Annotated in this window: 102 protein-coding genes (1 of these 102 running past the window's edge); 76 read left to right on the top strand and 26 right to left on the bottom strand. The window is 71.4% G+C overall.

What is annotated here, in order from left to right:
* A protein-coding gene (locus ABD240_RS13725; RefSeq protein WP_344337832.1) for a TspO/MBR family protein crosses the window boundary here: on the bottom strand, positions 1-481 show its 5' portion. 71 nt of this gene lie to the left of the window's left edge; 481 of the gene's 552 nt are visible here — the first part of the coding sequence; its start codon is at positions 479-481; its stop codon lies beyond the left edge, outside the window.
* 137 nt (positions 482-618) lie between these two features.
* Between ABD240_RS13725 and ABD240_RS13720 the strand changes: the two genes are divergently transcribed.
* Positions 619-1,782 (top strand): tyrosine recombinase XerC, encoded by a 1,164-nt coding sequence (locus ABD240_RS13720; RefSeq protein ID WP_344337830.1) that lies wholly within the window; start codon positions 619-621, stop codon positions 1,780-1,782.
* Positions 1,783-1,883: 101 nt separating this feature from the next.
* On the opposite strand, the gene ABD240_RS13715 is transcribed toward ABD240_RS13720, so the two are convergent.
* Positions 1,884-3,008, bottom strand: coding sequence for a D-alanyl-D-alanine carboxypeptidase family protein (locus ABD240_RS13715; protein WP_291792379.1), 1,125 nt, complete (start codon positions 3,006-3,008; stop codon positions 1,884-1,886).
* Between the two features lie 501 nt (positions 3,009-3,509).
* On the opposite strand from ABD240_RS13715, the gene rpsB reads away from it, so the two are divergent.
* The 8 genes from rpsB (at position 3,510) to ABD240_RS13675 (ending at position 11,006) form a co-directional block, all read left to right on the top strand.
* Positions 3,510-4,349, top strand: coding sequence for a 30S ribosomal protein S2 (rpsB, locus tag ABD240_RS13710; RefSeq protein ID WP_291792382.1), 840 nt, complete (start codon positions 3,510-3,512; stop codon positions 4,347-4,349).
* Between the two features lie 71 nt (positions 4,350-4,420).
* A complete protein-coding gene (gene tsf, locus ABD240_RS13705) occupies positions 4,421-5,248 on the top strand; it encodes a translation elongation factor Ts (RefSeq protein WP_291792385.1) in 828 nt (275 codons plus the stop codon).
* A gap of 345 nt (positions 5,249-5,593) precedes the next feature.
* A complete protein-coding gene (gene pyrH, locus ABD240_RS13700; RefSeq protein WP_291792388.1) occupies positions 5,594-6,349 on the top strand; it encodes a UMP kinase in 756 nt (251 codons plus the stop codon).
* A 138-nt stretch (positions 6,350-6,487) separates the two neighbouring features.
* Entirely contained in the window at positions 6,488-7,045 is a 558-nt protein-coding gene (gene frr, locus ABD240_RS13695) for a ribosome recycling factor (protein WP_291792392.1), read from the top strand.
* Between the two features lie 7 nt (positions 7,046-7,052).
* Positions 7,053-8,333, top strand: coding sequence for a phosphatidate cytidylyltransferase (locus tag ABD240_RS13690; RefSeq protein ID WP_344337824.1), 1,281 nt, complete (start codon positions 7,053-7,055; stop codon positions 8,331-8,333).
* A gap of 40 nt (positions 8,334-8,373) precedes the next feature.
* Positions 8,374-9,723, top strand: coding sequence for a 23S rRNA (adenine(2503)-C(2))-methyltransferase RlmN (gene rlmN, locus ABD240_RS13685; protein ID WP_291792397.1), 1,350 nt, complete (start codon positions 8,374-8,376; stop codon positions 9,721-9,723).
* An 8-nt stretch (positions 9,724-9,731) separates the two neighbouring features.
* On the top strand, positions 9,732-10,289 hold the full coding sequence (locus ABD240_RS13680; RefSeq protein ID WP_291792400.1) for a DivIVA domain-containing protein: 558 nt from the start codon (positions 9,732-9,734) through the stop codon (positions 10,287-10,289).
* A 3-nt stretch (positions 10,290-10,292) separates the two neighbouring features.
* A complete protein-coding gene (locus tag ABD240_RS13675) occupies positions 10,293-11,006 on the top strand; it encodes a hypothetical protein (RefSeq protein WP_344337821.1) in 714 nt (237 codons plus the stop codon).
* A gap of 53 nt (positions 11,007-11,059) precedes the next feature.
* Here ABD240_RS13675 and ABD240_RS13670 read toward each other — a convergent pair whose 3' ends face one another.
* The 5 genes from ABD240_RS13670 to ABD240_RS13650 form a co-directional block, all read right to left on the bottom strand.
* Positions 11,060-12,337, bottom strand: a complete 1,278-nt coding sequence (locus ABD240_RS13670; protein WP_344337819.1) for an acyl-CoA dehydrogenase family protein — start codon at positions 12,335-12,337, stop codon at positions 11,060-11,062.
* A gap of 112 nt (positions 12,338-12,449) precedes the next feature.
* Entirely contained in the window at positions 12,450-13,736 is a 1,287-nt protein-coding gene (locus ABD240_RS13665) for an acyl-CoA dehydrogenase family protein (protein ID WP_291795951.1), read from the bottom strand.
* 180 nt (positions 13,737-13,916) lie between these two features.
* Positions 13,917-15,257 (bottom strand): alpha/beta fold hydrolase, encoded by a 1,341-nt coding sequence (locus tag ABD240_RS13660; RefSeq protein ID WP_425547041.1) that lies wholly within the window; start codon positions 15,255-15,257, stop codon positions 13,917-13,919.
* A 50-nt stretch (positions 15,258-15,307) separates the two neighbouring features.
* Complete coding sequence (locus ABD240_RS13655; protein WP_344337814.1) at positions 15,308-16,954, bottom strand: long-chain-fatty-acid--CoA ligase; 1,647 nt, start codon at positions 16,952-16,954, stop codon at positions 15,308-15,310.
* A gap of 258 nt (positions 16,955-17,212) precedes the next feature.
* A complete protein-coding gene (locus tag ABD240_RS13650; protein ID WP_344337812.1) occupies positions 17,213-18,430 on the bottom strand; it encodes an acyl-CoA dehydrogenase family protein in 1,218 nt (405 codons plus the stop codon).
* Positions 18,431-18,581: 151 nt separating this feature from the next.
* On the opposite strand from ABD240_RS13650, the gene ABD240_RS13645 reads away from it, so the two are divergent.
* From ABD240_RS13645 to ABD240_RS13630, 4 genes are all read left to right on the top strand, one after another.
* Positions 18,582-19,922 (top strand): 1-deoxy-D-xylulose-5-phosphate reductoisomerase, encoded by a 1,341-nt coding sequence (locus ABD240_RS13645; protein WP_344337810.1) that lies wholly within the window; start codon positions 18,582-18,584, stop codon positions 19,920-19,922.
* Positions 19,919-21,295 (top strand): M50 family metallopeptidase, encoded by a 1,377-nt coding sequence (locus ABD240_RS13640; protein WP_344337808.1) that lies wholly within the window; start codon positions 19,919-19,921, stop codon positions 21,293-21,295. Before ABD240_RS13645 ends, ABD240_RS13640 begins: the two co-directional genes overlap by 4 nt.
* Before the next feature lie 180 nt (positions 21,296-21,475).
* On the top strand, positions 21,476-22,624 hold the full coding sequence (gene ispG / locus ABD240_RS13635; protein WP_291794397.1) for a flavodoxin-dependent (E)-4-hydroxy-3-methylbut-2-enyl-diphosphate synthase: 1,149 nt from the start codon (positions 21,476-21,478) through the stop codon (positions 22,622-22,624).
* 6 nt (positions 22,625-22,630) lie between these two features.
* A complete protein-coding gene (locus ABD240_RS13630) occupies positions 22,631-23,506 on the top strand; it encodes a GNAT family N-acetyltransferase (RefSeq protein WP_291794395.1) in 876 nt (291 codons plus the stop codon).
* Between the two features lie 54 nt (positions 23,507-23,560).
* Here the strand turns inward: ABD240_RS13630 and ABD240_RS13625 are convergent, their stop codons facing one another.
* Positions 23,561-24,319 carry a siderophore-interacting protein gene (locus ABD240_RS13625; RefSeq protein ID WP_344338139.1) on the bottom strand — a complete coding sequence of 253 codons (759 nt, stop codon included), beginning with the start codon at positions 24,317-24,319 and terminating at the stop codon, positions 23,561-23,563.
* A gap of 236 nt (positions 24,320-24,555) precedes the next feature.
* On the opposite strand from ABD240_RS13625, the gene ABD240_RS13620 reads away from it, so the two are divergent.
* Positions 24,556-25,635 carry a GNAT family N-acetyltransferase gene (locus ABD240_RS13620; protein ID WP_344337805.1) on the top strand — a complete coding sequence of 360 codons (1,080 nt, stop codon included), beginning with the start codon at positions 24,556-24,558 and terminating at the stop codon, positions 25,633-25,635.
* Between the two features lie 70 nt (positions 25,636-25,705).
* On the opposite strand, the gene ABD240_RS13615 is transcribed toward ABD240_RS13620, so the two are convergent.
* Entirely contained in the window at positions 25,706-26,098 is a 393-nt protein-coding gene (locus ABD240_RS13615; protein ID WP_291794391.1) for an RNA-binding S4 domain-containing protein, read from the bottom strand.
* 227 nt (positions 26,099-26,325) lie between these two features.
* Here ABD240_RS13615 and ABD240_RS13610 point away from each other — a divergent pair, with 227 nt between their 5' ends.
* On the top strand, positions 26,326-27,282 hold the full coding sequence (locus tag ABD240_RS13610; protein WP_291794389.1) for a cytochrome b/b6 domain-containing protein: 957 nt from the start codon (positions 26,326-26,328) through the stop codon (positions 27,280-27,282).
* A gap of 76 nt (positions 27,283-27,358) precedes the next feature.
* Here the strand turns inward: ABD240_RS13610 and ABD240_RS13605 are convergent, their stop codons facing one another.
* From ABD240_RS13605 to ABD240_RS13595, 3 genes are all read right to left on the bottom strand, one after another.
* Positions 27,359-28,288, bottom strand: coding sequence for a carbon-nitrogen hydrolase family protein (locus ABD240_RS13605; protein ID WP_344337802.1), 930 nt, complete (start codon positions 28,286-28,288; stop codon positions 27,359-27,361).
* A 93-nt stretch (positions 28,289-28,381) separates the two neighbouring features.
* Positions 28,382-29,332, bottom strand: coding sequence for a beta/alpha barrel domain-containing protein (locus ABD240_RS13600; RefSeq protein ID WP_291795727.1), 951 nt, complete (start codon positions 29,330-29,332; stop codon positions 28,382-28,384).
* Positions 29,329-30,666, bottom strand: a complete 1,338-nt coding sequence (locus ABD240_RS13595; RefSeq protein WP_344337800.1) for a CaiB/BaiF CoA transferase family protein — start codon at positions 30,664-30,666, stop codon at positions 29,329-29,331. Before ABD240_RS13595 ends, ABD240_RS13600 begins: the two co-directional genes overlap by 4 nt.
* A gap of 253 nt (positions 30,667-30,919) precedes the next feature.
* On the opposite strand from ABD240_RS13595, the gene ABD240_RS13590 reads away from it, so the two are divergent.
* Together ABD240_RS13590 and ABD240_RS13585 are read left to right on the top strand one after the other, a co-directional pair.
* A complete protein-coding gene (locus ABD240_RS13590) occupies positions 30,920-32,755 on the top strand; it encodes a proline--tRNA ligase (RefSeq protein WP_344337798.1) in 1,836 nt (611 codons plus the stop codon).
* Positions 32,755-33,558, top strand: a complete 804-nt coding sequence (locus ABD240_RS13585; protein ID WP_425547040.1) for a sulfite exporter TauE/SafE family protein — start codon at positions 32,755-32,757, stop codon at positions 33,556-33,558. The genes ABD240_RS13590 and ABD240_RS13585 overlap by 1 nt, the downstream gene beginning before the upstream one ends.
* A 25-nt stretch (positions 33,559-33,583) precedes the next feature.
* On the opposite strand, the gene ABD240_RS13580 is transcribed toward ABD240_RS13585, so the two are convergent.
* Together ABD240_RS13580 and ABD240_RS13575 are read right to left on the bottom strand one after the other, a co-directional pair.
* On the bottom strand, positions 33,584-34,603 hold the full coding sequence (locus ABD240_RS13580; RefSeq protein ID WP_291792413.1) for an aminoglycoside phosphotransferase family protein: 1,020 nt from the start codon (positions 34,601-34,603) through the stop codon (positions 33,584-33,586).
* Positions 34,600-35,724 (bottom strand): hypothetical protein, encoded by a 1,125-nt coding sequence (locus ABD240_RS13575; RefSeq protein WP_344337793.1) that lies wholly within the window; start codon positions 35,722-35,724, stop codon positions 34,600-34,602. Before ABD240_RS13575 ends, ABD240_RS13580 begins: the two co-directional genes overlap by 4 nt.
* A gap of 110 nt (positions 35,725-35,834) precedes the next feature.
* Here ABD240_RS13575 and ABD240_RS13570 point away from each other — a divergent pair, with 110 nt between their 5' ends.
* The 15 genes from ABD240_RS13570 (at position 35,835) to ABD240_RS13500 (ending at position 51,425) form a co-directional block, all read left to right on the top strand.
* Positions 35,835-36,299, top strand: a complete 465-nt coding sequence (locus tag ABD240_RS13570; protein ID WP_344337791.1) for a ribosome maturation factor RimP — start codon at positions 35,835-35,837, stop codon at positions 36,297-36,299.
* 165 nt (positions 36,300-36,464) lie between these two features.
* Positions 36,465-37,424 carry a transcription termination factor NusA gene (gene nusA, locus ABD240_RS13565; protein WP_291792422.1) on the top strand — a complete coding sequence of 320 codons (960 nt, stop codon included), beginning with the start codon at positions 36,465-36,467 and terminating at the stop codon, positions 37,422-37,424.
* 151 nt (positions 37,425-37,575) lie between these two features.
* A complete protein-coding gene (locus ABD240_RS13560; RefSeq protein WP_291792425.1) occupies positions 37,576-37,884 on the top strand; it encodes a YlxR family protein in 309 nt (102 codons plus the stop codon).
* A gap of 108 nt (positions 37,885-37,992) precedes the next feature.
* Positions 37,993-40,812: a translation initiation factor IF-2 gene (gene infB / locus ABD240_RS13555; protein ID WP_344337789.1), complete on the top strand. Its 2,820-nt coding sequence runs from the start codon at positions 37,993-37,995 to the stop codon at positions 40,810-40,812.
* A 160-nt stretch (positions 40,813-40,972) separates the two neighbouring features.
* Positions 40,973-41,437, top strand: coding sequence for a 30S ribosome-binding factor RbfA (rbfA, locus tag ABD240_RS13550; RefSeq protein ID WP_291792432.1), 465 nt, complete (start codon positions 40,973-40,975; stop codon positions 41,435-41,437).
* 92 nt (positions 41,438-41,529) lie between these two features.
* Positions 41,530-42,423: a VldE C-terminal domain-containing protein gene (locus ABD240_RS13545; protein ID WP_291792435.1), complete on the top strand. Its 894-nt coding sequence runs from the start codon at positions 41,530-41,532 to the stop codon at positions 42,421-42,423.
* The gene (truB, locus tag ABD240_RS13540) at positions 42,420-43,379 is read left to right on the top strand and encodes a tRNA pseudouridine(55) synthase TruB (protein ID WP_344337786.1); all 960 of its coding nucleotides are present in this window, start codon (positions 42,420-42,422) and stop codon (positions 43,377-43,379) included. Before ABD240_RS13545 ends, truB begins: the two co-directional genes overlap by 4 nt.
* A gap of 105 nt (positions 43,380-43,484) precedes the next feature.
* A complete protein-coding gene (locus ABD240_RS13535; protein ID WP_291792441.1) occupies positions 43,485-44,438 on the top strand; it encodes a bifunctional riboflavin kinase/FAD synthetase in 954 nt (317 codons plus the stop codon).
* Positions 44,439-44,508: 70 nt separating this feature from the next.
* Entirely contained in the window at positions 44,509-44,778 is a 270-nt protein-coding gene (gene rpsO, locus ABD240_RS13530; RefSeq protein ID WP_291792444.1) for a 30S ribosomal protein S15, read from the top strand.
* A 365-nt stretch (positions 44,779-45,143) separates the two neighbouring features.
* Positions 45,144-47,363: a polyribonucleotide nucleotidyltransferase gene (locus tag ABD240_RS13525; RefSeq protein WP_291792447.1), complete on the top strand. Its 2,220-nt coding sequence runs from the start codon at positions 45,144-45,146 to the stop codon at positions 47,361-47,363.
* Positions 47,364-47,373: 10 nt separating this feature from the next.
* Positions 47,374-48,699 carry a M16 family metallopeptidase gene (locus tag ABD240_RS13520; protein ID WP_291792449.1) on the top strand — a complete coding sequence of 442 codons (1,326 nt, stop codon included), beginning with the start codon at positions 47,374-47,376 and terminating at the stop codon, positions 48,697-48,699.
* Between the two features lie 146 nt (positions 48,700-48,845).
* Positions 48,846-49,469: a superoxide dismutase gene (locus ABD240_RS13515; protein WP_291792452.1), complete on the top strand. Its 624-nt coding sequence runs from the start codon at positions 48,846-48,848 to the stop codon at positions 49,467-49,469.
* A 182-nt stretch (positions 49,470-49,651) separates the two neighbouring features.
* The gene (locus tag ABD240_RS13510; protein ID WP_291792454.1) at positions 49,652-50,062 is read left to right on the top strand and encodes a hypothetical protein; all 411 of its coding nucleotides are present in this window, start codon (positions 49,652-49,654) and stop codon (positions 50,060-50,062) included.
* Positions 50,063-50,211: 149 nt separating this feature from the next.
* On the top strand, positions 50,212-50,964 hold the full coding sequence (dapB, locus tag ABD240_RS13505; protein WP_344337781.1) for a 4-hydroxy-tetrahydrodipicolinate reductase: 753 nt from the start codon (positions 50,212-50,214) through the stop codon (positions 50,962-50,964).
* Entirely contained in the window at positions 50,961-51,425 is a 465-nt protein-coding gene (locus ABD240_RS13500; RefSeq protein WP_344337779.1) for a tetratricopeptide repeat protein, read from the top strand. The genes dapB and ABD240_RS13500 overlap by 4 nt, the downstream gene beginning before the upstream one ends.
* Positions 51,426-51,434: 9 nt before the next feature.
* Here ABD240_RS13500 and ABD240_RS13495 read toward each other — a convergent pair whose 3' ends face one another.
* Positions 51,435-52,628, bottom strand: coding sequence for a heparan-alpha-glucosaminide N-acetyltransferase domain-containing protein (locus tag ABD240_RS13495; protein WP_291792463.1), 1,194 nt, complete (start codon positions 52,626-52,628; stop codon positions 51,435-51,437).
* A 46-nt stretch (positions 52,629-52,674) separates the two neighbouring features.
* Here ABD240_RS13495 and dapA point away from each other — a divergent pair, with 46 nt between their 5' ends.
* Both dapA and ABD240_RS13485 read left to right on the top strand, forming a co-directional pair.
* Positions 52,675-53,595 (top strand): 4-hydroxy-tetrahydrodipicolinate synthase, encoded by a 921-nt coding sequence (gene dapA / locus ABD240_RS13490; RefSeq protein ID WP_344337778.1) that lies wholly within the window; start codon positions 52,675-52,677, stop codon positions 53,593-53,595.
* Positions 53,592-55,277, top strand: coding sequence for a ribonuclease J (locus ABD240_RS13485; protein ID WP_291792469.1), 1,686 nt, complete (start codon positions 53,592-53,594; stop codon positions 55,275-55,277). Before dapA ends, ABD240_RS13485 begins: the two co-directional genes overlap by 4 nt.
* Before the next feature lie 86 nt (positions 55,278-55,363).
* Here the strand turns inward: ABD240_RS13485 and ABD240_RS13480 are convergent, their stop codons facing one another.
* Together ABD240_RS13480 and ABD240_RS13475 are read right to left on the bottom strand one after the other, a co-directional pair.
* Positions 55,364-56,131 carry an IclR family transcriptional regulator gene (locus ABD240_RS13480; protein WP_291792471.1) on the bottom strand — a complete coding sequence of 256 codons (768 nt, stop codon included), beginning with the start codon at positions 56,129-56,131 and terminating at the stop codon, positions 55,364-55,366.
* A gap of 74 nt (positions 56,132-56,205) precedes the next feature.
* Positions 56,206-58,008, bottom strand: a complete 1,803-nt coding sequence (locus ABD240_RS13475) for an L-lactate permease (RefSeq protein ID WP_344337775.1) — start codon at positions 58,006-58,008, stop codon at positions 56,206-56,208.
* A gap of 262 nt (positions 58,009-58,270) precedes the next feature.
* Between ABD240_RS13475 and ABD240_RS13470 the strand changes: the two genes are divergently transcribed.
* Positions 58,271-59,731 (top strand): FAD-binding oxidoreductase, encoded by a 1,461-nt coding sequence (locus tag ABD240_RS13470; protein WP_344337773.1) that lies wholly within the window; start codon positions 58,271-58,273, stop codon positions 59,729-59,731.
* A 110-nt stretch (positions 59,732-59,841) separates the two neighbouring features.
* A complete protein-coding gene (gene aceB, locus ABD240_RS13465; protein ID WP_344337771.1) occupies positions 59,842-61,443 on the top strand; it encodes a malate synthase A in 1,602 nt (533 codons plus the stop codon).
* Between the two features lie 149 nt (positions 61,444-61,592).
* Here aceB and ABD240_RS13460 read toward each other — a convergent pair whose 3' ends face one another.
* Complete coding sequence (locus ABD240_RS13460; RefSeq protein WP_291792480.1) at positions 61,593-63,116, bottom strand: DUF1846 domain-containing protein; 1,524 nt, start codon at positions 63,114-63,116, stop codon at positions 61,593-61,595.
* A gap of 381 nt (positions 63,117-63,497) precedes the next feature.
* Here ABD240_RS13460 and ABD240_RS13455 point away from each other — a divergent pair, with 381 nt between their 5' ends.
* The 12 genes from ABD240_RS13455 (at position 63,498) to dapF (ending at position 75,461) form a co-directional block, all read left to right on the top strand.
* The gene (locus tag ABD240_RS13455) at positions 63,498-66,290 is read left to right on the top strand and encodes a DNA translocase FtsK 4TM domain-containing protein (protein WP_425547039.1); all 2,793 of its coding nucleotides are present in this window, start codon (positions 63,498-63,500) and stop codon (positions 66,288-66,290) included.
* 70 nt (positions 66,291-66,360) lie between these two features.
* Positions 66,361-67,008, top strand: a complete 648-nt coding sequence (gene pgsA, locus ABD240_RS13450; RefSeq protein WP_344337767.1) for a CDP-diacylglycerol--glycerol-3-phosphate 3-phosphatidyltransferase — start codon at positions 66,361-66,363, stop codon at positions 67,006-67,008.
* A complete protein-coding gene (locus ABD240_RS13445; RefSeq protein ID WP_344337765.1) occupies positions 66,998-67,513 on the top strand; it encodes a CinA family protein in 516 nt (171 codons plus the stop codon). Before pgsA ends, ABD240_RS13445 begins: the two co-directional genes overlap by 11 nt.
* A gap of 175 nt (positions 67,514-67,688) precedes the next feature.
* A complete protein-coding gene (locus ABD240_RS13440; RefSeq protein ID WP_291792487.1) occupies positions 67,689-68,021 on the top strand; it encodes a helix-turn-helix domain-containing protein in 333 nt (110 codons plus the stop codon).
* 4 nt (positions 68,022-68,025) lie between these two features.
* The gene (locus tag ABD240_RS13435; RefSeq protein WP_291792489.1) at positions 68,026-68,253 is read left to right on the top strand and encodes a DUF3046 domain-containing protein; all 228 of its coding nucleotides are present in this window, start codon (positions 68,026-68,028) and stop codon (positions 68,251-68,253) included.
* Positions 68,254-68,579: 326 nt separating this feature from the next.
* On the top strand, positions 68,580-69,728 hold the full coding sequence (recA, locus tag ABD240_RS13430) for a recombinase RecA (protein ID WP_291792492.1): 1,149 nt from the start codon (positions 68,580-68,582) through the stop codon (positions 69,726-69,728).
* A gap of 12 nt (positions 69,729-69,740) precedes the next feature.
* Positions 69,741-70,379 carry a regulatory protein RecX gene (locus ABD240_RS13425; RefSeq protein ID WP_291792494.1) on the top strand — a complete coding sequence of 213 codons (639 nt, stop codon included), beginning with the start codon at positions 69,741-69,743 and terminating at the stop codon, positions 70,377-70,379.
* A 123-nt stretch (positions 70,380-70,502) separates the two neighbouring features.
* Positions 70,503-71,084: a hypothetical protein gene (locus ABD240_RS13420; protein ID WP_291792497.1), complete on the top strand. Its 582-nt coding sequence runs from the start codon at positions 70,503-70,505 to the stop codon at positions 71,082-71,084.
* 74 nt (positions 71,085-71,158) lie between these two features.
* Complete coding sequence (gene miaB, locus ABD240_RS13415; RefSeq protein WP_291792499.1) at positions 71,159-72,658, top strand: tRNA (N6-isopentenyl adenosine(37)-C2)-methylthiotransferase MiaB; 1,500 nt, start codon at positions 71,159-71,161, stop codon at positions 72,656-72,658.
* A gap of 7 nt (positions 72,659-72,665) precedes the next feature.
* Positions 72,666-73,562, top strand: coding sequence for a hypothetical protein (locus tag ABD240_RS13410; RefSeq protein ID WP_344337760.1), 897 nt, complete (start codon positions 72,666-72,668; stop codon positions 73,560-73,562).
* Positions 73,563-73,567: 5 nt separating this feature from the next.
* A complete protein-coding gene (gene miaA, locus ABD240_RS13405) occupies positions 73,568-74,500 on the top strand; it encodes a tRNA (adenosine(37)-N6)-dimethylallyltransferase MiaA (protein ID WP_344337758.1) in 933 nt (310 codons plus the stop codon).
* Between the two features lie 10 nt (positions 74,501-74,510).
* Positions 74,511-75,461, top strand: a complete 951-nt coding sequence (dapF, locus tag ABD240_RS13400; RefSeq protein ID WP_291793066.1) for a diaminopimelate epimerase — start codon at positions 74,511-74,513, stop codon at positions 75,459-75,461.
* A gap of 38 nt (positions 75,462-75,499) precedes the next feature.
* On the opposite strand, the gene ABD240_RS13395 is transcribed toward dapF, so the two are convergent.
* On the bottom strand, positions 75,500-76,129 hold the full coding sequence (locus tag ABD240_RS13395) for a class I SAM-dependent methyltransferase (RefSeq protein WP_291793068.1): 630 nt from the start codon (positions 76,127-76,129) through the stop codon (positions 75,500-75,502).
* Between the two features lie 84 nt (positions 76,130-76,213).
* On the opposite strand from ABD240_RS13395, the gene hflX reads away from it, so the two are divergent.
* Both hflX and ABD240_RS13385 read left to right on the top strand, forming a co-directional pair.
* Positions 76,214-77,746, top strand: coding sequence for a GTPase HflX (gene hflX, locus ABD240_RS13390; RefSeq protein WP_291793070.1), 1,533 nt, complete (start codon positions 76,214-76,216; stop codon positions 77,744-77,746).
* Positions 77,730-79,706, top strand: a complete 1,977-nt coding sequence (locus ABD240_RS13385; protein WP_291793072.1) for an ATP-dependent DNA helicase — start codon at positions 77,730-77,732, stop codon at positions 79,704-79,706. Before hflX ends, ABD240_RS13385 begins: the two co-directional genes overlap by 17 nt.
* A gap of 70 nt (positions 79,707-79,776) precedes the next feature.
* Here ABD240_RS13385 and lexA read toward each other — a convergent pair whose 3' ends face one another.
* Complete coding sequence (gene lexA / locus ABD240_RS13380) at positions 79,777-80,538, bottom strand: transcriptional repressor LexA (RefSeq protein ID WP_291793074.1); 762 nt, start codon at positions 80,536-80,538, stop codon at positions 79,777-79,779.
* Between the two features lie 222 nt (positions 80,539-80,760).
* On the opposite strand from lexA, the gene ABD240_RS13375 reads away from it, so the two are divergent.
* The 7 genes from ABD240_RS13375 to ABD240_RS13345 are packed head-to-tail and all read left to right on the top strand — an operon-like array spanning position 80,761 to position 85,757.
* On the top strand, positions 80,761-81,126 hold the full coding sequence (locus tag ABD240_RS13375) for a LysM peptidoglycan-binding domain-containing protein (RefSeq protein ID WP_291793077.1): 366 nt from the start codon (positions 80,761-80,763) through the stop codon (positions 81,124-81,126).
* A 10-nt stretch (positions 81,127-81,136) separates the two neighbouring features.
* On the top strand, positions 81,137-82,303 hold the full coding sequence (locus tag ABD240_RS13370) for a histidinol-phosphate transaminase (RefSeq protein ID WP_344337753.1): 1,167 nt from the start codon (positions 81,137-81,139) through the stop codon (positions 82,301-82,303).
* Complete coding sequence (gene hisB, locus ABD240_RS13365) at positions 82,300-82,902, top strand: imidazoleglycerol-phosphate dehydratase HisB (RefSeq protein WP_344337751.1); 603 nt, start codon at positions 82,300-82,302, stop codon at positions 82,900-82,902. The genes ABD240_RS13370 and hisB overlap by 4 nt, the downstream gene beginning before the upstream one ends.
* Entirely contained in the window at positions 82,899-83,498 is a 600-nt protein-coding gene (locus ABD240_RS13360; RefSeq protein WP_291793087.1) for a hypothetical protein, read from the top strand. The genes hisB and ABD240_RS13360 overlap by 4 nt, the downstream gene beginning before the upstream one ends.
* Positions 83,495-84,190 carry an imidazole glycerol phosphate synthase subunit HisH gene (hisH, locus tag ABD240_RS13355; protein ID WP_344337749.1) on the top strand — a complete coding sequence of 232 codons (696 nt, stop codon included), beginning with the start codon at positions 83,495-83,497 and terminating at the stop codon, positions 84,188-84,190. The genes ABD240_RS13360 and hisH overlap by 4 nt, the downstream gene beginning before the upstream one ends.
* Entirely contained in the window at positions 84,187-84,930 is a 744-nt protein-coding gene (gene priA / locus ABD240_RS13350; RefSeq protein WP_291793093.1) for a bifunctional 1-(5-phosphoribosyl)-5-((5-phosphoribosylamino)methylideneamino)imidazole-4-carboxamide isomerase/phosphoribosylanthranilate isomerase PriA, read from the top strand. The genes hisH and priA overlap by 4 nt, the downstream gene beginning before the upstream one ends.
* Positions 84,930-85,757, top strand: a complete 828-nt coding sequence (locus ABD240_RS13345) for an SseB family protein (protein WP_291793094.1) — start codon at positions 84,930-84,932, stop codon at positions 85,755-85,757. Before priA ends, ABD240_RS13345 begins: the two co-directional genes overlap by 1 nt.
* An 84-nt stretch (positions 85,758-85,841) precedes the next feature.
* Here the strand turns inward: ABD240_RS13345 and ABD240_RS13340 are convergent, their stop codons facing one another.
* Positions 85,842-87,335: a catalase gene (locus tag ABD240_RS13340; RefSeq protein ID WP_344337746.1), complete on the bottom strand. Its 1,494-nt coding sequence runs from the start codon at positions 87,333-87,335 to the stop codon at positions 85,842-85,844.
* Between the two features lie 194 nt (positions 87,336-87,529).
* A complete protein-coding gene (locus ABD240_RS13335; protein ID WP_291793100.1) occupies positions 87,530-87,955 on the bottom strand; it encodes a DUF1844 domain-containing protein in 426 nt (141 codons plus the stop codon).
* 226 nt (positions 87,956-88,181) lie between these two features.
* On the opposite strand from ABD240_RS13335, the gene infC reads away from it, so the two are divergent.
* The 9 genes from infC to ABD240_RS13290 all read left to right on the top strand — a co-directional run bounded on the left by infC (position 88,182) and on the right by ABD240_RS13290 (position 99,520).
* Positions 88,182-88,865, top strand: a complete 684-nt coding sequence (infC, locus tag ABD240_RS13330) for a translation initiation factor IF-3 (protein ID WP_291793103.1) — start codon at positions 88,182-88,184, stop codon at positions 88,863-88,865.
* Positions 88,866-88,907: 42 nt separating this feature from the next.
* Positions 88,908-89,105 (top strand): 50S ribosomal protein L35, encoded by a 198-nt coding sequence (gene rpmI / locus ABD240_RS13325; RefSeq protein ID WP_291793106.1) that lies wholly within the window; start codon positions 88,908-88,910, stop codon positions 89,103-89,105.
* Between the two features lie 40 nt (positions 89,106-89,145).
* A complete protein-coding gene (rplT, locus tag ABD240_RS13320; protein WP_291793109.1) occupies positions 89,146-89,532 on the top strand; it encodes a 50S ribosomal protein L20 in 387 nt (128 codons plus the stop codon).
* A 167-nt stretch (positions 89,533-89,699) separates the two neighbouring features.
* Positions 89,700-91,808, top strand: a complete 2,109-nt coding sequence (locus ABD240_RS13315; protein ID WP_344337743.1) for an outer membrane protein assembly factor BamB family protein — start codon at positions 89,700-89,702, stop codon at positions 91,806-91,808.
* A 28-nt stretch (positions 91,809-91,836) separates the two neighbouring features.
* A complete protein-coding gene (locus ABD240_RS13310; RefSeq protein ID WP_344337742.1) occupies positions 91,837-92,760 on the top strand; it encodes a TrmH family RNA methyltransferase in 924 nt (307 codons plus the stop codon).
* Positions 92,761-92,837: 77 nt separating this feature from the next.
* Positions 92,838-93,902 (top strand): phenylalanine--tRNA ligase subunit alpha, encoded by a 1,065-nt coding sequence (pheS, locus tag ABD240_RS13305; RefSeq protein ID WP_291796549.1) that lies wholly within the window; start codon positions 92,838-92,840, stop codon positions 93,900-93,902.
* Positions 93,902-96,451 (top strand): phenylalanine--tRNA ligase subunit beta, encoded by a 2,550-nt coding sequence (pheT, locus tag ABD240_RS13300; protein WP_344337741.1) that lies wholly within the window; start codon positions 93,902-93,904, stop codon positions 96,449-96,451. The genes pheS and pheT overlap by 1 nt, the downstream gene beginning before the upstream one ends.
* Positions 96,448-97,347, top strand: a complete 900-nt coding sequence (locus ABD240_RS13295) for an SDR family NAD(P)-dependent oxidoreductase (RefSeq protein ID WP_344337740.1) — start codon at positions 96,448-96,450, stop codon at positions 97,345-97,347. Before pheT ends, ABD240_RS13295 begins: the two co-directional genes overlap by 4 nt.
* A gap of 82 nt (positions 97,348-97,429) precedes the next feature.
* Positions 97,430-99,520, top strand: coding sequence for an ABC1 kinase family protein (locus ABD240_RS13290; RefSeq protein ID WP_344337739.1), 2,091 nt, complete (start codon positions 97,430-97,432; stop codon positions 99,518-99,520).
* A 105-nt stretch (positions 99,521-99,625) separates the two neighbouring features.
* On the opposite strand, the gene ABD240_RS13285 is transcribed toward ABD240_RS13290, so the two are convergent.
* The 4 genes from ABD240_RS13285 to ABD240_RS13270 all read right to left on the bottom strand — a co-directional run bounded on the left by ABD240_RS13285 (position 99,626) and on the right by ABD240_RS13270 (position 103,420).
* Positions 99,626-100,465, bottom strand: coding sequence for a MetQ/NlpA family ABC transporter substrate-binding protein (locus ABD240_RS13285; RefSeq protein WP_344337738.1), 840 nt, complete (start codon positions 100,463-100,465; stop codon positions 99,626-99,628).
* A gap of 103 nt (positions 100,466-100,568) precedes the next feature.
* Positions 100,569-101,291 carry a methionine ABC transporter permease gene (locus ABD240_RS13280; protein WP_291796534.1) on the bottom strand — a complete coding sequence of 241 codons (723 nt, stop codon included), beginning with the start codon at positions 101,289-101,291 and terminating at the stop codon, positions 100,569-100,571.
* Complete coding sequence (locus tag ABD240_RS13275) at positions 101,291-102,256, bottom strand: methionine ABC transporter ATP-binding protein (protein ID WP_291796531.1); 966 nt, start codon at positions 102,254-102,256, stop codon at positions 101,291-101,293. Before ABD240_RS13275 ends, ABD240_RS13280 begins: the two co-directional genes overlap by 1 nt.
* 192 nt (positions 102,257-102,448) lie before the next feature.
* On the bottom strand, positions 102,449-103,420 hold the full coding sequence (locus ABD240_RS13270) for a quinone oxidoreductase family protein (protein WP_344338137.1): 972 nt from the start codon (positions 103,418-103,420) through the stop codon (positions 102,449-102,451).
* A gap of 206 nt (positions 103,421-103,626) precedes the next feature.
* On the opposite strand from ABD240_RS13270, the gene argC reads away from it, so the two are divergent.
* From argC to ABD240_RS13220, 10 genes are all read left to right on the top strand, one after another.
* On the top strand, positions 103,627-104,721 hold the full coding sequence (gene argC, locus ABD240_RS13265) for an N-acetyl-gamma-glutamyl-phosphate reductase (RefSeq protein WP_344337737.1): 1,095 nt from the start codon (positions 103,627-103,629) through the stop codon (positions 104,719-104,721).
* Between the two features lie 37 nt (positions 104,722-104,758).
* The gene (argJ, locus tag ABD240_RS13260) at positions 104,759-105,919 is read left to right on the top strand and encodes a bifunctional glutamate N-acetyltransferase/amino-acid acetyltransferase ArgJ (RefSeq protein ID WP_344337736.1); all 1,161 of its coding nucleotides are present in this window, start codon (positions 104,759-104,761) and stop codon (positions 105,917-105,919) included.
* Between the two features lie 110 nt (positions 105,920-106,029).
* Entirely contained in the window at positions 106,030-107,001 is a 972-nt protein-coding gene (gene argB / locus ABD240_RS13255; protein ID WP_291796521.1) for an acetylglutamate kinase, read from the top strand.
* The gene (locus tag ABD240_RS13250) at positions 106,998-108,239 is read left to right on the top strand and encodes an acetylornithine transaminase (protein WP_344337735.1); all 1,242 of its coding nucleotides are present in this window, start codon (positions 106,998-107,000) and stop codon (positions 108,237-108,239) included. Before argB ends, ABD240_RS13250 begins: the two co-directional genes overlap by 4 nt.
* Positions 108,236-109,174, top strand: coding sequence for an ornithine carbamoyltransferase (argF, locus tag ABD240_RS13245; protein WP_291796515.1), 939 nt, complete (start codon positions 108,236-108,238; stop codon positions 109,172-109,174). The genes ABD240_RS13250 and argF overlap by 4 nt, the downstream gene beginning before the upstream one ends.
* A 7-nt stretch (positions 109,175-109,181) precedes the next feature.
* The gene (argR, locus tag ABD240_RS13240) at positions 109,182-109,721 is read left to right on the top strand and encodes an arginine repressor (RefSeq protein WP_291796512.1); all 540 of its coding nucleotides are present in this window, start codon (positions 109,182-109,184) and stop codon (positions 109,719-109,721) included.
* A 61-nt stretch (positions 109,722-109,782) separates the two neighbouring features.
* Positions 109,783-110,994 (top strand): argininosuccinate synthase, encoded by a 1,212-nt coding sequence (locus tag ABD240_RS13235; protein WP_291796509.1) that lies wholly within the window; start codon positions 109,783-109,785, stop codon positions 110,992-110,994.
* Entirely contained in the window at positions 110,991-112,445 is a 1,455-nt protein-coding gene (gene argH, locus ABD240_RS13230) for an argininosuccinate lyase (protein ID WP_291796505.1), read from the top strand. The genes ABD240_RS13235 and argH overlap by 4 nt, the downstream gene beginning before the upstream one ends.
* A gap of 199 nt (positions 112,446-112,644) precedes the next feature.
* Positions 112,645-113,934 (top strand): tyrosine--tRNA ligase, encoded by a 1,290-nt coding sequence (tyrS, locus tag ABD240_RS13225; RefSeq protein ID WP_344337734.1) that lies wholly within the window; start codon positions 112,645-112,647, stop codon positions 113,932-113,934.
* Between the two features lie 100 nt (positions 113,935-114,034).
* Positions 114,035-115,063, top strand: a complete 1,029-nt coding sequence (locus tag ABD240_RS13220) for a CPBP family intramembrane glutamic endopeptidase (RefSeq protein WP_344337733.1) — start codon at positions 114,035-114,037, stop codon at positions 115,061-115,063.
* Positions 115,064-115,343: the final 280 nt, after the last annotated feature.

Here is a 115,343-nt window from a genome sequence, read left to right as displayed (position 1 = left end):
GGGCGGCGCTCGTCCTCGACCGCCGCGCGGCGAGGGGAATCAGCACTGCCACGCTGATGATGAGCGCGAGGAGCACGCCCATCGCGATCCACCACGCCGTGGCGCCGATCAGCGGGTAGCCGGCGAAGAACACCGGTGTCCAGAGCACGTTGAGCGCGAGCTGTGCGACGTAGGCGGTGCGCAGTCCGTGATCCGGCGGCAGCGCACGCGTGCGGCCTGCGCGCCAGAGGAGGAAGCCGGCCAGGGCGATCATCAGGTACAGAAGCGACCACGCCGGGCCGAAGACCCACCCGGGCGGATTCCAGGCGACCTTCTCCGCCTCAGCATACCAGCCGCGGACGTTCGGCACCGTCGCGAGTGAGCCGAGGACGGCGATCGCCGTGACGACGACGAGCAGCCCCACCGCGACGAAGGCCTGGCGGGAGGCCGGAACGCGGGAGGAGTGCGGCTCACGCAGGGTGGAGGGAGGAGGAGTGCTCATGACGGGTTCCGTTCTGCGCGAGGCGTGCCCCGGTCCGTCTGCGGCGCCGGCGGTGCCTCCACCCTGTCACGGGCACTGCGCCCGTGGAAGGGCCCACGATGCCGGCTCACGGGTGCGCAGACGCCTATCCTGGTGCCATGGCCGTCCAGCTGCGCACCGCCGAGTACCTCGACGCGCTCGAGGCGTTCGACACGCACCTGCGGGTGGAGAAGGGGGCGTCCCCGCACACCCGGCGCGCGTATCGAGGGGACGTGGTCTCCCTGCTCGCTGGGCTGGAGGCCGCTGCCGGCGGCGAGGAGGACGGTCTGCCGCTGGGGGAGGTGGAGTCCGGCAACCTGCGCGAATGGGTCCTCGGACTCACACGCGGCGGCGCATCGCCGGCGACAGTGGCTCGTCGCACGGCGGCCGTCCGCCGGTTCTTCGCGTTCTGTCACCGCACGGGCCGCATCCCGGCCGACCCCGCGCTCCGTCTGCGCTCGCCCAAGAAGCCGCGTCGCCTTCCCCGGGTGCTCCAGCAGGACCAGGCGGACGCAGTGCTCAGCACAGCGGCCGAGGCCGCAGGCAGCACGGGCCGCACACGGCCGGACCACACGGCGCCGGACCGCACGGCGCCGGACCGCCTCGCGGCTCCCACGGCACCTGCCGAGGACCGGACCGCGCTGGCAGGGGAGCCCGCCGTTCCTGCAGGGGAACAGACGGCACTGACCGGGGACCGGACGGCTCGAGCGTGCGCACAGCACGGACCGGCGTGCCGGGAACCCGGGGCAGGGGAGCCCGCCGCCCTCCGCGCGCGTGCGGAGGCCCTCAGGGACGCGGCGATCGTGGAGCTGCTCTACGCGACCGGCGTCCGTGTCTCCGAACTCGTCGGCATCGACCGTGCGGATGTCGACGGCACGGCACGTCTGATCACGGTGCGGGGGAAGGGCGGCAAGGTGCGCCGCGTGCCGTTCGGTCTGCCGGCGGAGAAGGCGCTCGCCGCGTGGACGGAGCACGGACGCCCCGTCTTCGTCACGGCCTCCTCTGCTGATGCGCTGTTCCTCGGTGTGCGCGGCGGCCGGATGGATGTCCGGCAGGTGCGGCGGGTGGTGCACCGGGCGACCGCGGCCGTCCCGGGATCTCCGGAGCTCTCCCCGCACGGCATGCGTCACTCCGCCGCCACCCACATGGTGGAGAACGGTGCGGACATCCGGCAGGTGCAGGAGTATCTGGGGCACGCGGCGCTGAGCTCCACGCAGATCTACACGCACGTCTCCATGGGCAGACTGGCAGAGGTGTACGGCCGCGCTCATCCCCGGGCATGAGCGGGGCCCGGTTCGAACGATCGGCGGAGGACGTGCGAAGGGCTCTTCCGCGGGTGTGAGGCTCTTCACTCCGGCAGAGCCCGGGGAGTCAGAGCGTCGCATCAGAGCGCCGCGCCCGAGTACTCCCAGTGCCAGGCTTCCGGCAGCGAACCGTCCTGCCGTGCCCAGGCGGGGTGGATCCAGCCAAAGCGCGGAGCGTTCTGCCGCATCCAGGTGTGCTGCTCTGTGCCGAAGCGGTTGATCCCGCTGCCCAGATCCACAGCGAGTCCCCAGCCGTGGTTCGACGTCCCCGGCGTGGCCGCCATCCGCCCCTTGCGTCGTTTGAGGACCACCTGCGTCTCGTAGGTGCGGTAGGCATCCGTCACGGACACGGGCGCGCCGAAGCGGGCGGCGAACGCGGAGCTGAGCGCATCGAACGCGCGAGCGGCGTCGCAGCGCAGCACCTGCCCGGGTGCCGCGCTCAGCGGACACATCGCGACCTGGGGGATCCGCCCGTTCCGGTGGCCGCCCCACGGGCCGGCGCCGCTGCGCTGTGCGTCCGGCGGCAGCGCAGGGAGCTCCTCCGGTGCGTCCGCGGACGGCAGGAGGACGGCATCGTCACCGCCGAAGAACGCGAGCGGGTCCAGGTAGCGGTCGTTCTCCCCGGACCTCCGGACGCCCACGTGCACGCAGCCGTCCGGGCAGTGAGGGGGATCGGCGACCGTCCCCACGGGCTGTCCCGGGTGCACCGCGTCGCCCGCGTCGACAGAGGCGTCGACGTTCTCCATGCTCATCACCCAGCCGGAGGCCTCGATGCTCAGCACGGGCTTGCCCGCCACCGTGCCTGCGAACCGCACGGTGCCGGCGGCCGGGGCACGCACCTCCTCTCCGACGAGGGCCGCGACGTCCACTCCGCGATGGCCGCTCAGCCAGTTCTGAGCAGGCGGGTCGAAGCCCCGCACCACACGGAGTCCGGGGACCGGGGACAGCCACGTGGTGGGATGTGCGGGGGATTCCGCGCCGGTGCCCGTGCTGGTCCGCAGAGTGCCTGCACGTACCTGCGCGGCACTCACCTGCACAGCGCCTGCCTGCACAGCACTCGTGAGCGCCGCATCCGCCTGCTCAGCGGTCGACGCCGCGACCGCGGCTGTGGCAGGCGGGGAGCCCAGCGGGGTGCTGAGGAGGAGGACGAGCGTGCAGGAGGAGAGGAGGGCGAGCGCGCTGCGGAGACTGGTGAGTATGCTCATGCCGTCACCTCACCGCGGACAGGGCATCGGGGCCAGCCCCGCTGCGGATCTGTGGACGGGGAGCGCATCGTCCACACCGTGGGGCACGCACGGGCGGCCCCGAACTCCACAGCTGCGGTGCGCGTCGTGGTCGGGCCTTCCGGGCGCGTTTGTGGCGGCCGGTGAAGCGCACTAGACTGCTCCCAGCGGCACTGTGTCCATGCCAGGACCTCTCACCTCGTGAGGCGGACCGAGGGCGGATCGGTGCTGACTTCGCGCATCCGCTCCACCAGGACCAGGCCGACGGTGCGAACCCGAGTGTTCGCCGGTGAGGTCCGCGGGTGCCAGGCATGAACCGCAACCGCTGACGGCCCGCCGGGCCCGTGCGTGTGCGCAGGCCCGGATGGGTGACGGCATCTCGCCCGAATCCTTCCACAGGGGCACGCGCGCACTGCGACCATCCAGGTGTCAGCCTGACAGCTGCGCCCGCTGCCCGCGGAGCGCACGGAAGGAGGCGTCGGCATGGCCGTCGTCACAATGCGCCAGCTGCTCGACAGCGGCGTCCACTTCGGACACCAGACCCGTCGTTGGAACCCCAAGATGAAGCGCTTCATCTTCACCGAGCGCAACGGCATCTACATCATCGATCTCCAGCAGACGCTGGGCTACATCGACTCCGCCTACGAGTTCGTCAAGGAGACCGTCGCACACGGCGGTTCGATCCTCTTCGTGGGCACCAAGAAGCAGGCCCAGGAGTCCATCGCCGAGCAGGCCAAGCGCGTGGGTCAGCCCTACGTCAATCAGCGCTGGCTGGGCGGCATGCTCACGAACTTCCAGACCATCTCCGGTCGTCTCTCGCGCCTCAAGGAGCTCGAGCAGATCGACTTCGACGATGTCGCGGGTTCGATGTACACGAAGAAGGAGCTCCTGCTCCTCCGCCGTGAGCTCGAGAAGCTCGACCGCACCCTCGGCGGCATCCGCGACATGCAGCGGACGCCCTCCGCCGTGTGGATCGTGGACACCAAGAAGGAGCACCTGGCGGTCGACGAGGCGCGCAAGCTGGGCATTCCGGTCATCGCGATTCTCGACACCAACTGCGATCCGGACGAGGTCACCTACCCGGTCCCGGGCAACGACGACTCGATCCGCTCGGTCAACCTCCTGACCCGCGTGGTCGCCGACGCGGTGGCCGAGGGCCTCATCGTCCGCCACGGCGTCGACGAGGGCGGGGAGAAGAACGTCTCCGCCGTCGAGCCCCTGCCGGAGTGGGAGCGCGAGCTCCTCGAGGGCAAGAGCGAGGGTGCCGAGGCCCCCGCCGCGGAGTCCGCCGAGGCGCCTGCCGAGGCCGCCACCGAAGCCTGATCCGTCCCCTTCCGGCCGTCCCCCGATCGGGGGACGGCCGGGCCCCACACCTCCCTACTGAAGGAGAGCGCATGGCCAACTACACCGCAGCTGACATCAAGGAGCTCCGCGAGAAGACCGGCGCCGGCATGCTCGACGTCAAGAAGGCCCTCGACGAGGCCGACGGCGACCAGGCGAAGGCGACCGAGATCCTCCGTGTGAAGGGCCTCAAGGGCGCCACCAAGCGCGAGGGCCGCTCCACCTCCGACGGACTCGTGGCCACCCACGTGGACGGCGGGGTCGGCACGATCATCGAGTTCAACTCGGAGACGGACTTCGTGGCGAAGTCGGACAAGTTCATCGAGCTCGCGAACCAGGTCCTCGACCTGGCCGTCCAGAACGGTGCGGCCGACGCCGAGTCCCTGCTGAGCGCGGAGGTCGACGGCAAGCCGGTCTCGCAGATCATCACCGAGGGCGGTGCCGCACTGGGCGAGAAGGTCGAGCTCAAGCGCGTCGGCCGCATCGAGGGCCAGAAGGTCGAGTCCTACCTGCACCGCACCAACAAGGATCTGCCCCCGCAGGTGGGTGTGCTGCTCGCGTTCGAGGGCGACAACGAGACGGTCGCCCACGACGTGGCCGTGCACATCGCCGCGATGGCGCCCCAGTACTTCTCCCGCGACGAGGTCCCCGCGGAGCTCGTGGAGAAGGAGCGCCAGATCGCCGAGGAGACCGCCCGCAACGAGAACAAGCCGGAGCAGGCGCTGCCCAAGATCATCGAGGGCCGCGTCAACGGCTTCTTCAAGGACAACTGCCTCCTGGAGCAGGGCTTCGCCAAGGAGCCCAAGAAGTCCGTGGCCTCCGTCCTGGAAGAGGGCGGAGTCAAGGCGACCGGCTTCCTGCGCTTCCGCGTGGGCGCCTGATCCGCCCGTCGGATCCGCTGCGCTCGTCTGAACGCAGGAGTCGCGTGCCGCGGCCCTCTGCGCACAGTCCGAGCTGATCGCACCCGAGGCGGTCTCCCTCACCCGGGGAGGCCGCCTCGGGCGCGTCTGCGCGCCGGAGGCGGTGTGCGGGTGGAGGGATCACCGGGGAGGCCGCCAGGGGTGCGGCCGCACGGTGCCGTGGTGCCCGGCCCGCGGGCGGCCTCCCGGGCGTGCGCTTCGCCACGTGTGTCGTGCGACCGGCCTCTCCGCTCGGAAGGCCTGCCGCGAATGGGTAGAATCAGCGGCGGTCCGCTTCCGCTTCACGCACGCCAGGAGATCGCAGACATGTCCGAGAACACCGCACACGCCCCCCGCATGCCCGGCGCACCGCTGCGCACCGAGCGCCGTCGCGTGCTCCTCAAGCTCTCCGGTGAGGTGTTCGGCGGAGGTTCCGTGGGGGTCAACCCGGACGTCGTCTCCGGGGTGGCCAAACAGATCGCCAGCGTCGTGAGCCGGGTCGAGGTGAGCATCGTGGTGGGCGGCGGGAACTTCTTCCGCGGTGCGGAGCTCTCCTCCCGCGGGATGGACCGCACCCGTGCCGACTACATGGGCATGCTCGGCACCGTGATGAACTGTCTCGCCCTCCAGGACTTCCTCGAGCAGGCGGGTGTGGACACGCGCGTCCAGACCGCGATCCCCATGTCTCAGGTGGCGGAGACGTACATCCCGCGCCGCGCCATCCGCCACATGGAGAAGGACCGTGTCGTGATCTTCGGCGCCGGAGCGGGCATGCCCTACTTCTCCACGGACACCGTCGCCGCGCAGCGCGCCCTGGAGATCCATGCGGATGAGGTGCTCATCGCGAAGAACGGCGTGGACGGCGTCTACTCCGACGATCCGCGGACGAACCCGGACGCGGTCAAGCTCGACTCGATCACCTATCAGGAGGCGCTGGTGCGCGGGCTCAAGGTCGTCGACGCGACCGCCTTCTCGCTCTGCATGGACAACGGGCAGCGCATGCGCGTGTTCGGCATGGAGGGGGAGGACAACCTCGCGCGCGCCATCGCGGGCGAGCAGATCGGCACGATCGTCACCGCCTGACCGCGACCGCCGCCTGCCGGACCCGTCGAGCTCACCGGCGCTCGGCGGGTGCCGCCGGTCGCACCCGTTCCCTGCGCGGTGTGCCGCACGCAATAGAATGGCCGGGATAGACGCCACGACCACAGAGACGAGGACACAGTGATTCAGGAGACGCTCGCAGAGGCGCGCCAGAAGATGGACCGGGCCATCGAGGTCGCGCAGGAGGAGTTCGGCAACATCCGCACCGGCCGTGCCAACCCGGCCCTGTTCTCCAGCATCGAGGTCGAGTACTACGGCGCGCCGACGCCGCTGCAGCAGCTCGCGTCCTTCCAGGTGCCGGAGGCCCGCACCATCCTCATCACACCCTACGACCGTGCCGCCCTCGGCGACATCGAGCGCGCACTGCGCGATTCCGACGTGGGCGCCAACCCGGCGAACGACGGCAACATCATCCGCGTGGTGCTCCCGCAGCTCACGGAGGAGCGCCGCAAGGAGTACGTGAAGATCGTCAAGACCAAGGCCGAGGACGGCAAGGTCTCCATCCGCAACATCCGCCGCAAGGCGAAGGACACGCTGGAGAAGCTCGCGAAGGACGGCGAGACCGGCGAGGACGAGGTGGACCGCGGGATCAAGGAGCTCGACGAGATCACCAAGTCCAAGGTCGAGGCCGTCGACAAGCTCCTCGTGGCCAAGGAAGCGGAGCTGCTCGAGGTCTGAGGCGCACGTGACTGACACCGCATCGCCCTCGCCGGCGACCTCCGCACCCCTCCCCACCCGTCGCCTGCTGCGGCAGGTGGAGGAGGAGGCGAAGGCCGCCGGCGAGGGACCGCTCACCCCGGAGGAGGTCCTGCGCCGCGCGCAGGCCGCACTCGCGGGGGAGGCGGACGCATCCACGGCAGGGCCGCCCGAGGCGCACCCTTCTGCGGCGCAGCCGGACACGTCCCCGGCGGACGCGGCAGCTCCGGACGGGGAGCGCGTGCCGCCCCTGCCTCCGCAGGCTCCGCCGGTGCCGGGGGCGCCCGCCTCCGTTCCTCAGCAGGAGTCCGCACCCTCGCAGGAGGATGCCTCCTCGGACGCGGACACTGCCTCGGGGGACGCCGCAGCCGAGGACAGGGAGGCGCCACTGGCGGATGCCGCCCCCGGAGCGGACTCCGCCCCGGCGGAGAAGGACTACGGCCGGGCCGGGCGCAATCTGCCCGTGGCGGTCGCAGTGGGCGCACTGCTGGGCGGCGGCGTGCTCGCCTCCCTCGTGTTCCTCCCGGTCTCCTTCGTCGCGATCGCGCTGCTGGGCGTGTGCCTGGCGATGTGGGAGCTCTCGAACGCGCTCAAGCAGTCCGGCGCCCGGGTCTCCACCGTCTCCACCATCGTCGCCGCGGGCTGCATGGTGGTCGCCACCGCCCTGGGCGGACAGGAGGCGCTGTGGGTGGCGTTCGCCGCCGGGGCCGGAGCGGTCCTCCTCTTCACCCTGCTCGAGGACCTGCACCGGCGCGGGAACGCCGTCAGGGACGTGTGTCTGAGCCTCTTCGCCCTCACCTACGTGGGGCTGATGGTGAGCTTCGTGGTGCACCTGCTCAGCTTCGACAAGGGCAATCTCCTCGTCATCTGCTTCCTCGCTCTCGTCGTCGCCAGCGACATCGGCGGGTACTTCGCGGGGACGGCGCTGGGCAAGCACCCGATCGCCCCCTCGATCTCGCCCAAGAAGTCCTGGGAGGGCTTCGCCGGTTCGGTCCTGATGGCGACCGCGGTCGGCATGGGAATGGCCCACTGGGCGTTCGAGGCACCGCTCTGGACGGGCGTGGTGCTGGGCGTGGTGATCCCCGCGTTCGCGACGCTGGGGGACTTCTCCGAATCCATGATCAAGCGCGATCTGGGGCTCAAGGACATGGGGACCCTGCTGCCCGGCCACGGCGGCGTCATGGACCGCCTGGACTCGATCCTGCCCACCGCGCCGGTGGCGCTCATTCTCTTCATCTTCCTCCCGGGCTTCCTCCCGGCGGCGGGCTGAGAGCCCTTTCAGGCCGGCGCGTGCGATAATCGGGTGCAGTATGGCAGAGAAGAGCGCAACCACGGCACCCCAGCGGACCTCCTCACGGAAGCAGGTCCGCCCCGTCGTCGAGCACGAAGACGGGTCCACCTCACGCACTCCCACCCGCGGGGGCCGGCCGCTGCTGGACTTCCGCGGCCCCCGGGTGAGCCAGCCGCCGCAGCATCTGGCGGACATGTCCATGGACGAGCGCGTCGCCGCGGTCAAGGAGATGGGGCTGCCGGGCTTCAGGGCCAAGCAGCTCTCCACCCACTACTTCGTGCACTGCACCACGGACCCGGAGCGGATGACGGATCTGCCCAAGGACCGTCGCGGAGAGCTGGTGGAGCGCTTCTTCCCGCCGCTGCTCACGGAGGTGCACCGCCTGCGCACCGGCAACGGCGACACCATCAAGTTCCTGTGGCGCCTGTTCGACGGTTCCCTCGTGGAGTCCGTCCTCATGCGGTACCGCAACCGCATCACGCTGTGCGTGTCCTCGCAGTGCGGCTGCGGCATGAACTGCCCGTTCTGCGCCACCGGCCAGCAGGGCCTCACGCGCAACATGTCCGCCGCGGAGATCGTCGAGCAGGTCGTGCGCGCCAACCAGGTGATCGCCGCCGGTGAGCTCGCACCCACGGCGGGCACGGACGAGAACATGCTGGGCGAGGTCGCGGCGGAGGTGGGCGACGAGTCCGGAGAGGCCGATGCGTCGCCGGCAGACGCCTCGGCGGTCGCGGGTCCGGCGCCGGCACCCGTGGGAGCCGAACGGGTCACCAACATCGTCTTCATGGGCATGGGCGAGCCGCTGGCCAACTACAAGCGCGTGATGAACGCCGTCCGCCGCTTCACGGAGCCGCAGCCGGCGGGCCTGGGCATGTCTGCGCGGCGCATCACGATCTCCACGGTGGGGCTGGTCCCCGGCATCAACAAGCTCGCGATGGAGGACATCCCCGTCACCTTCGCGCTCTCGCTGCACGCCCCGGACGACGGTCTCCGCAACGAGATGATCCCGGTGAACACGCGCTGGAACGCGGACGAGGCGATCGATGCCGCGTACGCCTACTTCGAGCGGACCGGGCGCCGGGTGAGCATCGAGTACGCCCTCATCAAGGACATGAATGACCACGCCTGGCGTGCGGCGCTGCTGGCCAAGAAGCTCAACGCGCGCGGCAGGGGCTGGGTGCACGTGAATCCCATCCCGCTCAATCCCACTCCCGGCTCCGTGTGGACGGCGTCGGAGCCGGAAGTGGCGGGAGAATTCGTGCGGGTGCTCCGGGACGCCGGGGTGCCCACCACCATCCGCGACACCCGCGGCAAGGACATCGACGGAGCCTGCGGACAGCTGGCGACGTCCGTCGCAGAGACGGAGTGAGGAGAGGAATGGACACGAATTTCCCCCGGATGACGGGTTGGAAGTCCGGCTATGACCCCGCCCAGGTCGACAGCTTCTTCAAGCGGGCGCGTGAGTCGTACAGCAGGGAGACGCCCCAGCCCGGCGACCTGGACGCCCGTGCGGTCCGGACCGTGGGCTTCGACCTCGTGCGGAAGGGCTATCACGTGGGCGTGGTCGACGCGGCGCTGGATCGTCTGGAGGACGCCTTCGCTAAGCAGGCGCGCGATCGCATGGTCGCCCAGTCCGGCGAGCAGGCGTGGGTGAACGAGCTCACCCGTGCGGCCGGTTCGCTGCGCGGGCGCCTCGTGCGGGAGCCGGGGGAACGGTTCAACCGGGCGGAGAAGGGCACCGTCGGCTACGACGTGACCGAGGTCGATGCGCTGTGCGACCGGATCAACGCCTATTTCACCCAGGGACAGCCCATGAGCGTCGACGAGGTCCGCCGCGTCCTCTTCCGCACGCGCAAGGGCGAGCAGGCGTACGACGAGGACCAGGTGGACGCGTTCATCGACCGCGTGGTCGAAGTCATGGCGAGCGTGGACTGAGCCGTGACGGAGACGATCGACCCCACCTTCGACCTCCTCGACCGGCGGATCGCGCTGGGAGGTGCCGATGACGTCGTGCTCACGGCGCCTCCGGCCCGGACACCCACCCTGCACGGCCGGCCGGTGACGGATCCGCGACTGGTGGAGGCGCTCTCGGTCCCGGAGGACATCACCCGGGCGGAGGCGCTGGACCGGACGGCCAAGCTCGGCGGAGTCCTCCGCGTGCTGGGGGCGGACGGTGCCACGGCGCTCGTCGTCGAGCATGCGGTTCCGGACCCGGCGCGGACGTTCGCGGTCCTCGCGGGGCTGCGGATCGGGCTCGAAGTGGTGCTCCAGGATGCCAAGGCGGCAGTGCCGCTCGGGGCCTACGGCACCGAGACGCTCACGATCCTCGCCGCACCGGAGGGTGCCGCTCCGGCCGAGACCGGGCCGGGGGCGGACGCCGGGGCCGCGAGCCGGGACGCCGGAGCGCGCACGGGCCCCACCACGGCCTCGGGCCTCACCGTCACCGTGCGCCGCGTCCGCTCCCACTTCGAGGAGATCGCGGTGCGCGGCGGCGGCATCACCCGCGACCTCGATGCGATGATGCGCGACGCGCGGATCGAACCCGTGGCCGCCAAGTTCGCCGACCCGGAGGCCACGGCCCTCACACTGGCCGGCCGGACCTTCACCCGGGCCGAGGCCGCGGAGTTCGCGGCCGGGCTGCTGCACGACTGAGCCCCGGCTCGGCACCCGGCGCAGGCCACTGCGCTCGGCGCACTCCACCCCGCTCAGCGGGAAGCCACCCCAACGCTCCAGGTGGTGTCCGTGCGCACATGTCCGTGGACGGCGTGCTCGCCGGCGATCCGCGCCTTGTAGACCCACGGGTTGTGGCTGGCGACGGTGCGGGCATTGCGCCAGTGGCGGTCGAGCGCCGCTCCTTCGCGCACCGCTGAGGCGCCCAGTGCGTCGAAGAGCCGGGTGGCCGCGGCCGGGACCAGCTGGGAGACCACCACCTGCGCACGCGCAGAGGCGAGTTCCGCGGCCTCGCCGAGCCGGTCCCGCACCGTGGGATCGCCGTTCTCCGCCTCGTGGATCCGCTGCAGGGCCTGCGCCGCGTCGGCCGTGAGCACCTCGGCCGTCTGTGCTGCGGCGGCGAGGTGTCCCACCACCTCGAGCAGCTGCGGATCCTCCGCCGCGCGCTCGGCATTGCCGTGGGAGTACGAGCGGGTGCGGTCGCGGACCAGTGCCGAGGCGTCCCGGAGGGCGGCGCGGGCGATCCCGGCCTGTGCGGCCAGCAGCACCACCTGATAGAGCGCGGTCTGGTAGGTGAAGCGCTCCGCGAAGGGGTAGACGTCCTCGGCGGGCACCTCCGCGTCCGCGAAGACCGCGGTCCCCGTGCCCGTGGTGCGCTGGCCGAACCCGTCCCAGTCGTCCGTGAGCGTCACCCCGCCCTGCCGGAGGGGGACGAGTGCGATGCTCTGGGTGCCGTCCGGGGCGGTGACGGTGGTGTCGGCGTAGTCGGCGAAGATGGAGCCGGTGGTGTAGAACTTGGTGCCGTTGACCCGGGCGCCGCCGCTCTCCGCGGCGCTCACGGTGGTCGAGGCGATGCCGCGTGCGCCTTCTCCCGGTTCCGTCCAGGCGTTGCCCACCACTGCACCGCTCGCCAGGCGCGGCAGCCAGCGGGCGCGGAACTCCGGCGAGCGCGCGGTCAGCACGTCCTCGACGAACGCGAGGTGTCCGCGCCAGATCTGTGCGAGGTTGGAGTCCGCCGCGGCCAGTTCCGTGAGCACTGCGAAGGTCTGCGGGAGGTCCGCGCCCAGCCCGCCGTGCTCCACGGGCAGCCGCAGTCTGCCGAATCCGGCCTCGGCCAGGGCCGTGATCTCCGCCCGTGGGAGGGTGCGCGTCCTGTCCCGTTCCGCGGCCCCGGCCCGGATCCGCGCGAAGAGCTCGGAGAAACGGTCGAGGAGATCTGCGGTGGTGGGGGAGGAAGCGGCGCGGGAGGCGGTCCCGGCGGAGGCCGTGCCCGGTGCGGTGCCGGGTGCTGCGGGAGGGGCTGTGGTGGTCATGGATTCTCCGTGTGCGAGTGTGGCTGGACGGTGGCGCTGGCCGGGACGCCGCGCAGGTGCTGCAGGTGCTGACCGGAGGCAGCGGGTGCTGCCTGGGGGCGGCCGGAGCGGCTCAGGTGTAGAGCGAGACCGGCGGGAGCGTGCCGTTGAGGAACCGGTCGCCCACCTCGTGCTTCTTGTAGTCGACCGGGTCGTGGAGGGAGTGGGTGCGGATGTTGCGCCAGAAGAGATCCAGGCCCACGCCTGCGCGCGTGGAGCTCGAGCCGGTCGCCTCGTACACCTGATGCGCAGCGGCCAGTCCTGCGGCGTCGGAGACCACCTTCGCCTGTGCGATGCGCACGGCGAGCTCGCCGCGCGCCTCCCGGGTCACGGCATTGCCCTGGCCGATCACCTCCTCGAACTCCTGGGCGACCTGGTCCGCCAGAGCGGCTGCGGCCGCGGTCTGGGAGGTGAGTTCGCCGTAGAGACGCAGGACGAACGGATCGTGCCGGTAGAGGTCTGCCTCGGAGCGGAACCAGGCGTTCTTCCGGGCGTTCGTGATCTCGCGGCCGCGGGCCAGGGCGCCTTCTGCGATGCCCACGTAGAGGTTGACGAACGAGAGCTGGATCGCCGGGGTGACCAGGGTGGAGAACGGATCGTCCACCCCACCCAGCTCGTCCTCCGGTGAGACGGTCACGTCATGGAAGGTCACGGAGCCGGAGGAGGACTGTCGCTGACCGAGGAGGTCCCAGTCGTCGTGGTGCTCCACTCCTGCGCGGTCGTGCTCCAGGACCACGTGGTGCAGGCGGCCGTCGCGGGGGCCGCCGGAGATCCGGGCGAGGACGAGCAGGGCGTCACCCACGCCGGAGCCGGTGCAGAAGCGCTTGGTTCCGCTGAGCACCAGGCCTGCGCCCGTGTCCGTGAGGGTGAGGTCCGGGTCCACCGGGTTGACCGCGTCGCCCCAGACCCAGGCACCGGCGGTGGAGCGGCGGTACCACGTCTCCCGCACCTCCGGATCACCGGAGAAGACGATGCTCTCCTCGTTGTTGTAGTGGTAGGCGAGCACCTGGGCGAGCGAGGCGTCCGTGCGGGCGAGGATCCGCACCACGCGGAAAGCCGTGGACCAGTGCCCGCCGTGGCCGCCGTACTCGGCGGGTGCGAGGAGGCGGGTGAGGCCGGAGTCCTTGAGCAGGCGCACAGAGTCGAAGGGATCGCCGCCGGCGGCATCGCGGGTGAGGACGTCCTCCGCCAGCTGGGCCGCGACCGTCTCTGCGACCTCGGTCCAGCGGCGGGTCTCCTCCGCCTCCGGGTGTCCGGACCAGGGGGAGCGGGATGCAGTGGGAGCGGTGGCGGATGCGGCGGGCGCGGACCCCTGCGGGGTGCCCGGCGTCTGGGCGGAAGTGAGCGTGCTCTGTGTCATGCCACACAAGCTACGGACCGTGGGGCCGTGGTGAGGGGCATGGAGAACACATTCCGACGCGCACCGTCACGATCTGTAAGACGACAGGTGTCCTCGGCCGCTGCCCTGCAGTGCGTGCCGGCTTGCGCGTCCGCCCCTCTGCCGGCGCCCTTCCGCCGGACGCCGGCGTGGTGTGCGGCCTCAGGCCGAACGGCGGCCCTGCACCAGCTCGATGAGGTGGGAGATCACCTCGGTGCCGGAGGCGCGGATCCCGTTGTGCTCCCAGGAGCTCGTCACCCACGGCGTCATCCGCGGGAGCAGCGCCGCGGTCCGCAGCGAGTCCTCCGTCGGCACGTAGGCGTCACGGAAGTAGACGGCCGCGGCCGCGGGGACCTCGGCGCGGCGCAGGGCCTCGGGGTCGTAGAGCGACGGCCACTCGTGCTCTGCGATGCGCTCCGCGATGTCCTTCCACTCGCGCAGCTCCGCGTCCTCGTCGAAGAGCCCGCGATGGATGTGCTCGCCGCCCAGCAGGGTGGGATCGTCGCGGAAGTCGCGGGGCATCGAGCGGTCGGCCGCCCAGCGGGTGGCGTACCCGTTCGACATCGAGGACTCGTGGACGACGGCGTAGAGCGGGTTGCGGCCGGCGAAGGGCAGGGCGGAGGCGAGGTCGTGGCGGAACGCCGCGCTCTGCGGGTCGAGGCCCAGCAGCCAGTGGAGCTGCTCCGCACCTCCCGTCGCTCCCAGCAGGTGGCCGACCGTGCGCAGACGGGCCGGGGAGACGACGTCGCCGTGGGGGAGGACGATGCGGCCGTCGGCGGCGAGTTCGCAGAGCGCCTCCACCCGGTCACGGTCCCCGGGGAAGCGCCGGTAGTAGGCGAGCGTCTTCGCCCGCATGATGTCCCAGGTGGTCGCGTAGATCTCCTCCGGGCTGCGGTCGACGGGAGGCAGCCCGCCGGTGAAGATCGCACCTGCGAGCGATCCGGGGTGCGTGCTGAGGTAGTGCAGGGTCGTGAAGCCGCCGAACGACTGGCCGATGGGCGTGAGCGTCTCCGCCCCCAGGTGCTCCCTGATCGCCTCCGCGTCACGGACGATGCCGTCCGCGCGGAAGTGCGTGAGGTATTCGGCGGCCGCCTCTGCGCCGGCCTCGCGCAGGGTGGCGGGAGGGCCGGCAGTCGCCGCGGGCGCCTCGGGTCCGGCGGAGGCGGACGCCGGGTGCCGCGTGAAGGACGCGGGCAGCCGGGTGTCCATGCCGATGGGCGTGGAGCGGCCGGTGCCGCGCTGATCGAGGAGGATGAGCTGGTAGTCCTCGAGCACGCGGGGCAGCCAGACGGGGCTGTCCGGGGAGAGCGAGGGTCGCGGGGCCTCGACACCGGGCCCGCCCTGGAGGTAGACCGCGTAGGGCCGGTCCTCGCCGCCGAAGGCCGTGGCGACGCGCGCGAAGACCTCGATCGTGCCGCGCTCCGGAGCGGCTGCGTCCAGGTTGACGTCGACGGTGATCTCGCGGATGTGCAGGCCGGGCATGTCATAGGAGGTGTCGCTCATCATGGCACCAGGCTACGCGCTGGCACGGACCCGGACGGCCCTCCCCGCACTCACCCCTGGATGCGGGCGGCGTGCCCGGACCACTCCTTCTCCCGCAGGCCGTGCTTCTGGATCTTGCCGGTCGAGGTCTTGGGCAGCACCGGGACGAACTCCACGTCGCGCGGGTTCTTGTAGCGGGCGAGCCGCTCGCGGAGGAACTCGAGGATGTCCTCGGAGGTGATCTCCGCCCCGTCGGCCACGACCACGAACGCCTTGGGACGTTCGCCCCAGTGCGCGTCCGGGACGCCCACCACCGCGACGTCGAGGACGTCCGGATGCGCGGAGATCGCCTGCTCCACCTCGATGGTCGAGATGTTCTCGCCGCCGGAGACCACCACGTCCTTGGCCCGGTCCCGGAGCTCGATGTACCCGTCCGGGTGCATGACCGCGAGGTCGCCGGAGTGGAACCAGCCGCCGGCGAAGGCCTTGGCGGTGGCCTCGGGATCCCGGTGGTAGCCTTTCATCACGTTGTTCCCGCGCATCACCACCTCGCCCATCGTGCTCGCGTCCGCCGGCACGTCGATGAGCTCCTCGCCGTCCGTGTCGGTGCGCACCACGCGCACGCGCTCGGCAGTGACCATGCCCACCCCCTGCCGCGCCTGCTTCGCCGCGCGGGCGTCGTCGTCCAGCTGCGCCCACTCCTCCTGCCACTGGCCCACGGTGTACGGACCGTAGGTCTCCGTGAGGCCGTAGACGTGGACGATCCGGAAGCCCATCGCGTTCATGCGTTTGAGCATGGCCGGGCTGGGCGGCGCAGCCGCCGTCGTGACGACCAGGCTGTGGTCGAGGGTGTGGGCCTCCTGAGCGTTCATGATCGTCGTGACGACGGTGGGCGCGCCGTTGAGGTGGGTGATGCCGTGGCGGTCGATGAGGTCCCAGATGACCGGGCCCCGCACCTCGCGCAGGCAGACCTGCACCCCGCCCGCCGCGGCGACCGCCCAGCCGGTGCACCAGCCGCTGCAGTGGAACATGGGCAGGGTCCACAGGTAGGCGGTGTCCGTGCCGAAGCCCGAGTGGACGATCTCCGAGAAGGAGTTGAGGTAGGCGCCCCGGTGCGAGTATTCGACGCCCTTGGGCCGGCCGGTGGTTCCGGAGGTGTAGTTGATCGACAGAGTCGCATCCTCGTCGTCGACCGCCCAGACGAGTGCGGAATCGTCCGCCGAGGCCCCTTCGAGCAGCTCCTCGAGCGTCACCACATGGGTGCCTGCGGGGTGGGCGCGTCCCACCGGCTGGTCCGCGTGGAGGGGGTCCTCCGCGAGGACGATGGTCCGCACGGTCTCCAGCTCCGGTGCCACGGCGGTGAGCGCCGGCCAGTGCACGGTGTCCACGACCAGGAGGGAGACCTGGGCGTGGTCGCAGATGTAGCGGACCTCCTCCGGGGCCAGGCGCGTGTTCACCGGCACCAGCACCGCACCGGCGAGCGGCACCGCGTACATGCTGATGAGCATCTCCGGAACATTGGGCAGCATGTAGGCCACCCGGTCGCCGGGCCGGATCCCTGCGGCACGCAGCGCATGGGCGCGCTCCTCCGCGGCGGCGAGGAGCTGTGCGTACGTCCAGCTCCGGTCGCCGTAGACCAGGGCCTCCTTCTCCGGGAAGACCTCCGCGGAGCGGGAGAGGAACGAGAGGGGGGTGAGCTCGGTCTTCCAGGGGGTCATGTGCGTCCGTGGTCCTCTTCGGGGTGGGCTGTGGCGCGGCGTTCCGTACGGAGGGAGACTAGGGCACCGCGGGGAGCGGGAGGCGGGGGAATGACACAGGACGACACAGTGTCCGCCGGAGGTCCGCAACCGCAGCGGCGGGGCCCGGAGCGCGCGGACTCACGGACGGCGCGCCGGAAGCCTCCGGCCCGCGCTCACCCCGGCTCCCGGGCCTGCGCCCGGCAGCCGGAGTGAGCGCCTACCCCTGCCGGCCTCGGCTCAGTTCGCGAAGGCGTTGATGCCGGTCATGGCACGACCCAGCGTGAGCTGGTGGACCTCGTGGGTGCCCTCGTAGGTGAGGACGGTCTCGAGGTTGACCGCGTGGCGCAGCGGCGAGTACTCGCTCGTGATGCCGGAACCGCCGAACAGGGCGCGCAGATCGCGGCACACGTTCATGGCGGTGTCCACGTTCACCATCTTGCCGAGGGAGATCTGCTCCGGACGGACGCCTGCGGAGGAGTCCTTGAGCCGGCCGATGTGGGCGGCGGTGAGGGTGATGGAGGAGTACTGGCCGAATGCCTTCGCGAGCTTCTGCTGCGAGATCTGGAAGGAGGACAGCGGACGGTCGAACTGGATGCGCGTGTCCGTGTATCGCAGCGCCTCCTCCAGCGCGTCGCGCGCCGCACCGGTCACGCCGAACACGATCCCGAACCGGGCCTCGGAGAGCGCGGAGAGCGGGCCCTTGAGACCGGAGGCCTTGGGCAGCATCGCGGATTCCGGCAGGCGCACGTTGTCGAGCACGATCTCACCGGTGATGGAGGCGCGCAGGGAGATCTTGCGCTTGACCTCGGGCACCTCGACCCCGGGGGTGTCGGTGGGGACGACGAAGCCGCGCACGAGACCCTTCTCGCCGGTCTTCTCATTCACCTCGTCCGTCTTGGCCCAGACGACCATGACGTCGGAGACCGGGGAGTTGGTGATCCACATCTTGGCGCCGTTGAGGATCCAGTCGGAGCCGTCGCGGGTCGCCCGGGTCTTCATGCCGGCGGGGTCGGAGCCCACGTCCGGCTCGGTGAGGCCGAAGCAGCCGATCGCCCTGCCCGCGGCCATGCGCGGCAGCCACTCCTCCTTCTGCTCCTCGGAGCCCCAGTGGTGGATCGAGAACATCGCGAGCGAGCCCTGCACGCTCACCAGTGAGCGCAGGCCGGAGTCGACGGCCTCGAGCTCGCGGCAGGCCAGTCCGTACTGGGTGGCGGTGGAGCCCGCGCAGCCGTAGCCGTCGAGGTGCATGCCGAGCACGCCCAGCTCGCCCAGACCCTCTGCGAGCTCGCGCGCGGGGATCGTCCCCTCGAGGTACCAGTCGCCGATCTGCTCGCGGACGTTCTCGTCCAGCCAGCCGCGGACCACGCCGGCCCAGTCGAGATCGTCCTGGTCGAAGATCTGGTCGACTGCGAGGATCTCGTCCGGTGCGAGTGTCCGGCCCTTGCTCTGCGTCACTGCGCTCTCCCTCCGCGGCGCGCCGGCGCCGCTGCTTCATCTGCGTGCGAGGCTGCGGCGGGCACGCCCCGCGCAGCCGGTGTCACGGCACCGCCTCCCATCACGGTTTCCCAAGGATGGGATGACATGATCGTGCACTGTGACTGTACGAGTGATCAGTGTAATCGGAGCCACAGGGTCGGTGGGCACCCAGGCCCGCGATGTGGTGCGGCTCCACAGAGGACGCTTCCGGATCGAGGGTCTCGCCGGGGGCGCGAATCTCCGGGAGCTCGCGGCCCAGGCCGTGGAGCTGGGGGCGCGCGCCGTGGGGCTCGCGGTCCCGCCGCAGGCGGACACCACCGCCGAGGCGATGGCCGCCGTCCGCTCCGCGCTCGCCGAGGAGGCGCGCAGGCAAGGGCTGCCGGACCTCGTCGAGGACATCGAGCTCGGCGAGGACGCCGCGGCCCGGATCGCCGCCCGGCCCGCGGACGCGGTGCTCAACGCGGTCACGGGAGCGGCCGGACTCGACGCCACGCTGGCGGCGCTGACCGTCGGCACGGACGTGGCGCTCGCGAACAAGGAGTCACTCATCGTCGGCGGGCAGGTGGTGCTGGATGCCGCTGCCGCCACCGGTGCCCGGCTCCTCCCCGTGGACAGCGAGCACTCCGCGATCTGGCAGGCGCTACGGGCGGGCCGGCGGGCCGAGGTCGCCAAGCTCGTGATCACGGCCTCGGGCGGGCCCTTCCGGGGCTTCAGCCGCGCCCAGCTGGAGGCCGTCACCCCGGAGCAGGCGCTCGCCCACCCCACCTGGGACATGGGCCGCGTCATCACCACCAACTCCGCGAGCCTCGTGAACAAGGGCCTCGAGGTGATCGAGGCCCATCTGCTGTTCGGGGTGCCGATGGAGGACATCGAGGTCGTCGTCCACCCGCAGAGCCAGGTGCACTCGATGGTGCAGTTCACCGACGGCTCCACCCTGGCCCAGGTCTCGCCGCCGGACATGCGCCTGCCCATCGCCTACGCCCTGGGAGCCGTGCATCCGGACCGCGCCGCCGGCGGGGAGCACGCGGATCGTCGGGACAGCGCTGCCGGCCGGGATGACACCGCCGGCCCGGAGCGGATCGCCTCCGGCGCGGCGGCCAATGACTGGACGCGGGCCGCACAGTGGACCTTCGAGCCGGTCGATCACGAGGCGTTCCCCGCGCTGGGCCTCGCGATCGAGGCCGGACGTGAGGGCGGGACGCACCCGGCGGTCTTCAACGCCGCCAACGAGGTCCTCGTGGATGCCTTCCACGACCGCAGGATCGCCTTCACCGGGATCGCGGACGGGATCGCCGCCGCGCTGGAGGCGCACCGTCCGGAGCAGGCTCGCCTCACCCGTGACGCCGTCCTCGCCGCTGACGCCTGGGCGCGGGACTTCGCCGCCGCCTGGGTGGATGCACAGGTCTCCGCGACAGAGCAGACCTCCGCGACCGGGCAGCCCGCCGCACCGGCCGGGAGCGCTCCCGCATGACCGCCCTGCTCTACGTCCTCGGCATCGTCCTCTTCCTGGCCGGCATCTCCGTCTCCATCGCACTGCACGAGCTGGGCCACCTCGTCCCGGCCAAGCGGTTCGGCGTGAAGGTGACGAAGTACATGGTGGGGTTCGGCCCCACTCTCTTCTCCCGGGTGCGGGGCGAGACCGAGTACGGGATCAAGGCGCTGCCGCTGGGCGGGTTCATCTCCATGCCCGGCATGTATCCGCCGGCCGAGGCGCTGGACCGGCCTCCGCGCAGGCCCCGGCTGTTCGCGCACACCCTCGAGGACGCGCGCGAGTTCGCCAATGAGGAGCTGGCGCCCGGGGAGGAGGGCCGCAGCTTCTATGCGCTGAGCGTGCCCAAGCGCCTCGTGGTGATGTTCGGCGGCCCGTGCGTGAACCTGGTCCTCGGCATCCTCCTCTTCGCGATCAGCCTCATGGGGATCGGCGCACCCGTGCCCAGCACCACGGTGCAGACGGTGGTCGAGTGCGCCGTGCCGGCCTCGGTCGCGCAGGAGCGTCCGGAGGCGGAGCGGAACACGTGCGCGCCCGAGGACCCGCTCACCCCCGCCTGGGAGCTCGGCATCCAGCCGGGCGACCGGGTGGTCTCCGTCGACGGGGTGCCGGCGGACGACTGGGACACGCTCTCGGACACCATCCGGCAGCGTGCCGGGTCCACGGTCCCGGTGGTGCTGGACCGGGGCGGTGAGACCCTGAGCCTGGACGTGCCCATCATGCTCACGGAGCGCCCGGTGCAGGACGAGGACGGCGAGCCCGTCCTGGCCGCGGACGGGAACCCGCGCACAGAGCCGGCCGGCTTCCTGGGGATCGGCCCCACCCAGGAGTACCAGCGGCAGAACCCGGCGCAGTTCGCCCAGCGGACCTGGGACGCCGTCGGCATGACCTTCCATGCGCTGCTCACGCTGCCGGCCAAGCTCACGGAGCTGGCCGAGGTGGCCTTCACGGACAAGGCGCGCGCGGACGACAGCCCGGTGGGCCTCGTGGGCGTGGGCCGGATCGCCGGCGAGATCGTCTCCACGGAGTCGGTCGAGACCGCCTCGGGCACCGTCATCGACGTGGAGGTGGTCGACAAGGTGCAGTCGGGGCTGGGCCTCCTGGCCTCGCTCAACCTGTTCCTCTTCGCCTTCAACATGGTGCCGCTGCTGCCCCTGGACGGCGGACACATCGCGGTCGCGCTCTACGAGGGCGCACGGCGGCGGATCAACCGCAGGCGCGGACGCGGGCCCACCGGGCCCTTCGACACCGCGAAGCTCCTGCCGCTCACCTATGTGGTGGTCGGGGCGTTCCTGTGCATGACGGTGCTGCTGCTCTACGTGGACATCGTCAAGCCGATCCGGCTCTTCGGCTGACGGCGCAGCCGCCCGCGGCGTCCGCGGTTCCACGGGCCGGCGGGCCGGCGGGCGCGGGCTGAGCGCGGCCTGCAGGCTCCTCGGGAGTGCTCACAGGCCCGCCGGAGTAGCATGGACCACGGTGCCGGTCCCTGTGCCGGTGCCTCACCGCTCATCCAGGCGTCGAAGGGAAACCGATCAGTGACAGCCGTGAACCTGGGCATGCCCGCCGCGCCGCCGCCGGTCCTCGCCCCCAGGCGCAGGACCCGGCAGATCCGTGTGGGCCGCGTGGGCGTGGGATCGGACCATCCCGTGTCCGTCCAGTCCATGACGACGACGAAGACGACGGACATCAACGGCACGCTCCAGCAGATCGCCGAACTCACGGCGGCGGGCTGCGACATCGTGCGCGTCGCGTGTCCCTCCGCGGACGACGCCGCGGCGCTGCCGGCGATCGCGCAGAAGGCGCAGATCCCCGTCATCGCGGACATCCACTTCCAGCCCAAGTACGTCTACGCCGCGATCGAGGCCGGCTGTGCCGCCGTGCGCGTGAACCCGGGCAACATCCGGAAGTTCGACGACCAGGTGGGGCAGATCGCCAAGGAGGCGGAGGCCGCCGGCGTCTCTCTCCGGATCGGCGTGAACGCCGGTTCCCTCGACAAGCGCCTGCTGGAGAAGTACGGCAAGGCCACCCCGGAGGCGCTCGCGGAATCCGCGATGTGGGAGGCGTCCCTCTTCGAGGAGCACGGCTTCTACGACTTCAAGATCTCCGTCAAGCACCACGATCCGGTCGTCATGGTCCGTGCCTACGAGCTCCTCGCGGAGAAGGGGGACTGGCCGCTGCACCTGGGTGTGACGGAGGCCGGTCCCGCCTTCCAGGGCACCATCAAGTCCGCCACCGCCTTCGGCGCGCTGCTGAGCGAGGGGATCGGCGACACCATCCGCGTCTCGCTCTCCGCGCCTCCCGTGGAGGAGGTGAAGGTGGGCAGCCAGATCCTCGAGTCACTCAACCTCCGCCCGCGCAAGCTGGAGATCGTCTCCTGCCCGTCCTGCGGGCGTGCGCAGGTGGACGTGTACACGCTCGCGGAGAAGGTGACCTCGGGCCTCGAAGGGCTCGAGGTGCCGCTCCGGGTGGCCGTCATGGGCTGCGTGGTCAACGGGCCGGGCGAGGCGCGCGAGGCCGACCTGGGCGTGGCCAGCGGCAACGGCAAGGGGCAGATCTTCGTCAAGGGCGAGGTCATCAAGACGGTGCCGGAGGCGCGCATCGTGGAGACGCTCATCGAGGAGGCCATGCGGATCGCGGACGAGGACGGCCTCCCCTCCGGCGAGGCCGAGGTCGTCGTCAGCTGAGGTGATGTGAGACTCGCGCCCCTGCGCCGGGGCCACACCGAGTGGCTGTCACAGTCGCTGCTGCGTGCGCCCGCCCACCACGCCTTCCTCATCACGCTGCTGCGCAACCACGGCAGCGCCGACATCCAGACGCACGCCGGCACCCTCTACGGCGTGTTCGACGGCCGCAGGCCGGTGGCCGCGTACTGGGTGGGCGGGACGATCGTGGCGATGGGCGCAACGCCTGCGACCAACGCCGTCGTGGCGGAGATGCTGAATGCCCGGGGCCGCTGGAACTCCTCCCTCATCGGGGAGGCCGGGTGGGTCATGGACCTGGCCGCGCGTCTGCGCTGGGGGACGCCGCGGGGCGTGCGCCCGGAGCAGCCGCTGCTGGTGTGCGAGGGCCGGCCGCAGGTGCCCCCGCACCCGGAGGTGCGGACGGCACACCTCGCAGACCTCGAAGCCGTCTTCGCGGCGGCGGTGGAGATGTTCACGGAGGAGGTGGGCTTCTCACCGGTGGAGCAGGGCTCCAGCGGGTACCTGGCACGGGTGCGCGGGCTCATCGACAACCGCTCCACCCTCATCCTCACCTCCGGCACGGGCCCGGACGGCGGGCAGCTGCGGGACTGGCCCGCGGCCGGACTGCGCGAACAGGTGGTGTTCAAAGCGGATCTGGGCGTGAGCTCGCCGTACGCGGTGCAGATCCAGGGGGTCTGGACGCACCCGGACTTCCGGGGGAGGGGCATTGCCAGCTCCGCGATGGTGGCGGTCTCCTCGCATGTCCTCACCCATGTGGCGCCCGTGGTGAGCCTGTACGCCAACGCGTTCAACGCTCCGGCCCTGCGCGTCTACGAGAAGGCCGGTTACGTGCAGCGCGGCACCTTCGCCACCGTCATGTACTGAGCTGCGGCGCCCCGGCTTCCTCCCGCGAGCGGGCTGCGTCGGAGGCCCCGGTCCTCAGCCGGGCGCGGATCTGCCCAGGCGCCAGTAGCCGCAGAAGGTCACGTTCGCGCGGGGGACCTCGCGCTCACCCACGAGATGGCGGCGGGTGCCTGTGGCGAGAGCGGACTCGCCCACTGCGAACGCGCAGATGCTCGGCGACAGCGGCAGTTCCCGCAGCACGGGGAGCGCGCGGGTGCCGGGAGCGTCACCGGGGCCGCGGATCAGCCAGTGGACGGTCATGCCCGGGGGCGCCTCGACCTCCTGTGCGTCTGCAGGGTCGAAGAGCTCGATGAGCGCATGCCCGTGCGCATCGCGGGGCATGTCGCGGAGGACGCCCAGGACGGCGGGCATCCCGCTCTCGTCCGCCACGAGGAGATGCTGCTCAGCGGGCACCTGCCTCCAGCCGCAGCCCTGGTCGATGAGCGCGACCTGTGCGCCGGGCTCGACCGAGGCGGCCCACGGACCTGCGATCCCCTCGGTGCCGTGGATGAGGAAGTCCACGTCCAGCTCGCCGGTCTCGCCGTCGTATCCGCGGACGGTGTAGTTGCGGATCACGGGGCGGGTCCCCCGGGGCAGCGCGGCATACCGCAGCAGTCCGCCGAACCCGAACCGCTGCGGGAGCGCGTCGAGCCGATCCTCCGCGCGGACGGGGATCGCGAGACGGAACCAATGGTCGAAGCCCTGGTACCCGAACCGGTGCAGATCGCCGCCGGCGAAGGTCACTCGGGTCATGTGCGGCGTCACCCTCCGGGTGCGTGCGACACGCGTGTGCATGAGGCCTGAATCCGCATGGCTGACAGTGATGCCGGGCATGACATGTGCTCCGTTCGGTGCGGGAGGGTCTCGTCCGTCCGCCGCCGGCGGTGGCGCTCGTGGTGAGTTGCGGGCGGCGGGCCAGTGAGTGAGGTATGCCTTACCAAAGGTAGAGAGGGTGGGCGCGGAAGTCAACGGGCTGAGGATTCGTCTGCCGTGGTGCACCCCCGTGTCCCCGTCGCTGTTAGCGTGGGAGCATGCTGGATGCCGGTTCGCTGCCCATGGAGGATCCGCGTGTGCGCATCCGTCCGCTCCGTGTCGAGGATGCCGCGGCCTTCGCGGAAGGTGCTGCGGACGGAGCGGTGCGGGAGTTCGCGCACCTGCCGGAGCCCGAGTACACCGAGGCCTCCGCTCGGGAGATGATCGTCGGAGCCGCCGCGGACGGCCTCGCCCGGGGAGACCTCGCGGTGCTGGCCATCGCGGATCCGGCCACGGACGCCTTCGCCGGCAGCATCGTCGTCTTCGACGTGCAGGGGCAGAGCGCCGAGGTGGGCTTCTGGCTGCACCCCGCCCACAGGGGCAGGGGACTCACGGGGGCCGCGCTCGCCCTCGCCGCCCGGTTCGCCGCGCAGAGCGGTCTGCACGAGCTCCGTGCGCGGACGGCACCGGCGAATGCGGCCTCGCGCCGCGCCCTCGCGTCCGCGGGTTTCGAGGAGACGGGCACGGAGACGGGCGTCACCCCGGCCGGGGAGACCGCGGAGCTCGTCGGCCTCGTGCTCCCCGTCTACTCCCTGCCGGAGCTGCCTCTGCGCACGGAGCGGCTCTCCCTGCGCCTCCACGTGCCCGGTGACGAGGACTGGCTGCACCGGGTCTACTCCGGTGCGGAGACCGCGCGCTTCCTCCTCGAGGATCCCTGGACGCGGGAGGAGGCCGGGGTGCGGGTGCGGGACCGGCTCACGCGGACCGGACTGCACACCGCGAGCGGCGGGTTCGCACTGGTCATCGAGCATGCCGGTGAGCCGGTGGGCGATCTCGCGCTGTGGCTCACGGACAGGCGGCGCCGGATCGCGGAGATCGGGTGGGTGCTCGACCCGGCCCACAGCGGTCACGGATACGCCGCCGAGGCCGTCTCGGCGGTCCTGCGGCTCGCCTTCGGGGAACTGGACCTGCACCGTGTGGCCGCGCAGATGGACGCACGGAACACCGCCTCGGCGCGGCTCGCCGAGCGCGTGGGGATGCGGCGGGAGGCCCACCTGCGGCAGGACTGGTGGAGCAAGGGCGAATGGACCGACACGGTGGTGTACGGCATGCTCCCGGGAGACCTGCCTCCTGCCTGAGGCGACGGCAGCCCTGCCGGGCGGGCCGCCTCGGGCCCGGTGCTTCCTCGGATCCGCATGCGCGAGGAGGTCAGTGCGAGTCGCGGCCGCGGAGGCGGTCCATCTCGCGGCGGTCCTTCTTGGTGGGACGGCCTGCGCCCTTGTCCCGGCGCGGCACCGGTGCGCGCAGTGCGGGATCGGGCGGAGGGGTCAGGTCCTCGTAGCACTGCTGTGCGATGGGCGCGGCGGCGCGCGTGGGCAGCATGGCCCGCACCCGCAGGATCCTCTCGCCTCCGGGCGTGCGGACGCGGATGGTCTGGCCGATCGTGATCTTCTGCGCCGGCTTGACCCGCTGCCCCTCGATGTGGGCGTGACCGCCCTTGCACGCGGCCGTCGCGGCCGAGCGCGTGCGGAACATGCGTACGGCCCACAGCCATACATCCGTGCGCATCGTGGAATCGGGGGAGAAGTCTGGCTCCGGCATGCGCCGATGCTATCGGAGTGCCGGAGCGCGGGCTGGGTGAAGCCACGGCTGGAGCACTCAGGCGCAATATAATATACAATTCTTGGATGGGTGTGGCAGGGTGTGCCGGGCGGAGAGCATGACTTAACGCTCGTTCGAGGCCAGGCGCTACACTCTGAGGAAACGCACATCAGTCATGTCCAGGTGCCGGAGTGCGCTCCGGTCGCCCAATGAGAGGGAAGGCGCGCGTGAACACGTCCTCCAAGAACAAGAAGAAGTCGGGTGGCTTCGATTTCCAGCCCTTCGTCAAGCCCGCGCTGATCGCCGGCGGGGCGATCGTCGTGCTCGCGATCCTTGTGGGGGTCGCGATCTGGCTGCGGACGCTCGAGCCGGTCGAGGCCTTCATCCGGAAGTATCCCGGCCAGTCGGAGGCGAACGCCGTCGAGACCGGCCTCCCGGCATGGCTGGGCTGGCAGCACTTCCTCAACGCCTTCTTCATGCTTCTCATCATCCGCACCGGCATCCTGGTGCGGACCACGCAGCGTCCCCAGGGCCACTGGACCCGCAACAACAAGGGCCTCATCAAGACCAAGGGCGCGCCCAAGAAGATCTCGATGAACCTGTGGATCCACTTCGTCTTCGACGCGCTCTGGGTCCTCAACGGCATCGTCTTCTACATCCTGCTCTTCTCCACCGGGCAGTGGCGCCGGATCGTCCCGGCGGACTGGGACATCTTCCCCCATGCGGTGTCCTCCGCCCTGCAGTACGCCTCGATGAACTGGCCCGCGGAGATGGGGTGGACCAACTACAACGGCCTCCAGGTCCTCTCGTACTTCCTCGTCGTGTTCGTCGCCGCGCCCCTGTCCCTCCTCACCGGTCTGCGCATGTCCAACATCTGGCCGGAGGACGCGAAGATCAACAAGTTCTACCCCGCCCCGGTGGCGCGCGCCATCCACTTCCCGACCATGGTCTTCTTCCTCGCCTTCATCGCGGTGCACGTCACCCTGGTGTTCGTGGGCTCCGTGGTGGCCGGGCACGGCCTGGGCGGCAACCTCCAGCACATGTATGCGGCCTCGGACGACAACCAGCTGCTGGGCTTCATCATGTTCGCGGTCTCCATCGTGGTGATGGTCGCGGGCTGGTTCCTGGCGCGTCCCGTGTTCCTCACACCGCTCGCCAACATGTTCGGCAAGGTCAGCCGCTGATCCCACTCGCCTCACCCAGCCGGCAGAGGGGAGAGGGGGCCGGACGCGCAGTGCGCGTCCGGCCCCCTCTCCGCTCTCAGCTCTCGAAGCGCACGCTCGGCTTGGGACGTTCGTCCACCGTGAGGCTGAAGACGTCGGGCCGGGAGTAGTGGCCGGTGGGATCGAAGTCGTAGGTGTAGCGGGCGCGCTCGGACACATCGATCTCCGCGACGAGGATCGCCTCGCGGTCGTAGACCGGTCCTGCGAGCACCTCGCCGCCGGGAGAGACGATGACGCTGCCGCCGCGGATGAGATACCCGGCCTCGTCCGGCTCCAGGGCGGAGGCGTAGTCCTCCCCGAAGGCGTCTGCCCGCACGGCCTGGCAGGAGCCGAGGACGAAGCAGCGGCCCTCGAGGGCGATGTGCTGCATCGTCGACTGCCAGCTGTCCCTGTCGTCCACGGTCGGCGCGCACCAGATCTCCACGCCCTTGGCATACATCGCCTGGCGCAGGAGCGGCATGTAGTTCTCCCAGCAGATGACCGAGCCCAGCCGGCCGAACCCGGTCTCGTGCACCGGCAGCGTGCTCCCGTCCCCGAAGCCCCAGACCAGTCGCTCCGCACCGGTGGGCATGAGCTTGCGGTGGTGGCCCACCACACCGTCCTCGGGGCTGATGTGGGCGGAGGTGCAGTACAGCGTCGCCCCCACCCGCTCGATGATGCCGATGACCACGAAGACCCCGTGCGCGGCGGCGGCCTCCGCGACGACGGCGATCTCCTCGCCCGCGAGGGTGACGGAGGCCCGGTGGTACTGCGCGTACTCGTCCCGGCCGGCCTCCGTGCGGCGGCCCAGCGGTGCGCCGAAGGCGAGGCCCTTGGGGTAGGTGCCGAGTGTGGCCTCCGGGAACACCGCGAGCTCCGCGCCGCGCTCCGCGGCGGCGGCGATGAGCCCTGCGACCTTCCGGGCCGTGGCGTGGGAATCGAAGGGGACGGGGCCGGTCTGGACGACGGCGACGGTGGCTGCGGGCACAGGGGCCTCCTCGCTCCTGATGCGGGGTCGCTCCGCTGCGGCCCCGGCACATGACCTGGTCCCGGTCAGACTATCCGGTCCGTGCTACCTGCCTCAGCGGATCACCCAGCCGAATGCCTCGGCCCTGGAGCGCGCTCCCTGGGCGGCCTTGGAGGTGCTCCGCTCTCCCAGCTCCTCCGTGATCCGTTCGCCCAGCCGCACGATCCGCGCGAACCTCTCCGGTGTGAGCCACTCGGGCTTGAGCGCGAAGAGGATGTCCTCGCTGGAGGTGTTGCCGGAGGCTCCGGGCGCGAACGGGCAGCCGCCCAGTCCGCCCAGCGCGCCGTCGACGGCGACGGCACCGGCCCGGGCGGCGGCCAGTGCGTTCGCGGCTCCCATCCCCCACGTGTCGTGTCCGTGGAAGACGATGCCGTGCCCGGGTGCCGCGGCATCGGCGGCGGCCACGAGGGAGCCGACCTGCGCGGGATCCGCCTGGCCGAGGGTGTCAGCCACGACGACCTCGGTGCACCGCTGCGCACGCGGGTCCTTAACGAGGCCGAGCGTGCGCTCTGGGTCCACGGGACCGTCGAAGGGGCAGGTGAAGGCCGTGGCGAGGCAGAGCTGGAGCTCGGCCCCGGCCTCGGCGGCGATGTCGAGGGCGCGGGGGAGCGCTGCCATCGACTCCTCCGCGGACCGGCCCACGTTCGCCCGGTTGTGCGCATCCGAGACGGACAGGCAGTACTGCATGCGCGTCACGCCCGCCGCCACGGCGCGCTCCACGTTGCGCGGGGTGGCGACCCAGACCCAGGAGCGGTCCAGCTCCTCCGGTGTGAGCTCCGCGACGACCTCGAGCGTGTTCGCCAGCGGCGGGACGAGGTCCGGGCGGGCCATCGAGCCGATCTCCAGCTGGGGGACGCCGGCGGCGAGCAGCTCGCGGATCACCTCCAGCTTGGTCTCCGTGGCCAGCAGCCCGCCGGTGAGCTGCAGGCCGTCGCGCAGGGTGACGTCCCGGAGCGCCGGGACGGGGCGGGCGGATGCGACAGGGGCTGCGGATGCGGTGGTCATCGGGTCTCCTCCTCGATGCGTCGGACGGTCTCCTCGTCGAGGCCTGCGCGAGCGAGCACGTCCGCGGTGTCCGCGCCCAGGTCCGGGCCGAGTGTGCGGATGGGCAGGCTCGTGCCGCCGAGCACCGGAGTGATGCCGGGGAAGGCGATGTCGCGCAGCACGGCGTCCCCGTCCTCACCTGCGTGGTCGACGACCGCCACGTCCCGGGTCTGGATCATGTCGCGGGCGAGCAGCTGCGGGTCCCGCACGAGGTCCGCGGCCGTGTGGATCGGACCGGCGGGCACATCCGCGGCCTCCAGTGCCTCCAGCACCTCCTCGACGCTGCGCGGGGTCGTCCAGGCCCCGATGGCCTCGTCGAGCTCGTCCCGCGCCGCCCACCTGCCGGCATTGGTCTGCAGGTCCTCCCGCTCCGCCAGGTCCGGGCGGCCGATCACCCGCATGTAGCGGGAGAAGATCCCGTCGCCGTTGCCGGCGATGACGACGGAGCGCCCGCCGGCGCAGAGGTAGGCGTTGGTGGGGGCGATGCCCTCCATCCGGCCGCCCGTGCGCCGCCGCAGCGTGCCCGTGGCGGAGTAGTCCGGGACCAGCGACTCCAGCACGGAGAACATCGCCTCGTGCAGGGCGACGTCCACCGTGCGCTGTGCGAGGGTGGGGGAGGAGCCTGCGCCCGAGGCCGTGCTTTCCGTCCGTGCGCCGGATCCCGGGGTTCCTGCGGCCCCTGCAGACCGCCTGCGCTCCCGTTCGAACAGCATCATGCACGCGCCGAACGCGGCCTGCATCCCCGCGATCGAATCGCCGATGCTCACGCCCACCCGCACCGGCGGCCGGTCCGGATCACCCACGAGGTCGCGGAAGCCGGAGTGGGCCTCGGCGACGGCGGCGAATCCCGGGCGCTCCGCGAGCGGGCCGGTCTGACCGAAGGCGGAGACCCGCACGAGGACGAGCTCCGGGTTCGCCTCCTCGAGCACCTCGGGACCCAGGCCCCACCTCTCCAGGGTGCCCGGACGGAAGTTCTCGAGGAGGACGTCCGAATCGCGGACCAGGGCGAGCACGGCCTCGCGCCCCGCCTCGGAGCGCAGGTCCAGGACCACGGAGCGCTTGTTGCGGTTGATCGTGCGGAAGAGCAGCGAGGTGGTGCCGGTGTGCAGCTTCCAGTTCCGCAGCTCGTCGCCGGTGCGCGGCCGCTCGACCTTGATCACCTCTGCGCCGAAGTCCGCGAGCATGCGTCCGGCGGTGGGCGCGGCGATGTAGTTGCCCAGCTCGAGGACCCGGACGCCGTCGAGGGGAAGGAAGCCCGCCTGCGGGGCGTCGTCCTGCTGAGGGTCGAGGGACACGTGCACTCCTCCGGTCGGTGTTCGCAGTTCTCCTCATGCTGACGACCGGGCTCGCACCGTGCTCTGCCGGTCCACATCGCAGACAGGGTGGAGCATGCTGACGACCGGGCTCACACCCTGCACTCCGGGTCCACATCGCAGACAGGGTGGGGACGCGGCGGTGATAGGGTTTCAGCGGATTCGCGCGCGCCCGCACCCCGTGCCGGCGCGTGGAGCCCGCATCCCATCAGACTGTGTCGAAGAGGAGTCCTCCGTGCCCCTGCGCATGTCCACGCTGTTCGTGCGAACGCTCAAGGAAGACCCGGTCGACGCGGAGGTCGCGAGCCACAGGCTGCTGCACCGCGCCGGCTACATCCGCCGTTCCGCACCGGGCATCTTCACGTGGCTGCCGCTGGGTCTCAAGGTCCTGGGCCGCATCGAGACGGTGGTGCGGCAGGAGATGGAGCGCGCCGGCAGCCAGGAGGTGCACTTCCCCAGCCTGCTCCCCGCGGAGCCGTACCAGAAGTCGGGGCGCTGGGAGGCCTACGGCGAGGGGATCTTCCGTCTGCAGGACCGCAAGGACGCGGACTACCTGCTGGCGCCCACGCACGAGGAGGTCTTCACCCTGCTGGTGAAGGACCTCTACTCCTCCTACAAGGAGCTGCCGCTCTCCATCTACCAGATCCAGACCAAGTACCGGGACGAGGCCCGCCCCCGGGCCGGTCTGCTGCGCGGGCGCGAGTTCATCATGAAGGACGCCTACTCCTTCGATCTCACGGACGAGGGCCTGGACGAGTCCTACCGGAAGATGCGCGACGCCTACGTCCGCATCTACGACCGCCTCCGTCTGCCCTACGTCATCGTCGAGGCGACGCCGGGCGCCATGGGAGGCTCCGGCACGGAGGAGTTCCTGTACCCCTCGGAGGTCGGCGAGGACACCTACGTCCGCACCGCCGGCGGCTATGCGGCCAACGTCGAGGCAGTCACCACGGTGGTGCCGGATCCGGTGGACGCCTCGGACGTGCCCGCCGCGCACGTCGAGGACACCCCGGACACCCCCACCATCGAGACGCTCGTCGCCGCCTCCAATGCGCTGCACCCGCGCGCGGACCGCGAGTGGACGGCGGCGGACACCCTAAAGAACGTCGTCGTCGCGGTCACCCATGCCACCGGTGAGCGCGAGATCGTGGTCATCGGCCTGCCCGGTGACCGCGAGGTGGACCTGGGCCGTGCGGAGGGCACGGGAGTCCTCGGCGAGGGCGAGATCGAGGTGGAGCCCGCGACCGAGGCGGATCTCGCCGGCCTGCCGCAGCTCGTCAAGGGCTACATCGGGCCCGGCCTCTCCCTCTCCGAACCGCTGCTGGGCCTGGAGTCCTCCACCGGCCTGCGCTACCTCGTGGACCCGCGCGTCGTCGAGGGAACGCGCTGGGTGACGGGGGCGAACGAGCACGGCCGTCATGTGTACGACCTCGTCTACGGCCGCGACTTCACCGCCGACGGCACCATCGAGGCGGCCGAGGTGCGTCCCGGCGATCCGGCCCCGGACGGCTCGGGCGAGCTCGAGCTGGCGCGCGGCGTGGAGATCGGCCAGGTCTTCAAGCTCGGCACCCGCTACGCGGAGGCCCTCGGGCTCACCGTGCTGGACGAGAACGGCAAGGCGCGGACCGTGACGATGGGGTCCTACGGTGTGGGCGTGACCCGGGTGATGGCCTGCATCGCGGAGGAGCACCACGACGACAGGGGCCTCATCTGGCCGCAGCCGCTGGCCCCGGCGGACGTGCACATCGTCGCGACGGGCAAGGACGCGACCGTCTTCGAGAAGGCGGAGACGCTGACCGCGGAGCTCGAGGCGGCGGGCATCCGCGTGCTCGTCGATGACCGGAGGAAGACGAGCCCGGGCGTGAAGTTCGGCGACGCGGAGCTGCTCGGCATCCCCACGGTGCTGGTCGTGGGCCGCGGACTGGCAGACGGCACGGTGGAGCTGCGTGATCGCCGAGCAGGCACCAGCACGGATCTGCCGGTCGATGACGCCGTCGCCGCCGTCATCGAGCGCGTGGACGCCGGCTACGCGGCGGCGGGAAGCACCCGCGCGGACTTCCGCAGCCTGTGATCCTCGCCGCCGCCGGGCCGGTTGAGGTCACCGCGGGCCTCCTCCTGCTCCTGCTGGCGGCGGGCATGCTCGCCGGCTGGCTGGATGCAGTGGTGGGCGGCGGCGGAATCATCCAGCTGCCGGTCCTCATGCTGGTCCCGGGCATCACCCCGGTGCAGGCGCTGGCGACCAACAAGGTGGGATCGATCGCCGGCACCACGGTCTCCGCGGTCACGTATCTGCGCAAAGTGAAGCCGGACAAGTCCGCGGCGCTGCCGGCGGCGGCGCTCGCCCTCGTGGGCGCGGTGCTCGGGGCGATGCTCGCCACTGTGGTGCCGGAGGCCCTGTTCCGTCCGCTCATCCTCGTGGTGATCGTGGGCGTGGCGCTGTTCACCCTGCTGAAGCCGTCGCTGGGCGCAGAGGCGATGCTCCGCTTCCCGCCGGACTCCGTCCGCCACCACGCCACGGCCTGGGGCCTGGGCTTCGTCGTGGGGGTCTACGACGGCGTGCTGGGGCCGGGGACCGGTTCGTTCCTCGTGATCGGGCTCGTGGCACTGCTCGGCTTCAGCTTCCTCCAGGCCTCGGCCTCGGGCAAGATCGTCAACTGGGCCACCAACCTGGGCGCGCTCCTGTTCTTCGTCCCCGCCGGGCACGTCATCTGGCCCCTCGGGCTGGCCGTGGCGGTCGGCAACATCACGGGGGGCTGGCTGGGCGCGCGCACCGCCATCCGGCTGGGCAGCGGATTCGTCCGCATCGTCTTCATCGTGGTCGCGGGTCTGCTCGTGCTCACGATGGGATGGGACATGCTCTCCGCGGTGCTCTGAACCGGCCCGGGGCCCGGGCAGGCCCTCAGCCCAGCGGCTTGAGCTGATGGGCGCCCACTCCCCGCACGCTTACCTGCGAGAGCGCACGCGCGACCCACAGCGAGCGCAGGGCGTCGCCGTAGGCCTTCTGGCTGCCGGAGCGCGCCGTGCGGAGGTACCAGAAGAGGTTCTCGACCTCGCGGGCGACGGCCGCCCCCACGCCGAGGGCCACGTCCACGCCCGCCTGCCGGCACACCTCGGCGGCGAAGGAGTGCAGCCAGGCCGCCTGCGCCTGCGGGTGCCCCTCCGGGATCTCCGAGAGCCGGTTCCACAGCAGCGGGGCGACCATGTACTCCGCGGGGCCGTTGAGGGGCTGCGGGTCGATCGCCTTCCACGTCGCGGGGCCGCCGGACTCCGGGAAGCCCGCGAGGATGTTGTAGTAGTGCAGATCCGCGTGCAGGAGCCACGAGTCCTCGTGCGAGGCCAGCCGCTCGATCCACATCCGGGCACCGTTGACCACGGCCCAGTCCGCGGGGGTGAAGTCCGGGAAGTCGCGCAGCAGCTCGGTGTCCGCCGGGAAGCGGTCCAGCCAGCTCGCGGCGATGTCCTGGACGCGGACGAGGCCGTCGATCCCGGGCACCCGCAGGGCCCGTGCGAGCTGGCCCCACACCGGGGGCACCTCCTCCAGCGGCAGTGAGGACAGATTCATGTCCGTGCGGAGGCGCTCCTGCAGGGTGGCCCGGAAGCTGGAGTCCTCGGCCATCACCTTGACCGCACCGTGGCCGTTCCACCGCCGCAGGGCCTCGAGGATCTGGGCATGGACGCCGGGATTGTCGGTGTTGGGCGCCGCGAAGCGGATGATCGCGGGCTGCCTGTCCGCGGTGCGCACGGGCAGGACGAGCGATTCGCACCCCGCCCAGGGGCTGCCGGGCTGGGGGTCCGGCGTCAGCGACCACCGCTCCTGGAGCTCGATGAGCATGAAGTCGAGGGCGCGGGTCCACGCGTGCGCATGATGGGTGCCGATGATCTCGCTGGCGGTCTCGTAGAGGACGCTGGGAACCTTCATCCGCGCGCCTCCCCGGCCGTGGCCGATGCGGCCGTGCCGTCCCAGCGCAGATCCTGCCCGCCGCCCGCGGCCGCCCGCGCGAGGGTGCTGTCCGTGAGCCAGTCGAGCAGCACGGGCGGCGGGGTCTGGGCGCGGGCGGCATGGAGTGCGGCGGCCAGGCCGTCCTCGGCCTCCAGCAGCACGGTGAGCGCCGAGGCGTGGTCCCGCGGCGGCGTGCGCAGCTCCCATGCGGGGCTGTCCGCCGGCGGTGCGGCAGGTGCCATGAGGGCGGACGCCTGGGCGGCGACGGCGGCGAGAGCGGTGATGCGCTCCCGCGCCCCCGCAGCCGCCGGGGAGTCCTCGCGCAGGTGCACGGCTGCGCGTTCGTAGGCGTACTCCGCCTGGTATGCCGCGGTGACGAGTGAGGCCAGCCCCGCGGCCGCGAGGTCCGTCTCTGCCTGCTCGGAGCCTGAGGCCTCGGCCCCCACGCCGTCCGCCGGGCGCGGGAGGGAGGCGAGCGCGGCCTCGGCGGAGTCGCGGATGCGGTCCGCGGCCGCACGGGCGGCGTCCGCGTCCGCGCGGTACAGGCGCAGCAGGGCGCCGGCGGACACGTCCGCGAGCACGGCGAAGGTGTCCGCGTGCTCTGCGGAGGGCTCCTCCTCCGGGTCCGCCCCCTCCGCGGCGAGGGAGACGAAGGGCAGCTCCGGTGCGTCGCTAGCGATGCGGGTGATGAGCGCCTCGAGCGCCGCGGCGGGCTTCAGCGGAGCGGGGTCGGGATTGGGGGCCGGCACCGGACTGCGCAGGCCCTCCGGGGGGTTCCAGGGAGGCCCCACCGCGGCGGCGAAGACGCGCAGGGCGGCCGCGGGCGACGACGCGTCCCCGGCCGGATCCGTGCCGTCCCCGGCACCTGCCGCGGCGAGGATCCGTGCGACGGCGTCGCGGAGGACGTCCGCGGGACCGAGTGCGGGCATCTCCGGATCCCGGTCCAGGCGCAGGCCGCACCCGGAGGTCGCGGCGACGAGCAGTCCGGTGCCTGCGAGAGCCGCGGCGAGGACCGTCCTCCGCGGAGGACCCGCAGGCGCGGCACCTCCGCGGGGCTCCGTCCGTGACAGCGGTGCGGAGCGAGGGGCAGGTGCGTGCATGCAGACAATCGTAGCCGGACCTCGATAGGATGCGGCGCGAACCGCCGACAGGCCCACCACCAGCGCGGGGACCCTCCCAGCGCGGGCCCGGCAGAGCAGCGAGGACACCCATGGCACACGAGGCAGACGTCATCCGCGAGAAGATCACCAGACCGCTGGAGGGCATCGGCCTCCTCGTCGAGGACGTCCGCGCGCACGCGGCGGGCCGGCACCGGAAGGTGACGGTGACGGTGGACCTGGACGCGGAATCCAGCGAACCGGTGGGCTTCGACCTCGTGGAGCAGGCCACCCGGCTGGTGAGCGAACTCCTCGACGAGGTGGTGATCTGGAAGGACAGCCCCTACGACCTGGAGGTCACCTCGCCCGGTGCGGAGCGGGAGCTGCGGGAGGTCCGCCACTACCGGCGCTCGCTCGGCCGGCGGGTGCAGGTGGCCCACGGTGCGGGCACGGCCGAGGGCACTTTGGAGTCCGTGGACGCGGAAGCGGGGGAGATCGCCGTCGCAGAGACGGCGGGTACGGTGAGGATCGCCCTCGCGGACGTGACGCACGCGAAGGTGGTGGTCGCCCTGCGCTGAGGCGCGTGCCCGGGAATCCGTCGCACATCACGTGCCCGCAGGCCCCGCGGCGGCAGAACCCGCCGGTCAGCTCGCATATAGTGGGGAATCCCTATGGGCGTGCGCGCCTGGAGACCATGACGACGCCGCGGCCCGATGCGGGCCACGCTACGAGGACGGGATGAGATGGACATCGACCTAAGCGCTCTCCGCATGATCGAGGCGGACAAGGAGATCCCCTTCGAGACTCTGGTCGAGCTCATCGAGCAGGCCCTGCTGCTGGCCTACCAGCGCACCCCCGGTGCGTGGCAGGACGCCCGTGCGGAGATCGACACCAAGTCCGGCACCGCCACGATCTGGGCCGTCGAGTTCGACAACGATGACAACCCCATCGGCGAGTTCGACGACACGCCGGAGGACTTCGGCAGGATCGCGGCGATGACGGCGCGCAACGTCATCCATCAGCGTCTGCGCGACGTGTCCGACGAGGGCGTCCTCGGCTCCTTCCGGGAGCGCGAGGGCGAGATCGTCTCGGGCATCATCCAGCAGGGGCGGGACCCGGAGATGGTCCACGTGCTCCTGGGCGACATCGAGGCGCTGCTGCCTCCGCACGAGCAGGTGCCCGGGGAGTCCTACGAGCACGGCACTCGCCTGCGCGTGCTCGTCACGGACGTCCGCAAGGGCCCCAAGGGCCCCTCGATCACCGTCTCCCGCACCCACCCCGCGCTCGTCCGCCGCCTCTTCGCGCACGAATCGCCGGAGATCGCCGACGGCACGGTGGAGATCGTGGCGCTTGCGCGCGAGGCCGGGCACCGCACCAAGATGGCCGTCCGCGCCATGCGCCCCGGCGTGAATGCCAAGGGCGCCTGCATCGGCGAGCTCGGCTCGCGCGTGCGCTCCGTCATGGCCGAGCTGGGGCCGGAGAAGATCGACATCGTCGACTACTCCGACGACCCGCGCGCCTTCATCACGCAGGCGCTGTCGCCGGCGAAGGTGCTCCGCGTCGAGGTCCTCGACGAGGGTGCCCGCTCCGCGCGGGCGACCGTCCCCGCGGACCAGCTCTCCCTCGCGATCGGCAAGGAGGGGCAGAACGCCCGCCTCGCCGCCCGCCTCACCAACTGGAAGATCGACATCACCGCGGACTGATCCGCGCAGACCCGCTCCGGGTCCGCTCCCTGGTCGCGTACGCCACACCGCCTGGATGTCCCTCCGACCGGGGAGCCCGGAAGTCTCCCGGGTCACGTACGCCACACTGCCCCTGGGCCCCGGCTCGGGGGCGGTGCTGTAGACTGGACCGGTGTCGTCGGCCGTGCAGAAACCCCCGGAGCCCATCCGGATGTGCATCGCCTGCCGTGAACGCGCACCCCAGTCGCAGCTGCTGCGGCTCGCCGTGCTCGTCGCGGACGAACCCCGAATCGTCGTCGACGCCCAGCGCAGGCTCCCCGGAAGGGGGGCCTGGATCCATGATTCGGCCGCGTGCTGGAAGAGGGCGCGTGCGAAGAAGGCCTTCTCCGTCGCTCTGCGCAGGCCCGGCCTGGCCGGACCGCAGACGACGGTGGGGGAACCGGACCAGAGGAAGCAGGTATCCCGAATGGACGCCGAATAGTGAGTGTCACACGATGACCCACTCGAGGAACGGTCGTGAGCAGTGAGATGAGAACTGCGCGACCCTGATGTGGTCCTTCCTGTCCGGAAGGACCCGGACAGGAGAAAAGTGGCTAAGCCCCGTGTCCATGAGCTCGCCAAGGAGCTCGGCACAACGAGCAAGGAAGTGCTCAGCAGACTTCAGGAGATGGGCGAATACGTCCGCTCCGCCTCCTCCACCGTCGAAGCGCCGATCGTGCGCCGACTGAAGGAGTCCTACGGATCCGGCGCCAAGGGCGCCGCCTCGAACGGAGCCGGCGCACCCAAGCCCGGCGCCGCGAAGCCCGGTGCGCCCAAGCCCGGTGCCAAGCCGGCGCCCAAGCCCGGCACCGCGGGAGGCTCGGCGCCCAAGCCGGGTGCGAAGCCCGCGGCGAAGCCTGCGCCCAAGCAGTCTCCCGCGGCACCCAAGCCCGGTGCCAGGCCGGCGCCCAAGCCCGCCGCGGCTCAGGAGCCGGCACCGCGTGCGGAGGCGCCCGCGCCCAAGCCCGGTGGCGCGCGCCCCGGCAACAACCCCTTCGCGGCTGCGCAGGGGATGCCCAAGTCCGGCGCGAAGCCGGGTCCCAAGCCCGGTCCCCGTGCCCCGCGCGGCGGCGCCCGTCCCGGCAACAACCCCTTCGCGGCTGCGCAGGGGATGCCCAAACCAGGCGGCAAGCCCGGTCCCAAGCCCGGCGGCGCGGGACCGCGTCCCGGTGGCCCCAAGCCGGGTGCCGGTGCGGCGGGTCCCCGTCCGGGCGCTCCCAAGCCCGGTGCGGCAGGCCCTCGTCCGGGTGCGGCGGGTCCGCGTCCCGGAGCTCCGCGTCCCAATCCCGGCATGCTCAAGAACTCGGCGCTCGCGAAGCCAGGTCCCGGCGGTCGCGGCCGTCCGGGCGGCGGGCAGGGCGGTCCCGGTGCTCCCGGCGGCGCACCCGCCGGTCGCGGTCGTCCCGGCGGCGGCGGTCGCGGCTCCGGCAGGGGTCGTGGCAACACGCAGGGCGCATTCGGCCGCGGCGGCGGCCGTCCGGCCCGTGGGCGCAAGTCCAAGCGGGCGAAGCGCGCCGAGTACGAGCAGATGCAGACGCCCTCGGTGGGCGGCGTCTCCGTTCCCCGCGGCGACGGCTCCACCGTCCTGCGGCTGCGTCGCGGCTCGTCGCTGGCGGACTTCGCGGAGAAGATCAACACGGACCCGACCAACCTCGTGACGATCCTCTTCCACCTCGGTGAGATGGCGACGATCACGCAGTCCCTCGACGAGGACACCTTCCGGGTGCTCGGCGAGGAGCTCGGCTACCGGATCGAGATCGTCTCCCCGGAGGACGAGGACCGCGAGCTGCTCGAGACGTTCGACATCGATCTGGACGAGGAGGAGGACGAGGAGAACATGTCTCCGCGTCCGCCCGTCGTCACCGTCATGGGCCACGTGGACCACGGCAAGACGAAGCTGCTCGATGCGATCCGCTCGTCCAACGTGGCGGCCCGCGAGTCCGGCGGCATCACCCAGCACATCGGCGCCTACCAGACCAAGGTGGAGCACGAGGGCGAGGAGCGTGCGATCACCTTCCTCGACACCCCGGGCCACGAGGCGTTCACGGCCATGCGTGCCCGCGGTGCCAAGTCGACGGATGTCGCGATCCTCGTGGTCGCCGCCGACGACGGCGTCATGCCGCAGACCATCGAGGCGCTCAACCACGCCCAGGCTGCGGACGTGCCGATCGTCGTCGCCGTCAACAAGGTCGACAAGGAGGGTGCGAACCCGCAGAAGGTCATGCAGCAGCTGACCGAGTACAACCTCGTGGCGGAGGAGTACGGCGGCGAGACGATGTTCGTCCCGATCTCCGCACTCAAGCGCGAGGGCATCGACCAGCTGCTCGAGGCCGTCCTCCTCACCGCCGACGCCGCTCTGGTGCTGCAGGCCAACCCCGACAAGGACGCCCGCGGCATCGCGATCGAGGCGAAGCTGGACAAGGGCCGCGGCGCCGTCGCGACCGTCCTGGTCGAGTCCGGCACGCTGCGACAGGGCGACGCGATCGTCTGCGGGACTGCTCACGGCCGTGTCCGCGCGATGTTCGACGAGAACGGGGAGCAGCTCTCCGAGGCGGGCCCGTCCCGTCCGGTGCAGGTGCTCGGACTGTCCTCGGTGCCCCGTGCCGGCGACAGCTTCCTCGTGACCAGCGATGACCGGACCGCGCGGCAGATCGCCGAGAAGCGCGATGCGGTCGAACGCGCCGCACAGCAGGCCCGCGGCCGCAAGCGCATCAGCCTCGAGGACTTCACGAAGGCGCTCGAGGAGGGCAAGGTCGACATGCTCAACCTCATCCTCAAGGGCGACGTGTCCGGCGCCGTCGAGGCGCTGGAGGACTCGCTGCTCAAGATCGACGTGGGCGACGAGGTCGATCTCCGGATCATCCACCGTGGTGTGGGTGCCATCACGGAGAACGACATCAACCTCGCCACCGTGGACAGCGCGATCGTCATCGGCTTCAACGTGCGTCCCGAGGCGAAGGCCCGCGACCTCGCCGCGGACGAAGGCGTGGACGTCCGGTACTACTCGGTCATCTACGACGCGATCGAGGACATCGAGAGCTCGCTCAAGGGCATGCTCAAGCCCGAGTTCGAAGAGGTCCACGTGGGCAGCGCGGAGATCCGCCAGGTCTTCCGCTCGTCCAAGTGGGGCAACATCGCCGGCTCGCTGGTCAAGGACGGCCTCATCAAGAGGAACGCCTCGGCACGGGTCACCCGCGACGGCGTGGTGATCGGCGACAAGCTCACGGTCGAGTCGCTGCGCCGCGAGAAGGACGACGTCACCGAGGTCCGCGAGGGCTTCGAGTGCGGCATCGGCCTGGGCAGCTACAACGACATCCGCGAAGGTGACCTCATCGAGACCTTCGAGATGCGTGAGAAGCCGCGCGACTGACATATCGGTCGCTCACGGGCGGGTCTGCGCTCCGCAGGCCCGCCCAGTTTCTCTCTCCGCCGGACGGGGAGAATGATCGCGGGTCTGCGCTCCGCAGGCCCGCCCGGTTTCTCTCTCCGCAGGACGGGGAGAGTCCACCACCACCATCGAGGAGAACGCCATGGCTGACGCCACCCGCGCCCGCAAGATCGCCGACCGCATCAAGGTCATCGTGGCGCAGACGCTGGAGAAGCGCGTGAAGGACCCCCGCCTCGGGTTCGTCACCGTGACCGAGGTCCGCGTGACCGGAGACCTGCAGAACGCCACGGTGTTCTACACGGTGTTCGGCGACGACGCGGACCTCGAGGGCACCCGCGCCGCGCTCGAGTCCTCGAAGGGCCTCATCCGCTCCGAGGTGGGCAAGGGGCTGCGCATCCGGCTGACCCCGAGCCTCGAGTTCGTGGCCGATTCCGTGCCGGCGGCCGCTGCGGAGCTCGATGCGCTGCTGCGACGTGCCAAAGAACACGATGCGCAGGTGGCGGAACTCGCACGCGATGCCGTTCCTGCAGGTGAGGCGGATCCCTACCGCAGCGCGGACACGGTCGACGAGGACCCTGAGGGGCAGGACGAGGTCCCACGGCCCTGAGCGCCGCCGTTGCGGGGTTGTGATCGTCCGGGACCTCTGTACACTGGGTCGAGGTAACGGAACGATCACAACTGTGTGAAGGAACGGTCGATTTGGGCAAGCACTCGGATTCCAAGCAGTCATGGGCGGGCACCGCGCGTGATTTCGCCGCCGCGGTCGTGACGTTCAACCGCAAGCCGCAGGGACGGTACTCCTCGGCGCGGTCGGACGAACAGCTCACCGCCACCGGAGTCCTCAGCACCGTGCGTCGCCGGCCCATGGTCGCGGCCATCGCGCTGCCCGCGGCCGCGACCGCCGGCATCGTGGCCTCGACCCTGGCGATGTCGCCGGAGTCCGGCGGCACCGTCTCCGCGGAATCCGCCCAGACCTCGACCCCCACCCCGGAGGCCTCCGCGAGTTCCGCCTCGGCCGAGGAGATCGAGGCCCAGCAGCAGAAGGACTACGAGAAGTACGTGTCCTCGCTCAAGGACGACGAGCGCTACGAGGACAGCGGCTCCTCCAGCATGGAGAAGGTCCCGGAGCCCACCCCGTCCCCGACCGCCGGGGCGGCTGCGGCCTCCAGCGGCTCCGCAGAGGGCGGCGATGGGGGAGACGGCGAGGAGAAGGCCGGGTCCGGAGGGGGCGGCGTCTCCGATGCACCCTGCTCCGTGTCGTCCTCGATCGAGTCCGGCCTCACGGCCAACGGCGTCGCGGCCTATCGTGCCGTGTGCGCGAACTTCCCGGAGGTCAAGACCTACGGCGGCAAGCGTGCCGATCCGGGTTCGGACCACAACAGCGGCCGGGCCGTGGACATCATGATCACCGGTGCCACCGGCGACCGCATCCGCGACTTCCTCATCGCCCACAAGGACGAACTGAACGTGGACTACGTGATCTTCGAGCAGAAGATCTACGCGTCCTACACCGGCTGGCAGGGCCGCGGCATGGAGGACCGCGGTTCCGTGACCGCCAACCACTTCGATCACGTACACGTCTCCGTCAAGTGACGCACGGCTCCCCGGGGGGCCCTTCGGGGTTCCTCGTCCTCGACAAGCCCGCCGGCTGGTCCAGCCATCGCGTCGTGTCCCGGGTGCGCAAGTGGCTCAGCACCCGCAAGGTCGGACATGCGGGCACCCTCGATCCCATGGCGACGGGGGTCCTCGTCGTCGGTGTCGGTCCGGCGACCCGCCTGCTGACCTTCGCGGTGGGGGAGACGAAGACCTACACCGCCACCGTCCGGCTGGGAGCCTCCACGCCCACCGACGACGCGGACTCCGCACCGGACCGGTTCGCCGCTCCGGGTGCGCTCGCGCAGATCGCGGAGGACTCGCTGGAGCGTGCGCTGGAACCGCTGCGGGGCGACATCTCCCAGATCCCCAGCGCCGTCTCCGCCATCAAGGTGGACGGCCGGCGGGCCTATGCCCGGGTCCGCGCCGGTGAGGAGGTGGAGCTCAGGCCGCGGCCGGTGACGGTGTCCCGCTTCGAGACGACGAGCCCGCTGCGCCCCGCCGAGGCGGGCGATGCGGCCGGCGGCCGCCACCCGGTCCTGGACGTCGACGTGGTCGTCGACTGCAGCTCCGGCACCTACATCCGTGCGCTTGCCCGCGATCTCGGCTCCGCGCTGGGCGTGGGCGGTCACCTCACCGCGCTGCGCCGCACCCGCGTGGGCTCCTTCTCCCTGGCCGAGGCACAGGAGGTCCCGGACTTCCCGGACCCGGATGCGGAGGTTCCGCCCGCGGAACCCGCAGCCGCGCTGCTGGATCCGGCCTCGGCGGCGGCCCGTCTGCTCCCGGTGCTCTCCGTGACCTCGGAGGACGCCGCACGGCTGCGGCAGGGGAAGTTCCTCGAGGCCGCACCCGCGGGTGCGGGCGGACTGCTCGCCGCCGTGAGCGGGGGCTCGCTCGTGGCGGTGCTCGAGCCGCGCGGCGAGGCGCTCAAGCCCAGACTGGTCTTCCCGGCCTGAGGCCCGCGCCCCGCCGGTCCCCCGTGTCCGGAGCACACAGCACCTGCGCTAACGTGTACCGGGTGCGTACGCACGGCAATCGATCGGCACACTGAGAGGGCGCAGGTGGACATCTTCGCCAATCCGGAGGACATTCCCGCGGACTACGGTCCGACCGTCGTGGGGATCGGGAACTTCGACGGGGTGCACAGGGGGCACAGGGTGGTGCTCTCCACCCTCGTGCGCGTCGGGGCGGATCGCGGCCTGAGGTCGCTGGTCGTCACCTTCGACCCGCACCCGCGCACGGTGCACCAGCCGGACGTCGCCGTCGAACAGATCTGCAGCCTGTCCCAGCGCCTCGAGCTCATCGCCGAGCTGGGCGTCGACGGTGCCGTCGTCCAGGCCTACTCGCTGGAATGGGCCGACCAGTCCGCGGAGGAGTTCGTGCTGGACTACCTGGTCCGCGGGCTCCGGGCCGCGGCGATCGTGGTGGGAACGGACGTCCGGTTCGGTCGCGACAACTCCGGCGACCTGTCCACGCTGCGGCGGCTCGGAGCGGAGCACGGCTTCGACGTCGTGGTCATCGACGAGGTGGGGGAGGGCTCCCGCTACTCCTCGACCTCCATCCGCGCGCTCATCGACGCGGGCGAGGTGCGTGCGGCCGCGGCGGAGCTGGGATACAACCACACGCTGGTGGGCACGGTGGTCCACGGGGAGAAGCGCGGGCGGGAGATGGGCTTCCCCACGGCCAATCTGGACGTGGCGGCGGACGGCCATGTGCCCGCCGACGGCGTCTACGCGGGCTGGATGCACTTCCCGGCGCGGGACCTGCGCCTGCCCACGGCGATCTCTGTGGGCACCAACCCCACCTTCCACGGCAGCGTCCGGACCGTGGAGGGCTACGCGATCGACGTCGAGTTCGCGGACCTGGACGTGTACGGGGAGACGATGGAGGTGGAGTTCGTCGAGCGGATCCGCGGCCAGGTCGCCTTCCGCGGGATGGGTCCTCTCATCGAGCAGATGCACGCGGACGTGGACCGCGCCCGGGCTGTGTTAGGCTTGCAGACGCCGTTTTCATGACCGGCCGCGGTTCCACAGTGCTCGCTCACCAGGTGCGGGCGCCGCGCAACGACACCGGAGGGCGAACCCCATGGCACTTGACGCATCGGTCAAGCAGGAGATCATCAAGGAATACGCGACGCACGAGGGCGACACCGGCTCTCCGGAGGTCCAGATCGCGGTCCTCACCCGTCGCATCTCCGATCTCACGGAGCACTTCAAGGAGCACAAGCACGACCACCACTCGCGTCGCGGCCTGCTCCTCCTCGTCGGCCAGCGCCGGCGTCTGCTCAAGTACCTCCAGAACGTGGACATCGAGCGCTACCGTGCGCTCATCGCCCGCCTGGGCCTGCGCCGCTGACACGGCTGCAGCACGAAGGCGCCTGCGCGGACTCACCGTCCGCACAGGCGCCTTCGCCGTTCCCGGCCGGTCCTGCGCCCGCCGGGTTCTCCGCTGCCGCCCCTCACGCATCCGCGCGCGTCTTCGCCCGCCGCGGCTCCGATTGGTAGAGTGGGTGCGTCCAATCCCTGCGACCGGAGTCATCGGTCCTCGGTAGTGGCCTCCGCAATCCGCGCCCCGCACTTCCGCCCCGAGCGGAGGCGGACGGCGCCGGACGTGTGTGGGCCTCGATCGAAGGCCGCCTCACGACTGTCTACCGGCCGCAGGACATCCCCTGCGCCCGCCCTGCGCACGCTTGTGCACCGTGCGGGCAGAACGGAGAAAACGTGGGTATCAACCCTGAAACCGCCACGGCGACGATCGACAACGGTCGCTTCGGCACGCACACCATCCGCTTCGAGACGGGCCGGCTCGCCCAGCAGGCCGCCGGTTCCGCCGCCGTCTACTTCGACGACGAGACGATGCTGCTCTCGGCGACCGCCGTGAGCCGCAGCCCCAAGGAGCACTTCGACTTCTTCCCGCTCACGGTGGACGTCGAGGAGCGCATGTACGCGGACGGCCGCATCCCCGGCTCGTTCTTCCGCCGCGAGGGCCGGCCGTCCACGGACGCCATCCTCACCTGCCGCCTCATCGACCGTCCGCTGCGTCCGTCCTTCGTCAAGGGTCTGCGCAACGAGGTCCAGATCGTCATCACGGCCATGGCCGTGGAGCCGGGCGTCCTCTACGACACGATCGCGATCAACGCCGCGTCGATGTCCACGCAGCTCTCCGGCCTTCCCTTCTCCGGCCCCATCGGCGGTGTGCGCATCGCACTCATCGACGGGCAGTGGGTCGCGTTCCCGACGCATGCGCAGCTGGAGGACGCCGTGTTCAACATGGCCGTCGCCGGCCGCGTGGTCGACGGGGACGTCGCCATCATGATGGTCGAGGCCGAGGCCACCGAGCGCGTCGTGGACCTCGTCCGCGGCGGCGCGCAGGCGCCCACGGAGGAGGTCGTGGCCTCCGGTCTCGAGGCCGCCAAGCCCTTCATCACGGAGCTCGTCCGCGCCCAGCAGGAGCTGGCGGACAAGGCGGCCAAGCCGGTCGCGGAGTTCCCCGTGTTCAAGGACTACGAGGACGACGTCTACGCGGCCGTGGAGGAGCTCGCCTTCGACAAGCAGACCGCGAACTTCCAGATCGCGGACAAGCAGGAGCGCGAGCGCGCGGGCGACGCCCTGCTCGCAGAGCTCTACGCGCAGCTGGGCGAGCGCTTCGCCGGCCGCGAGTCGGAGATCGCGGGCGCTCTCAACGCGCTGACCAAGCAGGTCGTCCGCAAGCGGATCCTCACGGAGCAGGTGCGCATCGACGGCCGCGGCCTCAAGGACATCCGGCCCCTGGCGGCGGAGACGCAGGTGCTCCCGCGGGTGCACGGCTCGGCGCTGTTCGAGCGCGGCGAGACCCAGATCCTGGGCGTCACCACGCTGAACATGCTGAAGATGGAGCAGCAGCTCGACTCTCTCTCGCCGGTGAAGTCCAAGCGCTACATCCACCACTACAACTTCCCGCCGTACTCCACGGGTGAGACGGGCCGCGTGGGCAGCCCCAAGCGCCGCGAGATCGGCCACGGCGCTCTCGCGGAGCGGGCGATCGTCCCGGTCCTGCCCACGCGTGAGGAGTTCCCCTACGCGATCCGCCAGGTCTCGGAGGCGCTGGGCTCCAACGGCTCGACCTCGATGGGCTCCGTCTGCGCCTCCTCGATGGCCCTGCTGTCCGCCGGCGTGCCGCTGCGCGCGCCCGTCGCCGGCATCGCGATGGGTCTCGTCTCGGACGTCATCGACACCCCGGACGGTCCCCAGACCGCCTACGCGGCGCTCACGGACATCCTGGGTGCGGAGGACGCATTCGGCGACATGGACTTCAAGGTCGCCGGCACCAGCGAGTTCATCACCGCGATCCAGCTCGACACCAAGCTGGACGGCATTCCCGCGGCGGTGCTCGCCGCTGCGCTCAAGCAGGCGCGCGAGGCCCGCCTGGCCATCCTCGAGGTCCTCAATGAGGCGATCGACGCTCCCGCGGAGATGGCGCCGACCGCGCCGCGGATCATCTCGGTGCAGATCCCGGTGGACAAGATCGGCGAGGTCATCGGGCCCAAGGGCAAGATGATCAACCAGATCCAGGAGGACACCGGCGCGGACATCAGCATCGAGGACGACGGCACCGTCCTCATCGGCGCGTCCGAGGGCGCGGCGGCGGAGGCCGCGCGCAGCGCGATCAACGCGATCGCCAACCCGCAGGTGCCGGAGGTGGGCGAACGCTACCTCGGCACGGTGGTGAAGCTCATGAGCTTCGGCGCGTTCGTGTCGCTGAGCCCGGGCCGCGACGGTCTGCTGCACATCTCCGAGCTGCGCAAGCTCAATGGCGGCAAGCGCGTCGAGGACGTCGAGGACGTCATCGGCGTGGGCGAGAAGATCCAGGTCGAGATCACCAAGGTGGACGACCGCGGCAAGCTCTCGCTCGTGCCCGTCGTGGACGAGGACGAGACCGCCGAGGCAGAGAACGAGGACTGATCACCGCATCGTGAGCACTCTTCTCTACGCCGGGGAGGGCAGCCGCATCGAGCGGTCTGTCCTCCCCGGCGGCATTCGCGTCATCACCGAGACCGTCCCCGGCCTGCAGTCGGAGACCGTGGGCGTGTGGGTGGGCTCCGGCTCCCGCCACGAGGCCGCGGGCTCCGAGGGCTCCACCCACTTCCTCGAGCACATGCTGTTCAAGGGCACCCGCACGCGCAGCGCACGGGACATCGCCCGGGGGCTGGAGCGCACGGGCGGGGACTCCAACGCCCTCACGGCCAAGGAGCACACCTGCTACTACGCGCGCTGCCTCGTCGCGGACCTGGACGGCGTGAGCGAGCTCCTGTGGGACATGGTGCTGGACTCGCAGCTGGAGCCGGAGGAGTTCGAACGGGAGCGCGGGGTCATCGTCGAGGAGCTCGCGATGGCCGCCGACGACCCCACTGACCAGCTCTACGAGGACTACGAGGGACTCGTGTTCTCCGGGCAGCCCCTGGGCCGCCCGGTGGGCGCCACGCGTGAGCAGATCCTCAGTCTGGACCACTCCGTGCTCCTGGAGCACTACGGTGCCGCCTATGCCGGTCCCGGCCTCGTGTTCGCCGCCGCGGGCGGCGCGACGCACGAGGAGGTCGTCGAGCAGGTGAGGCGGCATTCGGCCGCGGGTCTGGACGGCCGGGGGAGCGGGGCCCGTCCCGCCGGGACGGAGGCCGCACCCGAGGCCGCGGACGGTGCGGGTGCCGGCCCGGCCCGCTTCACCCCGGGGCTGCGCACACGCGTGCGGACGACGGAGCAGCAGGGCCTCCTGCTGGGCGCCGAGGGGCTGCCCGACGGCCACGAGGACCGCTTCGTCAACATCGTGCTCGCCAACCTGCTGGGCGGCGGCATGTCCTCGCGCCTGTTCCAGACCGTGCGCGAGGAGCACGGTCTCGCGTACACGGTGCACACCGTGCTCAGCGAGTACTCGGACGCCGGCACCTTCGCCGTCTACGCCGGCTGCGCGCCGGAGGCGGCTGACCAGGTGCTGGAGCTGGTGGCCCGGGAGCTGCGCCGTGTGGCGGAGGAGACGCCGGCGGCGGACGAGGTCGAGGACGTGGTGGCCCAGCTGGCCGGTTCGACGGTGCTGGGCATGGAGTCCACGGCGGTGCGGATGAACCGGATCGCGCGGCACGAGATGCGCGGGACGCCGCTCCTGCAGCCGGACGAGCTCATCGCCCGCGTGCGCGCGGTCACCCCGGAGGCCGTGCGGGAGCACGCCGCCTCGGTGTTCGCCGGGCCGTGGGCGCTCGCGTCCGTGGGCCCGCGCGGCGACCTGCGGGTGCCGCGGGTGCTGTGAACGCGCCTCGCCGCGCAGATGGAATACGTCATATGACCTCTGCGTTTACCTGAGCGGGACCCTGGACTAGGGTCGATGGTGTGGCCCCGGGCATGAGACCCGGGGCCAGCACCCGCACAGATGGTCAACGACCGCAGGAGGAACACATGGTGGAGCAGTACACCCTTCCCGATCTTCCCTACGACTACGCAGCACTCGAGCCGCACATCTCCGGCCGCATCATGGAGCTGCACCACGACAAGCACCACGCCACCTACGTCAAGGGCGCGAACACCGCTCTCGAGCAGCTGGCGGAGGCGCGTGACAAGGGCGAGTTCGGCAACGTCGGCAAGCTGTCGAAGGACCTGTCCTTCAACCTCGGCGGTCACGTCAACCACTCGATCTTCTGGAACAACATGAGCCCGGACGGCGGCGACAAGCCCACCGGCGAGCTCGCGGCCGCGATCGACGACCAGTTCGGCGGCTTCGACAAGTTCCAGGCGCACTTCAGCGGCGTCGCGACCTCCATCCAGGGCTCCGGCTGGGCGATCCTGGGCTGGGACGCACTGGGGCAGCGGCTGACCATCGAGCAGCTGTTCGACCAGCAGGGCAACGTGCAGGTCGGCTACATCCCGCTGCTGCAGCTGGACATGTGGGAGCACGCCTTCTACCTCGACTACCAGAACGTGAAGCCGGACTACGTCAAGGCCTGGTGGAACGTCGTCAACTGGGAGGACGTGCAGGCACGCTTCGAGCGCGCGCGCACCCAGACCCCGGGGCTCATCGCCTGAGAGCGGAGGCCGGGACTGCGCACGTGAGTCTCGCGGCGCAGTGAGTGCGAAGGGGCGGAGGGCCGGAGTGCTCTCCGCCCCTTCGGCGTTCCCGGCCGCCCCTACTCCGGGGGGAGGAGCAGGCCGGAAAGATCATCCGTACGGATGACGACAGGGCGGCCGCGGCGGCGGATACTGGATGCATGACCGCCTCGCCTTCCGCCCCCGCCCGGATCGACCGCCCGCAGCGGCGCGCCGAGGGCGTCGCGCGGTCGCGGTCCGGCCCGTCGGTGCTGGCCGGGGGCGCCGTGCTGGTCTGGTTCGCCCTGGTCCCCTGGACCGCCACGGCTCTGGACCCGGTTCCGCTGGGCGTGGTCGGTGTGGTGCTCAGCGCATTCGGGATCCTGGTCCTCGCGTGGCAGCGGTGCGCGGGCCGCACGGGGACGCTGCCCGTCGTCTTCGCCGTGGGCGCGGGACTGCTCACGGGTCTCGCGGGGGTGCTGGCGATGCTGCCGGCCCACGCCGTGGGCACCGGGGACGCGCTGGCGCTGGCGGTGGGGTTCGCCGGTCAGATGCTCTGGGCGGTCGTGCTCATCCTCGGCGTCCTGCGCTGATCCGCGGAACGCGAGTCTCCTCAGGCGCACGGAGCGCGGGCGCTGATCCCCGCACGCCCCTCGCCTCGTAGACTGGTGCCGATCCCTGTGCGGCGGCCGCGGCCGGCCGCGCGGTCCGAACCCGTCCCCACCGCAGGAGAGTGAAGAACGTGAGCGATATCCGCGTCGCCGTCATCGGAGCGAAGGGGCGCATGGGCTCCCATGCAGTGGAGGCGATCGAGGAGGCCGAGGGCCTCTCCCTCGTCGCCGCGCTGGGGAGCTCGGACTCCCTCGAGACCCTCACCGGGAAGGAGGTCGACGTCGCCGTCGAGCTCACCGTCCCGGACTCCACGGAGGCCAATGTCCGCTTCCTCGTGGAGCACGGCATCGACACCGTCGTGGGCACCACCGGCTGGACCGAGGACCGGCTCGAGCGCCTGCGCGCCCTCCTCGCCGCACACCCCGAGGTGGCGGTCCTCGTCGCACCCAACTTCTCCATCGGCGCCGTCCTCGTGATGCGCTTCGCGGAGCTCGCAGCCCCCCACTTCGACTCCGCGGAGATCCTGGAGATCCATCACACCCGCAAGCTCGACGCGCCCTCGGGCACGGCCCGGCACACCGCGCAGCGGATCGCAGCGGCGCGTGCACAGGCCGGTCTGGGAGCCGTACCCGACGCCACCGCGCAGGACCCCGAGGGTGCGCGCGGGGCCGTCGTCGACGGCATCCACGTCCACGCCGTCCGCCAGCAGGGGATGAACGCCCACGAGGAGATCATGTTCGGCTCCGACGGCGAGGCCCTCACGCTGCGCACCGACACCTTCTCCACCCGGGCCTTCATGCCCGGCATCCTCACCGCCGTGCGGCAGATCGGGGACCGCCGCGGCCTGGACCACGGACTCGAGTCCTATCTGGACCTCGCATGAGCAGAGCCAAGCTGGGCGTCGCCGTCGTCACGCTGGGACTGGCCCTCTACCTGGTGTTCACGGTGCAGCGCGGCTGGATCATGCTCACCGACGACTCACTCGTCGCCAAGGCGCTGGGAGTCGCGCTCTTCGCCCTCCCGGCGGTGGGCGCGTGGACGCTCATCCGCGAGCTCCTCTTCGGCGCCGGCACCGAGAGGCTCGCGGGGATCCTCGAGACCGAGGGCGGACTGCCCCCGGACACCCTGCCGCGGACCCCCGGCGGCCGGATCGTCCGTGAGGCCGCGGACGCGGAGTTCGAGAAGTACCGGACCGAGGCCGAGGCCGCCCCGGACGACTGGCGGTCCTGGTTCCGCCTCTCCTGCGCCTACGACGCCGCCGGCGACCGCAAGCGCGCCCGCGCGACCATGCGGCAGGCGATCCGCATGCACCGGGACGACCCCCGCCCGGCGCCCGCGAGCTGAGAGCCGGTCTCAGGGCCGGCGGAGCACCCGGTTCGAGACGCCGCGGCTGGCGAGGGAGACCAGCTGCTCGAGAGGGCCCCGGCGGCTGATGAGCGCGGCCCAGAGGCAGCTGACCAGCACGATCGCGGCGATGTTCACCGCGAAGCCGACTGCGGCCACGAGGTCGACGTCGCCCTCGCCCGCCGTGCCGGTCACGGCGGAGACGAGCAGGATGTGGAGCGTGTACATGCTGAGCGGCATGGAGCCGGGCCGGGAGATCCACGCGTGCAGCCAGGCGTGCCGTTCCAGCCGGGGGCCGGCGAGCATGCACAGGCCCAGCACGGTGAGTGCGATCCCCGAGGTGTGCACGAGGTCGAACGTGGTGCCGGAGTGCGGGCCGGAGGTCGCGAGCCACCACGGTGAGTCCGGCGGGGTGACGCCGTAGGCGCCGAGCATGATGAGCCGCTCCACGTAGGAGTGGCCGTCGGCCATGACGCCGGTGGGGTACAGGGACTCCAGCACCTCCATGCCGCGGAAGGTCATGAGGAGGGAGGAGAGCGACTTCGCCAGCACGGAGGCCGCGAGCCCCAGCACGACGAGGAGCACGCGCCTGTCCCGCGCCGTCCAGTCGATGCGCGCCACCCACATCCCCAGCAGGATGTATCCCGTCCACTGCAGCAGCGGGTAGTAGCCGGTCAGCACGAGGCCCACCCACATGTCCGGGTCCGCCAGATGCGTGAACGCGGGGACGAGCAGCAGGGGATCCGCGAGTGCGGGCTCGCCCCGGAGCACGTGGGACAGCTGCGGCGTCACGAGGAACCACAGCGCCGCTCCCGCCGCCAGGGCCCACGTGGGCAGCCGGAGGAACAGCGTCGCGACGAGGAACAGCGCGCCGTAGTTCACGAGGATCACCGCCACGCCGCTCGGCAGCTCGCCCAGCGCGAGCCCCAGGACGGCGATGAGCAGGCCGCGGACGCACAGGCCCGAGGCCGCCGCGGCCCAGCCGCGCATGCCCGGGACGGACAGCGCTCCGCGCGTCGAGAGGACGATGGAGACCCCTGCCAGCACTGCGAACAGCGCCGAGGCGCGCCCCTGGAGCAGGGCGGTGAGTGTGAGTTCGCCCTCAGCGTCCATGCGGGGGAGGACGTGCGTGGCGATCATGCCGAACAGGGCGATGCCGCGGGCGATGTCGATGCCGAGCACGCGGCGATCTGTCTTGTGCACCGGGAGCCTGTGCCTCTCTGCCGCCCGCGGCGGGTAGGATCTGGGCATGGCCATGATAGATGACTCCGCGGCGCGTGCTGCCCTCTCCGCGTTCGGACGCGTGGGAACTGCGATGATCACCCCGTTCACCGCTGAGGGTGGGCTGGACCGCAAGGCCGTCGAGGCCGTGGCGGAGCACCTCATCACGGCCGGCAACGACATGCTCGTGGTCTCCGGCACGACGGGGGAGTCGCCCACCACCTCGGATGCGGAGAAGGCCGAGCTCGTGCGGATCGTCCGCGGGGTCGCCGCCGGCCGGGCCAAGGTGATCGCAGGCGTGGGGACCAACGACACCTCCCACTCGATCGCGCTGGCGCGGAGTGCGGCGGAGGCGGGGGCGGACGGCCTCCTCCTCGTCACCCCGTACTACTCGAAGCCCTCCCAGGCCTCGATCGTCGCGCACATGGGCGCAGTCGCGGACTCCACGGACCTGCCCGTCATGCTCTACGACATCCCCGGCCGCAGCAGCGTCCCGCTGGAGACGCCCACTCTGCTGGAGCTCGCGGAGCACCCCCGGATCCTCGCGGTCAAGGACGCCAAGGGCCGCCTCGACGCTGCCTGCGAGGTCCTCAGCCACGGCACCCTCGCCTACTACTCCGGCGAGGACGCCCTCAACCTGCCGCTCCTGGCCATCGGCGCCGTGGGCATCGTGTCCGTCGTGGGACACGTCGCCTCGGACCGGCTGAGCGCACTCGTCTCCCATGCCGCGAATGACGATTTCGCGGCCGCCCGCGCACTCGCGTGGGAGCTCGTCCCTCTCGTGGACGCGATCATGAACCACATGCCCGGTGTGGTCGCCGCGAAGGCGGCCCTCGAACTCCAAGGCGTCATCGGCACGCGGGCCACCCGGCTTCCGCTGCTGCCGGCCGACGCAGGACAGATGGAGTTCGTGCGCCGGGCTCTCCAAAGGAGCGAATACCTGACGTGAAGACCTTTCTTCCTGAGATCGGCGAACCCCGCAAGGCCGACCCGGAGGCGCTGCGCATCGTAGCCCTCGGAGGTCTGGGCGAGGTGGGCCGCAACATGACCGTGTTCGAGTACCACGGCAAGCTGCTGATCGTGGACGCCGGCGTGCTGTTCCCCGAGGAGGAGCAGCCGGGCGTCGACCTCATCCTCCCGGACCTCACCTACCTCGAGGGCCGCTACGACCAGATCGTGGGCCTCGTGCTCACGCACGGCCACGAGGATCACATCGGCGCCGTGCCGTATCTGCTGCGCGGCCGAGAGGACATCCCGATCCTCGGCTCGCGGCTCACCCTCGCCCTCGTCGAGGCGAAGCTCAAGGAGCACCGCATCAAGGGCGTCACCCGCGTGGTGGCGGAGGGCGACGAGGACCAGCTGGGGCCGTTCGACGTGGAGTTCGTCGCGGTCAACCACTCGATCCCGGACGCGCTCGCGGTGATGATCCGCACCGGCGCGGGCAGCGTGCTGCACACCGGCGACTTCAAGATGGACCAGCTCCCGCTCGACGGCCGGATCACGGATCTCCGTGCCTTCGCCCGCCTCGGCGAGGAAGGCGTGGACCTGTTCCTCACGGACTCCACCAACGCGGAGGTGCCCGGCTTCACCGCACACGAGAAGGACATCAAATCCGTCCTCGTCAACCTCTTCGGGCAGGCGACCCGGCGCATCATCGTCGCCTCCTTCGCCTCGCACGTGCACCGCGTCCAGCAGGTGCTCGAGGCCGCCCACGCCCACGGCCGCAAGGTCGCCTTCGTGGGCCGCTCGATGGTGCGCAACATGAAGATCGCCCAGGAGCTGGGCTACCTCGACGTCCCGCCGGGCATCCTCATCGACCTCAAGAAGGTCGACGACTACCCGGACGACCAGATCGTCCTCATGAGCACCGGCAGCCAGGGCGAGCCCATGGCCGCCCTGTCCCGCATGGCCAACCGCTCCCACCGCGTGGAGGTGGGCGAGGACGACATGGTCGTGCTGGCCTCCTCGCTCATCCCGGGCAACGAGAACGCGGTCTTCCGCGTCATCAACGGCCTCATGAAGCTCGGCGCGAAGGTGGTGCACAAGGGTTCGGCGAAGATCCACGTCTCCGGGCACGCGTCCGCGGGCGAACTCCTCTACTGCTACAACATCGTCCGGCCCGCCGGCGTCATGCCCGTGCACGGGGAGTGGCGCCATCTGCTGGCGAACGCCGAGCTCGCCGAGCAGACGGGCGTGCCGGAGGAGAACATCGTGCTGGCGGAGAACGGCTACGCGGTGGACCTCATCGACGGCACCCCGCACATCGCCGGGGCCTACCCCACGCAGGATCTGTTCGTGGACGGCTCGACGGTGGGAGCGATCACCGAGGCGGACCTCAAGGACCGCCTCACGCTCGCGGGCGAGGGCTTCGTCTCCGTGTTCATGGCGGTCGATCTCTCGCGCAAGCAGATCGTCGCCGGTCCGGAGATCCACACCCGGGGCGTGGCCGAGGACCAGAACGTGTTCTCCGCGATCTCACCCAAGATCGAGGCCGCCGTCCTCGAGGCCGTCCGCAACGGCACCAAGGACCGTCACCAGCTGCAGCAGATCATCCGCCGCACGATCGGCCGGTGGATCTCCTCGAAGCTGCGCCGCCAGCCCATGATCGTCCCCATGGTGGTCATGATCTGAGCGACCTCCCGCGCTGAGGACGAGACGCCTGTCGCCTCCTCCCGCCGTGACGGCGGGAGGAGGCGACAGGCGTCTGCGCGTGCGTCCTAGTCGGCCGCCCACTGCGCGGTGAGCTCCCGCGCGGTCGCACGGAGCTGGTTCGCCACCCGTTCGTAGACCTCGGGCACCAGCCGTGAGCTGGGCGCGGAGACGGACAGCGCGGCCGGGGCCGGCCCGCCGAGCACCGGCACCGCCAGGCAGCGGACGCCGGCCTCCTGCTCCTCGTCGTCGATGGCGTATCCGCACCGCCGTGCCCGGAGCACCTCCGCCAGCACGGTCTCCCGCACGGCGGGAGGTGCTGCGGCGGCCAGCAGATGCCGCACCTCCTCCTGCGGGAGGGTGGACAGCACCGCCTTGCCGACGCCGGAGGAGTGCATCGCGACGCGGCGCCCCACCTCGGTGAACATGCGCATGGAGCGGTGCGAGGCCGACTGCGCCACGTAGGTCATGGCCTCCTGCGTGAAGAAGGCGAGGTTGACGGTCTCCTCCAGCCGGTCGACCAGCCTGTCGAGGACCGGCTGGAGATGGACGCCGGACTGCCGTGCGGCGACCGCGCCCAGACGGACCAGGCGCGAACCCAGGCAGTAGCTGCGGTCCGGGAGCTGGAGCACGTAGCCGCGGGACACGAGGGTGGCCAGCAGGCGGTGCACCGTGGGCATGGGCAGTCCTGCGGCCTCGGCGACCTCCTTCGACCTCGCCGCCCCGCCTGCCGCTGCGAGTGCCTCCAGCACGTCGAGGGTGCGGTCGACCGACTGGACGCGCTGCGGCCGGCGCCCGGTCCGCGGAGGCTCGGGCGTGCGCGGAGTCTGCGACACGGTCTCTCCTTTCGGAAGCGGGGCGGGCGCGGAGGGAGGGCCGTGGTCCGGCTCGCTCCCCGCAGGCGCCGGGCTCAGGCCCGGGCCGGTGCGAGATCCGTGTTCTCCCGTCCCTTCTCGCGGGTGAGCAGGAAGAACGTCGCGATGACGCCCAGCAGGACGACGCCCAGCAGGATCGTACCGAGGTTGAGTCCGGGGCCCCAGACGTAGATGTAGGCGAGGCAGCCGGCGGTGAGGCTGTAGACGAGCATGGGGATCACGGTGCGGCGGATGATATCGCCTTCGTGCCCCAGCAGGCCCACGGTGGCGGCGGCCGCGACGACGTTGTGGACCGCGACCATGTTGCCGGCCGCACCGCCCACGGCCTGCGCGGCCACGACGGTCTCCGGTGAGGACACCCCGATGTTCACCCCGGTGGAGAACTGGAACTGGGAGAACATCACGTTCGACACCGTGTTGGAACCGGCGATGAATGCGCCGAGCGCTCCGACGAAGGGCGCCAGCAGCGGCCAGTTCGCACCCATCGCCTCCGCGGCGGAGTTCGCCAGGGTGAGCGGCATCGAGTCCAGACCGGAGGCGTTGTACTCCTGCCCGGAGTTGATGAAGACGCGGACCATCGGCACGGAGCACAGCAGGGCGAACGCCGCTCCGGCGAGCTGCTTCCCGGCCAGGGACCAGGCATCGGCGATCTGCCTCCTGGTCATGCGGTGGATGCCGTAGGTGGCGATGCTGGCCAGGAGGAAGAGGAAGCCGGGGGAGTAGAGCAGGTCCATCTTCTGTGCGATGCCGGTGCCGAAGATGTCCTCGACGTTGACCACCGCGGTGACGGAGAAGAACTCCTTGAGCGCCGGCACGTTGCGGGTCAGCAGGAGCAGGGCGACGACGATGAGGTACGGGGCCCAGGCCTGGACGAGCGGCATGCGCTTCCCGAGGTGCTTGGCCTCGTCCTCGGGATCGACCTTGCCCATCCACCGCTCCGGCCACCGGTTCCGGGCGGGGAAGTCCCAGATCTGCTTGGGCATGAGGAAGCCCTTGCGCGCCGCTGTGATGACGATGAGCAGGCCGATGAGACCGCCCAGCAGGGAGGGGAACTCCGGGCCGAGGAGCCAGGCGACGAGCAGGTACGGGACGATGAAGGCCACGGCGGCGAAGACGGCGAACGGTGCCACTGCGAGGCCGTCCGCGAACCGCTTCCGCTCCCCGAAGAATCCGGTCATGAAGCAGACCAGTGTGAGCGGGATGAAGATGCCGCAGACGGCGTGCAGCGCGGCCACCTGGAAGGCGGTGTGCGCGACGAAGCCGGAGGCGTCGACGCCGAGCTCCGCGGCGCGGGCGGAGACGTCCGCGGAGAGGCCTCCGGTGCTGTCCTGGAGGCCGGTGCCGATGCCCGTGAGCATGGGAGTGCCGACGGCGCCGAAGCTCACGGGGGTCGACTGAATGAGCAGACCCGCGAGCACCGCGGCGACGGCCGGGAAGCCGAGCGCGAGCATGAGCGGGGCGACGACGGCCGCGGGCGTGCCGAACCCGGCGGCGCCCTCGATGAAGCTGCCGAAGAGCCAGGCGACGATGATGACCTGCACGCGCCGGTCCGCGGAGACGGAGACGAAGCCCGCCTTGATGGTCTCGATGGCACCGGACTTGGTCACCGTCGCGAGCATGAGGAGGGCGCCGAAGACGATCCAGAGCAGACCCGCGGCGACGAGGATCCCCTGCATCACCGAGGCGCCGATCGTGATCCACTCGACCTTCCAGGCGAAGAACGAGACGAGCGCGGCGACGACGAGGCCGGCGGGCATGGCGACGGTGGCCGGCGCCCGGAACCCCAGCAGGAGGATTCCGGCGACGAGGATGGGGGAAGCGGCGAGCAGGGCGTCCATGTGAACCTCTCGGTGGCCCGTGCGGCTGCAGCGGCGCACGGGGGAAGCAGGGGCGGGCCGAGGTGCCTCGGGAGTTCCGTGGGGTGGTCGGCCGGATTCCATGATGCGGTATGGATCACATCTCTGTCCAGCGTTCTGTGAGGACCGTGGCATCCCAGTCACAGGATTCGCGTGGGATCACTGCGGCGGCGGGCAAGTGATTTCGCAATCTGGAATTGTGATTTCATTCGGCGGGAAACGGGTGTTAGCCTCGTCCCAGTGCGTGAGCGAAGACACAGTGACGGGCGCAGTGGGAGGCGAACAGGTGACGACGAAGCACGGGTCCGGCGAGGCCGCGGAGACCCTCGAGGAGCTGCGGAGCAGGCTGCCGGACGGCGCGGTGGTCACCGACCCCGTGAAGACCGAGGCCTACCGCCGGGACAGGGCGGAGGACCCTGACGCGGGAGTGCCGCTCGCGGTCGTCAGGCCCACCTGCACGGAGGAGGTGCAGGAGGCCGTGCGCTTCGCCCGCGCCACCGGCACGCCGATCGTGCCGCGGGGCGCCGGGACCAGCCTCTCCGGCGGCTCCACCGCCCAGGACGGCTGCCTCGTGCTCTCCCTCGAGCGCATGCGCGAGATCACGGTCGACCCGGTCACCCGCACCGTCGTGGCCCAGCCCGGCGCGCTCAACGGGGAGGTCAAGGAGGCCGCCGCCGCGCACGGACTCTGGTACCCGCCGGATCCCGCCTCCTACACCTTCTGCTCGATCGGCGGCAACATCGCCACCAACGCCGGCGGCCTCTGCTGCGTGAAGTACGGGGTCACCACCGACTACGTGCTGGGGATGACCGTGGTGCTCGCGGACGGGCGCAGCGTGGCCCTCGGCGGCCCGCGCCTCAAGGACGTGGCGGGGCTGCCGCTCACCAAGCTGTTCGTGGGCAGCGAGGGGACGCTCGGGATCATCACGGACGTGACGCTGCGACTGGTGCCCGCCCAGCGCGCCCCGCAGACCCTCGTGGCGACGTTCCCCACCCTCGCCTCCGCCACGGACGCCGTGCTCGCGATCACCCGCACCATGCGGCCCTCGATGCTCGAGTTCATGGACGGCCCCACGCTGAACGCGGTGGAGGACGAGACGCGCATGGGGCTCGACCGGGATGCCGCGGCGATGCTCATCGTGCAGTCGGACGAATCGCCGGACCAGGCCGCTGCGGAGGTCGCGGAGATCACGCGTCGCTGCGAGGCGGCGGGCGCCACGGAGGTCTTCTCCACCGACGACCCGGAGGAGGGGGAGGCCTTCGTCGCCGCACGCCGCCTGGCGATCCCCGCGGTCGAGAAGAAGGGCACGATCCTGCTCGAGGACGTGGGCGTCCCCATTCCCGCACTGGGCGCGCTGGTCGAGGGGATCGCGGCGATCTCCGGCCGGCGCGAGGTCGTCGTCGCCGTCATGGCCCACGCGGGCGACGGGAACACCCACCCGCTCGTCGTGTTCGATCCCGCGGACCCCGGGCAGCGGGAGCGGGCGCATCTGGCGTACGGCGAGATCATGGACCTCGCCGTCTCCCTCGGCGGCACCATCACGGGCGAACACGGCGTGGGCAGGCTGAAGGAGCCCTGGCTGGCCGGGTACCTGGGCGAGGATGTCATGGACCTCAACCGCATGGTCAAGGCGGCCTTCGATCCCACAGGCATCCTCAACCCCGGAGTGATGTTCGCCCAGCCGCCTCGTGCGCACGCCCGCTGAGAACTGCGCCGCGCACACGCCGACCGTCAGACCGCCTATCGCGCCCTCCTGCGCGGTGGGTCCACCGGGTGCGGATGCCCCGCACCCGGAGTAGAGAAGAGGAGAGAAGCATGACCGCTCCCAGCATCGAGGTCCCCGAGGGCCTCGAGATCACCGCCGAACTGCCGGAGGGCTCCGAGAAGGTCCTCACACCGGCGGCACTGGACCTCATCGTCTCCCTCCACCGTGCGTTCGCGGACACCCGCGAGGAGCGCCTGGCCGCCCGCCGTGAGCGTCAGGCGCGCCTGGAGGCCGGCGAGGAGCTCGACTTCCTGCCGGAGACCGCTGCCATCCGCGACGATCCCAGCTGGCGGGTCGCGCCCCCGGCCCCGGGGCTGGAGGACCGGCGGGTGGAGGTTACCGGGCCCACGTACAGGAAGATGACGATCAACGCGCTCAACTCCGGGGCCAAGGTGTGGCTCGCGGACCAGGAGGACGCGAACACCCCGGCCTGGGACTCCGTGATCGGCGGGCAGGTGAACCTGCTCGAGGCCGTGCGCCGCGAGATCGACTTCGTGAGCGAGCAGGGCAAGGAGTACCGCCTGCGCCCGGACGAGGAGCTGCCCACCATCGTGGTCCGTCCGCGCGGCTGGCACCTCGAGGAGAAGCACATGCGCATCGACGGCCGGGTGGCCTCGGGCTCGCTCGTGGACTTCGCGCTGTACGTCGCGAACACCGGCCCGCTGCAGATCGCCAAGGGCCGCGGACCCTACTTCTACCTCCCCAAGATGGAGTCGCACCTCGAGGCGCGCCTGTGGAACGACGTGTTCGTCCACGCGCAGGACGCTCTCGGGATCCCGCGGGGCACCATCCGCGCGACCTGCCTCATCGAGACCTACCCCGCGGCCTTCGAGATGGAGGAGATCCTCTACGAGCTGCGCGAGCACTCCGCGGGTCTCAACGCGGGGCGCTGGGACTACATCTTCTCCGTCATCAAGACCCACCGGACCAAGGGCGAGGACTGGATCCTGCCGGACCGCGGCCAGGTGACCATGACGGTGCCGTTCATGCGGGCATACACGGAGCTGCTGGTGCGCACGTGCCACAAGCGCGGGGCCCACGCGATCGGCGGCATGTCCGCGTTCATCCCGTCCAAGGACGAGGAGGCGAACCGCCGGGCCTTCGAACAGGTGGAGCGGGACAAGTCACGCGAGGCCGGCGACGGCTTCGACGGCTCCTGGGTGGCGCACCCGGGCATGGTGGAGGCCTGCCGGGAGCAGTTCACGAAGGTGCTGGGCGAGCGTCCCAACCAGCTCGAGCGCACCCGTGAGGACGTCGCCGTGACGGCGGCGGACCTCCTCAGCGTCAAGGACACGCCCGGGCGGATCACGGAGGCCGGCCTGCGGCAGAACGTGAACGTGGGCATCCAGTACGTCGCCGCCTGGCTGAGCGGCAACGGCGCCGCGGCGATCCACGGCCTCATGGAGGACGCCGCCACGGCGGAGATCTCCCGTTCGCAGGTGTGGCAGTGGCTGCACTACGGCGTGACGCTGCAGGACTCCGGAGAGCAGGTGACGAAGGAGCTCGTGGACAGGATCGTCGAGGAGGAGGTGGCGAAGCTGCCCGGCGAGCCCGAGGCCTGGGTCACCCCGCGCCGCCTGTTCCAGCAGATGGCGACGCAGGAGGAGTACGCGGACTTCCTCACCGTCCCGGCCTACGAGCTGCTGGGCTGAGCCTCACAGGCCGGTGGAACTCCGCCGGGAGTTCCACCGGCCGGCGACGTTTCGCACCTTCTGACGGTGTGCGTACGCGTACACATGCGCACACCGTCAGAAGGTGCGAAACGTGGGTGTGGGGCGGACCCGCGCGGCGCGAGGCAGGGTCAGCGCTTGTGGTAGAGCGACGTCCGGCGCTGGTACTTGGGCTCGCTCGTGACCATGATGCCCAGGCTGCGGAAGATCCCCTCGTCCACGGAGCCCAGGACGGTCGTCGTGTGCGCGTTCGTCCCCTCGAGCTCCCGGAGGTGGCGCAGCGCGGAGCGGCTCACCTCGTTCGTGCCGGCGGAGACGGAGAGCGCGATGAGGACCTCGTCCGTGTGCAGCCGGGGATTGCGGCTGCCCAGGTGCTCGGTCTTGAGCGTCTGGATGGGTTCGATGGACTCCGGCGAGAGCAGATGCGCCTCCTCGTCGATCCCCGCAAGGTGCTTGAGCGCATTGAGCAGCATCGCCGCGGAGCAGCCCAGGAGGGGAGAGGTCTTCCCGGTGATGAGGGTGCCGTCGTGCAGCTGCAGGGCAGAGGCCGGCGCGCCGGTCTCCTCCTCGAGCTCCAGCGCCGGGCCCACCACGGCGCGGTCGGAGGTCTCGACGCCGGCCCTGCTCATGATCAGGGCCACCCTCTCCGAGAGGACGGCGTCGGCATCGCTGCGGCGTTCGTCGACCAGCGCCTTGAAGTAGCGGCGGATGATCTCCTGCCGGGCGGCCTCCCGGCACACCGCGTCGTCGACGATGCAGCTGCCCACCATGTTCACGCCCATGTCCGTGGGGGAGGCGTACGGGCTCCTGCCTGCGATCCGCTCCAGCAGCGCGGCGAGCAGCGGGAAGACCTCCACGTCGCGGTTGTAGGACGTCGCCTGCGTGCCGTAGCGCTGCAGGTGGAAGGGGTCGATGACGTTGATGTCGTCGAGGTCCGCCGTCGCGGCCTCGTAGGCGAGGTTCACGGGATGCTCGAGGGGCAGCCCCCACACCGGGAAGGTCTCGAACTTGGCGTAGCCGGAGACGATCCCGCGCTGGTGGTCGTGGTAGATCTGCGAGAGGCAGGTGGCGAGCTTGCCGGAGCCCGGGCCGGGCGCCGTGAGGACCACCAGATCGCGGCTCGTCTCCACGTACTCGTTGAGGCCGAACCCCGCTTCGCTCACCACCCTCCGCGTGTCGGTGGGATAGCCGGGTATGATGCGGTGCCGGGCTGTCCGCAGCCCCAGCCGCTCCAGCCTGCGGCGGAAGGCCATGCCGGCCTGGTTGTCGTCCTCGAGCTGCGTGAAGACCACGTTCTCCACGAGGAAGCCGCGCTCGCGGAACACGTCGACCAGCCGGAGCACGTCCTCCTCGTAGGTGATGCCGAGGTCCGCGCGCACCTTCTGCCGCAGAAGATCCCGCGCATTCACGGCGATGACGATCTCCAGCTCGTCCCGCAGCTGCTCGAGCATCGCGATCTTGTTGTCCGGGGTGAATCCGGGCAGCACGCGTGCGGCGTGCATGTCGTCGAAGAGCTTGCCGCCCATCTCCAGGTAGAGCTTCCCGCCGATCTCCCGCCGCCGCGCGCGGATGTGCTCGGACTGGAGTGCGATGTAGCGCTCCCGGTCGAACCCCGTGGGCGGAGCCGCGGGTGTGTGGCTGGGGACATGCGTCACGGAGTGCCCTTCCGTCGGTGTGCAGCGGACTGCACCGATGATACTGGGCGGGGAAGGCGAGGCGGCGGCCGACGGCGCGGACCGTGAGGGGGTGCGCGCCGTCGCGCAGACCCTCCGGCCAAAACGCCCGAGGCCCTGCCTCCCACACCTGGAGCCGTCCGCCTCATAGCATGGGCGATCATGGCGACCAGTACGACTTCCCCCGCCAAGACAGGTCGCGCCCGGGGCTCCAAGGCCAAGGCGACGGGCTCCGCGCCCGCCCGCCGCACCTCGGGCCCGGCCGCGAAGACCGGGGGCGCCTCGGCCGGCGGACGGGCCACGGACACGGAGGACCGCTCGCGCGGCGGCCTCCTCACCGGTGCATGGATGGGAGTGTCACACATGGCAGGCAGCCGCGCCCGCAGGGCGCTCGATCCGGAGGACCCCTCACACACGGCCCCCATGCGCCGCGACGGCACGGGCTTCGCCCTGCTCGCGCTCGCGATCCTCGTGGCCGCCTTCGAGTGGTGGAACATCCCCGGCGCCTTCGGCAGCGGCGTGCGCGCGGTCGTTGAGGGCACGTTCGGCCGCGTCGCACTCGCCCTGCCGCTGGTCCTCGTGGGCTATGCCGTCCGGCTCTTCCTCCGCGGGGACGACACCCGCGGGAACAACCGGATCCTCATCGGGATCATCGCCGCTCTGTTCGCGGCGGCGGGTCTCGCGCACATCACCGCGGGCTCGCCCAGCTTCGTGAATTCGCGGGAGGCGATGGCCAACGGGGGCGGCGCGCTCGGGTACATCGTGTCCTCGCCGCTCGTCGCGGCCACCACGGTGTACGTGGCGGTGCCGCTGCTCTCCCTGCTGGGGCTCTTCTCCCTCCTCATCCTCACCGCGACCCCGGTGCGGCGGATCCCCGAGCGCGTCCGCGCCGCCTACGCCCGGCTCACGGGCTCGGCAGCGCCCGCGGGGGAGCGCGAGGACGCACCCGAGTCCGAGGACCTCGTCGCCGAGGGCAGGACGACCTCCACCCTCAGGCCGCTCGGACGCCGCCGCGGGGCGAAGCGGAAGGCGGCCGAGGAGGCGCGCGCCCACGAGGCGGAGGAGGAGACCGCCTACGACAAGGCCTACATCCACGAGAACGACGTCGAGGCCGAGGAGGCCGCCGGCTCGGCACCCTCCCGCGGCAGGGGACGGGGAAAGCGGGCCCAGCCGGAGGAGACGGCGGCGGAGGCGCCGGAGGTCTACGACGTCGATGCGGAGGCCGAGCCGCAGTACCGGCCCGGCCAGCGCCGTCCCACGAAGGCGGAGCGGGAGGCCGCCGCGCTGCGCCGGGAGGTGGGCATGGACGAGCCCACCGCCGTGCTCGGCGGCGCCGCGGCGCAGACCCGGCAGTCCGCCCCGGCCTCGGAGGCGGACACGGCGGAGGTGCCCGCAGTCAGCACCCCGGCGCCGCAGGCGACCGGCGAGCTGCCGCAGCGCGTGGCCCAGCTGGAGCTGGGCGGCGACGTCACCTACACCCTGCCCTCCTCGGAGCTGCTGGCGGCGGGTCCGCCGCCCAAGGAGCGCTCGGAGGCCAACGACCGGGTCGTCGCCGCGCTGCGCGACGTGTTCGAGCAGTTCAAGATCGACGCGGAGGTCGCAGGCTTCTCCCGCGGGCCCACCGTCACCCGCTACGAGGTGGAGCTGGCACCGGGGACCAAGGTGGAGAAGGTCACGGCGCTGAGCAAGAACATCGCCTACGCCGTGGCGAGCGCGGACGTGCGCATCCTCTCGCCCATCCCGGGCAAGAAGGCGATCGGCATCGAGATCCCCAACTCGGACAGGGAGACGGTCTCCCTGGGCGATGTGCTGCGCTCCAACGCTGCCCGGAAGACGGACCACCCCATGGTGATGGGCGTGGGCAAGGACGTGGAGGGCGGCTTCGTCGTCGCGGACCTGTCGAAGATGCCGCACCTGCTGGTGGCCGGTGCGACGGGCGCCGGCAAGTCGAGCTTCGTCAACTCCATGATCACCTCGATCATGATGCGGGCGACCCCGGACGAGGTGCGCATGATCCTCGTCGACCCCAAGCGGGTGGAGCTCACCACCTACGAGGGCATCCCGCACCTCATCACCCCCATCATCACCAATCCCAAGAAGGCCGCCGAGGCCCTCGAGTGGGTGGTGCGGGAGATGGACGCCCGCTACGACGACCTCGCGCACTTCGGGTTCAAGCACGTGAAGGAGTTCAACCGCGCGGTGCGGGAGGGGAAGCTCACCCCGCCGCCGGGCTCCGAGCGGGAGCTGCACCCGTACCCCTACCTCCTCGTCGTGGTCGACGAGCTCGCGGACCTCATGATGGTCGCCCCGCGTGACGTGGAGGCGTCCATCCAGCGCATCACGCAGCTGGCCCGCGCCGCAGGCATCCACCTGGTGCTCGCCACGCAGCGGCCGTCCGTGGACGTCGTCACCGGTCTCATCAAGGCCAATGTGCCCTCGCGGCTGGCCTTCGCGACCTCCTCGCTGGCCGACTCCCGCGTGGTCCTCGACCAGCCCGGCGCGGAGAAGCTGATCGGTCAGGGCGACGCGCTGTTCCTGCCGATGGGCGCAGCGAAACCCATGCGCGTCCAGGGCGCCTGGGTGAACGAGTCGGAGATCGAGGAGGTCGTCGCGCACGTCAAGGGCCAGCTCTCCCCGGTCTATCGGGAGGACGTGGCCGTCGAGGCCCCCAAGAAGCAGATCGACGAGGAGATCGGGGACGACCTCGACCTCCTGCTGCAGGCCGCGGAGCTCGTCGTCACGACCCAGTTCGGCTCCACCTCCATGCTCCAGCGCAAGCTGCGCGTGGGCTTCGCCAAGGCGGGACGGCTCATGGACCTCATGGAGTCGCGTGGTGTGGTGGGGCCCTCCGAGGGCTCGAAGGCCCGCGACGTGCTCGTCCGGCCGGAGGACCTGCCGGGCACGCTGGCCGTCATCCGCGGCGAGGACCCCGGGGACGGCGGAGCTCCCGCCGGCGCACAGCCGGAACCGGACGCAAGCGGACCCGCCGGTGCGCGGCTGCCCGCGGAGGACCCCTACGCGACGGGCGGCCCCCGCGGCATGGGGGACGAGGAGCACACCCACCTGGGAGCCGACGGCAGGATGTACGACGACGCGACCGGGCTGGAGATCGTGGAGGCCGGCGACGACGATGCGTGGGAGCTCACCGGCCGGTAGCCCGGCCGCCCCCGCTGCGGCTCCCGGCACCGGCCGGGCGTCCGGGAACCGCAGCGGTTAGGGTGGTGCCGTGAGCACTCAGACAGCGGACAGCGGGCCCAGCAGCCTCAATCTCCCCAACGCCCTCACCGTGGTGCGGATCCTCCTGGTCCCCGTGTTCCTCGTCCTCCTCCTGGGCGGCGGCGCGCTGGGCGCGCCGTGGACGGAGCTGGATCCCCAGCGCATGCTCTGGGCCTTCATCGTGTTCGTCGTCGCGATGGTCACGGACTGGATCGACGGCTTCCTCGCCCGGCGCTGGAACCTCATCACGGACTTCGGCAAGATCGCGGATCCGATCGCGGACAAGTCGCTCATGGCCTCGGCGCTCATCGGGCTGGCGCTCGTGGGGATCCTGCCGTGGTGGGTGCCGGTGGTCATCCTCGTCCGCGAGCTCGGCATCACGGTCCTGCGCTTCGTCATCATCCGCTGGGTGGTGCTGCCGGCCTCGAAGGGCGGCAAGCTCAAGACCGTGCTGCAGACGGGGGCGCTCAGCCTCTTCCTGCTCCAGGCCCCGGTCGCGGTGTGGCTGCCGGGGATCCTCGCCGGCTGGCTCGTGGTCTCCTGGCTGTTGCTCACCGCCGCGATCGTCGTCACGCTGGTGACGGGGGCGGACTACTGCGTGAAGTCCGCCGCGCTGGTGCGTGAGGCGAAGGCCCGGGGCAGCGCCGGTGAGCGCTGAGGGTCCGGAGGCCGGTTCACAGGCGGGTGCGGTCGGGCCTGCCGCGGTGATCGGCGCACTCCGGGAGCGCGGCCTCACCATCGCCACGTGCGAGTCGCTCACGGCGGGACTGCTCTCCGCCACCCTCGCGGAGGTGCCGGGCGCATCGGCGGTGCTGCGCGGGGGACTCGTGACGTACGCGACCGCGCTCAAGGCGGAGCTGGCCGGCGTCGACCCGGACCTGCTCGCCGCGCACGGAGCGGTGGACCCGCAGGTGGCCCGGGAGATGGCGCGTGGCGCGGTGCGCGCGTGCGGAGCGGACCTCGGGGTCTCCTGCACCGGGGTGGCCGGGCCGGACCCGCAGGACGGGAAGCCCGTGGGCCGGGTCTACCTCGCGCTCGCGCGGAGCGGCGGCGGAGTGCGGACGGCGGAGCTCGACCTCACCGGCTCCCGCAGGGAGATCCGGGAGGCCACGGTCCGGGCGTGCCTGGACCTCGTCCTCGCGGCGTGCGCCGAGGATGCCTGAGAGAACCGTCGACGCCTGTGTCCCACCCCACCTGTAGACTGGGGAACAACCGCAGAGCGGCTGCGGTTGCAGTCACAGTGAGGTCGGATATCCAGTCGTACCTGCATGATCGGTCGGTCCCGCACCCGGTGCCGGGGACGGCCTGCACACGTTGGCCAGTGAGGAAGGGAACCGCGTGACTCTCCTGCGAATCGAGATCGGCGACGCACTGCGCACCGCGCGGCGCCGCCAGGGCCGCACGCTGCGTGAGGTCTCCGCGGATGCGAGCGTCTCCCTGGGCTACCTCAGCGAGATCGAGCGCGGGCAGAAGGAAGCCTCCTCGGAGCTCCTGGCCTCCATCTGCGAGGCCCTGGATATGCCGGTGTCCGGTCTGCTGCGCGATGTGAGCGACCGCTTCGCCCTGGACGAGGGCGTCGACATCCCGGACACCATCCCCGTCGAGCTCGCGCGCCGCGTGCTCTCCGGCGGCCGCGCTGACGACGAGCCCGCGCTGGCGGGCAGGCCCTGATCCCATGCGGCACGCGCTGTACTGGGAGCTCATGGACGACGAGTTCGGCCGCATGCGCGCGGCCTCCCTGCATGAGGACCTCGCGCTGAGCACGCTGGGCTCGCTCACCCCCGCCCAGGCGTTCGAGGCCGGCCACGGGCCCAAGGAGGTCTGGGCTGCGGTCTGCGAGGCCGCCGGGGTCCCCGCCGAGCGCAGACTGGGCAGGGACAAGCCCGCGGCCACCCCGATGTGAGCCTCCGGCCGCTCGGGACAGGAGCCCGTGCCCGGTCCCTTCCCGCCCCCGGACGCGGCAGGCAGATGCCGCATCCGCCCCACCCGCTCGTGCAGGTGGGGCGGATGCGTTCCCGGCGGCGTGCGGGCCGGGGGCGACACGCCGCACGAGACGATTAGAACACGTGTTCCCCTCGCGGTATGCTTGAACCCTGACCGCCCCGCGTCATCCCTGCTGTGGATGTGCGAGCGGGCTGTACACAGGTTCACCCGGATCGGGGAGCTGTGTCCGTGCCGGTGTCTACTCTGGTCCCAGACAGGCATCGACGTACTGATCTTGGAGGAGACATGGCAGCGAAGACCACCCGCGGCGCACAGACCGCCGGCGGAGACAAGAGCAAGGCCCTGGAAGCGGCGATGGGGCAGGTGGAGCGCCAGTACGGCAAGGGCGCTGTCATGCGCCTGGGGGAGGAGAAGCGCCAGCCCATCGAGGCGATCCCCACCGGCTCCGTCGCACTCGACATCGCACTCGGCGTGGGCGGTCTGCCGCGCGGTCGTGTCGTGGAGATCTACGGGCCGGAGTCCTCCGGCAAGACGACCGTGGCCCTGCACGCCGTCGCGAGCGCGCAGAAGGCCGGGGGCATCGCGGCCTTCATCGACGCGGAGCACGCCCTGGACCCGGAGTATGCCAAGGCGCTGGGCGTGGACACGGATCAGCTCCTGGTCTCGCAGCCGGACACCGGCGAGCAGGCGCTGGAGATCGCGGACATGCTGATCCGCTCCGGCGCCCTCGACGTCATCGTCATCGACTCCGTCGCGGCCCTCGTGCCCAAGGCGGAGATCGAGGGGGAGATGGGCGACTCCCACGTGGGTCTCCAGGCCCGTCTCATGTCGCAGGCGCTGCGCAAGATCACGGGCGCCCTCGCCGCGTCGAAGACGACGGCGATCTTCATCAACCAGCTGCGTGAGAAGGTGGGCGTGTTCTTCGGTTCGCCGGAGACCACCTCCGGCGGCAAGGCCCTGAAGTTCTACGCCTCGGTGCGTCTGGACGTGCGCCGGATCGAGACCCTCAAGGAGGGTGGTGACGCAGTGGGCAACCGCACGCGCGTCAAGGTCGTGAAGAACAAGGTCGCGCCGCCGTTCAAGCAGGCGGAGTTCGACATCATCTACGGTCACGGGATCTCCCGCGAGGGCAGCCTGATCGACATGGGCGTGGACAACGGGATCGTCCGCAAGTCCGGGTCCTGGTTCACCTATGACGGCGACCAGCTGGGCCAGGGCAAGGAGAACGTCCGCAACTTCCTCAAGGACAATCCGGGACTCGCCGAGGAGATCGAGACGAAGATCAAGGAGAAGCTGGGTCTCTTCGCCGCGCCGGAGGAGGCCGAGGCACCGGAGGTGGACGGAGGCCCGGCCGGGCCCGGAGCGGGCAAGGCCTCCGCGGCCAAGCCCGCGGAGCCCAAGGGTGCGCCCGTGCCGGCCGGTGCGGAGTTCTGAGGGTGAGCGGTCATGGCCCCGGACCCGCGTGAGGAACTGATCGCCTCCCTGCAGGCCGCCGTGGAAGCGGTGCCTGCGAGCGGGGACGGGCCCCTCGGCGCAGAGGGCACGGGAGACACCGCGGTCTCGGGGGGTGCGCCCGCTGCAGCCGGGGCCGCCGCAGATCCGTCCGCGCCCGGGAGCCCGGAGAATCCTGACTACCGGGCGGCGAGGAAGCGGGCATATTCGCTCCTGGCGATGCGCGATCACAGCAGGGCGGAGCTCAGGGAGAAGCTCCTGCGGAAGGAGCATGCAGGGGACTCCGTCGAGATCCTCCTCGACCGCCTCGAGGCCTCCGACCTGCTGAACGACAGGCGGTACGCCCAGCAGCTCGTCCGCGTGCAGCGTGAGCAGAAGGGCCTCTCCGCATCCGCACTCCAGCGGCGGCTGCGGGAGAAGGGCGTCTCCGACGAGGACGCCCGTGCCTCGTTGGAGGACCTCGACGACGACTTCCCGCACGCCCTGGCCCTCGCGAGGAGGAAGGCGGCGTCCACCCGCACGCTGGACCGGGACACCCGGCTGCGCAGGATCCTCGGCGTGCTCGGGCGGCGCGGATTCGCCGGGGGAACGGCCATGCGCGCCGCGCAGGAGGCCCTGGACGAGGAGTGCTGAGCAGGGCCGGAGGCACCCGTGGGGCATCCCGTCGGACGTTCCAGATAGCGTAGGATGTTGTGCGGAGGAGCACACCGCCGGCGCTGGGGCCGGGCCCGTCGGGCGTGTGCAGGGAGGAGCGCGATGACAGCAATGCACCCCGGGGGTGTGGGCGGGCAGTTCATCGATCTCGCGGAATCCGCAGAGGATCAGCGCGCCATCCTCGTACTCGCCGGAGCCCACTTCGATGTGGCTCCGGAGGCCGTCGGGGCCTCGGCCGTGAGCTGGTACACCGACGACAGCAGTGTGTTCGCCTCCTACTGGTGTCCGCGGTCGCGGGTGGCGCGGCTGCCGCACGGACGCGCCTCGCGGATAGACCTCACGCTCTCTCGCGCCACGCGCTGCGCGGGCGGCGATCTGGACGCCGTGCGGGCGGAGTACGACCACCCGGCCGTGCGGGTCGTGCCGGTCACGGCACCCGGCTGGTCCCTCGCCTACACGGTGCTCGCGGGAGTGGGAGCCGGTGCTGCCGGAGGGACGATGATGCGGTTCGTCCAGGCCGAACCCGGCGGTTCCATCACGGTGTCCCTGGATGCCGGCGGGGGGCCTCTCGACCACGAGGCAGCGGTGCGCCTGGCCGCCGGCGTGAAGGAGGCCGTGCGCTTCGAACAGCGCCTGGGACGCGCTGCCGCGGGTGAGGGGATCAGCGGCGTCGCAGGCGGCTGAACGCCGCATGGGTGGGCTCGTCCGAGCCGCGGGAGTGCGCCCTGCGCGTCGGCACTCGGTACACTGGGCGGGCCATGACACACTCTGCTCCCGCCCCTGCTCCAGACACCGCCGGCGCATCCCGCACCTACGAGGTGCGGACCTACGGCTGCCAGATGAACGTGCACGACTCGGAGAGGCTCTCGGGTCTCCTCGACGACGCCGGATACGTGCCGGCCGGGGACGGGTCGCAGGCCGACGTCGTCGTGTTCAACACGTGTGCGGTGAGGGAGAATGCGGACAACCGCCTCTACGGCAACCTCGGCCGCCTGGCCAAGGTGAAGGAGGAGCGGCCGGGCATGCAGATCGCCGTGGGCGGCTGCATGGCGCAGAAGGACCGGGACGCCATCGTCGCGCGGGCGCCGTGGGTCGACGTGGTCTTCGGCACTCACAACATGGGCTCGCTTCCCGTGCTCCTGGAGCGTGCGCGGCACAACAGCGAGGCCCAGGTGGAGATCCTCGAGTCCCTCGATGTCTTCCCCTCCACCCTGCCCACCCGCCGTGAGTCCGCGCACTCCGCGTGGGTCTCCATCAGCGTGGGCTGCAACAACACGTGCACTTTCTGCATCGTCCCGTCGCTGCGCGGCAAGGAGAAGGACCGGCGGCCGGGGGACATCCTCGCGGAGGTGGAGGCACTCGCCGCGGAGGGCGTCATTGAGGTGACGCTGCTCGGCCAGAACGTCAACTCCTACGGCGCGGAGTTCCGGGACAAGGGCGCTTTCGCCAAGCTCCTGCGTGCGGTGGGGCGCGTCGAGGGCATCGAGCGCGTCCGCTTCACGAGCCCGCACCCGGCGGCGTTCTCCACGGACGTCATCGAGGCGATGGCGGAGACGCCCACCGTCATGCCGCAGCTGCACATGCCGCTGCAGTCGGGCTCGGACCGGATCCTCAAGGCAATGCGGAGGTCCTACCGCTCCTCCCGCTTCCTGCGGATCCTCGAGGAGGTGCGCGAGCACATCCCGCACGCCGCCATCACCACGGACATCATCGTGGGCTTCCCCGGCGAGACCGAGGAGGACTTCGAGGCGACGCTGGAGGTGGTGCGCGCCGCTCGCTTCTCACAGGCCTTCACCTTCCAGTACTCGATCCGGCCGGGCACCCCGGCGGCGGAGATGGAGGACCAGGTGCCCAAGGAGATCGTGCAGCGCCGCTTCGAGAGGCTCACGGCGCTGCAGGATGAGATCGCCTGGGAGGAGAACCGAGCGCTCGTGGGCACCCGGCAGGAGATCCTCGTGACCGGGGAGCCGGACGAGGAGCACGGTCGCTTCAGCGGACGGTCCGAGGACAACCGCCTCGTCCATGTGCGCGTCCAGGACTCGGCCGGGATGCCCCGTCCGGGTGACGTCGTGAGCGCGCGGATCGACGCGGCGAAGCCCTACTTCCTGCTCGCCGATTCCGGGTACGCGCTCCGGCGCACGCGCGCGGGCGACGCCCACGACCGGGCGCAGGCGGAGTCGTGCGGGACCGGCGGGTCCGCACCTGCCGCGGCCGGCCCCACCACGCTCGGCATGCCCACGCTCCGCGCCGGGCTCTGACACCGGTATGCGAGACACCTCCGGCCGGCCGGCGTCGTCCTCGGAAGTGGACGCGGCCGATGCCCTCCGAGGCCTGCTCATTCCGGGGACGCCGCTGCTGCTGCGTGGGGTGGACCCCGGGGAGCCGGAGGCGATGACCGCCTTCCGCTCCGCAGTGCACACGGCGCTGCGACGGGCACCGGTGTGGACTGTGCTGCTGCCGCCTCACGAACCCCCCAGCAGCGCAGGCGGCTCCGCTTCCGCCGGTACGGGTTCTGCTGCGGCAGAGGAGCCTCTGCTGCCCGGCGTGCTCTCCCTCGGCGGTCTGGGGGTGCCGCGCGGAGTCGTGGTGCCGTCCGTCCCCGGCGCAGCCGCGGAGCTGAGCCCGGCAGATGTGCGCGGCGGTGAGGAGCTCGCGTCCGCAGTCGCCTCGCTCCGCAGGCAGGCCCCGGATTCCGCGCAGCGATCCGCGCGGGTCCACATCGGCTTCACGGTGGCTGCGCTGTGCGCGCTGGAGGCAGGCGTCTCCGTCCGGCTGCAGCGCGCATCCGCGCCGCCCTCGGCGCCTCTGCTCGTGCCCCTCGACTTCTCCGGTGCCGCCGACCCCGACGCACCCCTCGCGCCGCGCGAGGGCGCGGCGGCCTTCGACGCAGCCCTGGAGGAGGCGCTCACCGGAGCCGTGGACCGCGAGGCGCTCTCGTGCCTGGACGCGGGCCCTGCGGCGGCATGGACGGACGGCGTCGTCGCAGCCCTGGGGGCCTCTGGGGACCCGTCTCGGCTGCGCGGCACCGTGCGGGCGGCGACGGACTGCCACAGGGTGCGATACCGGCTCATCGGGCTCGAGGCGTCCCGGGCCAGGCCCGCGTCCCCGCTCCCGCCGGCGAGCGGGGAGGACCGTGTCGCAGCCACGGGTGCGGCCCGGTGACGGCGGTGGACGGCGCATCCTGCCGGCATTCCCGTCCCCGCCCGCTCGTCGTGGTGGTGGGGGCCACCGCGACCGGCAAATCGGATCTCGGGATCGGTCTCGCCCGGCGGCTCAGCGGGGAGGTGGTCAACGCGGACGCGCTCCAGCTCTACCGGGGGATGGACATCGGGACGGCCAAGCTCGCGCCGGAGGAGCGCGGCGGTGTGCCCCACCACCTCATCGACGTGCTCGACGTCGATGAGCCGGCCTCGGTCTCCGGGTTCCAGCGCGCCGCCCGCAAGGCCGTCGCGGACATCGAGTCCCGCGGACACCACGCCGTGATGGTGGGCGGCTCCGGCCTGTACGTGCGCGCCGTCACGGACGACATGCGCTTCCCCGGCACGGACCCGGCGCTCCGGGCGGCCCTGGAGGAGGAGGCGGCGGGAGCGGGGACGGAGGCGCTGCACCGGCGACTCGCGGTCCAGGACCCGCCTGCGGCGGCCAAGATCGCCCCCGGCGACACCCGCCGGGTGGTCCGCGCGCTCGAGGTCATGGCGCTTACCGGGGAGCCGTTCTCCGCGCATCTGCCGGCGTACGAGTACGTCCGCCCCACGGTGCAGCTGGGGCTCTCGCTGGACCGGGACGAGCTCCATCGCAGGATCGCCGTCCGCGTGGAGCGGATGTGGGCGGAGGGCTGGCCCGAGGAGGTGCGGCGCCTCCTGGACCGGGGGCTGCGGGCGGACTCCACCGCCGGGCAGGCGATCGGATACGCCGAGGTGCTGGCCCACCTCGAGGGCACGCTGACCCGGGCGCAGGCCATCGAGCGCACCATCGTCCGCACGCGGCAGTTCGCCAAACGGCAGGAGACCTGGTTCCGGCGGGACAGCCGGATCGTGGTGCTGGACGCGCAGGCCCCGGACCTCCTGGACCGGGCGCTCGCGGCCGTGGCCGCCGCGTAGACTGGGGCGCGTGACGATCGCACAGGTGACCAAGGGCCACGGAACCGCCAACGACTTCGTGCTGGTGCACGACCCCCAGTGCCGGGAGAGCCTCGACGCCGAGACCGTCCGCGCGCTCACGGACCGGCGGCGGGGCGTGGGCGGTGACGGCCTCATCCGCGTCGTCCGCTCGGCCGCGCTGGCCGCCGGACAGAACCCGGAGCCGGAGGCGCAGGCCGCCGCCTCGGCAGGGGCGGAGTGGTTCATGGACTACCGCAACGCGGACGGCTCGATCGCGGAGATGTGCGGCAACGGCGTCCGCGTCTTCGCCCACTACCTCGTGGAGAAGGGCCTGGCGGACCCGGCCGCGCCCCTCCTCGTGGGCACGCGCGGGGGAGTGAAGATCGTCACCGTCGTGGACGACCCCACGGATGCGCGGGCCACGGGAGCGGCTCCCGCGGGCGCGCCCTGGTACCGCGTCGACATGGGCACCTGGCGCATGCCCGGTGCGGGCGCGGAGCTGGAGGAGCGCGGCGCGGACGCGCGCGTGAGCACCCGCGGCATCGAGGTGGGACGGCCCGCGGTGAGCGTCGACATGGGCAATCCGCACACGGTCGTGGCGCTGCAGTCGCTCGACGAGCTCATCGCCGCGGACCTGGGGACCGCCCCGGCGGTGGACCCCGCTCCGCCGCACGGCACCAACGTCGAGTACATCGTGGTCGAGGCGGACGGCGACGACGACCCCCGGACCGGACGCCTCCGCATGCGCGTCCACGAACGCGGGGTCGGTGAGACCTTCGCCTGCGGCACGGGCGCGTGCGCGGCCGCACTGGCCGCCCGCTTCTGGGCGGGGGCGCACGGTCCCGTGGACTGGTTCGTCGAGCAGCCGGGGGGCACGGTGCGCGTCGAGGTGGACGGGTCCCAGGTCGCGCTCTCGGGACCGGCCGTCCTCGTCGCCGAGGTGGTCCTCACCGGCCGCTGAGGCGTGCGCGTGCGGGGGAGACGGCGGCCCGGCCGGGCTCAGGCGGCGCGGTCGACCCGGAGCACGCGGAACCCCTTCGCCGTCTCGATCCGCTCCGCGGAGAAGTCCGGTCCCAGCCCGGCGCCGTCCTCGGCGGAGAGCCAGGTGAGCAGGGAGTCCGCCCCCAGCTTCTTTGCCACCACCAGGTGGGCGGAGCCGCCGGGCGCCAGCCGCGGCAGCCAGGTGCGCAGCATCTCGTGGAGCACCGCCTTGCCCACACGGATGGGCGGGTTGGACCAGATCTGGGTGAAGCGCACCTCCGCGGGGATCTGCTCCGCCGTCACGGCCCGGAGGCCCTCCAGGCCCAGAGCCTTCGCATTGGAGACGGTGAGGTCGAGGGCCCGGGCATTCACGTCGAGGGCCCAGACCGTGACGGGGATCTCCGAGTCCGCGGCGCGCAGGGCCGCGTCGAGGGCGATGGGCCCCCAACCGCAGCCCAGGTCGAGGAGGTCGCCCGGCGCAGGCTCCGGCACCGTGCCCAGCAGGACCTTCGTGCCGGTGTCCACGTGGTCGGGGGAGAAGACGCCGCCGGCGGTCTCGACGCGCACCTCCCGGCCGCCCAGTGTCACCGTCCGCGTCCGCTTCTCGGCGCTGCTGGCGGGATCCTGCGTGAAGTAGTGCTCGGACATGCTGTGATTCTAGGCCGGGCGCGCCCTCCCCAGCCGCTCGGCCCTGTGGGAGAATGGATCCTCAGCACTCAGGAGAGGGAGTACATGACCCAGACCCACGGCAGGCACACGTCCCCGGCCGGAGAAGACGGCGGGCAGGAGTCGGCGATAGACCGCATCCTCGGGCGTGCAGCCGCCCTGGACTCCGCGCACACCGCCGCGGACGAGGCGGATCAGCTGGATCTGCTCGAGAGGTCGGCGCTGCGCCGTGTGGGCGGGTTGTCCACCGAACTCGAGGACATCACGGAGGTCGAGTACCGCCGGGTGCGGCTCGAACGCGTGGTGCTGGCCGGCATCCACGCCCCCGGGCGTGCCGCCGACGGCGAGAACAGCCTCCGGGAGCTCGCGGCGCTCGCGGAGACCGCGGGCTCGCAGGTGCTCGACGGGCTTCTCCAGAAGCGCGTCCACCCCGATCCCAGCACGTACCTCGGCAGCGGGAAGGCCGTCGAGCTCAGGGAGATTGTGGAGGCGGTGGGCGCGGACACCGTCGTCGTCGACGCCGAACTCCCGCCCAGCCAGCGGCGTGCGCTCGAGGACGTCATCAAGGTGAAGGTCATCGACCGGGTGGCCCTCATCCTCGACATCTTCGCCCAGCACGCGAAGTCCCGTGAGGGCAAGGCCCAGGTGGAGCTCGCACAGCTCGAGTACCTGCTCCCGCGCCTGCGCGGCTGGGGCGAGTCCATGTCCCGGCAGGCCGGCGGCCGTGTGGCCGGCGGCGAGGGCATCGGCTCGCGCGGCCCGGGTGAGACGAAGATCGAGCTGGACCGCCGCCGGATCCGCACCCGGATGGCGAAGCTGCGGCGGCAGATCCGGGCGATGGCGCCGGCACGGGAGACGATGCGGGCGGACCGCCGCCGCAATGCGGTGCCGTCGGCGGCGATCGTCGGGTACACGAATGCCGGGAAGTCCTCCCTCCTCAACTGCCTGACGGACGCCGGCGTCATGGTGCAGAACGCGCTGTTCGCCACGCTCGACCCCACGGTCCGGCGGGCGCAGGCCCCGGACGGCCGCGACTACACCCTCACGGACACCGTGGGCTTCGTGCGCAACTTGCCGCACCAGCTCGTCGAGGCCTTCCGGTCCACGCTCGAGGAGGCCGCGGACGCGGATCTGCTCGTCCACGTCGTCGACGCCTCCCATCCCGATCCCACCGGGCAGATCTCCGCCGTCCGCGAGGTGCTGGCCGAGGGGAGCGCGAGCGAGCTGCCGGAACTCGTGGTGTTCAACAAGGCGGATGCCGTGGAGCCGGATGTGCTCGCCGGCCTCCTGCTTGAGGTCCCCGGCTCGCTGGCGGTGTCCGCGCGCACGGGCGAGGGCGTCGGGGCGCTGCGAGCGCGGATCGGCGAGCTGCTGCCGGTGCTCGCCCGTGAGCTCACCGTCGTGCTGCCCTACGACCGCGGGGAGCTCGTGAGCCGGGTGCATGAGCACGGCACCGTCCTCGACGAGCGGTTCCTGGCCGAGGGGACCGTGCTCCAGGCCCGTGTGGACGATGCGCTCGCCGCCGAGCTCGCACCCTTCGTGCGCCCGGACATGTTCGCCGGGGACGTCGCCTCCGCTGACGATGACGCAGACGCCTGAGCTGCTGGCCGCGGCCGTCGCCGCGGTGGGAGGAACCGAACGTCAGGGACAGTCCGAGATGGCCGAGGCCGTCTCCAGCGCGCTCGCCGGCGGCACGCACCTGCTCGTCCAGGCCGGCACCGGCACCGGCAAGTCGCTGGCGTACCTCGTGCCCGCCGTGGACCATGCCGTGCGCACGGGGAACAGGGTCGTGGTCTCGACAGCCACCCTGGCGCTGCAGGCCCAGATCGTCGACCGCGATCTGCCGCGGCTGGTCCGCGCCACGGGGAGCGAGCTGGGCCGCAAGCCGGCCTATGCGGTGCTGAAGGGGCGGCGCAACTACGTGTGCCGGCACAAGCTGGACGGAGGCTATCCGGACGACGCCGCCGGGATGCTCTTCGACTTCGGGGCCGATCAGGCCTCGGCCCGTTCCGGGGCCGCGGCGGGCTCGCGGATGGAGGACGAGATCCAGCGGATCCGCAGCTGGGTGCGGACGACCCAGACCGGTGACAGGGACGACCTGGTCCCGGGCGTCTCGGACCGCACCTGGGCGCAGGTCTCGGTCAACTCCTTCGACTGCCTGGGGTCGAAGTGCCCCGTCTTCGAGGAGTGCTTCGCGGAGATCGCCAAGCTCAAGGCGCACGCGGCGGACGTCGTGGTGACCAACCACGCGCTGCTGGCCATCGACGCCTTCGGCGACCACGCCGTGCTGCCGGAGCACGACGCGGTGATCGTGGACGAGGCGCACGAGCTGCGGGACCGGGTGACGAACGCCCTCTCCGCATCCCTCACGGTGTCCATGATCGAGCACGCGGCGTCCTCCGTCCGCCGCACCGGACTGGTGCAGGAGGGTGTGACGCACCTGCTCGAGACGGCGGGGGCGGCCTTCGGCCGGGAGCTGGAGAAGGCCGACGACGGCCTCCTCCAGCGCTGGCCGGAGGGGCTCGCGGCCGCCGTGGGGCAGGTCCGCGATGCCGCACGCCAGGTCTCGGCGGACCTGAGCTCCGGGGCGAAGACCGGCGAGACGGACGCGGACACCGGACGTCAGCTGGCCCGCGCCCGGATCCTCGAGGTCCACGAGGTGGCCGAGCGCATGGCCGAGGGCTCGGACAACGACGTGGCCTGGGTGACGCGCTCCACGTTCCGCGAGCGCACCACAGTCTCGCTCGTGGTCGCCCCGCTGTCCGTGGCCGGCACCATGCGCTCCGGGATCTTCGAGAAGGCCACCGTGGTGGCCACCTCGGCGACGCTGGCGCTGGGCGGGCGCTTTGACGCGGTGGCGGGATCGCTGGGCCTCGCCGGACCGGAGGCGCCGCGCTACGACGCCGTGGACGTCGGCTCCCCGTTCGACTACTCGCGGCAGGGGATCCTCTACGTGGCGGCGCACCTTCCCCGGCCCGGCAGGTCCGGGATGAGCTCCGAGGCCGTCGAGGAGCTCGAAGGCCTGCTCAGCGCCTCCGACGGCGGGGCACTCGGCCTGTTCTCCTCGAAGGCGGCCGCGCAGGCGGCGGCCGAGGAGATGCGCGCGCGGACGGATCTACCCATCCTGCTGCAGGGCGAGGACGGCCTCAGCTCCCTCGTGGCGCGCTTCGCCGCGGACGAGCGCGCCTGCCTGTTCGGCACGCTCTCGCTGTGGCAGGGCGTGGACGTCCCCGGAACGACCAACCGCCTCGTGGTCATCGACCGGATCCCGTTCCCGCGGCCGGACGACCCGCTGGTGCGCGCGCGGACGGAGAGCGCCCACCGGGCCGGTGCCAACGGCTTCATGTCCGTGAGCGCGGCGCACGCCGCTCTCCTCATGGCGCAGGGCGCGGGCCGTCTCGTCCGCGCGACGGGGGACAGAGGAGTGGTCGCCGTGCTGGACGAACGGCTGCGCAACGCCCGCTACTCCGGGTTCCTGCTCAGCTCCCTGCCTCCCATGTGGCGGACCGACGACCCGGCAGCCGTGCGCGCGGCACTGCGGCGTCTGCGCGGCGGCTGAGCCGCGCCTGTGCATGCAGCAGGCCCCTGGAGCTCACCGTGAGTTCCAGGGGCCTGCCGCGCGGAGCGGGTCAGTCGACCCGGCGGATGACGGCGGTGACGACGCCCATGATGGTGGCGAAGTCGCCGTCGATGGGATCGTAGAACCGGTTCTGCGGCAGCAGCCACTGCTTGCCGTTCTCCCGCTTGAGGGTCTTCACGGTCGCCTCGTCGTCGAGCAGGGCGGCCACGATCTGGCCGTTCTCCGCATCCGGCTGCGAGCGGACGACGACGTAGTCGCCGTCGCAGATGGCCGCGTCCTGCATGGAGTCGCCCACGACGTGGAGCAGGAAGAGCTCACCGGAGCCCACGATCTGCCGCGGCAGGGCGAACATCTCGTCGACGGACTGCTCCGCGAGGATGGGCCCGCCCGCGGCGATCCTCCCCACGACCGGCACCATGGCGGTGTTGGGCGCGGGATCGATGCCCCTGCGGACCTCCTCCGGTGGAGTGACGACCTCGATGGCGCGGGGGCGCTTGGGATCGCGGCGCAGGTAGCCCAGCCGCTCCAGCTGGGAGAGCTGGTGGGCCACGGAGGACAGCGAGGCCAGTCCCACCGTCTTGCCGATCTCCCGCATGCTGGGCGGATAGCCGTTGACGTGCACGGCGCGCTCGATCGTCTCGAGCACCAGACGCTGCCGCGGGGTGAGGCGGTCGTCGCCGTCCGCGGCGGAGCCCTCGGGCAGTTCGGAGCCGCCCTCGAACCGGAGCCGCCTGACGTTCTCGACCTCCTCGTCGATGCCGCTGTTGCGCGGGCGTCCGCGTCCGCGCCGGCGTGGGCCTTCGGTGCTCATCGTGTGTCCCCTCCATCGACCTCGGTACCTGTGACCTGCGCTGATGCCGGCCCTCACGGTTGTGTCCGTGCCTCGTGATCGACTTGCGACGCAAGCAGTCACGGACGTTCGATTCCCATTCTCGCATACGCGTTCGAAGGGGAGTGGACATACGTTCTAATATGCGTTTCAATAGTACACATGTTCGACCCGCCCGGGTCGATGGTCACCGGAGGTCCTGTCATGAGCGCACTCGCATTCGGCGGTCCCGCGTACGCCGTCCGCCGCCCGTTCCGGCTGCCGCACCGCGGCCGTCCCTCGCGCCGCGTCCGGCTGCTGCGCACCGCGCTGCTCGCCGCAGTGCTGCTGGCTGCTGCGGCGGGCCTGCTCATCGCCGTGCTCGTGCCCAGTGCCGCCGCCGGGGACGAACGTCCGGCGACGGCGACGACCTCCGTGGTCGTGGGCGAGGACGAGAACCTCTGGAGCATCGTGGAGACGGGCGGCTACGACAGGGACCCGCGGATCGTCATCAGCGAGATCCGCAGCATGAATGGCCTCGCCACGTCCGTCGTGCACCCCGGTCAGGAGCTCACCGTCCCCGCGCGATAAACTCCCCGGTGTGACTTCACTGGACTCGCTTCCGCTGCGCGCGGATCTGCAGGGCGCCGCTCCTTACGGCGCGCCCGTGATCGACGTTCCCGTCCGCCTCAACGTGAATGAGAACGCCTTCGACGTGCCGGAGCCGGTGGTCCGGGCGATCGGCGCACGTGTGGCGGAGGTCGCCGCCTCGCTCAACAGGTACCCGGATCGCGAGTTCACGGAGCTGCGCACACTGCTCGCCGGGTATCTCGGGGGAGTGCTCGCCGCGGAGGCCGGCGAGAGCGGCTCCGGGGCGTCGGAGCTGGCAGGTGCCCGGATCCGTCCCGAGATGATCTGGGCCGCGAACGGTTCGAACGAGGTGCTCCTCCACATCCTGCAGGCGTTCGGCGGACCGGGCCGGACGGCACTCGGCTTCGTCCCCAGCTATTCGATGCATCCGCTCGTCGCGCAGGCCTCCGGCGCGCGCTTCGTGGGAGTCGGCCGGAACGCGGACTTCACGATCGATCCCGCAGCCGCGGTGGCGGCGGTCCGCGAGCACGATCCGGACGTCGTGTTCCTCTGCACCCCCAACAATCCCACGGGGACGCGCACTCCCCTCGAGGTGATCGAGCGGATCTACGAGGCCGCTCGCGGCATCGTCATCGTCGACGAGGCCTATGCGGAGTTCGCGGGCAGTGATTTCCGGAGCGCCCTCCACCTGCTGCCCGGACGGGAGCGTCTCGTCGTGTCCCGGACCATGAGCAAGGCCTTCGCCTTCGCGGGCGCCCGGGTGGGCTACGCAGCGGCGGATCCGGCCTTCGTCGACGCGCTGCGCCTCGTCCGCATGCCCTATCACCTCTCCTCTCTCACACAGGCCGCCGCCTGTGCCGCACTGGAGCACACGGAGGAGCTGCTGGCCGGGGTCCGTGCGCTGGTGGCACAGCGCGAACGGCTCTCCGCGGGCCTGCGGGACCTGGGCTTCGAGGTCTTCGACTCGGACTCCAACTTCGTCCTGTTCCGGGGTGCGGCGGATCCGCACGCGCTCTGGCAGCGCCTCGTGGACTCCGGCGTGCTCATCCGGGACATCGGACTGGACGGCTGCCTGCGCGTGAACGCGGGCACCGAACGGGAGACCACGGCGTTCCTCGAGGCGCTGGGCGCCGCGGTGGAGCAGGAACCGCACCTCACAGACGGGAAACAGGGATGACGCACCGCACGGCCAGCGCACACCGGGTGACGGGGGAGTCGGAGGTCGCGGTGACGCTCGACCTCGACGGCACCGGCACCTCCACGATCGAGACCGGCGTGCCGTTCTACGACCACATGCTCACGGCGCTGTCGAAGCACTCGCTCATCGACATGGAGATCCGCGCCGCGGGCGACGTCCACATCGACGTCCACCACACCGTCGAGGACACGGCCATCACACTGGGCTGGGCACTCCGCGACGCGCTGGGGGACAAGGCCGGCATCCGCCGCTACGGCGACGCGCACGTTCCCCTCGACGAAGCCCTCGCGCGTGCGGTCGTCGACGTCTCCGGCCGGCCCTACTTCGTGCACTCCGGTGAGCCGGAGGGGCAGCAGTACCATCTCATCGGCGGTCACTTCACCGGCTCGATGACCGCTCACGCGCTCGAATCGCTCGCGTTCCAGGCCGGGCTCACCGTCCACCTCACGCTGCTCGCGGGGCGGGATCCGCACCACATCGTCGAGGCGCAGTTCAAGGCGTTCGCGTGCGCACTGCGCACCGCCGTCGAATCCGATCCGCGCACCACCGCCGTTCCGTCGACCAAGGGAGCACTGTGAGCCGCACCGTCATCGTCACCCCGTTCGGCCGGGCCGATCAGCTCGCGGCCGCCTGCGTGCTCTCCGACATCCCGGGCTGGGTGGTCCCGCTGGGGGACTTCTCGGCCGTGGTGCAGGACGGTACGGACGTGGCAGGCGGCAACGAGGCGGCCGCCAAGCTCTCGAAGCTCACGGGCAGGCACGAGGTGCTCCTCATGGTGCGCAGCGAGGAGCAGATCGACGCCGCGCACTATCGCGGGGGAGCACGCGAGGCGGACGTCCCCGCGGGGCTGGCTCTCTCGAACCTCCCGGACTCCCTGGAGGGCCTCCTGCTGGAGACGCGCGATCCCGCGGACGTGGAGGGCGGCTTCGACACCTCCACGATGTCCAAGCTCGAGGCCTCCCGCTCCACCATGACGCCCGCCCGCGCGGCGCTGGCGCGCACGGCGCTCGTGTGGCTGGTCGCCGCGCTGCTCGCCGTCGTCGTGCTCGCCTTCGGCGTCGTCCAGGGGCTCGGCGGCTCCGTCATCGGCTGGGTCGTGGCCGTGCTCGGCGTCGTGGTGCTGCTCATCTCGCTCACGCGCATGAGGGTGCTGCTCGGCGGAGGCAGACGATGACCGCCCGGCCACGGGTCGCGGTGCTGGACTACGGCTCCGGCAACGTGCACTCCGCCGTGCGCGCCGTGGAGGCCGCCGGGGCCGAGGCGGCGCTCACGGCCGATCCCGCCCGCATCGAGGCAGCGGACGGTCTGCTGGTCCCCGGCGTGGGAGCCTTCGCCGCGGTGATGGAGGGCCTCGCCGCCGTCGACGGGCCGCGGATCATCCGTGAGCGCCACGCGGCCGGCCGGCCGGTGCTCGGCATCTGTGTGGGCATGCAGGTGCTGTTCTCCGCGGGGACCGAGCACGGCGTGCGCACCCCCGGCATCGGGCTCTGGGACGGTGAGGTGGGACCCCTCCGGGCGCCCGTCGTCCCCCACATGGGGTGGTCCCGCGTGCAGGTGCCGGCCGGCAGCAGGATGTTCGCGGGCACAGCCGACGCGCACTTCTATTTCGTACACTCCTATGCGGCGGTCCAGGGGCCGCCCACCGGGCTCACGACGACGGCGGTCCACGGAGACAGGTTCGCCGCCGCCGTGGAGGACGGCACCACCTGGGCCGCCCAGTTCCATCCCGAGAAGTCCTCGGAGGCGGGCGCCCGCCTGCTGCGCAACTGGATCGCGGAACTCACCCGCGCCACGGGCCCGGCGGCGGCTCCCGCCGGCCCGTCCCTCCCGAACATCACCGCCCCCGAATCGAAGGACACGGCATGACCTCCCTCGTCGAAACCCCCGCACTCACGCTCCTGCCCGCAGTGGACGTGGCCGACGGCCAGGCGGTCCGGCTGGTCCAGGGCGAGGCCGGCACCGAGACCCGCTACGGGTCCCCGCTCGAGGCCGCCGGTGAGTTCGAAGCCGGCGGAGCGGAGTGGATCCACCTCGTCGACCTCGACGCCGCCTTCGGCCGCGGGTCCAACTACGATCTGCTCCACAAGGTCACGAAGTCCCTGTCCATCAAGGTGGAGCTGTCCGGAGGCATCCGCGACACGGAGAGCCTGGAGCGTGCGCTCGACACCGGCGCGGAGCGCGTGAACATCGGCACCGCCGCCCTGGAGAACCCGGAGTGGACGGCCGAGGTCATCGCGCACTACGGCGACAAGATCGCGATCGGGCTCGACGTCCGCGGCCGTACGCTGGCCGCCCGCGGCTGGACCCGTGAGGGCGGCGACCTCTACGAGGTCTTCGACCAGCTCGAGGAGGCCGGCTGCACCCGCTACGTCGTCACGGACGTGACGAAGGACGGCACACTCGCCGGACCCAACACGGAACTCCTCGCGGACCTCGCGGCGCGGACCGAACGTCCCCTCGTCGCCTCCGGCGGCATCTCGAGCCTCGACGACATCGCCGCGCTGCGCGAGCTCGTGCCGCAGGGCGTGGACTCCGCGATCGTGGGCAAGGCGCTCTACGCCGGCAAGTTCACCCTCGCGGAGGCCCTCGACGTGGCCGGCCGCTGATGAGCGCGTCAGGGCCGTCCGGGTCAGACCCGTCCGGACCGGTGCCGGAGATCCCCGCCCACCTCCGCGGTGCGCTCGGCGGCCCTGCGGATTCGGCCGGGGTGCCGTGGGGAGGCCGCGAGCTCCACTCCAACCCGTTCGCGGGAGACACGGGAGAGGCGGACGAGGGTCTGCTGACCGCCCTCGCCGCCGCAGCGGCCTCCCCGCTTCAGCCGCAGCTCCACGCCGGTGTGGTGCGGGGGCTGGCGGGCGTGCGACTCTACGCCCCCGTGCTCCCCATCGTCACGGAGAGCTCCGTCGACGAGCGCGGTCTCATGCACGACAACGCCTCGGACATGGCGATGGTGAGGCTGCAGTCCGCGGACGGGCGGGAGGCGACTCCGGCATTCACGGACATCCCCGCGCTCACGGCATGGCATCCCCGGGCGCGCCCCGTGCCCATCGAGGCCGAGCGCCTGGGCGCCGCCGCGGTGGAGGAGGGTGCGCAGCTGGTGGTGCTCGACCCGGGCCGCCCGCACAGCTTCCTCCTGCGCCGCCCCGCGCTGTGGTCCTTCCTCAAGCAGGAGCCGTGGCAGCCGGCGTGGGCGGATGCAGAGGTGGCCGGAGCGCTCAGAGCCGTCGCGGCGGGCCGGGACTGGATCGCCGGCATCGGCATGGGGCCGGGCTCGCAGACCGTCCACGTCCAGGGTCCCGAGGTCCGGATCGAGATCCGCGTGAGCGTCCGGCCGGAGAAGCAGGAGCTGGAGGAGCTGCAGGCTGCGCTGGCAGCGCATGCTCTCCTCGCGGACCGTGTGGACTCCCTCTCGCTCGGCCTCGTGCGCGCCTGACGACCGGGGTCCGCGTGCGCGACTGCGAGCGCCTGTGCTCCTGCGGCCGCGGGCGGGGACATGACCGGCCGGGTGCCGGTCGCCTCAGCCGCGACCGGCCAACGCTGTCGTGACGACGTTCTCCACGCGCGCGCCCAGCTCCGCGTCGACGCTCTTCCAGTAGCCGAACGCCCGGGAGCGGACCGAGTCGTCCGTCACCTGCATGACATGGCCGGCGATGTTGCCGACCAGGCGGTCGCGTGCGGCATCGTCGAGGACCGTGCGCACGAGGTCGCCGGCCTGGTTGAAGTCGCCGTCGTCCGGCCGCGGGGTCTCGACGGAGCGGAGGACGTCCCCGCTGACGCCGGAGAGGTTCTCCTCCGTCGTGAGCCGGGGGTCGGCGTGCGGTCCGCCGAAGCCGTTGGGCGCGTACTCCGGCTGCTCGGCCGGATAGTTCTCGAAGGACATGGCCCCGTCGCGGGAGTAGCTGCGCTTCAGCGCCGCCTTGGGGCGGTTCACCGGCAGCTGCGCGTAGTTGGGGCCGATCCGGTGCCGGTGGGTGTCGGGGTAGGAGAAGATGCGTCCCATGAGCATCCTGTCCGGGGAGAGGCCGGTGCCGGGGACGAGGTTCGCCGGGGAGAAGGCGGCCTGTTCGATCTCCGCGAAGAAGTCCGCGGGATTCCGGTTAAGCTCGAGCCGGCCCACCGGGACGAGGGGGAAGTCCCCGTGCGGCCAGACCTTCGTCACGTCGAACGGATTGATCCGGTAGTGCGCGGCCTCCTCGTAGGGCATGATCTGCACCTTGAGGTCCCAGCTGGGGAAGTCCGCACCCTCGATCGCCTCGAAGAGGTCGCGGCGGTGGAAGTCTGCGTCCACGGCGGCCATCTGGTCGCCCTCCGCCTGCGAGAAGCCCTCGTGGCCGTGGCGGGCGATGAAGTCGTCCTTCTGGTTCGAGAGGAAGTGGTACTTCACCCAGAAGCGCTCCCCGGAGGCGTTGATCCACTGGAAGGTGTGGGAGCCGTAGCCGTTCTGCTCCCGCCAGGAGCGCGGGATCCCCCGATCGCCCATGAGGTAGGTGACCTGATGGGCGGATGCGGGCACCTGGGTCCAGAAGTCCCACTGCATGGTGTTGTCGCGCAGTCCGGTGCGGCTGCGGCGCTTCTGCGAGTGGATGAAGTCCGGGAACTGCATCGCATCGCGGATGAAGAAGACCGGGGTGTTGTTGCCGACGATGTCGAGGTTGCCCTCCGTCGTGTAGAACTTCACCGCGAACCCGCGGGGGTCGCGCCAGGTGTCGGGCGAGCCCTGCTCGCCGGCGACGGTGGAGAACCGGAGGAGCACCTCGGACTGCGCGCCGGGCTGGAACAGCGCGGCACGGGTGTACGCGGACACGTCCTCGGTCGCGGTGAAGGTGCCGAAGGCGCCTCCGCCCTTCGCGTGGACCACGCGCTCCGGGACGCGCTCCCGGTCGAAGTGCGCGAGCTTCTCGATGAGGTAGTGGTCCTGGAGGAGGATGGGGCCGTTGGGCCCCAGGGTGAGGGAGTGCTGGTCGGAACCCACCGGGATGCCGAAGTCGTTGGTCGTGAAGCGCGCGGTCACTCTACCTCCAGGGAATCGCAGCCGTTCAGGGGCTGACGCCCCGCATGCTAGCCAGCACGGGCTCCTCCCTCAAGGATGGAGCACCTAAGCGCGAACGGCCGCCTCCCCGTGATGACGGGGATCGCGGCCGTTCGCAGAGCGGTCAGCTGTGAGGCAGCAGACAGCGGAGCCGCGGCCTCACGCCGCGGTGGACCTCAGGCCACCGGTCCGGTCCACTTCTCCCCGGGGCCCTTGCCCGGCGCGTCCGGAATCGTCGACGCCTCGCGGAAGGCCAGCTGGAGGGCCCGCAGTCCGTCGCGGATGGGGCGCGCATGCTGATCGCCGATCTCCGGGGCACCCGCGGTCACGAGCCCGGCGAGGGCCGTGATGAGCTTGCGCGCCTCGTCCAGGTCGACGAGATCGGCGGCGCTCTCCGTCTCCGAGTCCTCGGTGAGCCCGAGCTTCACGGCGGCGGCGCTCATGAGATGGACGGTGGCCGTGGAGATGACCTCCACCGCGGGCACCTCCGCGATGTCACGGACCGCTCCGGATTCTGCGGCGGCGGGCTGCGGGTCTGCGGAGGGGGCGGCTGCGTCCGCGGCGGACGCGGACCGGTCGTCGAAGCTGAAGGACTGGGTCATGCGGTCCAGTCTTCCACAGTCGGATGTGCACTCGTGCCGCAGGTGCTGTAACATGGTTCGAGTGTGAAGAGGGGCTTCGGCTCCCACCTGGATCGCAAGCGCGATCGGGTACCCCTGCCAGTGCAGGAACGGCGCGCCTCACAGAGGTGCGCCCGTCCGTGCGCTCGTCTGCGAACCAGGGCCCCTCTGCATCGTCGGAAGGGGCCTTTTCCGCTTCCTCCGGCGTATGCGTTGTCGTCATCAGTCGAAGAAGGAGCAGCACATCAGCGAGCCGCGTATCAACGATAGGATCCGAGTCCCGGAAGTCCGCCTGGTAGGCCCCAACGGTGAACAGGTGGGAATCGTCGCGATCCGCAAGGCGCTCGACCTTGCCCGCGAGGCGGAGCTGGACCTGGTCGAGGTCGCACCTCAGGCCAAGCCCCCTGTCGTCAAGCTCATGGACTACGGCAAGTTCAAGTACGAGTCCGCGCAGAAGGCTCGCGAGGCCCGCAAGAACCAGGCCAACACGGCTCTCAAGGAGATCCGCTTCCGCCTCAAGATCGACGAGCACGACTACGAGACCAAGAAGGGCCACGTCACGCGGTTCCTCTCCGGTGGGGACAAGGTCAAGGTGATGATCATGTTCCGCGGTCGTGAGCAGTCGCGTCCTGAGATGGGGGTCAGGCTCCTCAATCGGCTGGCTGAGGACGTGTCCGAACTCGGCAGCGTGGAGTCCGCTCCCCGCGTCGACGGACGGAACATGGTCATGGTCATCGCACCTGCGAAGTCCAAGGCCGATGCGAAGGCGGAGTCGCGCAGGGCGACTGCCGAGTCGCGGGGTTCCCGCGCAGAGGTCAAGTCCCGCCGCGACCGCGAGGCCCAGGCGAAGTCCGGCCGCAGCTCGGAGGAAGCCTCCGAACAGCTCGGCTGAGCACCTGCGCCCACCAACAAGATGTGAAAAGGAGACGGCACCATGCCGAAGCAGAAGACCCACAGCGGCGCCAAGAAGCGCCTGCGTCTGACCGGTTCCGGAAAGGTCATGCGTGAGGGCGTGAACAACCGCCACCTCGCTGAGCACAAGTCCTCGCGCCGTAAGCGCCGGATCTCGATGGATCAGGAGCTCGTCGGAGGCGACAGGGCCAAGGGCCTCAAGCTTCTCGGCAAGCGCTGAGTCTCATCCACCGACGAATCTGGTTTTCTAAGGAGTACACGTGGCACGTGTGAAGAGGGCGGTCAACGCCAAGAAGAAGCGCCGGGTCATCCTCGACCGGGCGAGCGGCTACCGCGGACAGCGTTCGCGCCTGTACCGCAAGGCCAAGGAACAGGTCATCCACTCGCTGGTCTACAGCTACCGCGACCGCCGGGCGCGGAAGGGCGACTTCCGCCGCCTCTGGATCCAGCGCATCAACGCCGGTGCCCGCGCCAACGGCATGACCTACAACCGCTTCATCCAGGGCCTCAAGGCCGCGGGTGTCGAGGTGGACCGCCGTATGCTCGCCGAGCTCGCGGTCAACGACGCGCCGACCTTCGCCGCTCTGGTCAAGGTCGCCAAGGACGCGCTGCCGGCAGACGTCAACGCCGCCAAGAGCGCAGCCTGATCCGCACAGGACATGATGTGAGCATGCCCCCTCCGCGAGGGTGAGCGCCGCATCGCAGCACGAAGGGCCGGGGTCACTCCCCGGCCCTTCGTGCTGTCCGGAGTCCGTGAGGGTCCCGGCTGCGAGGGTCGATGGAATGTCGCAGAGTCTCTGCTTAGATGAGTGGCATGAATGAGACACCTCCGCGCTCCGGTCCGCTGCGCCCGCTGCTCATGGGCATCGGTGCGGGTCTCGCCGCGGTGCTCGTGGCGGTCGGGGGCATCTTCGCGTTCGGGAAGCTGTTCGGCGGGCCGGACTACGGCGCGGCACCGGGCCAGCTCACCGCCTCGGACGTCTCCGGCCTCGGGGACGGTGCGCGGATCGCGCCGCTCGGCACGCTGGGTGAGGCGAGCACGGCCTTCGCGCGGTTCCTCACCCCGTCCCGCTCGGTCATCTACGCACTCGACGAGAGGGGCGCACCCCGCTGGGCCGCTCCTGTGCCGCACGCAGACGCCCCCGCGGAGCCGACAGCGCTCTTCCCGGACGAGGACGCCCCCGAACAGGGTCTGCCGGAGCTGCACGGCACCCCCGTGAGCTGCGCTGCCGACGGCGCGGCGCTGGTGTGCGGCGACGTGCGCATCGACCGGGAGACCGGGGAGATCACTCCCGGTGAGGGCGATGCGGACGAGACCGGTGCGGAGGGTGCCGGCACGGACGGGAGCCGCCCCGACGAAGAGGCCGCCGATCCTGCCACGGCCGCGGTGCCGCTCGAGCTCGAGGAGGACGGCACCCTGCTCGGTCCCGCGGGCCAACCGTATCCGGGTGTGTCCCTCGATCAGGAGGGACCGGTGCGGATGGTCGGTCCGGTGGAGGACGTGCAGGAATCCGAGGATGCGGGGCGGACCGGAACCGGCCCGTGGGCCGTCTCGGACGGAACGGTGCTCGCAGTGGTGAGCCCGGAGGAGGTCCTGTGGCAGCGGGGTCTCGATGCGGCCTCGGCAGCGGTCACCGGGCTGGGCTCGCTCACGGCGCAGCCCGGCTGGGCGCTCGAGGACGACGTGCTGGTGCTGGGTGCTGCTGACGCGGTCCGCGGTCTCGACGCGGCCACGGGCGAGGTGCTCTGGACCCTGGAGGTCCCGGGGCTCACCAGCTTCACCGTGAGCGGCGGACAGCTCCGCACCGTGGCGGACGGCGTGTTCACGGTCTTCGGCTTCGACGCCTCCACGGGGGAGGAGCAGGCCCGGGCGCAGCCGCCCGAGCCCGGACAGGAGGGCGGCGGTGCCGTCCTCGGCCCCGGCCGGGAGGCCTTCGAGAATGCGACGTTCGAGCTGCCGCCCACCTGCGCGGCCTTCGGCCTCCACTACTCCACGGAGTACCTGGGGGAGGAGGACGACGGGACATTCACAGGCCAGGGCGAGTTCCGGGACGGCACCGCCCAGGGCAGCGGCGCGGACTCCTACGGCAGCGTCGTGATCGACGAGGTCAGGCCCACACGGCTGGGCGAGTCGCCCGCGACCGCGGTGAGCTTCTCCTGCTTCGGCGGCGGAGCGTACGCCTATCCCTCCGTGGGCATCTACGACGCGGGGCTCACCCTGCTCGACTCCGTCGAGGTGTGGGGCGATCCCGCCGAGGGGCAGAGGCAGGACCTGCAGGCCTCGGCGATGGAGCCCGCGATGGCGGACCTGGGCGCGATGGGTCCGGTGCTCACCTTCAACCTGCGGGGCCTCGACCTCTACGGCGACGACTCCTGCCACGCCTGTGGCAAGTCCGGCTCCGCGGATCTCGCCTACCGGTGGGACGGGGAGCGGATGGTCCACGCGGACACGGTCTTCCACACGCCCTCGGGCGATGTGCGCATGCCGTCGCAGGAGAGCGTGCAGGCCTTCGTGGATGCGGTGGGAGCCGGGGACGACGAGGCGGCCTCCGCCCATGCGACGCAGAGGGTGATGGACTCACTCGAGGAGGTGCTGGGCGACGGGACCGCCGCGGACCCGCCCACGGTGCGCAGCGTGCACTTCGAGGGGAACACGGTGGGCGCCTGCGAGCCGGTGTCGTCGAACGCCACTCCCGCCGGTATGGGCGAGAGTGCCTTCTCCCTCGACGAGTACCGCTTCCACAGCGGCGAGACGCTCAGCGGCCAGCCCACCGCCTGGGAGGAGGAGGTGCGTGCCGGGGATGTGGTGTGCGGTGTGTCGATGCCGGACGGCCCTGCGGACGAGTACCACCTCTACCTGCTCATGCGCGGGCAGGCGGACGGCGGCTTCGAGGTCTATGAGGCCGGCCGCATGTTCGGCTGAGCACGCGCGGCCCGCTAGGCTCTGGCCCATGAGCGCTACCCCTGAATCGGCCCCTGTCCACCCCCTTCTCACCGGGCCGGAGGTCCGCAACCCCCTGTCCTCCAAGCTCAAGGAGGCGGGCAAGCTGCTCCGGCGCACCGGGCGGAAGCGGGAGCGCCGCTTCCTCGTCGAGGGTCCGCAGGCCGTGCGCGAGGCCGTGCGCCGCCAGGGTGAGCTGCGGCCGGTCGCCGCGACCGCAGGGCAGCACGAGGAGGGCCGCGAACCGCGCCCCGCCGGTGCGGTCCTGGACGTGTGGGCCACTCCGGAGGCCGCCGAGCGGCACCCGGACGTCGTCGAGGCGGCCCGCGGAGCGGGGCTGCGCGTGCGGCAGGCGACGGCCGAGGCGCTGGCCGGCCTCACCGACACCGTCGCCTCCCAGGGCATCCTCGCCGTCGTCGAACAGCTGGACGTGGAGCTCGCGGACGTCCTCACCAGGCAGGCCAGGCTCGTCGTCGTGCTCTCGCAGGTGCGTGACCCCGGCAATGCCGGCACCGTGCTGCGCGTGGCGGACGCGGCGGGCGCGGACGCCGTGGTGGTCACCTCCTCGAGCGTCGACGTCTACAACCCCAAGACCGTGCGCTCCACCGCCGGCTCCCTGTTCCATGTGCCCGTGGTGACGAACGTGGGCCTGCCGGAGGTCGCAGAGCTCGCCCGCGCGCGCGGCCTCCAGGTGCTGGCCGCGGACGCGCATCCGCCGGCGCACGACCTCCACGTCCCCTGGGACACCGGCCTGGACCTCACCCGGCCCACCGCCTGGGTGTTCGGCAACGAGGCCTGGGGGCTGCCGGAGGCGGACCGTGCGCAGTGCGACTCCGCGGTGGCCGTCCCCCTCTACGGCCGGGCGGAGAGCCTCAATCTCGCCACCGCGGCGAGCATCTGCATCTATGAGTCGGCCAAGCACGTGCGTCTCTGACCTGCCGCACGGCGCGGCCGGCGTGCACGGATAGACTCATCCGTGTTGAACAGCATCCGTGAGGAGAAAGCAGGCAGATGACTCAGCCCAGTGCTGCCGAACAGCCACCCGTCGACCCCCGCGACGAGGCGGCGGTCACCGCCGCAGTGGAGGCCGCGCTGGCCGCCTTCGCCGCCGCCGGCGACCTCGAAGAGCTCAAGGCCGTGAAGATCGCGCACATGGGGGACCGCTCCCCACTCGCCCTCGCCAACCGGCAGATCGGCTCCCTCGAGAAGAAGGAGAAGGCCGCGGCGGGCAAGATCGTCGGCCAGTCCCGCGGTCGCGTGAACAAGGCCCATGCCGCCCGGCTCGCAGAGCTGGAGGCCAAGCGGGACGCCGAGGTGCTGGTCGCGGAGGCGATCGACGTCACCCTGCCGGCACCCCGCCGGCTCGCCGGTGCCCGGCATCCTCTCCAGCTGCTGCAGGAGCAGATCGCGGACCACTTCGTGGCGCACGGCTGGGAGGTGGCCGAGGGCCCGGAGATCGAGGCGGAGTGGCTCAACTTCGACTCGCTGAACTTCGGCCCGGACCACCCGGCGCGGCAGATGCAGGACACCTTCTTCGCGGATCCGCCGGAGGCCGGCCTGCTGCTGCGCACCCACACCTCTCCCGTGCAGTCCCGCAGCCTGCTGGAGCGCGGGGTGCCCCTCTACGTCGTCTGTCCGGGCAAGGTGTTCCGCACGGATGAGCTCGACGCCACCCACACACCCGTGTTCCACCAGGTCGAGGGCATCGCGATCGACCGCGGTCTGACGATGGCGAACCTCAAGGGCACGCTCGACGAGTTCGCACGCGCTATGTTCGGCCCGGAGTCGCTCACGCGTCTGCGACCGTCCTTCTTCCCCTTCACGGAGCCCAGTGCGGAGATGGACTTCTGGTTCCCGCAGAAGGTGGGCGGCGCCGGCTGGATCGAGTGGGGCGGCTGCGGCATGGTCCACCCCAATGTCATCCGCGCGGCCGGGCTGGACCCGGAGGAGTACCAGGGATTCGCATTCGGCATGGGCATCGAGCGGACGCTCATGCTCAGGGAAGGCATCAACGACATGCATGACATGGTGGAAGGCGATCTGCGCTTCTCCGCTCGTTTCGGGGTGAACGCCTGATGCGCGTCCCCCTCGAATGGCTCTCCGACTACGTCGACACCTCCGTCTCACCGGATCCGCACGCCCTCGCCGCGGAGCTCGCCGGCATCGGACTGGAGGAGGAGGACTTCTTCGGTCCCACGGTCTCCGGCCCGCTCACGGTGGGCCGGGTCCTCTCGGCGGAGCCGGAGGAGCACTCCAACGGCAAGACCGTCAACTGGTGCCAGGTGGACGTGGGCGAGGACGCACCGCGCGGCATCGTCTGCGGCGCGCACAACTTCTCCGCCGGCGACCTCGTCGTCGCCGCTCTCCCGGGTGCGGTGCTGCCCGGTGACTTCGCGATCGCAGCGCGCAGGACGTACGGCCACGTGTCCGACGGCATGATCTGCTCCGCCCGGGAGCTGGGGCTGGGCGAGGACCACGACGGGATCATCGTCCTCACCCGCCTGGGCCTGGACGAGCAGCAGCTCGCCGCGCTGCAGCCCGGGGACGACGCCACCGCCCTGCTGGGCCTCGACCGCGTCACCCTCGACGTGAATGTCACCCCGGACCGCGGCTACCAGCTGAGCATGCGCGGGATCGCGCGCGAGTTCGCCATGCTCAAGGGGCAGGAGTTCGCGGATCCGGCGGATGTCCAGGTCGAGGCACCGGACGCCGAGGGGTATCCGGTTGAGCTCGCGGATGCCGCCCCGATCCACGGCGTGCCCGGCTGCTCGCGCTTCACCGCCGTGACCGTCACCGGTACTGACCCGCAGGCGCGCACGCCGTTCTGGATGCAGCGCAGGCTGCTGGAGGCGGGCATGCGGCCCATCAGCCTCGCGGTGGACGTCACCAACTACGTGATGCTGGAGCTCGGGCAGCCGCTGCACGCCTATGACGCGGCCAAGCTCTCCGGGACCATCACCGTCCGCCGTGCGCAGGCGGGTGAGAAGCTCACGACACTGGACGACGTCACCCGCACGCTCGACCCGGAGGACCTCCTCATCACGGACGCCGGCGACGGTGCGCCGGGGAGCCGCATCATCGGCCTGGCCGGTGTCATGGGCTCGGCCGCACTCGAGGTCACGGACGCCACCACGGACATCGTCCTGGAGGCGGCCCACTTCGACCAGGTGACGATCGCGCGGACGGCGCGCCGGCACAAGCTCCCCAGTGAGGCGGCCCGGCGGTTCGAACGCGGTGTGGACCCGGAGCTCGGGCCCGCGGCGGCGCGGCGTGCGGCGGACCTGCTGGCGGAGCTGGCGGGCGGCACGGTGAGCCCCCACGTGACCGAGGCGGGCAGCGCCCCGGCACGGCGCGTCATCGACCTGCCCGCGGACCTGGCGACGCGCCGGGTGGGGGTGGAGTACTCGCAGGAGGAGGTCGTCGACCTGCTCGCCGCCGTGGGTGCCGAGGCCGTGCCGGCGGACGCGGACGCAGAGGTGCCGATGCTGCGCGTGACGGTGCCCAGCTGGCGTCCGGACCTCACCGAGGGCGTGGACCTGGTCGAGGAGATCGTCCGTGCCGGCGGCTACGGGGAGATCCCCTCCGTGGTGCCGCAGGCACCGGGCGGCTCCGGTCTCACCGCCGCCCAGCGGGCGCGCCGCCGCGTGTCGAACCTGCTGGCGGACTCCGGGCTGAGCGAGGTGCTCACCTATCCCTTCACCTCGGCGGAGCGCGCGGACCAGATGCTGCTGGGCGAGGACGACCCGCGCAGGGCGATGGTGCGGATCGCGAACCCGCTGGGCGAGGACCGGCCGCTCATGCGCTCAAGCCTCCTCGCCACCCTCACGGACGCCGTGGTGCGCAACACCGGCCGCGGGTTCAAGGACGTGGCGGTCTTCGAGGCCGGCCAGGTCACCGAGGGCGGGCGCCCCAGCGACCGTCCGGGTCCGCGCTTCCTGCCGGGCTACCACCCCACGGCCGCGGAGCTGGAGGACGTCTTCGGCAGCGTCCCTCACCAGCCCTTCCACGTCGCCGGTGTGCTCGCCGGCCACGCGGTGCCGCCGTCCGTGGCCGGTGCCGGCCGCCGGGCGGACGCACATGACGCGATCGAGCTCGTCCGGGAGATCGCCCGCAGCTGCGGGCAGACCGTCACCGTGAGGGCGGACGCGCGTGCGCCGTGGCATCCCGGCCGCTGCGCCCGGATCGAGCTCGCCTCCGGCGCCGTGCTGGGCTGGGCCGGCGAGCTCCACCCCAAGGTGTGCGAGAACCTGGGCCTGCCTGCACGCACCGTGGCCTTCGAGATCGATCTCGATGCGCTCGTGGCAGAACCCGATTCGCGCACGTGGGCGGGCGTGCTCTCGACCTACCCGGTGTCGCGGCAGGACGTGGCGCTCGTGGTCGACGCCGCGCTCCCGGCAGCGGAGCTCATGGAGACCCTGCGCACCGCTGCGGGTGAGGAGCTGGAGTCGCTGGAGGTGTTCGACGTCTACAGCGGGGACCAGGTGCCGGCCGGTCGCAAGTCCCTGGCGCTGCGCATGACCTTCCGCGCCGCGGATCGCACGCTCACGGCCGATGAGGCCTCCGCGCTGCGGGAGCGGGCCACCGCCGCGGCCGCTGCGGCACACGGCGCGGAGGTCCGGTCATGACGGCGGCTGATGCAGGAGGCCGGGCAGCCGGCAGTGCGGCCTACGCCCACAGCCTCGTGCTCGTCACCGGAGGTGCCCGGGGGATCGGGCGGCATCTGGCGGAGGGTTTCGTCCGTGCCGGGTACCCGGTGCTCCTCACCGCCCGTGGGGAGGAGTCCGCACAGCGTGCGGCCGGTGAGATCGCGGCAGCGGCAGGCGCCGGCGCCTCGGCCCCGGTGCTCTCTCCGCGCGTCCGCGGCACGGCTCTGGACCAGACGGATCCGGCCTCCGTGGCCGCGCTCGCGGAGACGGTCGAGGCCCTGGGCCGGGAGTGGGACGCGCCGCTGTGTGTGCTGGTGAACAACGCCGGCATCGTGGAGAAGGCGGAGGGCCCGGTCTGGGAGATCGACGCCGAGGACATGGCCGCCGTGCTGGAGACCAATCTCGTGGGCGCCTTCCGGGTGACTCGGGCGCTTCTGCCCGGGCTCCTGGCGACCGCGGAGTCCAGCGGGGCGCCGGTGCGGATCATCGACCTCAACTCCGGCTCCGGCGCGCAGGGCACGTCCGCGCACGCGGCCTACTCCGCGTCGAAGGCCGGACTGTTCCGCCTCGCCCAGTCGCTCGTGGACTACGGCCACGAACGGGGCCTGCGGGTGTTCGAGATGGCACCGGGCGTCATCGAGTCGGACATGACGAAGTCGATGCCCATGCACGATCACCGCACGGCCGCGGACTGGACGGATCCCGCGGACGTCGTCGAGCTGGCTCTCACGCTGGCGTCCGGGGAGCTGGACGCCTGGACCGGAAGGTTCGTGCGGGCCGGCAGGGACACCCCGGCTGCGCTGCGCGAAGCGGCCTCCGGTCTCATCCCGGGAGACCTCTCCGACGGGACCCGGGTGCTCACCGTGCCCATGTAGCCTGGTCACGGCGGCGGAGACGCTGCTCCGCCGCCGTGCACTGTCCTCGCACCGCAGTTCGGCTCGTTCCCGGGAGGGTGGCATGAACGTCTTCTGGACCATCGTCCTCGGACTCGTGAATGCCGTGGTCGTGGGGGCGCTCGTCCGGCGTCTCATCACGGTGGGGACCGGCGCTCTGCGCAACACGCTCGTCTCCCTCGTCATGGGCCTGTCCATCTGGCCGGTGACCCTGCAGGCGTTCGAGATGCTGCAGATCACCCAGCGCGGCGACGTGCCGTTCCTGGGGATGAGCTTCCCTGCCGTCATGGTGTTCCTGCTCATCTTCGGCTGGTTCCTCACCATCCAGCTCTACGTCATGCTGGCCATCGAACTGGTGCTGCCCTCGGGCTCCTTCACGCAGGTGGCGCGGACGGCGGCGCGGATGCCGTCCTGGTACCGGACCACCAGGCGGCTGTGGGAGATCCAGGGCATCCTGTTCCGCTTCGGCCTGCGCCGGTATCTCAAACCGCGAATGCCCAGCCTGCGCGTCTCGCGGAGGGAGCTCGCACGGACGGCGGCGGAGGCGCTCGCGGCCGCGGGGGTGTCCTTCGTCAAGCTGGGGCAGTTCGTCGCCACGCGTGCGGACATGATCCCCAGCGAGTTCGTCGAGGAGTTCTCCGCGCTGCAGTCGGAGGTGCCGCCGGTGCCCTTCTCCACCATCCGGCCGGAGCTGGAGAAGGCCTGGGGGCGTCCGCTGGAGGAGGTGTGCCGCGAGTTCGACGAGGAGCCCCTCGCGGCGGCCTCGGTGGCGCAGGTGCACCGCGCGGTCCTGCACAGCGGTGAGGAGGTCGTCGTCAAGGTCCAGCGGCCCAATCTGCGCAGACAGGTGCGTGCGGACTCCGCCATCATCATGAATCTCGCGGAGCGGTTCGAGAACTCCGCGCAGTGGGCCAAGAGCATCGGGCTCGTGGAGATCGCCCGCGGGTTCGTGGAGTCGCTGGCGGAGGAGCTGGACTACCGGGGCGAGGCCCGCCAGATGACGATCCTCGGCCGCTCCGTCGCACAGGTCTCCACCGCATTGGGCGGGCGAGCGGGCTCCGGCGCCCCGGACGACGCGCCCCGCGGCGGCATCGTGCGCATCCCGGAGGTCTACGGCGCGCTCTCCGGCGAGCGGGTGCTGGTCATGGACAGGATGGCGGGCCGGCCGCTGTCCCGCAGCGCGGAGGCGCTGGCCGGGACGTCCACGCTGGTGCGCCGGGAGATGTGCGAGCAGCTGTTCATGACGATCGCCCGCCAGATGCTGGACACCGGGGTCTTCCACGCGGATCTGCACCCGGGCAACATCATGGTCGCGCCGGACGGCACGCTGGGCCTCATCGACTTCGGCGCCGTCGGGCGCCTGGACGCGCGGGACCGCCGCGACGTGCTCACACTGCTGCTGGCCTTCGACAAGCAGAACTCGCAGGCGGCGACCAACGCCGTCATCGACATGTTCGGCATGCCGCCCGGGACGGACCTGCGGCGGATGCAGCGGGAGATCGGCCAGATCATGCTGCGCTTCGACTCCGGCGGCGCGGAGGAGCCCAGCCAGAGCGCCGATCCCACGGCGGCCGGCCGCTCGGGCGGAGCGGCCTCGGGCTTCTTCCGGGAGCTGCTGGACTTCGTGTTCGACCACGGCTTCGCGATGCCCACCGCTGTCGCACAGGCGTTCAGGGCCATCACCACGCTCGAGGACAGCCTCCGGAAGCTCGACCCGCGCAGCGATCTGCTCGGTCTCGTCCGCTCGCACGGCAGAGAGGTGCTCGCGGGCTCCCGGAACCTCCGGAAGACCCTCGACGACACGGCGCTCTACGCGAACGCGACGCTGCCGGCGCTGGCCTCTCTGCCCATCGAGGTGTCCCGTGTGGTCAAGCACCTGCAGGACGGCAGCCTCGACATCGGCACGAGCGGGCTGACGACGGATCTCATCCGCAACCTCGTGCGCACGGTGGTGGACCAGCTCGTCCAGGTGGTGCTCGCCACGGCCCTGGTGCTGGGCGGTGTCGTGATGATGGCGTTCGACTTCGGCCCGCCGCTGGCGGAGCAGCTCACGATCTTCACGTACTTCGGTGCCTGGGTGCTCATGGCGGGCATGGTGCTGGCCGGACTCGTGCTCGCACCTGCGCTGCGGGACCGCCGCGCCCTGCTCTGGTAGCACCTCCTGAATGCCGCGATCCCTCAGGGACGCCGTGGAACCGCGGACGTCGCCTGAGGGATCGCGGCGTTCGGCCCGGGCTGTGCAGCCCGGCCCGCCGCCGGCTCAGAAGGCGGGAGCGACCTCACCGTCGGGCCAGTTCTCCTCGATGAAGGTGCGGACCTCATCGGAGTGGAGCAGCTCGTCGAGCTTGACGATGGCCTCGTTCTCCTCGTCACCAGAGCGCACCGCGAGGAAGTTGCCGTAGGGGTTGCCCTCGGCCTCCTCGACGAGGATGCCGTCCTTCGTGGGGGACAGGCCTGCCTCGAGCGCGTTGTTGCCGTTGATGACGGAGGCATCGACGTCCGCGAGCGTGCGGGCGAGCTGTGCGGCGTCGGCCTCGACGAACTCGAGGTTCTTGGGGTTCTCCGCCACGTCGTGGATGGTCGCGGTCGTCACGTCCACGGAGTCGTCGAGCGTGATGACGCCGGACTTCTGCAGGAGGTCGAGCGCGCGTCCCTGGTTGGAGGGATCGTTGTTGATGCCGATCTGCGCGCCGTCCGGCAGCTCGTCGACGCTGTCGACGGACTCGGAGAACAGCGCGAAGGGCTCGATGTTGATGCTCTCGAACGCCGCGATCTCGTAGCCCTGGCCGTCCACCTCGGACTGCAGGTAGGGCATGTGCTGGAAGTAGTTCGCGTCGATGTCGCCGTCCACCAGCGCCTTGTTGGGCAGCGTGTAGTCGGTGTACTCGACGACCTCGATGTCCAGGCCGGCGTCCGCGGCGAGGTTCTCGTCGACGAAGTTGAGGATGTCGCCCTGGGGGACGGGGGTGGCGCCCACCTTGAGGGTGGTGACGCCGTCCGCCTCCGTGCCCACGGAGGACTCTCCGCCGCCGGCGCCGCAGGCGGAGAGGGTGAGGGCGGTCGCCGCGACGGCGGCCGCGAGGACGAGGTGCTTGCGCATGATGCTCCTTGTGTGGATGTGTGCGAGGTCGGGTGGGGTCATGGGACGGTATGGAAGCGGGCAGCGCGGAGCCGCGTGCGCCGGCCGCGGGGAGGGGCCGCGCTCACCTGCGGTGGTCGACGGCCTTCGCCAGGGCGTCGCCCAGCAGCTGCAGCAGCATGACGACTGCCACCAGCAGGACGATGCAGGCGATCATGGTGTCCGCCTGGTAGCGCTGGTATCCGTAGGAGATCGCCAGTGCGCCGAGGCCGCCTCCGCCCACGGCGCCGGCCATCGCCGTGTAGCCCACGAGCGTGACGGCGGTGACGGTCGCGGCGGAGACGAGGCCGGGCAGGCCCTCCGGCACGAGGACCTGGCGGATGATCTGCCAGTTGCTCGCCCCCATCATCTGCACGGCCTCGATCTTGCCGCCGGGGATCTCCCGCAGCGCGCTCTCCACGAGGCGGGCGTAGAACGGGATGGCTCCCACCGTGAGGGAGACGACGGTGGCCTGCCAGCCCAGTGCCGCCCCCGTGACGAAGCGGGCGAAGGGGATGAGCGCGATCATGAGGATGATGAAGGGGATGGAGCGGGTGATGTCCACGACGGCGGACAGCACGCGGTAGACCACGCCGTTGGGGGCGAGCCCGCCGCGGGCGCTCGAGTAGAGCCAGATCCCCAGCGGCAGGCCGACCACCACGGAGAACAGAGTGGCGAAGAGGATCATGAGCATCGTCTCGCCCAGGGACGGCAGCGCCTCGACCGTGATGGCCGGGTTGTCGAACCAGGTGGGGCGCTCGCGCGGCGTGACGGCGGTGAGCACGGCGTGGGAGTACAGGGTGTGCATCAGGCGGCGTCCTCCACGTGGTAGCCGGCGCTGGCCAGCGCACGGACGAGCGTGGCCCGGTGCTCCGGCCGCTCGGGGGTGATGCGGAGGCGGCCCGTCTGCACGCCGTCGATGACCTCGAGCGTGCCGGCCTCCACGGAGACGATGGGCGTGCCGGCCGCGCGGGCCGCGTCGAAGAGCGCGGAGACCGAGGTGCCGGCCAGGGCGACCTCCACGCTGGTGCCCTCCTGGGCCGCGGGGACGTGGGGCAGCGGCACGAGGTCCTTGGCCAGGGGAGTGCCGGGCGCGCTGAGGATCTCGCCCAGTGACCCGCTCTGCTGGACCCGGCCCGCGGCCAGGAGGGTGACGGAGTCGCAGATCTCGCGGACCACGGCCATCTCGTGGGTGATGATGAGGACCGTGATGCCCAGGCGGTCCCGCAGCGAGGAGATGAGCTGCAGGATCTGACTGGTGGTCGAGGAGTCCAGCGCCGAGGTGGGCTCGTCGCACAGCAGGATCTTGGGTTCGCAGGCGAGTGCGCGGGCGATGCCCACCCGCTGCTGCTGACCGCCGGAGAGCTGCGCCGGATGGTTCTGCGCGCGATCGGCCAGGCCCACGAGCTCGAGCAGCTCGAGGGCGCGGGAGCGCCGCCGGCTCCGCGGCACACCGGCCACGCGCAGCGGGTGCTCGACGTTGCCCAGCGCCGTGAGCGAGTCGAGGAGATTGGCGTGCTGGAACACCATGCCGATGTTCCGGCGTGCCGCCCGGAGCCGGGCGCTGCTGAGCTGGGTGATGTCCGTGCCGGCGATGAGCGCCTGCCCGGAGCTCGCGCGCTCCAGGCCTGTGAGGCAGCGGATGAGGGTGGACTTGCCGGCGCCGGACCGGCCCACGATCCCGTGGATCGAGCCCTCCTCGACGCGGAGGGTGATGCCGTCCAGAGCGGTCACCCCGGCGAACTCCTTCCGGAGCTCGGTCAGTTCGATCACGTGTGCGTCCCCCTGAAGACCTCTGCGGGCCGGCATGCCGCCGGCGCACGCCTGCGGCATGCCACTCAAGGGTGGGCCACCCTACTGAGGAGTACGACCAGAATCGACACAGAACGTCACAGTCCGCCACGTGACTGTGACGGACTGTGACTCCTCACACGGGAGCGGCGCGAGGGGCGGCTCCCGTTCGCCTCACGGCACCAGGACGACCTTGCCCGTCGTCCGCCTGCCCTCGAGTGCGCGGTGGGCCTCGGCAGCGTCCGCGAGCGGGAAGGTCTGCCCCACGCGGAAGTCCAGCCAGCCGGTCTCCAGTCCGTCGAAGAGCATGGAGGAGCGCTCGCGCAGCTCCTCCGGTGTGCGCACGAACCACTGCAGCGACGGCCGGGAGAGGAAGAGTCCGCCGCCGGAGTTGAGCCGCTGGATGTCGAACGGCGGCACCTGTCCGCTCGCCCCGCCGAACAGCACGAGCGAACCGCGGACGGCGGTGGCCTTCAGCGACGCGTCGAAGGTGTCCCTGCCGACCCCGTCGTAGGCGACGTCGACCCCGCGGCCCCCGGTGAGGTCGAGGACCGTCTGCGCCACGTCGACGCCGTCGCCGTAGAGGAAGACCTCGTCCGCGCCCGCCGCACGGGCGAGCTCCGCCTTCTCCTCGGTGGAGACGGTGCCGATCACGCGCCCGCCCAGATGCTTGACGATCTGCGTGAGGAGCAGGCCCACACCGCCGGCGGCGGCGTGGACGAGGGCCGTCTGACCGGCCTCCACCCGGTGCGAGCCCGTGGCCAGGTACTGCGCGGTGAGCCCCTGGAGGGGGAGGGCTGCGGCGGCCTCGAAGTCCACGCCCTCCGGCACGCGCATGACCATGTCCGCCGCCACGGCCACGCGGGTGGCGTAGGAGCCGGGGGCGTCGTGCCAGGCCACGCGGTCGCCGGGGGAGAAGTCCGTGACGCCCGCGCCCACCTCGGCCACCACGCCGGCGCCCTCGACGCCCACGATGTGCGGATAGTCCATGGGATAGACGCCGGAGCGCCGGTAGGTGTCGATGAAGTTCACCCCGGCGGCCCGCACGTCCACGAGGAGCTCGCCGGGGCCGGCCGCGGGTGCGTCGGCCGTGCCGTACTCCAGGACCTCGGGGCCTCCTGCGCTCATCGCGCGGACCGCCTTCATCTGCTCAGCCATGCTCTGCTCCTTCGCCTGCACGCCGCGCGTGCCGTCGTCGTCCGGTCGCTCCCATCGTAGGAGCCGGAACGCCCTGAGGGAGGCCCGCGTCTCACTGTGCGGAGCGTCTCACCGCGCGGAGGCCGGGAGGGAGTGCGCGAGGGTGCCCCTCCCCGGACTTGGATAAAAACGCGATGGTGCGTATGGTTATGCATATGCAGACCTTCACCGTCGCCGTCTCCGGCGCCACCGGCTATGCAGGGGGCGAGGTCCTGCGCCTCCTCGCCCGCCACCCGCAGCTCTCCGTCACCACCGTGGCAGGGCACTCCACGGTGGGAGAGTGCCTCGGCGCCCACCAGCCGCACCTCGGCTCGTACGCGGACATGGTCATCAGGCCCTCCGACGCGCAGACGCTCGCCGGCCACGACGTCGTGGTCCTCGCCCTGCCGCACGGGGCCTCCGGCGCCATCGCGGCGGAGCTCGCCGCCACGAGCCCGGAGACCCTCATCCTCGACCTCGCCGCGGACCACCGGCTCACCTCGGCGTGGGCGTGGGAGCACTTCTACCGGAGCGAGCACCAGGGCAGCTGGGACTACGGGCTGCCGGAGCTCATGCACGCAGACGGGACGAAGCAGCGCGAGGTGCTGCGGGAGGCGAAGCGCATCGCGGTGCCGGGCTGCAACGTCACCGCGGTGACCCTGGCCGTCCAGCCGCTCCTCGCCGCCGGCCTCGTCGATCCCACCTGCCTCACCGCGACGCTGGCCAACGGGGTCTCCGGCGCGGGCAAGGCGCTCAAGCCGCACCTGCTGGCCGGCGAGATCCTCGGCGACGTGAGCTCGTACTCGCAGGCGGGCACCCACCGGCACATCCCGGAGATCGAGCAGAACCTCGCCCGGGTGCTCGGCATCCCCGCCCAGGAGCAGCACGACGGCGGCGTCCGCATCTCCTTCACCCCCACCCTCGTGCCGACGGCCCGCGGCATCCACGCGACCGTGAGCGCACCGCTCGCCGCCGGGGTCTCCGCGGCCGAAGCCCCTGCGCGGGCCGCGGAGGCCTTCGCCTCCGCCTACGGTGAGGAGCCCTTCGTCACCGTCCTCCCCACCGGGCAGTGGCCGCGCACCGGCTCCGTGACCGGGTCGAACTCCGCGCATCTCCAGTACGGGATCGACGACCGCGCCGGCACCGTCCTCGTCACCGCCGCGATCGACAACCTGGTCCGCGGCACCGCCGGCCAGGCGCTCCAGTCCGCGCATCTCGCGCTGGGCCTGGACGAGGCGCTCGCCCTCCCCGTCGACGGCGTCGCGCCGTGAGCACCCACCACCCCCACTTCCCGTCAGGAGCGCACCGATGACCGTCACCCATCCGCAGGGCTTCTCCGCCGCAGGGCTCACGGTGGGCCTCAAGCCCTCCGGCAAGCCGGACCTCGCACTCGTCGTCAACGACGGGCCGGCGGACGCCGTCGCGGCCGTGTACACCTCCAACCGCTGCAAGGCGAACCCCGTGCTGTGGTCGGAGCAGGCCAGCGCTGACGGCCGTGCCAGGGCCGTCGTCCTCAACTCCGGCGGAGCCAACTGCTACACCGGCGAGTTCGGCTTCCAGACCACGCATCTCACCGCGGAGCGTGCGGCCGCGCTCCTCGGGGTCTCCCCGGTGGACGTGCTGGTGTGCTCCACGGGCCTCATCGGCGTGGGCGGTCAGGACTTCCGCGACAGGATCGTCGAGGGGCTGCCCGGGCTCGTCGAGGCCGCGGGTGCGGAGGACGCGCACGGCAGGAGCGCCGCCGAGGCGATCATGACGACGGACACCGTGGCCAAGACGGTGGCGCTGCAGCGGGGGGGCTACCGCGTGGGCGGCATGGCCAAGGGCGCGGGCATGCTCGCACCGGGGCTCGCGACCATGCTCGTCGTCCTCACCACGGACGCCGCCGTGGACCAGGAGGTCCTCGACCGCGCCCTGCGCGCGGCGACCTCCGTGTCCTTCGACCGCCTTGACACGGACGGCTGCATGTCCACCAACGACACCGTGATCCTCATGTCCTCCGGCGCCTCCGGCACGAGTCCGAGCGAGGCCGAGCTCACGGAGGCGATCACCCAGGCGTGCCTCGACCTCACCGGTCAGCTCCACGTCGACGCGGAGGGCGCGCATCACGACATCGCGATCACGACGCGGGGCGCGGCCACGGTGGCCGACGCCGTCACGGTGAGCCGCGCGGTCGGCCGCTCCAACCTCTTCAAGGCCGCGATCTTCGGTGAGGACCCCAACTGGGGCAGGGTCGTGGCGCAGGTGGGCGTGACGGATGCGGAGTTCGAACCCACCGCGATCGACGTCGCCATCAACGGCGTGCAGGTCTGCACCGGCTCCACCCCGGACGCGGATCCGGAGCAGGTGGTCTTCTCCCGCCGCGTGGACGTGGTCATCGACCTCCATGCCGGTGAGGAGTCCGCGACGGTGTGGACCTCGGACCTCACCCACGACTATGTGGAGGAGAACAGTGCGTACTCGACGTGAGCGCAGTGCAGCGGCGGGTTCATGCCGGCTGGAGAGAGAAGGTCGGAGCGGCGGCAGCGGCGGAATCGACACCGCGGCCCACAGTGGTCGGGGAGAGGGGAATTGCTGAGATGAACAGCGAGGAGCGGTTCGTGCAGGCGCAGTCCAAGGCCGCGGTGCTCACGGAGGCCCTGCCGTGGATCAAGGAGTTCGCCGGCGCCACCATCGTCATCAAATACGGCGGCAATGCCATGATCACGCCTGAGCTCCAGCAGAGCTTCGCGGACGACATCGCCTTCCTCCGCTTCGCCGGCCTCAAACCCGTCGTGGTGCACGGCGGCGGCCCGCAGATCAACGCGATGCTGGGCAGGCTCGCCATCGAGAGCGAGTTCCGCGCCGGCCAGCGCGTCACCAGCGAGGAGGCCGCCGAGGTCATCCGCATGGTGCTCGCGGGCCAGGTGAATCGGGAGATCGTGGCCCGCATCAACATGAACGGCGATGCGGCCGTGGGCCTCTCCGGCGAGGACGCGGACCTGCTGCTCGCGACCCCCACCACCGCCGTGGTGGACGGCGAGGTCGTGGAGCTGGGCCGGGTGGGCGAGATCCAGCAGGTCAACACGCAGTTCCTCCACGAGCTGCTCGATGCCGGGCGGGTCCCCGTCATCTGCTCGATCGCCGCGGAGATGGGCGGGGAGGCGGGCAAGCCGCTCAACGTGAATGCGGATCTCGCCGCGGCAGCGATCGCCCGCCGCATCCGGGCGGACAAGCTCGTGATGCTCACGGACATCGAGGGGCTCTACCGGGACTGGCCGGACCGGGACAGCCTCATCTCGCGCATCAGCCCGGAGGAGCTGCGCGAGCTGCTTCCCCGCCTGGACTCCGGCATGATCCCCAAGATGACCGCCGCGCTGGAGGCGATGGACGCCGGGGTGCACCAGGCGCACATCATCGACGGCCGCGTGGCGCACTCGCTCCTCATCGAGGTCTTCACCTCCGAGGGCATCGGCACCATGGTCACGCACGAGCCGGAACCGCAGCACACCGCTGACGCACACTCTGCGGGCGCACACACCCCCGCACATCCAGGAGGAGCACACACATGAGCGATCCGGACCACCACGCGGACTGGCAGTCGGAGTACCGCGGCGCGCTCATGCCCGTATTCGGCACACCGCAGCGCCTGCTCGTGAAGGGCGAGGGATGCCACGTCTGGGACGAGACGGGGACCCGGTACCTCGACCTCCTCTCCGGCATCGCCGTGAACTCACTGGGTCATGCGCATCCCGCGATCGTCGAGGCAGTCACGGAGCAGATCTCCACGCTCGGTCACATCTCCAACTTCTTCGCCTCCCGCCCGCAGATCGAGACCGCGGACACGCTGCTCTCCCTGCTCAAGGCGCCGGAGGGCTCCACGGTCTTCTTCTCCAACTCCGGGGCCGAGGCCAATGAGGCGGCGCTGAAGATCACGCGCAGGACCGGCCGGTCGAAGATCGTCTGCGTCGAGGGCTCCTTCCACGGACGCACGATGGGTGCACTGGCGCTCACCTCGAAGGCCGCCTACCGTGCGCCCTTCGAACCGGGCGTGCCCGGGGTGGTGCACGTGCCCTTCGGCGACGAGGCGGCGCTGCGCGCCGCCGTCGACGCGGACACGGCCGCCGTGATCCTCGAACCCGTGCAGGGGGAGGCCGGCGTGCGCCGCCACCCCACCGGCTACCTCACGGCGGCACGGGAGGCCACGAGCGCGGTGGGCGCGCTGCTCGTCCTCGACGAGGTGCAGACCGGCGTGGGCCGCACCGGCCACTGGTTCGCCTTCCAGGACCCGGAGATCGGGGAGGGGGTGAGCCCGGACGTCGTCACGCTCGCCAAGGGCCTCGGCGGCGGCATGCCGATCGGCGCCACCGTCGCCTTCGGCAGCGCGGTCACCGGACTGCTCCAGGCGGGCCAGCACGGATCGACGTTCTCAGGCAACCCGGTGGTGACCGCCGCCGCGCACGCGGTCCTGAAGACGCTCGCTGCCGAGGGCGTCGTGGAGCAGGTCTCGCAGGTGGGCACCGCGGCGCGGAACGCCCTGCGCGGCCTCGCCGAGGTCGCGGACGTCACCGGTGCGGGTCTCCTGCTCGGCGTCGAGCTCACGGACGGACGGGCCAAGGAGGTCGCCGCCGCCGCGCTGGAGGCCGGCTACATCGTCAATCCCGTGACCGCTTCGCGCCTGCGGCTGGCCCCGCCCCTCATCATCACCGAGGAGGAGCTGCTCGGATTCGTCCGCGCACTCCCCGGAATCGTCGCATCCGCGCACCGGGCGGCACTCACCGCCCAGGCCGCGGAAGAAGGAGCATCATGACCCGGCACTTCCTCAAGGACACCGACCTCACCCCGGCGGAGCAGGCCGAGGTGCTCGACCTCGCGGCCTCGCTGAAGGAGAGCCCGTACTCGCAGCGACCGCTCGAGGGGCCGCAGACGGTGGCGGTGTTCTTCGACAAGACCTCCACCCGCACCCGGGTGAGCTTCGCCGCGGGCGTGTCCCAGCTGGGCGGGAGCCCGCTCATCGTCAACCCCGGCGAGAGCCAGCTCGGCCACAAGGAGTCGATCGCGGACACGGCCCGCGTGCTCGAACGCATGGTCTCCGCGATCGTCTGGCGCACCTTCGCCCAGGCCGGCCTCGAGGAGATGGCCGAGCACTCCCGCGTACCGGTCGTCAACGCGCTCTCCGACGACTACCACCCGTGCCAGATCCTCGCGGACCTCCTCACCATCCGCGAGCATCGGGGCACCGGTGAGGGCAACGGCCTCGCCGGCCTCACCCTGACCTACTACGGCGACGGCGCGAACAACATGGCGAACTCGTACGCCCTGGGCGGAGTGAACGCCGGCATGCACGTGCGCATCGCGGCTCCCGCCGGCTACCAGCCGGCGGAGTCCGTCGTGGCGGAGGCGACTGCGCTCGCCTCCGCGACCGGTGGCTCGCTCACCGTCACGGACGATCCCGTCGCCGCCGCCGAGGCCGCTGACGTCCTCGTGACCGACACCTGGGTGTCGATGGGCCAGGATGCCGCCGGCCGTGACGACGAGGCGTCCCCGTTCGCGAAGTACCAGGTGACCGAGGAGCTCATGGAGCGGGGGAACGATCCGATCTTCCTCCACTGCCTGCCGGCCTACCGGGGCAAGGAAGTGGCCGCGTCCGTCATCGACGGCCCGGCCTCGGTCGTGTTCGACGAGGCGGAGAACCGGCTGCACGCGCAGAAGGCGCTGCTGACCTGGCTCCTGGCCCGGAGCTGAGAGCGGCATGGACCACGGCGAGTCCGCGCAGCCGCAGACCAAGACCGCACGCCAGAGGCTTATCGTCTCCCTCATCGAGCGCGAGCCCGTGTCCTCGCAGTCGGAGCTGCTGCGGCGGCTGGCGGACCACGGGGTGAAGGTCACGCAGGCCACCCTGTCCCGCGACCTGGGCGAACTGGGCGCGGTCAAGGTGCGGGGCACCTCGGGCGCGGTGTACGCGGTGCCCGGCGAAGGGGGCGACCGGGCCGGCCTCTTCGCCGCACAGGGCGCGGACGTCTTCGACGCCAAGCTCCAGCGGCTGCTGGAGGAGGTGCTCGTGAGCGCGGTGCGCTCCGGCGCGCTCGTCGTGCTCCGCACCCCTCCGGGGGCGGCGCAGTACCTCGCGAGCGCGATCGACCGCTCCGTGGTGCGCGGGGCGATCGGCACGATCGCCGGCGACGACACCGTCGTGGTCATCGCCTCCGGGGACGAGGACGGCGAGCGGCTCACGCGGCTGTTCCTCGAACTCGCCGGCCAGGGCGAGCACGGACGGATGCCGGACGCGTGAGCGGCCGGGCGGACGGATGTAGCAGACTAGACGCGAAGCGAATGACTAAGGAGAACAAGCAATGACTGAACGCATCGTGCTCGCCTACTCCGGCGGGCTCGACACCTCCGTGGCGATCGGGTGGATCCACGAGGCCACCGGCGCCGAGGTCGTGGCCATGGCCGTCGACGTGGGCCAGGGCGGCGAGGACCTCGAGACGATCCGCCAGCGCGCGCTGGACTGCGGTGCGGTCGAGGCCTATGTGGCCGACGCCCGCGACGAGTTCGCGGACGAGTACTGCATGCAGGGCCTCAAGGCCAACACGCTGTACATGGACTCCTACCCCAACGTGTCCGCGCTCTCCCGCCCGCTCATCACCAAGCACCTCGTGCGCGCGGCCCGCCAGTTCGGCGCGACCACCGTGGCGCACGGCTGCACGGGCAAGGGCAACGACCAGGTCCGCTTCGAGGTCTCGCTCACCTCGCTGGCGCCGGACCTGAAGTGCATCGCACCGGTCCGGGACCTCGCGCTCACCCGTGAGGCCGCCATCGAGTACGCGGAGCGCAACGAGCTCCCCATCATCACCACCAAGTCCAACCCGTTCTCCATCGACCAGAACGTGTGGGGCCGGGCCGTGGAGACCGGGTTCCTCGAGGACATCTGGAACAGCCCCACCAAGGACGTCTACGACTACTCCGACGATCCGGCGTTCCCGCCGCCGGCGGACGAGGTCACGATCGAGTTCGCCCAGGGCGTCCCGGTGAGGATCGACGGCCGCGACGTCACGCCGCTGCAGGCCATCGAGGAGCTCAACCAGCGTGCGGGCGCACAGGGGATCGGCCGCATCGACATCGTCGAGGACCGCCTCGTGGGCATCAAGTCCCGCGAGGTCTACGAGGCCCCGGGCGCCATGACGCTCATCAGCGCGCACCGCGAGCTGGAGAACATCACGCTCGAGCGTGAGCAGGCCCGCTTCAAGAAGCTCGTGGACCAGCGCTGGACCGAGCTGGTCTACGACGGCCAGTGGTTCTCGCCGCTGAAGAAGAACCTGGACTCGTTCATCGACGCCTCCCAGGAGTACGTGTCCGGTGAGATCCGCATGGTCCTGCACGGCGGTCGCGCGACCGTCGAGGGCCGCCGCTCGGACTCGACGCTCTACGACTTCGGACTCGCCACCTACGACGAGGGCCAGACGTTCGACCAGTCCGCCGCCCGCGGCTTCATCGACATCTACGGCCTGTCCTCGAAGCAGGCTGCGGCCCGCGACGTGAAGTTCGGACGGAACGAGCTGTGAGCTCAGCCGCCGAGGCCCCGGGCAGCGGCGGGGGAGAGGAGCGCGTCAGCCTGTGGGGCGGCCGGTTCGCCGCCGGCCCCGCGGATGCGCTCGCCCAGCTGTCGAAGTCGACGGACTTCGACTGGCGCCTCGCCCGCTACGACATCGCCGGTTCGCGGGCCCACGCCCGGGTGCTCTCCCGCGCGGGACTGCTCTCCGACGAGGATCTGCGGGGCATGCTCGAGGCCCTCGACACCCTCGAGGCGCGCGTGGTCGACGGCACCTTCACCGCCGCGGACTCCGACGAGGACGTCCACTCCGCCCTGGAGCGCGGCCTCATGGAGATCGCGGGACCGGAGCTGGGCGGCCGCCTCCGGGCGGGCCGTTCGCGCAACGATCAGATCGCGACCATGGGGCGCATGTATCTGCGCGATCATGCGCGCGTGATCGCGGGCCTCGTCCTCGACGTGGTCGAGGCGCTGGTGGAGCAGGCCGCCGCACACCCGGAGGCACCCATGCCGGGGCGCACGCACCTGCAGCACGCCCAGCCGGTGCTGCTGGCGCACCACCTGCTCGCGCACGCCTGGCCGCTCATGCGGGACGTGGAGCGGCTGCGCGACCTCGACGCCCGCCTCGCGGTCTCCCCGTACGGCTCCGGTGCGCTCGCCGGATCCTCCCTGGGGCTGGACCCGCAGGCCGTCGCCGCGGAGCTGGGCTTCGCGGACTCGGTGGAGAACTCGATCGACGGCACCGCCTCCCGGGACGTGTTCGCGGAGTACGCCTTCGTCACCGCGATGATCGGCGTCGACCTGTCCCGGCTCAGCGAGGAGATCATCGCGTGGGCGACGAAGGAGTTCTCCTTCATCACCCTCGACGACGCCTTCTCGACCGGCTCCTCGATCATGCCGCAGAAGAAGAACCCGGACGTCGCGGAGCTCACGCGCGGCAAGGCCGGCCGTCTGATCGGCGACCTCACCGGTCTCCTGTCCACGCTCAAGGCCCTGCCGCTGGCCTACAACCGTGATCTGCAGGAGGACAAGGAGCCGGTGTTCGACGCCACGGACACCCTGGAGCTGCTGCTGCCCGCCTTCACGGGCATGGTCGCGACCCTGGTGTTCCACACGGACCGCATGGAGCACCTCGCTCCCCGCGGATTCGCCCTTGCCACGGACATCGCGGAGTGGCTCGTCCGTCAGGGCGTGCCGTTCCGGGTGGCGCACGAGCTCTCCGGCGAGGCCGTGGCGCTCGCGGAGTCCCGCGGCGTGGAGCTGTGGGACCTCACGGGCGCGGACTACGCGGGCATCTCCGCGCATCTCACTCCGGAGGTGCGCGAGGTCCTCACCACGCACGGGTCCATCGACTCGCGCAGCGCCAAGGGCGGCACCGCCCGCGCGGCCGTCGCCGCGCAGCTGGAGAACGCACGTGCGCAGCTGTCCGCCCTGCGGGAGTTCGCGGGTCAGCGCCTGCGCTGATCCTCCGCCGCCCCGGACTCCGCCGTGCGGTCCGACCGCGCCGGCACCGCCCGTTCCTCCTCGGCTCCTCGCCGGGGCGGAGCGGGCGGTTTCCTGTCCGCTCCGCACGGATGTCTAGAATTGGCACGGCGTGCGACCGCGACCCGGCCGGGACCTCGGCTGCAGGGGCGGGCGGCGCGAGAGAAGCGAAAGGAACACCGTGACCGACATCCTCAGCGAGCTCCAGGCCCGCGACCTGGTGGCCCTGTCCACCGACGAAGACGCGCTCCGGCGCTCGCTGCGCGAGGAGGCCGTGAACTTCTATGTGGGATTCGACCCCACGGCGCCCAGCCTGCACATGGGCAACCTCGTGCAGATCCTCTTCGCCCGCAGGCTGCAGGAGGCCGGCCACAATCCCTTCGCCCTGGTGGGCGGCGCGACTGGTCTGATCGGCGATCCGCGCATGTCCGGGGAGCGCACCCTCAACCCGCGCGAGGTCGTGGACGGCTGGGTCGAGCGGATCCGCTCCCAGATCGAGCGCTTCCTCGACTTCTCCGGCCCCCACGCGGCGCAGATGGTGAACAACCTCGACTGGACCGGGCAGATGACCGCGATCGACTTCCTGCGCGACGTGGGCAAGCACTTCTCCGTCAACCGCATGCTCGCCAAGGAGACCGTGTCGACGCGGCTCAACAGCGAGCACGGCATCTCGTTCACGGAGTTCTCGTACCAGATCCTCCAGGGCAACGACTTCCTCGAGCTCTACCGCCGGCACGGGATCACCCTGCAGACGGGCGGTTCGGACCAGTGGGGAAATCTCACCTCCGGTACGGACCTCGTCCGGCGGGTGGAGCAGAAGACGGTCCACGCGATGGCGACACCGCTCATCACCAAGGCGGACGGCACCAAGTTCGGCAAGACGGAGGGCGGCACCGTCTGGCTGGACCCGGAGCTCACGAGCCCCTACGCCTTCAGCCAGTTCTGGCTCAACGCGGACGACCGCGACGTGGTGAAGTACCTCAAGGTGTTCTCGTTCCGCTCCCTGGAGGAGATCGAGGACATCCGGGTGCGCTTCGAGAAGGCTCCGCACACGCGGCTCGCGCAGAAGGCCCTCGCGGAGGAGATCACGGCGCTGGTGCACGGCGAGGAGCAGACCGCGCAGGCGTTCGCCGCGGCCGAGGCCCTCTTCCGCGGAGGAGAGCTGCGGGCCATCGCCCCGGACGTCCTCGCCGCCGCCACGGCCGAGCTGCCGCAGGGAACCGTGAGCGCCGCCGCCGTCGCGGCGGGGCTGCCGGTGGCGGAGGCCTTCGCCGAGGCCGGGATCGTGAAGTCCAGGTCCGAGGCCCGCCGCGCGCTCAAGGACGGCGGGGCCTACGTGAACAACGTCAAGGTCTCCGGTGAGGACGCCGTGCTGTCCACCGACGACGTGCTGGCCGCCGGCGACCACGGTGTGATCGTCCTGCGCCGCGGCAAGAAGACGCTGGGCGCCCTGGTGGTCTCCGGCAGCTGACCGGATCAAGCGGCGGACCGGAGGGTGAGCGGACCGGACCGGTGAGCGGAGTGAGCGGCATCAGCGCCGGCGGAGACGCACACGGGGAGAGGAAGTGGACATGATGGTGACGCGAGCAGGCACATGGCAGCGGGAGCAGCCGGCGTCGTGGCGCGGGATCCTCGTGTTCAGTCTCCTCGCGCTGGTTCTGGCCTGGTGCGTCGCCGCTCCGCTCTGGTACTTCACCGCCGGCGTACCGGTGTTCGGCGATCGTTCCGGCCTCGTGGACCCGGCGGCGCTCCAGAGCCTGGGCGAGAGCCAGGCGTTCCTCACCGCCGTGGCGGTGCTTCCCTCGGCCATGATGTTCACCCCGCTGCTCGCCGCGTGGATCACCCTGCGCTGGGTGGAGGGCGTGAGGTTCCGCGAGATGCTCCGTGTGCTGGGTGTGGTCGCCGCACCCGGCGTGGAGCCCGCGCAGTCTCGCAGCCGCGCACTGCTGCGCCTGCTGGAGAGCTGCGCGCTCGGCATCCTCGGCACATGTGTGCTCGTGGCGGCCTCCGTGGGCGTCGCTGTGGCCTGCGGTTGGCTCCACGTGGACACGACCTTCCCCGCCATCGGCCCGGCGGCGGCCCAGGCGGGCCTTCCGGTGGGTGCCCTGGTCGCGGCGCAACTGGCGATGATCCCCTTCGCCGCCGTGCTTCCCAATGGGCTCCTTGCCGCGGGTGAGGAGCTGGGCTGGCGCGGCTACCTGCTGCCGGCACTGGTCTCTCGTACGGGAGTGTCGCTCGCCCTGCTGCTCTCCGGTGTGGTGTGGGGAGTGTGGCATGCGCCGCTGATTCTGCTCGGGTACAACTTCGCGCGTCCGGACATGACCGGTGTCCTCCTCATGATCGCCGGGTGCATAGGAGTGGGGGCCTGGTTCTCGTGGCTCCGGCTCCGCTGCAGGACGGTGTGGCCCGCGGTCGTGGCACACGGTGCACTCAACGGTGCCGCGGGCATCTATCTCCTGATCGGCGGAGCGACTCCGGCGGACGGAGCGCTGGCCGGTCCGCTCGGTGCCGCCGGGTGGATCGTGTGCGGGGCAGGCATCCTGGTGTGGACGATCGTGGCCGCGGTTCGCGGACGGGAGTCGGTGAAGCCAACGGAGTGAGAACCCGGGTGTTCCAGTCTGCGATGCAGGTCACGGGGTTCTGAGTTGCCTGCCCGGGCCGCCTCGGTCTAGAGTTACATCTCGTTGCCCCGGCCAGAGCGCACAGCGCGGGACGGGACGGCGACCGGGAAGTGAATACCCCACGGACTGACGGCGAGTCGGTTTGCGGATGCGAAGGCTTCACGGTAATCTGGTTCAGCGCTCCGTCTGGTCGGAGTGGTTCACCAATCTTTGAGGGTCATGGCCGTGGGGTTGTGGGTAGTAGGGGTTTGTGTGTCTG

Source organism: Brevibacterium salitolerans (assembly GCF_039531405.1).
In the GTDB taxonomy this organism is placed as follows: domain Bacteria; phylum Actinomycetota; class Actinomycetes; order Actinomycetales; family Brevibacteriaceae; genus Brevibacterium; species Brevibacterium salitolerans.
This window is presented reverse-complemented; position numbering and strand designations above follow the sequence as displayed.

Bases quoted from the DNA above. Each gene is read 5' to 3' on its own strand.
- ABD240_RS13475 (WP_344337775.1), bottom strand. From the start codon at position 58,008: ATGGACGCCCTGCTCGCCGCTTCCCCCATCCTCGTCGCCGGAATCCTC.
- ABD240_RS13435 (WP_291792489.1), top strand. From the start codon at position 68,026: ATGCGGCACGCGCTGTACTGGGAGCTCATGGACGACGAGTTCGGCCGC.
- infC (WP_291793103.1), top strand. From the start codon at position 88,182: ATGCGTTGTCGTCATCAGTCGAAGAAGGAGCAGCACATCAGCGAGCCG.
- pheT (WP_344337741.1), top strand. From the start codon at position 93,902: ATGCGCGTCCCCCTCGAATGGCTCTCCGACTACGTCGACACCTCCGTC.
- ABD240_RS13500 (WP_344337779.1), top strand. From the start codon at position 50,961: ATGAGCAGAGCCAAGCTGGGCGTCGCCGTCGTCACGCTGGGACTGGCC.
- ABD240_RS13285 (WP_344337738.1), bottom strand. From the start codon at position 100,465: ATGCGCAAGCACCTCGTCCTCGCGGCCGCCGTCGCGGCGACCGCCCTC.
- rpsO (WP_291792444.1), top strand. From the start codon at position 44,509: ATGGCACTTGACGCATCGGTCAAGCAGGAGATCATCAAGGAATACGCG.
- argJ (WP_344337736.1), top strand. From the start codon at position 104,759: ATGACCGTCACCCATCCGCAGGGCTTCTCCGCCGCAGGGCTCACGGTG.
- rlmN (WP_291792397.1), top strand. From the start codon at position 8,374: ATGGCAGAGAAGAGCGCAACCACGGCACCCCAGCGGACCTCCTCACGG.
- ABD240_RS13660 (WP_425547041.1), bottom strand. From the start codon at position 15,257: ATGAGCGACACCTCCTATGACATGCCCGGCCTGCACATCCGCGAGATC.
- ABD240_RS13670 (WP_344337819.1), bottom strand. From the start codon at position 12,337: ATGACCACCACAGCCCCTCCCGCAGCACCCGGCACCGCACCGGGCACG.
- ABD240_RS13385 (WP_291793072.1), top strand. From the start codon at position 77,730: ATGACGCAGACGCCTGAGCTGCTGGCCGCGGCCGTCGCCGCGGTGGGA.
- ABD240_RS13640 (WP_344337808.1), top strand. From the start codon at position 19,919: ATGACCGCCCTGCTCTACGTCCTCGGCATCGTCCTCTTCCTGGCCGGC.
- dapA (WP_344337778.1), top strand. From the start codon at position 52,675: ATGGCCATGATAGATGACTCCGCGGCGCGTGCTGCCCTCTCCGCGTTC.
- miaB (WP_291792499.1), top strand. From the start codon at position 71,159: ATGACACACTCTGCTCCCGCCCCTGCTCCAGACACCGCCGGCGCATCC.
- ABD240_RS13420 (WP_291792497.1), top strand. From the start codon at position 70,503: ATGACAGCAATGCACCCCGGGGGTGTGGGCGGGCAGTTCATCGATCTC.
- ABD240_RS13345 (WP_291793094.1), top strand. From the start codon at position 84,930: ATGAGCGCGTCAGGGCCGTCCGGGTCAGACCCGTCCGGACCGGTGCCG.
- rbfA (WP_291792432.1), top strand. From the start codon at position 40,973: ATGGCTGACGCCACCCGCGCCCGCAAGATCGCCGACCGCATCAAGGTC.
- hisH (WP_344337749.1), top strand. From the start codon at position 83,495: ATGACCGCCCGGCCACGGGTCGCGGTGCTGGACTACGGCTCCGGCAAC.
- ABD240_RS13715 (WP_291792379.1), bottom strand. From the start codon at position 3,008: ATGAGCATACTCACCAGTCTCCGCAGCGCGCTCGCCCTCCTCTCCTCC.
- aceB (WP_344337771.1), top strand. From the start codon at position 59,842: ATGACCGCTCCCAGCATCGAGGTCCCCGAGGGCCTCGAGATCACCGCC.
- recA (WP_291792492.1), top strand. From the start codon at position 68,580: ATGGCAGCGAAGACCACCCGCGGCGCACAGACCGCCGGCGGAGACAAG.
- ABD240_RS13295 (WP_344337740.1), top strand. From the start codon at position 96,448: ATGACGGCGGCTGATGCAGGAGGCCGGGCAGCCGGCAGTGCGGCCTAC.
- ABD240_RS13290 (WP_344337739.1), top strand. From the start codon at position 97,430: ATGAACGTCTTCTGGACCATCGTCCTCGGACTCGTGAATGCCGTGGTC.
- ABD240_RS13580 (WP_291792413.1), bottom strand. From the start codon at position 34,603: ATGAAGGTTCCCAGCGTCCTCTACGAGACCGCCAGCGAGATCATCGGC.
- priA (WP_291793093.1), top strand. From the start codon at position 84,187: ATGACCTCCCTCGTCGAAACCCCCGCACTCACGCTCCTGCCCGCAGTG.
- ABD240_RS13575 (WP_344337793.1), bottom strand. From the start codon at position 35,724: ATGCACGCACCTGCCCCTCGCTCCGCACCGCTGTCACGGACGGAGCCC.
- argR (WP_291796512.1), top strand. From the start codon at position 109,182: ATGGACCACGGCGAGTCCGCGCAGCCGCAGACCAAGACCGCACGCCAG.
- ABD240_RS13310 (WP_344337742.1), top strand. From the start codon at position 91,837: ATGAGCGCTACCCCTGAATCGGCCCCTGTCCACCCCCTTCTCACCGGG.
- lexA (WP_291793074.1), bottom strand. From the start codon at position 80,538: ATGAGCACCGAAGGCCCACGCCGGCGCGGACGCGGACGCCCGCGCAAC.
- ABD240_RS13625 (WP_344338139.1), bottom strand. From the start codon at position 24,319: ATGCACACGCGTGTCGCACGCACCCGGAGGGTGACGCCGCACATGACC.
- hflX (WP_291793070.1), top strand. From the start codon at position 76,214: ATGACCCAGACCCACGGCAGGCACACGTCCCCGGCCGGAGAAGACGGC.
- ABD240_RS13315 (WP_344337743.1), top strand. From the start codon at position 89,700: ATGAATGAGACACCTCCGCGCTCCGGTCCGCTGCGCCCGCTGCTCATG.
- argB (WP_291796521.1), top strand. From the start codon at position 106,030: ATGAACAGCGAGGAGCGGTTCGTGCAGGCGCAGTCCAAGGCCGCGGTG.
- ABD240_RS13220 (WP_344337733.1), top strand. From the start codon at position 114,035: ATGATGGTGACGCGAGCAGGCACATGGCAGCGGGAGCAGCCGGCGTCG.
- rpmI (WP_291793106.1), top strand. From the start codon at position 88,908: ATGCCGAAGCAGAAGACCCACAGCGGCGCCAAGAAGCGCCTGCGTCTG.
- ABD240_RS13395 (WP_291793068.1), bottom strand. From the start codon at position 76,129: ATGTCCGAGCACTACTTCACGCAGGATCCCGCCAGCAGCGCCGAGAAG.
- ABD240_RS13335 (WP_291793100.1), bottom strand. From the start codon at position 87,955: ATGACCCAGTCCTTCAGCTTCGACGACCGGTCCGCGTCCGCCGCGGAC.
- ABD240_RS13680 (WP_291792400.1), top strand. From the start codon at position 9,732: ATGGACACGAATTTCCCCCGGATGACGGGTTGGAAGTCCGGCTATGAC.
- ABD240_RS13655 (WP_344337814.1), bottom strand. From the start codon at position 16,954: ATGACCCCCTGGAAGACCGAGCTCACCCCCCTCTCGTTCCTCTCCCGC.
- ABD240_RS13615 (WP_291794391.1), bottom strand. From the start codon at position 26,098: ATGCCGGAGCCAGACTTCTCCCCCGATTCCACGATGCGCACGGATGTA.
- argC (WP_344337737.1), top strand. From the start codon at position 103,627: ATGCAGACCTTCACCGTCGCCGTCTCCGGCGCCACCGGCTATGCAGGG.
- pheS (WP_291796549.1), top strand. From the start codon at position 92,838: ATGACTCAGCCCAGTGCTGCCGAACAGCCACCCGTCGACCCCCGCGAC.
- ABD240_RS13250 (WP_344337735.1), top strand. From the start codon at position 106,998: ATGAGCGATCCGGACCACCACGCGGACTGGCAGTCGGAGTACCGCGGC.
- ABD240_RS13425 (WP_291792494.1), top strand. From the start codon at position 69,741: ATGGCCCCGGACCCGCGTGAGGAACTGATCGCCTCCCTGCAGGCCGCC.
- rpsB (WP_291792382.1), top strand. From the start codon at position 3,510: ATGGCCGTCGTCACAATGCGCCAGCTGCTCGACAGCGGCGTCCACTTC.
- ABD240_RS13410 (WP_344337760.1), top strand. From the start codon at position 72,666: ATGCGAGACACCTCCGGCCGGCCGGCGTCGTCCTCGGAAGTGGACGCG.
- ABD240_RS13235 (WP_291796509.1), top strand. From the start codon at position 109,783: ATGACTGAACGCATCGTGCTCGCCTACTCCGGCGGGCTCGACACCTCC.
- ABD240_RS13510 (WP_291792454.1), top strand. From the start codon at position 49,652: ATGACCGCCTCGCCTTCCGCCCCCGCCCGGATCGACCGCCCGCAGCGG.
- ABD240_RS13455 (WP_425547039.1), top strand. From the start codon at position 63,498: ATGGCAGGCAGCCGCGCCCGCAGGGCGCTCGATCCGGAGGACCCCTCA.
- tsf (WP_291792385.1), top strand. From the start codon at position 4,421: ATGGCCAACTACACCGCAGCTGACATCAAGGAGCTCCGCGAGAAGACC.
- hisB (WP_344337751.1), top strand. From the start codon at position 82,300: ATGACGCACCGCACGGCCAGCGCACACCGGGTGACGGGGGAGTCGGAG.
- ABD240_RS13620 (WP_344337805.1), top strand. From the start codon at position 24,556: ATGCTGGATGCCGGTTCGCTGCCCATGGAGGATCCGCGTGTGCGCATC.
- ABD240_RS13570 (WP_344337791.1), top strand. From the start codon at position 35,835: ATGGCACACGAGGCAGACGTCATCCGCGAGAAGATCACCAGACCGCTG.
- pyrH (WP_291792388.1), top strand. From the start codon at position 5,594: ATGTCCGAGAACACCGCACACGCCCCCCGCATGCCCGGCGCACCGCTG.
- ABD240_RS13600 (WP_291795727.1), bottom strand. From the start codon at position 29,332: ATGACCACCGCATCCGCAGCCCCTGTCGCATCCGCCCGCCCCGTCCCG.
- argF (WP_291796515.1), top strand. From the start codon at position 108,236: ATGACCCGGCACTTCCTCAAGGACACCGACCTCACCCCGGCGGAGCAG.
- ABD240_RS13665 (WP_291795951.1), bottom strand. From the start codon at position 13,736: ATGACACAGAGCACGCTCACTTCCGCCCAGACGCCGGGCACCCCGCAG.
- nusA (WP_291792422.1), top strand. From the start codon at position 36,465: ATGGACATCGACCTAAGCGCTCTCCGCATGATCGAGGCGGACAAGGAG.
- ABD240_RS13280 (WP_291796534.1), bottom strand. From the start codon at position 101,291: ATGCACACCCTGTACTCCCACGCCGTGCTCACCGCCGTCACGCCGCGC.
- ABD240_RS13375 (WP_291793077.1), top strand. From the start codon at position 80,761: ATGAGCGCACTCGCATTCGGCGGTCCCGCGTACGCCGTCCGCCGCCCG.
- ABD240_RS13720 (WP_344337830.1), top strand. From the start codon at position 619: ATGGCCGTCCAGCTGCGCACCGCCGAGTACCTCGACGCGCTCGAGGCG.
- ABD240_RS13515 (WP_291792452.1), top strand. From the start codon at position 48,846: ATGGTGGAGCAGTACACCCTTCCCGATCTTCCCTACGACTACGCAGCA.
- ABD240_RS13270 (WP_344338137.1), bottom strand. From the start codon at position 103,420: ATGAAGGCGGTCCGCGCGATGAGCGCAGGAGGCCCCGAGGTCCTGGAG.